At 35.8% G+C, this 99,876-nt stretch carries 85 protein-coding genes and 3 pseudogenes (1 of these 88 only partly in view); 71 read left to right on the top strand and 17 right to left on the bottom strand.

From position 1 onward, the window contains the following. Positions 1-92: 92 nt before the first annotated feature. Positions 93-458 (bottom strand): DUF805 domain-containing protein, encoded by a 366-nt coding sequence (locus tag IV86_RS03390; RefSeq protein ID WP_002833218.1) that lies wholly within the window; start codon positions 456-458, stop codon positions 93-95. Between the two features lie 458 nt (positions 459-916). Between IV86_RS03390 and IV86_RS03385 the strand changes: the two genes are divergently transcribed. From IV86_RS03385 to IV86_RS03305, 17 genes are all read left to right on the top strand, one after another. Next, complete coding sequence (locus tag IV86_RS03385; RefSeq protein ID WP_011673484.1) at positions 917-1,375, top strand: DUF441 domain-containing protein; 459 nt, start codon at positions 917-919, stop codon at positions 1,373-1,375. Positions 1,376-1,392: 17 nt separating this feature from the next. Next, positions 1,393-2,259 carry a CvfB family protein gene (locus tag IV86_RS03380; protein WP_002833216.1) on the top strand — a complete coding sequence of 289 codons (867 nt, stop codon included), beginning with the start codon at positions 1,393-1,395 and terminating at the stop codon, positions 2,257-2,259. A 2-nt stretch (positions 2,260-2,261) separates the two neighbouring features. Continuing rightward, positions 2,262-3,149, top strand: coding sequence for a site-specific tyrosine recombinase XerD (xerD, locus tag IV86_RS03375; protein ID WP_002833215.1), 888 nt, complete (start codon positions 2,262-2,264; stop codon positions 3,147-3,149). Between the two features lie 15 nt (positions 3,150-3,164). After that, positions 3,165-3,524 (top strand): hypothetical protein, encoded by a 360-nt coding sequence (locus IV86_RS03370; RefSeq protein WP_056979359.1) that lies wholly within the window; start codon positions 3,165-3,167, stop codon positions 3,522-3,524. Beyond that, on the top strand, positions 3,514-4,242 hold the full coding sequence (locus IV86_RS03365; RefSeq protein WP_056979358.1) for a segregation and condensation protein A: 729 nt from the start codon (positions 3,514-3,516) through the stop codon (positions 4,240-4,242). The genes IV86_RS03370 and IV86_RS03365 overlap by 11 nt, the downstream gene beginning before the upstream one ends. Next, positions 4,242-4,832 carry an SMC-Scp complex subunit ScpB gene (gene scpB / locus IV86_RS03360; RefSeq protein WP_002833212.1) on the top strand — a complete coding sequence of 197 codons (591 nt, stop codon included), beginning with the start codon at positions 4,242-4,244 and terminating at the stop codon, positions 4,830-4,832. The genes IV86_RS03365 and scpB overlap by 1 nt, the downstream gene beginning before the upstream one ends. Continuing rightward, a complete protein-coding gene (locus IV86_RS03355; protein WP_002833211.1) occupies positions 4,833-5,558 on the top strand; it encodes a pseudouridine synthase in 726 nt (241 codons plus the stop codon). Continuing rightward, positions 5,555-6,583: a helix-turn-helix domain-containing protein gene (locus IV86_RS03350; RefSeq protein ID WP_029258032.1), complete on the top strand. Its 1,029-nt coding sequence runs from the start codon at positions 5,555-5,557 to the stop codon at positions 6,581-6,583. Before IV86_RS03355 ends, IV86_RS03350 begins: the two co-directional genes overlap by 4 nt. Further along, positions 6,570-7,994, top strand: coding sequence for a RecQ family ATP-dependent DNA helicase (locus IV86_RS03345; RefSeq protein WP_002833209.1), 1,425 nt, complete (start codon positions 6,570-6,572; stop codon positions 7,992-7,994). Before IV86_RS03350 ends, IV86_RS03345 begins: the two co-directional genes overlap by 14 nt. Positions 7,995-8,066: 72 nt before the next feature. Then, entirely contained in the window at positions 8,067-8,744 is a 678-nt protein-coding gene (locus IV86_RS03340; RefSeq protein ID WP_002833208.1) for a LysM peptidoglycan-binding domain-containing protein, read from the top strand. A 15-nt stretch (positions 8,745-8,759) separates the two neighbouring features. Then, on the top strand, positions 8,760-9,440 hold the full coding sequence (gene cmk, locus IV86_RS03335; protein ID WP_002833207.1) for a (d)CMP kinase: 681 nt from the start codon (positions 8,760-8,762) through the stop codon (positions 9,438-9,440). A 75-nt stretch (positions 9,441-9,515) separates the two neighbouring features. Further along, the gene (gene rpsA / locus IV86_RS03330) at positions 9,516-10,724 is read left to right on the top strand and encodes a 30S ribosomal protein S1 (protein ID WP_002833206.1); all 1,209 of its coding nucleotides are present in this window, start codon (positions 9,516-9,518) and stop codon (positions 10,722-10,724) included. A 139-nt stretch (positions 10,725-10,863) separates the two neighbouring features. After that, positions 10,864-12,171 carry a ribosome biogenesis GTPase Der gene (gene der, locus IV86_RS03325; RefSeq protein WP_056979357.1) on the top strand — a complete coding sequence of 436 codons (1,308 nt, stop codon included), beginning with the start codon at positions 10,864-10,866 and terminating at the stop codon, positions 12,169-12,171. 171 nt (positions 12,172-12,342) lie between these two features. Next, on the top strand, positions 12,343-12,618 hold the full coding sequence (locus IV86_RS03320; RefSeq protein WP_002833204.1) for an HU family DNA-binding protein: 276 nt from the start codon (positions 12,343-12,345) through the stop codon (positions 12,616-12,618). A 66-nt stretch (positions 12,619-12,684) separates the two neighbouring features. After that, complete coding sequence (locus tag IV86_RS03315; protein ID WP_002833203.1) at positions 12,685-13,953, top strand: tetratricopeptide repeat protein; 1,269 nt, start codon at positions 12,685-12,687, stop codon at positions 13,951-13,953. Between the two features lie 22 nt (positions 13,954-13,975). Continuing rightward, entirely contained in the window at positions 13,976-14,278 is a 303-nt protein-coding gene (locus IV86_RS03310) for a hypothetical protein (RefSeq protein WP_171030542.1), read from the top strand. A gap of 185 nt (positions 14,279-14,463) precedes the next feature. Beyond that, positions 14,464-14,934: a nucleoside 2-deoxyribosyltransferase gene (locus IV86_RS03305; protein WP_002833201.1), complete on the top strand. Its 471-nt coding sequence runs from the start codon at positions 14,464-14,466 to the stop codon at positions 14,932-14,934. A 54-nt stretch (positions 14,935-14,988) separates the two neighbouring features. Here IV86_RS03305 and IV86_RS03300 read toward each other — a convergent pair whose 3' ends face one another. Beyond that, the gene (locus IV86_RS03300; RefSeq protein WP_002833200.1) at positions 14,989-15,873 is read right to left on the bottom strand and encodes a YitT family protein; all 885 of its coding nucleotides are present in this window, start codon (positions 15,871-15,873) and stop codon (positions 14,989-14,991) included. A 253-nt stretch (positions 15,874-16,126) separates the two neighbouring features. Between IV86_RS03300 and IV86_RS03295 the strand changes: the two genes are divergently transcribed. The 13 genes from IV86_RS03295 to IV86_RS03235 all read left to right on the top strand — a co-directional run bounded on the left by IV86_RS03295 (position 16,127) and on the right by IV86_RS03235 (position 29,341). After that, on the top strand, positions 16,127-17,335 hold the full coding sequence (locus IV86_RS03295; RefSeq protein ID WP_036672985.1) for a CCA tRNA nucleotidyltransferase: 1,209 nt from the start codon (positions 16,127-16,129) through the stop codon (positions 17,333-17,335). Positions 17,336-17,337: 2 nt separating this feature from the next. After that, on the top strand, positions 17,338-19,215 hold the full coding sequence (abc-f, locus tag IV86_RS03290) for a ribosomal protection-like ABC-F family protein (RefSeq protein ID WP_002833198.1): 1,878 nt from the start codon (positions 17,338-17,340) through the stop codon (positions 19,213-19,215). Positions 19,216-19,227: 12 nt separating this feature from the next. Next, positions 19,228-20,178 (top strand): thymidylate synthase, encoded by a 951-nt coding sequence (locus IV86_RS03285; RefSeq protein WP_002833197.1) that lies wholly within the window; start codon positions 19,228-19,230, stop codon positions 20,176-20,178. A 37-nt stretch (positions 20,179-20,215) separates the two neighbouring features. Beyond that, complete coding sequence (locus IV86_RS03280) at positions 20,216-20,692, top strand: dihydrofolate reductase (RefSeq protein ID WP_002833196.1); 477 nt, start codon at positions 20,216-20,218, stop codon at positions 20,690-20,692. 121 nt (positions 20,693-20,813) lie between these two features. Next, positions 20,814-22,265, top strand: coding sequence for an amino acid ABC transporter substrate-binding protein/permease (locus IV86_RS03275; protein WP_002833195.1), 1,452 nt, complete (start codon positions 20,814-20,816; stop codon positions 22,263-22,265). Then, positions 22,262-22,999 (top strand): amino acid ABC transporter ATP-binding protein, encoded by a 738-nt coding sequence (locus IV86_RS03270; protein ID WP_002833194.1) that lies wholly within the window; start codon positions 22,262-22,264, stop codon positions 22,997-22,999. The genes IV86_RS03275 and IV86_RS03270 overlap by 4 nt, the downstream gene beginning before the upstream one ends. Positions 23,000-23,235: 236 nt before the next feature. After that, the gene (locus IV86_RS03265) at positions 23,236-24,081 is read left to right on the top strand and encodes a DegV family protein (RefSeq protein WP_029258025.1); all 846 of its coding nucleotides are present in this window, start codon (positions 23,236-23,238) and stop codon (positions 24,079-24,081) included. A 64-nt stretch (positions 24,082-24,145) separates the two neighbouring features. Continuing rightward, a complete protein-coding gene (locus tag IV86_RS03260; RefSeq protein ID WP_023440465.1) occupies positions 24,146-25,063 on the top strand; it encodes an SGNH/GDSL hydrolase family protein in 918 nt (305 codons plus the stop codon). A gap of 8 nt (positions 25,064-25,071) precedes the next feature. Further along, entirely contained in the window at positions 25,072-25,662 is a 591-nt protein-coding gene (locus tag IV86_RS03255; RefSeq protein ID WP_023440464.1) for a YpmS family protein, read from the top strand. 11 nt (positions 25,663-25,673) lie between these two features. Beyond that, positions 25,674-25,898, top strand: coding sequence for a YozE family protein (locus tag IV86_RS03250; protein WP_002833189.1), 225 nt, complete (start codon positions 25,674-25,676; stop codon positions 25,896-25,898). Continuing rightward, positions 25,898-27,316 (top strand): S41 family peptidase, encoded by a 1,419-nt coding sequence (locus tag IV86_RS03245; protein ID WP_029258023.1) that lies wholly within the window; start codon positions 25,898-25,900, stop codon positions 27,314-27,316. The genes IV86_RS03250 and IV86_RS03245 overlap by 1 nt, the downstream gene beginning before the upstream one ends. Before the next feature lie 192 nt (positions 27,317-27,508). Next, complete coding sequence (locus IV86_RS03240; RefSeq protein WP_056979356.1) at positions 27,509-28,846, top strand: Na+/H+ antiporter NhaC family protein; 1,338 nt, start codon at positions 27,509-27,511, stop codon at positions 28,844-28,846. Positions 28,847-28,987: 141 nt separating this feature from the next. Beyond that, complete coding sequence (locus tag IV86_RS03235) at positions 28,988-29,341, top strand: arsenate reductase family protein (protein WP_056979355.1); 354 nt, start codon at positions 28,988-28,990, stop codon at positions 29,339-29,341. Between the two features lie 103 nt (positions 29,342-29,444). Here IV86_RS03235 and IV86_RS03230 read toward each other — a convergent pair. Together IV86_RS03230 and IV86_RS03225 are read right to left on the bottom strand one after the other, a co-directional pair. After that, positions 29,445-30,406: pseudogene (locus tag IV86_RS03230) on the bottom strand (aldose epimerase family protein). 111 nt (positions 30,407-30,517) lie between these two features. Then, positions 30,518-33,820, bottom strand: coding sequence for a tetratricopeptide repeat protein (locus IV86_RS03225; protein WP_056979354.1), 3,303 nt, complete (start codon positions 33,818-33,820; stop codon positions 30,518-30,520). Positions 33,821-33,994: 174 nt separating this feature from the next. Between IV86_RS03225 and IV86_RS03220 the strand changes: the two genes are divergently transcribed. Further along, positions 33,995-34,891: a helix-turn-helix domain-containing protein gene (locus IV86_RS03220; RefSeq protein ID WP_002833182.1), complete on the top strand. Its 897-nt coding sequence runs from the start codon at positions 33,995-33,997 to the stop codon at positions 34,889-34,891. A gap of 868 nt (positions 34,892-35,759) precedes the next feature. On the opposite strand, the gene IV86_RS03215 is transcribed toward IV86_RS03220, so the two are convergent. Together IV86_RS03215 and IV86_RS03210 are read right to left on the bottom strand one after the other, a co-directional pair. After that, positions 35,760-37,313 carry an APC family permease gene (locus IV86_RS03215; RefSeq protein ID WP_002833180.1) on the bottom strand — a complete coding sequence of 518 codons (1,554 nt, stop codon included), beginning with the start codon at positions 37,311-37,313 and terminating at the stop codon, positions 35,760-35,762. Positions 37,314-37,453: 140 nt separating this feature from the next. Next, positions 37,454-37,909 carry a GNAT family N-acetyltransferase gene (locus tag IV86_RS03210; protein ID WP_002833179.1) on the bottom strand — a complete coding sequence of 152 codons (456 nt, stop codon included), beginning with the start codon at positions 37,907-37,909 and terminating at the stop codon, positions 37,454-37,456. 156 nt (positions 37,910-38,065) lie between these two features. Between IV86_RS03210 and IV86_RS03205 the strand changes: the two genes are divergently transcribed. From IV86_RS03205 to IV86_RS03195, 3 genes are all read left to right on the top strand, one after another. Next, positions 38,066-38,491, top strand: coding sequence for a nucleoside-diphosphate kinase (locus tag IV86_RS03205; RefSeq protein ID WP_002833178.1), 426 nt, complete (start codon positions 38,066-38,068; stop codon positions 38,489-38,491). Positions 38,492-38,681: 190 nt separating this feature from the next. Further along, complete coding sequence (locus tag IV86_RS03200; RefSeq protein ID WP_002833176.1) at positions 38,682-39,527, top strand: Rgg/GadR/MutR family transcriptional regulator; 846 nt, start codon at positions 38,682-38,684, stop codon at positions 39,525-39,527. 507 nt (positions 39,528-40,034) lie between these two features. Next, positions 40,035-43,088 carry a mucin-binding protein gene (locus IV86_RS03195; RefSeq protein ID WP_162259781.1) on the top strand — a complete coding sequence of 1,018 codons (3,054 nt, stop codon included), beginning with the start codon at positions 40,035-40,037 and terminating at the stop codon, positions 43,086-43,088. Positions 43,089-43,255: 167 nt separating this feature from the next. Here the strand turns inward: IV86_RS03195 and IV86_RS03190 are convergent, their stop codons facing one another. Further along, on the bottom strand, positions 43,256-43,855 hold the full coding sequence (locus tag IV86_RS03190) for an NAD(P)H-dependent oxidoreductase (RefSeq protein ID WP_056979352.1): 600 nt from the start codon (positions 43,853-43,855) through the stop codon (positions 43,256-43,258). Positions 43,856-43,948: 93 nt separating this feature from the next. Between IV86_RS03190 and IV86_RS03185 the strand changes: the two genes are divergently transcribed. Then, complete coding sequence (locus tag IV86_RS03185; RefSeq protein ID WP_002833172.1) at positions 43,949-44,401, top strand: MarR family winged helix-turn-helix transcriptional regulator; 453 nt, start codon at positions 43,949-43,951, stop codon at positions 44,399-44,401. Positions 44,402-44,836: 435 nt separating this feature from the next. On the opposite strand, the gene IV86_RS03180 is transcribed toward IV86_RS03185, so the two are convergent. Together IV86_RS03180 and IV86_RS03175 are read right to left on the bottom strand one after the other, a co-directional pair. Further along, on the bottom strand, positions 44,837-45,742 hold the full coding sequence (locus IV86_RS03180) for a LysR family transcriptional regulator (protein ID WP_002833171.1): 906 nt from the start codon (positions 45,740-45,742) through the stop codon (positions 44,837-44,839). Between the two features lie 73 nt (positions 45,743-45,815). After that, complete coding sequence (locus tag IV86_RS03175) at positions 45,816-47,576, bottom strand: CocE/NonD family hydrolase (protein WP_002833170.1); 1,761 nt, start codon at positions 47,574-47,576, stop codon at positions 45,816-45,818. A 276-nt stretch (positions 47,577-47,852) separates the two neighbouring features. Between IV86_RS03175 and murQ the strand changes: the two genes are divergently transcribed. From murQ to IV86_RS03160, 3 genes are all read left to right on the top strand, one after another. Further along, a complete protein-coding gene (gene murQ, locus IV86_RS03170; RefSeq protein ID WP_002833169.1) occupies positions 47,853-48,743 on the top strand; it encodes an N-acetylmuramic acid 6-phosphate etherase in 891 nt (296 codons plus the stop codon). A gap of 17 nt (positions 48,744-48,760) precedes the next feature. After that, on the top strand, positions 48,761-50,740 hold the full coding sequence (locus IV86_RS03165) for a glucose PTS transporter subunit IIA (RefSeq protein WP_081035676.1): 1,980 nt from the start codon (positions 48,761-48,763) through the stop codon (positions 50,738-50,740). Positions 50,741-50,864: 124 nt separating this feature from the next. Beyond that, positions 50,865-51,707 carry a MurR/RpiR family transcriptional regulator gene (locus IV86_RS03160; RefSeq protein ID WP_029258014.1) on the top strand — a complete coding sequence of 281 codons (843 nt, stop codon included), beginning with the start codon at positions 50,865-50,867 and terminating at the stop codon, positions 51,705-51,707. A gap of 112 nt (positions 51,708-51,819) precedes the next feature. Here the strand turns inward: IV86_RS03160 and IV86_RS03155 are convergent, their stop codons facing one another. After that, positions 51,820-52,182: a TIGR02328 family protein gene (locus IV86_RS03155; RefSeq protein WP_056979351.1), complete on the bottom strand. Its 363-nt coding sequence runs from the start codon at positions 52,180-52,182 to the stop codon at positions 51,820-51,822. Between the two features lie 241 nt (positions 52,183-52,423). On the opposite strand from IV86_RS03155, the gene IV86_RS03150 reads away from it, so the two are divergent. The 18 genes from IV86_RS03150 to IV86_RS03065 all read left to right on the top strand — a co-directional run bounded on the left by IV86_RS03150 (position 52,424) and on the right by IV86_RS03065 (position 75,114). Continuing rightward, positions 52,424-53,881 (top strand): AcpB/EbpR/MafR family transcriptional regulator, encoded by a 1,458-nt coding sequence (locus IV86_RS03150; protein WP_056979350.1) that lies wholly within the window; start codon positions 52,424-52,426, stop codon positions 53,879-53,881. 156 nt (positions 53,882-54,037) lie between these two features. Continuing rightward, a complete protein-coding gene (locus IV86_RS03145; protein WP_056979349.1) occupies positions 54,038-54,691 on the top strand; it encodes a WxL domain-containing protein in 654 nt (217 codons plus the stop codon). Then, positions 54,678-55,736 carry a WxLIP family cell surface protein gene (locus IV86_RS03140; protein WP_036672953.1) on the top strand — a complete coding sequence of 353 codons (1,059 nt, stop codon included), beginning with the start codon at positions 54,678-54,680 and terminating at the stop codon, positions 55,734-55,736. Before IV86_RS03145 ends, IV86_RS03140 begins: the two co-directional genes overlap by 14 nt. 1 nt (position 55,737) lies before the next feature. Next, complete coding sequence (locus tag IV86_RS03135) at positions 55,738-56,076, top strand: hypothetical protein (protein WP_002833102.1); 339 nt, start codon at positions 55,738-55,740, stop codon at positions 56,074-56,076. Beyond that, positions 56,063-58,108: a hypothetical protein gene (locus tag IV86_RS03130; protein WP_029257960.1), complete on the top strand. Its 2,046-nt coding sequence runs from the start codon at positions 56,063-56,065 to the stop codon at positions 58,106-58,108. Before IV86_RS03135 ends, IV86_RS03130 begins: the two co-directional genes overlap by 14 nt. Before the next feature lie 283 nt (positions 58,109-58,391). Then, on the top strand, positions 58,392-60,506 hold the full coding sequence (locus tag IV86_RS03125) for an ATP-dependent Clp protease ATP-binding subunit (protein ID WP_002833100.1): 2,115 nt from the start codon (positions 58,392-58,394) through the stop codon (positions 60,504-60,506). Positions 60,507-60,856: 350 nt separating this feature from the next. Then, positions 60,857-61,720 (top strand): ribosome biogenesis GTPase YlqF, encoded by an 864-nt coding sequence (gene ylqF, locus IV86_RS03120; RefSeq protein WP_002833099.1) that lies wholly within the window; start codon positions 60,857-60,859, stop codon positions 61,718-61,720. Then, the gene (locus IV86_RS03115) at positions 61,707-62,474 is read left to right on the top strand and encodes a ribonuclease HII (RefSeq protein WP_002833098.1); all 768 of its coding nucleotides are present in this window, start codon (positions 61,707-61,709) and stop codon (positions 62,472-62,474) included. Before ylqF ends, IV86_RS03115 begins: the two co-directional genes overlap by 14 nt. A 40-nt stretch (positions 62,475-62,514) precedes the next feature. Next, positions 62,515-63,375, top strand: coding sequence for a DNA-processing protein DprA (gene dprA / locus IV86_RS03110; protein ID WP_002833097.1), 861 nt, complete (start codon positions 62,515-62,517; stop codon positions 63,373-63,375). Between the two features lie 97 nt (positions 63,376-63,472). Beyond that, positions 63,473-64,426: a LacI family DNA-binding transcriptional regulator gene (locus tag IV86_RS03105; protein ID WP_002833096.1), complete on the top strand. Its 954-nt coding sequence runs from the start codon at positions 63,473-63,475 to the stop codon at positions 64,424-64,426. Between the two features lie 199 nt (positions 64,427-64,625). Continuing rightward, positions 64,626-65,912: an SLC45 family MFS transporter gene (locus tag IV86_RS03100; protein ID WP_002833095.1), complete on the top strand. Its 1,287-nt coding sequence runs from the start codon at positions 64,626-64,628 to the stop codon at positions 65,910-65,912. 25 nt (positions 65,913-65,937) lie between these two features. Then, entirely contained in the window at positions 65,938-68,190 is a 2,253-nt protein-coding gene (locus IV86_RS03095; RefSeq protein ID WP_002833094.1) for a glycoside hydrolase family 65 protein, read from the top strand. A 15-nt stretch (positions 68,191-68,205) separates the two neighbouring features. Further along, the gene (gene pgmB, locus IV86_RS03090; RefSeq protein WP_002833093.1) at positions 68,206-68,865 is read left to right on the top strand and encodes a beta-phosphoglucomutase; all 660 of its coding nucleotides are present in this window, start codon (positions 68,206-68,208) and stop codon (positions 68,863-68,865) included. A 310-nt stretch (positions 68,866-69,175) separates the two neighbouring features. Then, complete coding sequence (gene topA, locus IV86_RS03085) at positions 69,176-71,248, top strand: type I DNA topoisomerase (RefSeq protein WP_002833092.1); 2,073 nt, start codon at positions 69,176-69,178, stop codon at positions 71,246-71,248. Between the two features lie 72 nt (positions 71,249-71,320). After that, positions 71,321-72,226, top strand: a complete 906-nt coding sequence (gene xerC / locus IV86_RS03080) for a tyrosine recombinase XerC (RefSeq protein ID WP_002833090.1) — start codon at positions 71,321-71,323, stop codon at positions 72,224-72,226. Between the two features lie 18 nt (positions 72,227-72,244). Next, positions 72,245-72,799, top strand: coding sequence for an ATP-dependent protease subunit HslV (gene hslV, locus IV86_RS03075; RefSeq protein ID WP_002833088.1), 555 nt, complete (start codon positions 72,245-72,247; stop codon positions 72,797-72,799). A 3-nt stretch (positions 72,800-72,802) separates the two neighbouring features. Beyond that, positions 72,803-74,215, top strand: a complete 1,413-nt coding sequence (hslU, locus tag IV86_RS03070; protein ID WP_186823854.1) for an ATP-dependent protease ATPase subunit HslU — start codon at positions 72,803-72,805, stop codon at positions 74,213-74,215. 17 nt (positions 74,216-74,232) lie between these two features. Next, the gene (locus IV86_RS03065) at positions 74,233-75,114 is read left to right on the top strand and encodes an aldose 1-epimerase family protein (RefSeq protein WP_002833085.1); all 882 of its coding nucleotides are present in this window, start codon (positions 74,233-74,235) and stop codon (positions 75,112-75,114) included. 86 nt (positions 75,115-75,200) lie between these two features. Here the strand turns inward: IV86_RS03065 and plsY are convergent, their stop codons facing one another. Continuing rightward, positions 75,201-75,809: a glycerol-3-phosphate 1-O-acyltransferase PlsY gene (gene plsY, locus IV86_RS03060; protein WP_056979347.1), complete on the bottom strand. Its 609-nt coding sequence runs from the start codon at positions 75,807-75,809 to the stop codon at positions 75,201-75,203. 161 nt (positions 75,810-75,970) lie between these two features. Here plsY and parE point away from each other — a divergent pair, with 161 nt between their 5' ends. The 7 genes from parE to msrA all read left to right on the top strand — a co-directional run bounded on the left by parE (position 75,971) and on the right by msrA (position 84,796). Continuing rightward, a complete protein-coding gene (gene parE / locus IV86_RS03055) occupies positions 75,971-78,010 on the top strand; it encodes a DNA topoisomerase IV subunit B (protein WP_002833083.1) in 2,040 nt (679 codons plus the stop codon). 13 nt (positions 78,011-78,023) lie between these two features. Further along, complete coding sequence (gene parC, locus IV86_RS03050) at positions 78,024-80,477, top strand: DNA topoisomerase IV subunit A (protein ID WP_002833081.1); 2,454 nt, start codon at positions 78,024-78,026, stop codon at positions 80,475-80,477. 98 nt (positions 80,478-80,575) lie between these two features. Next, the gene (locus tag IV86_RS03045; protein ID WP_011673370.1) at positions 80,576-81,547 is read left to right on the top strand and encodes a LysR family transcriptional regulator; all 972 of its coding nucleotides are present in this window, start codon (positions 80,576-80,578) and stop codon (positions 81,545-81,547) included. A gap of 15 nt (positions 81,548-81,562) precedes the next feature. Continuing rightward, on the top strand, positions 81,563-82,495 hold the full coding sequence (locus IV86_RS03040) for a manganese-dependent inorganic pyrophosphatase (protein ID WP_002833077.1): 933 nt from the start codon (positions 81,563-81,565) through the stop codon (positions 82,493-82,495). A gap of 101 nt (positions 82,496-82,596) precedes the next feature. Next, a complete protein-coding gene (locus tag IV86_RS03035) occupies positions 82,597-83,736 on the top strand; it encodes a glycerate kinase family protein (protein WP_002833076.1) in 1,140 nt (379 codons plus the stop codon). Between the two features lie 85 nt (positions 83,737-83,821). Next, positions 83,822-84,265, top strand: a complete 444-nt coding sequence (gene msrB, locus IV86_RS03030; protein WP_002833075.1) for a peptide-methionine (R)-S-oxide reductase MsrB — start codon at positions 83,822-83,824, stop codon at positions 84,263-84,265. A gap of 15 nt (positions 84,266-84,280) precedes the next feature. Beyond that, positions 84,281-84,796, top strand: a complete 516-nt coding sequence (msrA, locus tag IV86_RS03025) for a peptide-methionine (S)-S-oxide reductase MsrA (RefSeq protein WP_002833074.1) — start codon at positions 84,281-84,283, stop codon at positions 84,794-84,796. Between the two features lie 48 nt (positions 84,797-84,844). Here the strand turns inward: msrA and yjeM are convergent, their stop codons facing one another. After that, positions 84,845-86,347, bottom strand: a complete 1,503-nt coding sequence (gene yjeM, locus IV86_RS03020; protein WP_002833073.1) for a glutamate/gamma-aminobutyrate family transporter YjeM — start codon at positions 86,345-86,347, stop codon at positions 84,845-84,847. Between the two features lie 525 nt (positions 86,348-86,872). Then, positions 86,873-88,552 carry an acetolactate synthase AlsS gene (gene alsS, locus IV86_RS03015; protein WP_056979346.1) on the bottom strand — a complete coding sequence of 560 codons (1,680 nt, stop codon included), beginning with the start codon at positions 88,550-88,552 and terminating at the stop codon, positions 86,873-86,875. A 353-nt stretch (positions 88,553-88,905) separates the two neighbouring features. Here alsS and IV86_RS08825 point away from each other — a divergent pair. The 5 genes and pseudogenes from IV86_RS08825 (at position 88,906) to IV86_RS02990 (ending at position 93,211) form a co-directional block, all read left to right on the top strand. Beyond that, a pseudogene (locus tag IV86_RS08825) lies at positions 88,906-89,273 on the top strand (winged helix-turn-helix transcriptional regulator). A gap of 251 nt (positions 89,274-89,524) precedes the next feature. Next, positions 89,525-90,054: pseudogene (locus IV86_RS08895) on the top strand (YbhB/YbcL family Raf kinase inhibitor-like protein). A gap of 31 nt (positions 90,055-90,085) precedes the next feature. Further along, positions 90,086-91,174 carry an L-dopachrome tautomerase-related protein gene (locus tag IV86_RS03000; RefSeq protein ID WP_056979345.1) on the top strand — a complete coding sequence of 363 codons (1,089 nt, stop codon included), beginning with the start codon at positions 90,086-90,088 and terminating at the stop codon, positions 91,172-91,174. A gap of 287 nt (positions 91,175-91,461) precedes the next feature. Next, positions 91,462-92,130 carry an NAD(P)H-dependent oxidoreductase gene (locus IV86_RS02995; RefSeq protein WP_002833068.1) on the top strand — a complete coding sequence of 223 codons (669 nt, stop codon included), beginning with the start codon at positions 91,462-91,464 and terminating at the stop codon, positions 92,128-92,130. Positions 92,131-92,176: 46 nt separating this feature from the next. Beyond that, positions 92,177-93,211 carry a zinc-binding alcohol dehydrogenase family protein gene (locus IV86_RS02990; RefSeq protein WP_002833067.1) on the top strand — a complete coding sequence of 345 codons (1,035 nt, stop codon included), beginning with the start codon at positions 92,177-92,179 and terminating at the stop codon, positions 93,209-93,211. A gap of 402 nt (positions 93,212-93,613) precedes the next feature. On the opposite strand, the gene IV86_RS02985 is transcribed toward IV86_RS02990, so the two are convergent. Beyond that, positions 93,614-93,970: a DUF1516 family protein gene (locus IV86_RS02985; protein WP_011673364.1), complete on the bottom strand. Its 357-nt coding sequence runs from the start codon at positions 93,968-93,970 to the stop codon at positions 93,614-93,616. A gap of 173 nt (positions 93,971-94,143) precedes the next feature. Here IV86_RS02985 and IV86_RS02980 point away from each other — a divergent pair, with 173 nt between their 5' ends. Further along, complete coding sequence (locus IV86_RS02980) at positions 94,144-94,542, top strand: fluoride efflux transporter FluC (RefSeq protein WP_023440359.1); 399 nt, start codon at positions 94,144-94,146, stop codon at positions 94,540-94,542. Positions 94,543-94,548: 6 nt separating this feature from the next. Next, the gene (locus IV86_RS02975) at positions 94,549-94,911 is read left to right on the top strand and encodes a fluoride efflux transporter FluC (protein ID WP_002833064.1); all 363 of its coding nucleotides are present in this window, start codon (positions 94,549-94,551) and stop codon (positions 94,909-94,911) included. Here the strand turns inward: IV86_RS02975 and IV86_RS02970 are convergent. Beyond that, positions 94,896-95,759 carry a DegV family protein gene (locus IV86_RS02970; RefSeq protein ID WP_056979344.1) on the bottom strand — a complete coding sequence of 288 codons (864 nt, stop codon included), beginning with the start codon at positions 95,757-95,759 and terminating at the stop codon, positions 94,896-94,898. The genes IV86_RS02975 and IV86_RS02970 overlap by 16 nt on opposite strands. A gap of 86 nt (positions 95,760-95,845) precedes the next feature. After that, positions 95,846-96,256 (bottom strand): MarR family winged helix-turn-helix transcriptional regulator, encoded by a 411-nt coding sequence (locus IV86_RS02965; protein ID WP_011673362.1) that lies wholly within the window; start codon positions 96,254-96,256, stop codon positions 95,846-95,848. 145 nt (positions 96,257-96,401) lie between these two features. On the opposite strand from IV86_RS02965, the gene IV86_RS02960 reads away from it, so the two are divergent. Further along, on the top strand, positions 96,402-98,108 hold the full coding sequence (locus IV86_RS02960; protein ID WP_002833061.1) for an NFACT RNA binding domain-containing protein: 1,707 nt from the start codon (positions 96,402-96,404) through the stop codon (positions 98,106-98,108). A 57-nt stretch (positions 98,109-98,165) separates the two neighbouring features. On the opposite strand, the gene IV86_RS02955 is transcribed toward IV86_RS02960, so the two are convergent. Beyond that, positions 98,166-99,876, bottom strand: the 3' portion of a protein-coding gene (locus tag IV86_RS02955) for an ATP-binding protein (RefSeq protein WP_002833060.1). 746 nt of this gene lie beyond the right edge of the window; 1,711 of the gene's 2,457 nt are visible here — the last part of the coding sequence; its start codon lies beyond the right edge, outside the window; it ends in the stop codon at positions 98,166-98,168.

The following is a 99,876-nucleotide window of genomic DNA, read 5'->3' as shown; positions in this document are numbered from 1 at the left end:
ATTTTTGGTCTAACTTTTGGGGGTCACTATATTTCATTACTTTAGTAGTATCCCTTTTTAGTTAAAACAAATTATAAATTCAATTATGGATCTTAACTCCAACGATTTTCCTTAGAAGGCAAGATCATTAAAATAAAGAACCAGATTGTACCGATTAGTGGGATGATTTCAATTAAAATCCACCAGCCACTTCGATCGGTGTCATGTAAACGTCTTACTTTAAGCGTCCACATACCCAGCCAAACGATGAATGCAATGATTTTAGAAGCTAGATTAATATTCAAATCACTTAGATTGTAGATGTCTTCAATAGGATGACCAGTAATAGATTGGATAATTGCGATGATGATTACACCTAAAATATAATTGATAATAACTGGCCACCAGTAGTCGGGACGATTGGCAGTACCTGAAAAATTGGTGATATTATGCCAGAATTTTTTATATGATTCAACCATCAATATGTCACCTCCAATGCAATAAACAGCTTTTAAAGACTTCAGTATTTAGTCATAATGTAGTTTTTATTACATTTTAGTATAGCAAAGGTAGTCAAAATGTCTAATAAAGTGAATGTTTAATAATATAATTGGCAAAGATAATGCTGAATTTAGAAATAATCCTACTTGGGATTTATTGTTTGATTAAGAAGGGTATATTAGGTTAATGCTATGGGAATAAGAAATTAGAAGCGAGGAAACCTCTAGAAATATGTTAGAATGTAGAATGAATGAAAATTGAGAAGCATTGTGCTTCTGCGAAGGACTGTCCGTCGTTTTTGACGGTCAGTTTTTTAATTACTAATTGGAAGATAATTAATTGTAGTGTTGGCCCTTACGGAACCCTGATATATTGATGTCGGTTCTATGGACTAATGTACATACATTATGTAAACTAGAAATTGGAGTGGAATTTAATGGAGAGTTGGCTATTTTTGATTGGAATCTTTATTGTGGCGTTATTAGGCAAAAATCAATCATTAATTATTGCTAGTATTGTAGTACTATTTTTAAAATTAATACCGTACTCAGATAAAATTTTTCCTTTATTAAATAAACAAGGAATAAACTGGGGGGTTACGATTATTTCAATTACCATTTTAGTTCCAATAGCAACTGGGAAGATTGGGTTTATGGATTTAGTTAATTCATTTAAATCACCGGTGGGCTGGATAGCAGTAGCTTGTGGTATCTTGGTCTCACTATTGTCGTATCAGGGAGTAGGCTTCTTATCAGCTAGTCCAGAAGTGACAGTTGCTTTAGTAATGGGAACTATCATTGGGGTAGTGTTTATGAATGGCATTGCAGCTGGACCAATCATTGCGTCAGGAATTGCGTATTTGATTATTCAACTTTTACAAATTCAAATTAAATAAAAATGGGTGAAATAAATATGGATACACTATTAGGAAAAGTCGAAAAAGGTAAAGTTATTGATGAAAATGATGATTATTATTTTGTTCAATTGTCAGATGGAAATGCCTATCGACTTGATAAAAAAGAAATTAAAAAACCACTGAAGAAGGGTAGTTTCTTTACTGGATTTACTTATGAAAATGCAGATCATGACCGCCAAATAACACGTGAGACGCCACGAGCAACTGCTGGCAAATATGGTTGGGGAACGGTTGTTAAAACGCGTAAAGATTTAGGAGTCTTCGTTGACATTGGTTTACCTAACAAAGATATTGTTATTTCGTTAGATGAATTACCAACAGAAACAAGTATTTGGCCTCATACTAATGATCGTATTTTAGTTTGTCTGTCTGTAGACAAAAAGGAAAGAATGTGGGCACATCCAGCTGACTATGATGTTTTTAAGGCAATTTCTGCTCGAGCAGATAAAACAATGATTAATAAAAATGTTAATGCAACGGCTTTCCGGTTAAAGATGGCTGGTTCTTTGGTATTGACTGATAACTTTTTGTTAGGATTTATCCATGCTTCCGAACGAGATCGAGAACCACGTTTGGGCGAACAATTAAATGCACGGGTAATCGGGGTTCATCCAGATGGAACGTTAAATTTATCATTAAAACCTAGGAATTATGAGGCTCTAGGTGATGATGCAGCAATGGTTTTAGCCATGCTACAACATACCCAAGACCAAACGCTACCATTTAATGATCATAGCAAACCAGATGCGATTAAAGAACGTTTTGGTATTAGTAAAGGACGTTTCAAAATGGCATTGGGACATTTGCTTAAGGCTGGTGTAATCCAACAAACTGAAGATGGGATTGTTTTAAAGGAGAAATAGTCATGAATGATTTAATCAATGACTATTTACATTCTCTTAAAGTAGAGCGAGGCTTATCTGATAATACAATTATTAGTTACCGCCAAGAATTACGTCACTTGAATGACTATTTGACTAAAGAAAAAATTACAGATATAAAAAAAATTGATCGGTATACAATCTTAGATTATTTAGATGAGCTCAAGAAAACTGGTAGGGCAAGAAGTTCTTCAATTCATACCATTTCAAGTTTAAGAAAGTTTTTTAAGTACTTATTGATTGTGGATAAGATTGATGTTGATCCCATGGTTAATATTGATCCACCTAAAAGAGCTCACCATTTGCCTTCAGTACTAACGACAGCGGAAGTAGAAAAGCTGTTGCAGGTTCCAAATACAAATGAACCACTTGGAATGCGGGATCGAACTATTCTAGAAGTTATGTATGCAACAGGATTACGAGTTAGCGAGTTAATTACATTGAATTTAAACGAACTCCATCTGGAGATGGGACTAATTGAAACGATTGGGAAAGGGAATAAAAAACGAATCATTCCAATCGGTGACGTGGCGATTAAATGGCTTAATCGATATATTAATGGACCGCGTAGAATTTTATTGGGTGATAAAAAGTACAATGAAATCTTCTTAAACCAACATGGACATCCATTAACAAGACAAGGGATTTGGAAGAATCTTAAAGCTCAGGTTAAAAAAGCTGGAATTGAAAAAAATATTACTCCCCATACCCTTCGTCATTCTTTTGCGACCCATTTGTTAGAGAATGGAGCAGATCTCAGGATTGTCCAGGAGCTATTAGGTCATGCTGATATTTCAACGACTCAAATTTACACGCATATTACGCAGCAAAGGTTGGTTGATGTATATGACAAATATCATCCACGAGCCTAAAGATAAAGGAGCAACATGTTAGTAAAATATTCGGATTCAAAAAGACAAATTGCGATGGGATTATTGTCGACTGTTCAAGCATTTAATTCAATTGATGTAGTACAGTTGGTCTTAGAGCGGTTTACTAAAGGAAATCGACAGATTTATTTAGAGCGAAAAGATGGAACTTATATTGGAATCGTAATGATTATCTTAGAAGAAGAGTGTCTTGTAGTTGATCGCATGGCTTTTATTGCAAACGAGGAAACAGTATTCAACGAAAATGAAATTTTAAGATCATTAACTTCTATCTATCCAGGCCGGCGTTTAATGGGGTCGTTAAAAACTAGCGCAATGATTGAAAGATTCGAAATGGGGCAGGTAAATGAAAGCTGAAAATTATACCCTACCAAACGTTAAGCTAGCTGAATTTGAGGGACCGCTAGATTTATTATTACATTTGATACGAAAATCACAGATGAGTATTTATGATATAAAAATATCAGAAATTACTGCCCAATATTTACAATACTTACATTCACAAGAATCATTAGTGTTAAATATTGCTGGAGAGTATCTAGTGATGGCTGCAAAATTAACTGAAATCAAAGGAAAATTACTACTACCACATGATGAAGAAGTGATTGAGGAAGAAGATCCACGTAATGACTTAGTTGATCAACTTTTAGTTTATCAAATGTTTAAGGAAGCTTCGGAAGGCCTAAAATCACTTGAAAAAGAACGACAGACCTCGTTTACACGCCCAGAAATGGAAATTCCTCCTAATGAAGCTAATCGCTTAGCTCCGGACGTTAAAATAAGTGACTTACAATTCGCACTTCAGAAGGTTTTAGCGCGCCAAGCGCTCCTAGAACCCACTTATAGAACCGTTAAAGCAGAAGAAGTCACTCTTGAAGAACGAATGTCAGAAATCAAAAAACGTATTTTTGATTTAAAGCAATGCTGTTTTGAAGATTTATTTATTGGACATTTTAGCCGAGAAACATTAGTAACAACCTTTATGGCAATTTTAGAACTAGCTAAAAATCATCAAATCTTACTTGAACAGCCAGCAAGAAAACAATCAATTTTAATTAAGTTAGGTGAAGTTTAATGAATAATGAGCAGAAAGTAGAAGCCCTACTTTTTGTAGCAGGGGCTGAAGGAATTTCAGTTGAAGAACTATCTAATTTCACGGGTTATGCTAAGCCTGCTATACTAACGATGCTAGATAATCTTGAAAAAAATTACGAAGTTAATTCTAAAACTGCTTTGAAGCTAATCCAAACTGGTGGTACTTACAAACTAGTTACTAAACCTGAGTTAGCATCGATTTTAGAAAGATATTTTGATCGAAATAGTCGCTCGGGACTATCGCCTGCAGCATTAGAAATATTGTCAATTGTGGCTTATCGTCAACCCATAACACGGATTGAAATTGACCAAATTCGCGGTGTTCAAAGTGGCACGACTTTACAGAACTTAGTACTTAGAAACCTAGTGAAAGTGGTTGGTAGACTTGAAGAGCCTGGAAGACCCAAAACGTATGGTACAACAGATGAGTTTTTAGATTATTTTGGTTTAGAGGATATTAAAGATTTACCTAAACTTGAAAAAGTTGGAGAAGATTCAGAATTAGACGATAGCGATTTATTTTTACAAGAGTTTGAATCAAAAATGAATTTAAATAATAAGGAGAAATAAATGGAAGAAGAAAGATTACAAAAAGTAATGGCTGAAGCAGGAGTTGCTTCAAGACGAAAGTCAGAAAAATTAATTACTGAAGGCCATGTACGTGTTAATGGTAAGGTGATTAAACAGCTAGGTACAAAAGTAACTGCCCACGATAAGATTGAAGTTGATGGTGTTCCTCTTCAACGAGAAAAGATGGTTTATTTCCTATTAAATAAACCTCGAGGGGTTATTACATCCGTTAGTGATGATAAAAAGCGTAAAACGGTCATGGACTTTTTTCCTGACGTAGTTGAACGTATTTATCCAGTGGGTCGTCTAGACTATGATACTTCAGGTGCCGTTTTAATGACCAATGATGGAACTTTAGCAAATGGTTTAACTCACCCCAAATTTAAGTTTGAAAAAACATATACCGCAAAAGTTAAAGGAATTGTTAATAGTTTAGATTTAAAGAAGCTAGAAAATGGATTGGTAATTGATCATAAAAAAACAGCTAAAGCTAAAGCACACTTAATTAGCACGGATGATGAAAAGAAAACTTCGATTGTGAGCCTCACTATCCACGAAGGGCGTAATCATCAAGTTAAAAATATGTTTATGGCAGTTGGTCACCCAGTCCAAAAATTACGCCGTGATAGTTACTCATTTTTAAATATTGATGGAGTGCAATCTGGAAAATGGCGTGCTTTGAAGGTTAATGAAATTAGTCGTCTAAAACGTCAAATTGAAAAATGATTCCAGAAGATGTTTTAGCTTTTTTTGATCTTAAGCAGGGGCGCCGTCCGAAGGCAATTTTGAATGTATTGGTTGGTAAAATGACGGTTTCGGCCTTATTTTGGGGCTTAGAATACGATATTTTGGAGTACCTAAATTTCTGGAAAACAATTGATACAACCTCTTTTCTAGAAAATGTTGACCGAGCTGTTGAAGGTGGTTTTTTAGCCAAAAAGGATGAGTTGATTTATTTGACGGAGGCAGGACAACAAAAGCAATTCAGTTGTACGACTCCTACGCCTTTTATTAAAAAAGTTCGGCTCGATGAGGCAATTAATTTGTTGCTATTAGCTAACCAGGTAATTTCCGAATTTAGTTTTAAAAACAATCGTTATATCCCAGTTAGTGATAATCTTCGAATTAATGTGATCTTAAAGAATTGGTTTAAGCGACTTAAGTCAAAAAACCATCATACGACAGACCTTGTTCAAAAATATACGCAGGGTTTAGATGAGCTTTTAAGTCAATTACAACAGCACGATGCAGACATCTTGCTTAGTTATCTTCCCAATCATATTGATCCGGGGTGGACTATTGATCAACTAGCTCAGGCATTTGGAATCAGCAAATTTCAAATGGAACTTAAAGTTAGGTTGATTTTTAGCAAGATTATTAGTGATGCTGTTTTAACAAAAACAGCACCGTTTGTTGATTTATTAAATTCAACCATTAAAGAAAATGTTATGCCAGATAGCACTTATCAAACGTGGCAATTAATTCGACAAGGTAAAACGGTGGACGAAGTTGCACGTTTGAAACATGTTAAAACTAATACCGTGAAGGAACACATCTTGATGGCAGCAATTTTGGATTCTAATTTTCCATTTGATAAGTTTGTTAGATTTAATTTTGAGATTGGGAAGCATCCTACAGAAGTTGACTTTAGAAGTATCCAAAGCCAAATTGCAGATATTACATTTTTTGATTTTAGGCTAATCCAAATCAGAAAAATTAAGGAACAACAGAATAATAATGGTAACAGATAAAAAAATTTATCAAGTCTTACATGAGAAATTTAATTTTACTGAGTTTAAAACGGGTCAGTTAGAAATTTTACATAAACTTTTTGACCATCACCATACATTGGCGATTTTACCAACAGGAGCTGGAAAAACCTTAATTTATCAAATGTATGGTTTTTTAAATGAGGGCTCCGTTATTGTGGTTTCGCCTTTATTATCCTTGATCAAGGACCAAATCAACCGGTTAAGATTAAGTGGGGAACGTCGTATAGCAGAAATAACTTCTCAAATAGATTTTATGGAGCAAAAGCAAATCCTTAACAATTTAGAAAGATATAAATTTATTTTTATATCACCTGAGGGATTGCAGCGACCTGATGTTCAAGCAGCTATGCAACGAATAGAGATCGACTTATTTGTAGTTGATGAAGCTCATTGTATCGTTCAATGGGGGAAGTCGTTTCGTCCAGACTACTTAAAAATTGGTCGGATACGAACGCAATTAAACAACCCCCTAACATTGATGTTAACGGCCACAGCTGGAAAAACAACCCGTGAAGAAATCGTTAGGTATCTTAATTTGAAAAAAGGTGAGGTTGAAGAATATATTAGTTCTGTCGATCGCTCCAATATCTATCTTGATTTTTTAGAAGTCGAAAGTAGAAGTGACAAAGGTGAAAAACTTTTAGATTTACTTGATGAGTTACCAGGGGCAGGAATAATCTACTTTTCAAGTCGCAAAGTTGCTAGCCAAGTTAGCGAAATGATTAATAATAATCTTACTCTTACTTCGGCTCCATATCATGCAGGGATGACAGACTATGACCGTTTTCAAGTTCAAAAACAGTTTCAACAAGATCAAGTCAATGTGATTTGTGCTACCAGTGCGTTTGGAATGGGTATTGATAAAGCTAATATCAGGTATGTAATTCACTATCATTTGCCCGGAGACATTGAAAGTTATGTCCAAGAGATCGGCCGTGCTGGTCGCGATGGACAACAGAGTGTTGCTATTATGTTGTATGCGGCTGGCGACGAGGTAATTCCTTCAATTTTAAATGATATTGAAATTCCTTCTGAAGCAATCCTTACTGAAAATCTTGAACGCAGTGGTATAGATGAAGAGCAGAAAGAATTAATTAAATATTATCAAGAAAATGGGTTAACTCCTCAAGAATTAACAGAGCTATTTAAAAGACAACAATTGCAAAATGAACAGCAAATCTTAAGAATGTTAAAACTCATTCAAACGGAGGATTGTCACCGTCAATATTTGCTACAATATTTTGATGAGGGCTTCAAAAAACACCATGATTTATGTTGTGGTTCAATCAATACTTTCGAAAAATTAAAGTTAGAAGCTAATTTAACAATTAAAAAAATGCAAGTTGAACCTTGGAAATCGAGATTAAATAAAATTTTTGCAGGAATATAGCGTAATTTTCGTGGTCATTCAAATTGAATTATTGTAAAATACAATTTATTGGTATGTAGTAGGAGGATAAACATGAACGAGAAAAATGATGAGAACTTAAAGGATGAGCAAACACCGGAGAATTCAGATCAAAAACCAAGTAGTGAAGAACCAAGCGCTGATCAACAGGCAGGCGCCGAGGAGTCTGCCACTACTGGAGGACGGGGAGAATTCCATAAAAATAAAAAGAAATCTAAGAATTTTGCTGGATCATTAATTTGGGTGATTGTTATTTTAGCTATCGCGTCGCTAGCTTATTACATGACACAAAAACAAGATTTTCAACAGAAGACGGCGAATACAACAACTACACAGGTAGCTAAATCTAGTAGTGATAAAAAGAAATCAAGTAAATCAAAGGCTTCTAAAGAAGAGGATGACAAATCTTCGTCTATCGCTAAAGCTGAATCAGAGTCCAAGGCTAAAGTTAAGTCTGAATCAGAATCTAAAGCTGCAGCAGCTAGTGAAGATGCAAATTCGACTAGTGAAGCCTCTTCTGAGGTAACCAGTGAGAGTTCAAGCGTAGAACAAAGTGATGCCACAAGTAGCTCTAGTACCGATGGCAACGCATCTTATGCAACTGTTCAATCTGGGCAAGGTATGTATCGGGTTGCTGTTAACAATGGTATCTCGGTTCAAAAATTAATGGAATTAAATGGTTTAACAAGTAGTTCAGATATTGAACCAGGACAACAACTTAGAGTAAGGTAGGTTATTAGTGTATTCATGAATAATAAATATCAAATTGCAATTGATGGTCCGGCATCAGCTGGAAAAAGTACAGTTGCAAAAATTGTTGCAAAGGATTTGCAATATGTTTATTGTGATACGGGAGCAATGTATCGAGTGGTAACCCTTAAGGCCATTCAAAATGGTATTGACCTTAACGATGAAACAAAAATTAGTGAAATGCTTAATGATACGGATATTCGCTTCGAACCAGGTGAGCCAGTTCAAAAGGTCTTTCTGGATGGGAATGAAGTTACGGAAGATATTCGCCAAGCCAACGTTACGAACTCTGTGTCAACCATCGCTGCTCAAAAAGCAGTTCGAGAAGTTTTAACTAACTGGCAGCGTGATCTTGCTAAGAATGGTGGCATTGTAATGGATGGGCGCGATATTGGTTCAGCTGTTTTACCAAATGCAGAAGTTAAAATCTTCTTAATTGCCAGTGTCCAAGAACGTGCCGAACGTCGTTATAAAGAAAACATAGCTAAGGGTATGGAAACTGATTTAGAGCAACTTAAAAAAGAAATTGAAATTAGAGACCATAAAGACTCAACTAGAAAGATTTCACCATTGACAAAAGCCAGTGATGCAATCGAGGTTGATACAACTTCAATGTCAATTCAAGACGTTGTAAATGAAATATTACGTATTGTAGAAAATGCATCCAAGAGAAAGTAGCAACAATTACTAGCAATTGGAGCAGTTTTTCGATATTATATATGTATAAGTGCTGTAAAAGGGGGATTTATTCGGATGGCCGAAAATGATGTTAATCAAAACAGTGATTTACTCAACGCAATTAATAGCGTTGAAGAAGTAAAAGTTGGTGATGTAGTTACCGGTGAAGTATTGGATATTGATGACGATCGTCAAGTGATCGTAGGTATTCAAGGTGCTGGTGTAGAGGGTGTTGTTCCTTTACGTGAGCTATCAACTCAACATATCGATAATATTAGTGATGAAGTAAAAATTGGTGATGAACTAGAACTTGTTGTTATCTCAAGGATCGGTGATGACAAGGAAGGTGGAAGTTACCTTCTTTCACGTAAACGTTTGTTAGCTCGTAAAGTATGGAAAGAAATTGAAGAAAAAGCTGCTAATAATGAAGAACTTGATGTCCCTGTAACACAAGTTGTTAAAGGTGGTTTGGTTGTAGATGCTGGTGTACGTGGATTTATTCCAGCTTCAATGATCGAAAATCGTTTTGTTGATGATTTGAATGCTTACAAGGGTCAAACTCTTAAAGTTAAGATTATTGAAGTTAAGCCAGAAGACAACCGTTTAATCCTTTCACACAAAGCTGTATTAAACGCTGAACGTGAAGCTAAACGCGGTGAAGTACTTGCCTCAATTAAAGAAGGCGATGTTGTAACTGGTAAAGTAGCTCGTTTAACAAACTTTGGTGCATTTGTTGACCTTGGTGGAATTGATGGACTTGTTCATATTTCTGAAATTTCATACCAACGTGTTGACAAACCTTCTGACGTGCTTAAAGCCGGTGAAGAAGTGCAAGTTAAAGTTCTTTCTGTTGATGCAGAAAAAGAACGTGTTTCACTTTCAATCAAACAAACACAACCAGGACCTTGGGACAATATCGAAGAAAATGCTCCAGAAGGTGCTGTATTAGACGGTAAAGTAAAACGTCTAACAGATTTCGGAGCATTCGTTGAAGTATTCCCTGGCGTAGAAGGTTTAGTTCATATTTCACAAATCTCTCACAAGCACATTGCAACTCCTGCTGACGTTCTTAAAGAAGGACAAGACATTAAGGTTAAAGTTCTTGAAGTACATCCAGCAGAACACCGTCTTGCTTTGTCAATTAAAGCTTTAGAAGAAGCTCCAAAGAACGAAAAGAAAACGGAAGCTCCTGCAGCAGACTTTAGTAAAGATATGCCTGAAGAAGCAACTGGATTCACTCTTGGAGACATTATTGGTAAGAGCTTAGACGATTCAGAAAAATAAATTATAAGTGTTAGGATTAATAATTTAACATTTTTCCCATGCTAGATTATACCTATCGACTCAGTTAGAGAGGCCTTGGCGGAGAATGATAGTCTGTCCAAGACCTTTTTAATTTGTAAGGAAAGGGGGCTAATTCAATATGAGTAACCCAACCGTAGCAATAGTTGGCCGACCAAATGTCGGTAAATCAACTATTTTTAATAGAATTGCTGGAGAACGTATTTCAATTGTTGAAGATACTCCAGGTGTAACACGAGATCGTATTTATACTCATAGTGAATGGTTAGGACATAAATTTAATTTGATCGATACTGGTGGTATCCAGATTGGTGATGAACCATTCCTAGAAGAAATTAAGGATCAAGCTGAATTAGCTATTGATGAAGCAGATGTTATTGTATTTCTTGTGAGTGTACGTGAGGGAGTTAGTGATGCTGATGAAGCTGTTGCTAAAATTCTCTATAAAGCTGATAAACCCGTCATTTTGGCCGTCAATAAAGTAGATAATCCCGAATTAAGACAAGATATTTATGACTTTTACAGCTTAGGTTTCGGAGAACCGTTTCCACTTTCAGGAAGTCACGGATTAGGGCTTGGAGATTTACTTGATGAAGTAATTTCTAAATTCCCAGAAGATAAAAATGAAGAAGAGGACGACGCCATTCGCTTTAGTTTGATTGGTCGCCCTAATGTTGGTAAATCATCATTAGTTAACGCCATTTTAGGTGAGCAACGGGTGATTGTCTCGGATATTGCTGGGACAACACGTGATGCAATTGATACGCGTTTCACTAATAATGAAGACGAATATGTGATGGTAGATACCGCTGGGATGCGTAAAAAAGGTAAGGTATATGAAAATACCGAACGCTACAGTGTGATGCGTGCTATGAAAGCCATCGACAATAGTAATGTTGTTTTAGTCGTGCTGAACGCTGAAGAAGGCATCAGAGAGCAAGATAAGCGTATTGCTGGATATGCGCATGAAGCTGGCCGCGGTATCATAATCGTGGTTAATAAATGGGATACCCTTAAGAAAGATAACCATAGCTTATCTAACTTTGAACAGGCTATCCGTTCAGAATTTGCTTACTTAAGTTACGCTCCAATCATTTTTGTATCAGCAGTTACTAAACAACGGCTCTCACAGCTTCCAGAATTAATTAAGCGAGTAGATACCAACCATCGTCGTCGTATCCAGTCTTCTTCCTTGAATGACGTGTTAATGGATGCAATTGCCGTTAATCCAACTCCAAGTGATAATGGAAAACGTTTGAGGGTTTATTACGGCACGCAGGTTAGCACTGAACCACCTACCTTTGTTGTTTTTGTAAATGATCCTGATTTGATGCATTTCTCATACGAACGCTTCTTAGAGAATAAAATCCGTGAAGCGTTTGACTTTGAGGGAACACCCGTTTATTTGATAGAACGTAGACGTAAATAGCTAAGATTGTATTATAAGAACGCTCTAAAATATGAAAAAGCTTGTCACGTCGGTGTTTGTATGATATATTTCAAGTTGAAATAATATCAGAGTATTGTTTCAACATTTTTGATCCTTTCAGAAATGACAAAACATTTCGTTTTGATAAATAATTTTCAGGAGGTGAAATACATGGCAAACAAAGCAGAATTAGTTGATAACGTTGCTAAAGTAACAGGTTTAACTAAAAAGGATGCAACCGCAGCAGTAGACGCTGTATTTAGCTCAATTCAAGATGACTTGAAGAAGGGTGAAAAAGTTCAATTAATCGGTTTTGGTACTTTCGAAGTACGTAATCGTGCAGCTCGTAAGGGCCGTAACCCACAAACTGGTAAAGAAATCGAAATCGCAGCAAGTAAAGTTCCTGCATTCAAGCCTGGTAAGGCTTTGAAGGACGCTGTTAAATAAGCGGTTTTCTGAACTTTAGTCAGCATAGCTCTGTTATGCTGGCTTTTTGTTTGCCTGTAAAAATTTATGGATAATAATGAGTCATATTCACAAAAAACATTAGCAGCACTTGAGTCGGGGCAGATTGAAGAATCGAACCGTCTATACAGCTGGGCTCTTCGAAAAGATGACAATGAAACGCTATATAATTTAGCTGGAGAATTATTTGCATTAGGATTTGATGGAAAAGCACTTCGTATATACGAAAAATTGATCGAAGAATATCCTAATGATGATGAACTGTTAGTCTTGGCGGCTGAAATTTTAATTGATCAAGGTAAAAATGATGCAGCTCTAGAAAATTTAGATCAAATTTCGCCTGACTCTGAGTTTTATGTATCATCATTAATGGTTCAAGCAGATTTATATCAAACCGAAGAGCTGTATGAGGTTTCCGAGAGAAAGTTAGTTGAAGCAATTAAACTAGCCCCAGAGGAGCCTGCTATCCAATTAGCCTTAGGTGAGCTGTATTATACAACGCAAGACTACTCAAAGGCTGTAAACTACTATCTGGGGTTAATTAAAAGTGGGATCAGTGAAATGTCCCAAATTAATATTGTTGAACGGTTAGCGGTCTCTTATGCCGCTTATGGAAAGTTTGAAAAAGCGATTGCCTACTTTGAACAAATTCATGAAGAAGATTTGACACCAGATATTTTGATGCAAGAAGGAATTACTTATCTTCAGTTAGATGAAAATGAGAGAGCACAAGCAACTCTTGAAAAAGTAATTGAATTGGATCCTTCTTATAGCAGTGCTTACCCATATTTAATTAATTCTTATCAAAAAGATGAGCAATGGGACAAAGGATTGATTGCTGCCCAAGAGGGCTTGGCGGTCGATCAATACAACCCTGAGTTGTATCTTCAAGCAGCAGAAATGGCTGAGCATGCTTTAGATAATGAATTGGTGGAAAAATACCTGCGGAAGGCAATTGAATTAGCACCTGAAAATACAGAAGGTATGATTCGCATTACCGATTTTTATAATCGAATTGGAAAATATGATGAAACTTTACGTTTCGCTAGTGACGATATAACTGATGCTCAATTAAATTGGAATTTAGCTTTAGCATATTGGAAGACAGATGATTTTAAAAAGGCTGCTAGTCACTTTGATGCAGCATTGAGTGATTTAAAAGATACAACTGCCTTTTTATTGGATCTTTACCATTTTCTTAGGGAGAGTGGACAGTTGGAACACGCTGTCGATATCGCACGTAAATACGTAAAATTAGCACCAACCGATGTCGATATGCAGGATGAATTAGAACAGCTGGAGGAACAAGGTTATTAATAATTTAAATGATAAATTCAAAGTGAAAAGTTGGGCGCCTAAGTTCAATAAAAAAATGGTTGAAGTGATGCGTAAAAATCAATTTAAATCTGATAATTCAGAGGATTTTAATGACTTCAAACAAATTGATTTTAACCAACAACAAGATTTAATGAAGAATGAAATCTCTAAAAAATATGAAATTAAAGTGGTTACTAGTTTTAATGAGCGTACAATTTTTAGCGTAATTGGACGTAACGAACATAATGAATTTTTTTATGCAATTGATAAAAATGTTCAAAATGAAGTTTCCCTTGAAAAGCTAAGAGCATTATTCGATAAATAATAAAAACAGATTCCGTCAAGCGCGGAATCTGTTTTTTAATATAGATTTTTGTTCAAGTAGTTCTTGATTATCTTAATAAACGAACATTAATAATAAATTCAGTTGCTAATTAACCAGTTTTTAACTAAAAAGTGAAAAAATATGGTATAGTTATATACACATAATTGAAGGAGTGAGTAAAAAGCATGGGAAACTCAGTATATTTAGCAGGGCCTTTCTTTAGTGATTTACAAATTGAAAGAGTACGTAAGGTTGAAGAGCTTTTAAAGAAAAATTCTACAATTGATTCAAAAAGAATTTTTGTACCAATGGATAATCAATATGATACTAAGGAATTTGGTTCATTTGAATGGCAAGTGGGAGTCTTTGAAACCGATGTGCGTCAACTTCGCAAAGCCGATATTGTTGTAGCAATCTTGGATTATACTAAAAACGGTGAAGAAATCATTTCAGATCCTGGAACAGTATTTGAGATCGGTACTGCCTTTGAACATGGTAATCCCGTAGCACTTGTTCAATTTGATGATTCTGACAAAATTAATTTGATGCTTGCTAGAAGTCACACTGCTTTCTTTAATGGTGAAAGTATTAAGGACTTGGCAACTTATGATTTTAATTTGTTAAAGCCGGTATATTCTGATTTAACAGTATTCTAAAGCTAATTAAAAAACATCAGTCATGTATTTAAGTTTATACATAACTGATGTTTTTTAATTAGGGATATTTCGATTTTTAGCACTGGGCGAATCGTAGGTAAAACCTTCACCAATGGCTTCATGGACATCAATAATAGAAGTAAACGCCTGAGGATCAATTCGTCCAATGATACGTTTAGCAACGTTTAATTCGTTAGGTCCAATTACGCAATAAACCATTTCACGCTCTGTTTTAGAATAGGCACCAGACATATGAATATAGCTTGCCCCGCGCTCTAACTCGTCCATTAAGGCATCAGCAATCTCTTGGTTTTTGCTACTGACAATTAGTAAACCATGAGCAGCATAGGCTCCCACCTGTGTAAGAGAAACTAGACGAGAAAATACATAAGCTGCTAGTAGAGTATACATCATATGAAGGACATCGATGTAGCAAAGAGAAATGGTTAATACGACGGCATCTAAAGCGAAAAGAGTATGCCCCATGGCAATTCCACGCCGTTTCTCGAGAATGCGAGCTACAACGTCGGTTCCACCGGTTGTACCACCGAAACGGTAAACGATCCCGCTACCAAAACCACCAGCGATTCCGGCCAGGATTCCGGCGATAAACATATCATGATGAATATCGAGACTGATGGGTACTCGTTGCCAAACGTATAACCAAAATGAGAGCGCAAACGTCCCAAAAATTGTGTAAATTAAAGATCTTTTTCCCAGAAAACGGTAACCTATGAAAATTAATGGGATATTAATTAAAATTGTTGAGAGTGCAGGATCAATTCCTAATAAAGCTCGTAAAATTAAGGTGACCCCTGTAATTCCACCTTCAGCTAGATTATTAGGGATATTGACTACAGCCAACCCTAAACCATACAGACAACAACCTAAGGCAATCATCACAAAATCTAAAAATCGGATTGATTCATCTTTTTGCATAATAGACCTCCTACGTAGAAACTGAAGTACTTGCAAATATCATACCATAGAGCGGAGCAGGCTTTTCAAAAAAATCATACGCTGGTAGAATTATTAAGACGATGTTAGAGTGTGTGCAAAATTTTTATACTTAATTCGGTAATTAGTTAAAAGATAGTACCTTTACTTAAATCGGATTGATGCGCATACTAAGTTAAAGAATTTATTATTTAAGGTGTTACGAGAAAGTAATTCCTTTGAAACGGATGTGGAAATGGTGCAGATAGAAAAAATGCCCCAAGAATTTGAGGACGCCCGTGCAGTCCTACAAAAAATCGAAGATGCAGGTTTTGATGCTTTTTTTGTTGGGGGAAGTGTTCGTGATACATTATTAAATAAGCCAATTCATGATGTTGATATTGCATCAAGCGCATACCCCGCCGAAATTAAACATATTTTTAAGAAAACTGTTGATACAGGAATCGAACATGGTACGGTAATGGTGATTCATGATGGCGAAGGTTACGAGGTCACGACTTTTAGAACCGAAAGTGGCTACCAGGATTTTCGCCGTCCAGATCAGGTTACTTTTGTACGCTCTTTAAAAGAAGATTTAATGCGCCGTGATTTTACAATTAACGCATTTGCTTTAAAAGAAGATCGAACGGTAATTGACATTTTTGATGGTTTAAGCGATCTAGAACATAAAATTATTCGTGCGGTAGGAGATCCACACGAACGTTTTCATGAAGATGCCTTAAGAATGATGCGAGCAGTGCGTTTTGCAAGCCAACTAGATTTCAAAATTGAAGCAAAGACGCTGAAGGCAATCGAAGAAAATAATATGCTTTTAGGTAAAATCTCAGTCGAAAGAATCTTAGTTGAGTTTGAAAAAATGATGTTGGGTAGCAAACCCAATCGTGGACTAGAAGACATGCTAACAACTAAATTGAATGAATATTGCCCGGGATTTAAGGACCGTTCTAAAGAACTATACCAGCTTACAAAATATCCCTTGGAACTTCTAGAAAATCCTGAACAAGTTTGGACTATGATTGCTTGGAGTTTAAAATTAACTCCTCAAGAAGTAATGCCTTTCTTGAAACAATGGAAGACATCTAACGATTTGATCAAAAATGTCAGTGCGACTTTACAAGTATTAAGCATGGATAAAAATGATCAAAACGAACGTTTAGCGCTGTTCAACGCAGGTGAAGCTAATGTAGTTAACGCCGTTCGGGTAGCCCAAATTCTAGGGATGAATCGTGAGGCTTGGCTAGATACTTACCAAAACCTTCAAATTAAGGATACACATGAAATGGCAATTACTGGTAAAGAGCTAATTCAAAAAGGAATAATTAAGCCTGGACCTCAGATGGGACAAGTTTTAAACCGGTTAAAATTAATGGTTATTAATGATGAACTGAAAAACGAGTCCTTAGCGCTTTTGAATGCAGTAAATAAGTTACAGAAAGATGATTAAATATGAAAATACTAAAAGGTAAGAATCTAACCAAAACTTACGGTGAAAAGAAGCTGTTTAACTCGATTAATTTTGTAATCAATGAACACGATCGAGTTGGACTAATTGGAACTAATGGATCAGGAAAAACGAATTTACTTAATGCCGTTTCGAATCTTGATCCCGCTGATTCAGGAACAATTGAAACACCAAACGATTACCGTATTGCATATCTTAAACAAAGTGAAGAAATTAGTCAGTTTGAAACGGTACGTGAATTTATTTACAGCGGGGATCAACATGTATTTCAAGTAATTAAACACTACGAAGAAATCTTAGAACAATATACTAATAATCCAACTTCATCAACGCTATTTGAAAAATTTACTAAACTTGAAAATGAAATGAATCAACTGGATGCTTGGAATACGGAAAGTAATATTAAAACCATTTTGACGCAATTACACGTTGATATGCTAGATGAATCTATCCATCATCTTTCGGGTGGACAAGTTAAGCGAATCGCTTTAGCACAGGCATTGTTAGAGCCGGCAGATTTATTGATTTTAGATGAACCTACTAACCATTTAGATTTTGATTCAATTGAGTGGCTGGAAAAATACCTTGCTGATTATAAAGGCGCATTACTATTGGTTACCCATGATCGATATTTCTTAGATCGAGTTACCAATCGAATTTGGGAATTAAGTTACGGAGACCTTTTTGAGTACGTCGGTAACTATGAAAAATATGTTGAACAAAAAGCGGTTCGTGATGAGCAAAACGAAGCTAGTAAACAAAAAGAGTACAAACTATATAAGCAAGAACTTGAATGGATGAAACGCGGACCCAAAGCACGTGGAACTAAACAACAAGCGCGAATTAACCATTTTGAAAAGTTAGACCAAGCTGTACATGCGCCTAAAGAGGTTGATCAAGACCTTGAAATTGGTCTAACACAACAAAGATTAGGTAAAAAAGTAATTGAAATCAATGACTTAGATTTAAAAGTTGGCGACCATCAAATTATGAAGGATTTTTCTAAGTTAGTTCAGGCGGGTGACCGAATCGGAATAACGGGAGCCAACGGTGCAGGTAAATCTTCATTTTTGAATGCGATTGCGGGAGTATTACCTATTCAGGGTGGGAAAATTGAAATTGGCGAAACTGTTAAAATTGGGTATTATACTCAAAAAATTGAACCCATACCAGAAGATAAACGGGTAATTAATTACCTAAAAGAAGTTGGACAAGAAGTAATCAATAAAGATGGTGAAAAAATTAGTGTCACTAGTCTTTTAGAACAATTCTTATTTCCAAGTTTTCTACATGGTAGTTTAATTAAAAAGCTATCTGGTGGTGAAAAACGGCGTCTATTTTTAATTAAGATTTTAATGGAACAACCTAATGTACTATTGTTAGATGAACCCACTAATGACTTGGATATTGCTACTTTAACTGTTTTAGAGAGTTATTTAAAAACCTTCAAAGGTACAGTCCTTACCGTGTCCCATGATCGGTATTTCTTAGATAAAGTTAGTGACCAATTATTAATATTTGATGGAAATGCTAAAGTTGAAAAATATACGGGCTCGATCAGTGACTATTTAAAACAAAACGTAGTACAATCAAGTAAAATTAAAAGTACTCCTAAGTCAGTTGAACAAGTTGAAGCTCCTAAAAAGAAAAAAAGGACGTATTCAGAAGAAAAAGAATGGCAGACAATTGAAACTGAAATCGAAAAGTTAGAACAAAAGTCCACATCTGTGGAGGAACAAATGAGCGAATGTGCTGCTGATTACGGAAAATTAGCAGAATTGCAAAAAGAATTAAATGAAATTTCGGACCAATTAGAAGAAAAAATGGCAAGATGGGAATACTTAGAAAGTTTCGAAGAATAGGGGAAATTTAATATGCTTGAAGAACAATACCTTAATTTGGAAAGATATGTTTTGGAAAATGGGCATCTCAAAGGAGACCGTACCCAAACTGGTACCCTAAGTACTTTTGGATATCAAATGCGTTTTGATTTAAGTGAAGGTTTTCCATTACTAACGACCAAGAGAGTCCCTTTTGGTTTGATTAAGAGTGAGTTACTCTGGTTTTTAAAAGGCGATACCAATATTAGATATTTACTTCAACATAATAATCATATTTGGGATGAATGGGCTTTTAAAAAGTGGGTTGAAAGTGATGAATATCAGGGATCAGACATGACCGATTTTGGTCACCGCTCACTGACTGATCCTGAATTCAATGAACTCTATAAAATTGAAAAACAACGTTTTACAGAACAAATTTTGGAAGATGATACATTTTCTGCTAAATATGGTGATCTTGGAAATGTTTATGGTAGCCAATGGCGAGCATGGAAGACTAGTACTGGTGAGACTATCGATCAAATTTCAAATGTTATTGATATGATTAAGAATAATCCTAACTCAAGAAGAATGATTGTTTCGGCTTGGAATCCTGAAGATGTACCAACCTCAGCATTACCTCCGTGTCATTCACTATTTCAATTTTATGTGGCTGATGGGAAACTTAGCTGTCAACTGTATCAACGCAGTGGCGATATTTTCTTAGGAATTCCTTTCAATATTGCTAGCTATGCCTTGCTTACAGAATTAATTGCGAAAGCGACCGGTTTAGAAGTGGGAGAATTTATCCATACCATCGGTGATGCTCACATTTATTCTAATCATCTAGATCAGGTTAAAGAACAATTGGAACGTACTCCACGTCCGGCTCCTAAATTGAAATTTAAACAAGTGCATGACAGTATCTTTGACTATGAACCAGGAGATATTGTGGTTGAAGGATATGATCCTCATCCAACCATTAAAGCGCCGGTAGCAGTTTAATTTTAAGTCAATTTAGGAGGAATTAAATTTGATTTCAATGATTTGGGCCGAAGATTTGCGTCATGGAATTGGTAAGCAGCAATCTATTCCGTGGCATATTCCAGGTGATATGGCTTTTTTTAAGAAAACCACTAGTGGGAACACCGTAGTTATGGGTCGTAAAACTTTTGATTCAATTGGAAAAGCGTTGCCTAACCGAAAAAATATTGTTTTAAGTCATCATCCAACCTCATTGCCAAATTCTGTAGTTGGCGTGGGTTCATTAAGTGAACTTCAGGTGATTTTTGAAACCCATCCTAATGAAAAATTTTATATTATTGGAGGAAGTCATTTATACAATGCCTTGTTATCACAAGCTGATGAACTTCTGATAACTAGAATCCAAAAAGATTATCAATGTGAGGTTTTCGCACCTGATATTACCCAAAATGAATTTAAATTGGCTAGTTCAGTTGAACATGAATCAACCGAAAGAAATCCTGCATATACTTTTGAAACATGGATTAGAATTTAATAAACGTTAAAACCTCATTTATTGAGGTTTTTTATTTATCCTCCTTTTCAAAATTAAAATTATATGATATATTTAATCTAATTTTTAATGTTAGGTTATCTAACATAAGTAGGAGGGCATCATGGCAAAGATTAAAAAAACTTTATTGAGCATAGTTTTTAGCATTGTAATTTTATTTGGGTGGTCAGTTTTTAATTCGAATAACGTCAATGCGGATGAGAAAGTGTACGAGATTGGAACTGATGTTACATTTCCACCGTTTGAATTTGCTAATGATCAAAATCAGTACGTAGGGATTGATATGGATATCATTAGGACGATTGCTAAAAACGAAGGTTTTAAAGTAAAGATTAAGCCGGTTGGTTTCAATGCAGCGGTTCAAGCGCTTGATGCCGGGCAATTGGATGGAGTTATTGCTGGAACAACGATTACTGATGAACGTAAACAGAAGATGGATTTTTCGGCCCCATACTTTAAAACTGGGGTGGTGATGGCTGTAGGACAAAACTCATCCATCAAAAATTTCCAAGATTTAAAGGGCAAGCGAGTTGCTATCAAAACTGGTACAGCTGCTGGAGACTATGCTAAAAGTATTCAGAAAAAGTATGGATTCAAAACGGTTACTTTTGATGATTCTAATAACGTCTATAACGACGTGACGACTGGAAATTCAGTGGCATGTTTTGAGGATCAGCCGGTTATGCAATACGCTATTAAAACTGGGGCAAAACTTAAGATCGTTACTAAACCAGCCAATGGCGGAGCTTATGGATTTTCTGTTAAAAAAGGACATAACCAAGAACTATTAAAGAAATTTGATGCTGGTTTAAAGAAAATTAAAAGCAATGGACAGTATAAAAAGATTGTAGCTAAATATTTAGGAGCTTCTGCTGTTGCTTCACAAAAAGCTCATAAAACACAAAATACATTTATTAGTTTATGGAAACAAAATCAAGGCGCATTACTTGGTGGATTAGAACAAACGGTTATTTTAACAGTATTATCAATTTTCTTTGCTACCATTTTTGGGATATTCTTCGGAATGTTAGGGGTTGTCCCAAATAAATTTGCTAATGGAGTTTCGACTACTGTAATTTATATTTTCCGTGGACTTCCTTTGTTAGTTTTAGCCTTATTTATCTATACGGGGGTGCCTAATTTGTTAGGTGAAAAAATTCCAGCATTTGTTGCTGGAATTATTACCTTAACCTTAAATGAAGGAGCTTATACTGCCGCTTTTGTAAAAGGCGGTATTGAAGCAGTAGATGGTGGACAAATGGAAGCAGCACGTTCACTGGGATTACCATATGGAAAGGCGATGCGGAGAGTTATTTTACCGCAAGGATTGAAAATTATGGTTCCATCCTTTATTAATCAATTTATTATTACTTTGAAAGATACTTCGATTCTTTCAATTATTGGAATACTTGAATTAACACAGACAGGTAAGATAATTATTGCACGTAATCTAGAAGGATTTAAAATTTGGACCATGGTAGCACTAATTTACTTGGTCATCATCACATTACTAACGTGGCTTTCAAAATGGGTTGAACGGAGGATGAAGGGATGAGTACAAAAATAGAAGTACAGAACTTAAAAAAATCTTACGGTAGTAACGAGGTTCTGAAAGGATTAGATTTGATCGTCAAAGATAATGAGGTGGTTGTTATGATTGGTCCGTCGGGTTCGGGTAAAAGTACTTTTCTACGTACGTTAAATAAGTTAGAAGAACCGACCGCTGGAAAAATCATTATCGATGGGCATGATTTGAACGATCCACGGGTTAATATGAATCAGGTTCGTGAAAAAATTGGAATGGTATTTCAACACTTTAATCTATTTAATAATTTGACCGTAGGCGAAAATGTGATGTTGTCGCCGGTTGAATTAGGGAAGATGAGTAAAGCGGATGCCGAGCTTGAGGCACGTGAATTGCTAAAAGAAGTGGGTTTAGAAGATAAATTTAATGCTAAACCCCAATCTCTTTCGGGGGGTCAAAAACAGCGAGTGGCCATTGCAAGAACTCTAGCGATGAAACCAGATATGATTTTATTTGATGAACCGACTTCGGCCCTAGATCCTGAAATGGTTGGAGATGTGTTAGCAGTAATGAAAAAACTAGCTAAGGCAGGGATGACCATGATTGTTGTAACGCATGAAATGGGCTTTGCTAAAGAAGTTGCTGATCGTGTGATTTTTATGGCGGATGGTCATATCATGGAAGAAGGAAAGCCGGAAGAAATTTTTGGTAACCCTCAAAACGAACGGACACAAGAATTTTTAAACAAAATTTTAAACGTTTAATCAATAAAAGGGCTTGAAGTAAAAATAATATTTAATGAGGTTAAATATTATTTTTATCAAGGCTCTTTTTAAATACAAAAATTTTTTGCGGAAAAGTTTGTTTATAGAACAAAAATTTAGAATAGATTGTTATAATTAAAATTGTAAATATGTACGGGGATTCTATAAATGTATATGAAACACGCTTCATGTGAATAGAACTCGGAATAACTATGTAACAAGGAAAGAGTGAAAATATGAGTCAAATTAAAATTGTCACAGATTCATCATGTGGCGTTACTGATGAAGAAATTAAAAAATATGATATTTCAATTGTCCCATTAAGTGTAATGATTGATGATACAGTTTATGTCGAAGGTGAAACCATTACTAATGAAGAATTTATTCATAAAATGGCATCATCTAAGTCACTACCAAAGACTAGCCAACCACCATTAGGTAAATTTGTTGAAATGTTTGATAAATTAGGTGAAGATGGTAGCCAAATCATCAGCTTTAATATGTTAGAGGCAATCAGTGGAACGGTACATACTGCCGAACAAGCTGCTCAACTTAGTAAAGCAGATGTGACTGTGATTGATAGCCAATTCACGGATCGCGCCTTAGCTTTTCAAGTTTTAGAAGCAGCTAAGATGGCTCAAGAAGGTGCCAGCAAAGACGAAATTATCCAGCGAGCAGAATATATCCGAGATCATACCAAACTTTACTTAAGCGTTGTTAACTTGGAAAATTTAGTTAAAGGCGGTCGTCTAAGTAAGATTGGCGGAATGCTGGGAGGTTTACTAAATATTAAGTTATTACTTGAGGTAAAAAATGGTAAACTTGATGTAGCCGGCAAGGTTCGCGGGATGAAAGCCATGAAGAAACTTTGGTCAGATATTTATACTGAAATGCAAGGTAGTGGCAAAATCAAAGGGGTAGGAATTTCACATGTAGAAGCCTTTGATATGGTAGAAGATATGAAGAAACATGTTGGTGAATTTTTCCCAGTTAATGATATTGTTGTACGAGAGACTGTTCCAATTATTGCAACTCATACAGGTATGGGTGCGTTTTGTATCTTATATTACAGTGAAGATTAAAAAGTAGGGCTTAGATCGGGACTAACCGATTTTGGCCCTAATTTATTTTACAGAGAGAGGCATTATGAAAGTAGTCAGAGAAATTTTATTTAGTATCATTGGTATTTCGGTTATCACGCTTTTAATTTTATGGGGGTTGGGCTTTTTTAAAGGAGCTAAGACACCGTCTCAAGTTGCTAACAAAGTCGTACCGACGACCCAGAAAAAAGTTAAAAATCTTAAGATTTTAGCATTAGGTGACTCTCTCACTCAAGGAGTTGGCGATACAAAGAATCAAAGTGGATATCAGCAACGTTTAGCTAAGAAAATTACTAAAACCAAACAGATAAAAAAGGCTACGATTTACGATGAGGGCGTTAGTGGCGAGCGTAGTGATCAAATCCTTAAACGCTTCAAAACTACTACTAAAATTCAAAAAGAGGCTGCTAAAAGTGATGTACTTATTGTTACGGCCGGGGGAAATGATCTTTTCCAGAATCTCCAGAAAGATGTTACTGAATCACCTAGTCAAGTTGCCGTAAATGTTAATCGTATTAGTCTTACTTATCAAGACAACTTAGAAAATATTTTTAAATATGCAAGAAAGCTGAATCCCAAAATTAAAATTGTTATGGTAGGAATTTATAACCCATTTTACGTATATTTCCCAAATGTAGTGGCTATCACAGATGCGATAAATACATTTAATACCACGGCAAAAGCCACTGGTGATTATTTCAAGCATGCTACTTTTGTTGATATCAATGCATTATCAGTGGGTCAATATAAGACGCTTAGTCAGCAGCAGCGTTTAAAGAAACAAAGTACCGAGGATGATATTGCGGTTGTTGAAAAGAGTCAACTTGAGAAAAGTAAATTTGATACTAAAGAAAAAAATAATTATTTATCGGATGCAGATCATTTTCATCCCAACGACAAGGGATATGATATGATGGCAGATAAGATCTTTAAGGCCATGGATCGGGCAAGAATTTTCAAGTAGGTGAAGAAATGAATAAGTATATGTATCATTTTTGGAAATGGGGATTTTTAGTCCTGCTCTCCATTTTTTTAGCGGGCGGTATTTATGTAACTTTTAAAGCTTCTCGTCCAATTCAGCAAGTTGATGACCAAGTAGTTCGAAGTAGTAACCAATATGATCGAATTCCAATTAAATTAAAGAAAAATCAAATTAATGATTTAAGTGCAGCTTATCTTTCTCAATTTCAAAAAGATGAAGACTTTAATTATGAGTTTAAAATTGGTCAACGCTACGCTATTTTAAGCGGAGAAACTGAAATTTTAGGTAAAAAGATTCAATTTGCGTTAACGATGATTCCAAAGGTGACCAAAAGTGGTAATATCAAACTTAAAGCGCATGGGCTAACGGTGGGAACGTTAAATTTGTCAGCTAAAATTGTTTTGAAATATATTTCACGTAATTATCAACTTCCTAAATGGGTAAGTATTGATGGCGATGAAGCACTTTTACGTTTGAATCAGATCAAAACAACTAATAAAGTCAGCTTCCAAGCTAAAACAATCGATATTGATAAAAACGATTTTCAATTCATAATTAACGTTCCTAAAGCCAATAATTAAGGAGAATGCTAATGAAAAAATCATTTTTTGAATATTTAATGACACAACGCAATCCGCAACCTAATAATGAAGTTGAAGAATTTGCTAACCAAGCTTTTTTTGATCAAGTTTTTCCTAAACAATCACGCGATTTTGATGAGATCAGTAAATATTTAGAGCTCAATGCGGGCTATCTACAAAGTATGTCAATTTTTGATTCAGCGTGGCAAAGATATTTAGAAAGTGAACAGTTTTAATGAAAAAAATAATAGAAAAACATCCGTATTTAACTATCGTATTTTCCATGATTTTAGGAGTTTTAATTACTATTGTCAGTGGTTTAGTATTTTTTGTAGGGATTTTAGGTCATACTGATGGTGAGAAAAATGATTTTAATCGTGTGGCGAGTGTTTATAATCAAATTAATAGTGATTATTATAAAAAAGTCGACACTTCTAAATTAGCTACAGGAGCAATTGATGGAATGTTGAGCACTTTAAACGACCCATTTTCGGACTATTTAACTGATAGTGATGCTACTAGTTTGAATGATAGTGTTTCAGGAGCCTTCGGTGGTGTTGGTATTCAAGTTGTAAAGAAGAATCACCAAATTGAAGTTATGACTACCATTGATGGTACACCGGCCAAAAAAGCGGGTCTGAAAGCCGGAGATGTGATTTTAGAAGTAGATGGTAAGAAATTAACTAATCAATCCCTTTCTAAAGCCACCACCTTAATGCGAGGAAAAGTTGGGACTAAAGTAAAGGTTAAATTGCAGCGAGGAAATGATACCTTTGATAAGGTGCTAACTCGTTCTAAAATTCCAGTTGAGACCGTCACGGCTAAGATGTTGAAGAATAAAGTAGGTTATATAACTATCTCAACAGTGGCTGAAAAAACTTCTAGTGAACTTAAACGGGCACTTAAACGTTTGGATAAACAGGGAGCTAAATCTTATATTATTGATGTCCGAAATAATCCGGGTGGTCTGATGCAGGAAGCTTTAAAGATGTCTTCGATGTTTTTAAAGAATGGCAAAACTATTATGCAAGTTAAAGCTCGGACTGGTAAAGCAGAAGTATACAAGGCGTCTAAAAAGTATGATGGTGGCTATAAAGTTACTAAACCTACTACAGTTGTTATTAATGGCGAAAGCGCTAGTGCGGCTGAAATTTTTGCTGCAGCTTTACACCAATCGGCTAATGTTCCACTTGTAGGTTCCAAAAGTTATGGAAAAGGCACCGTTCAAAATATTACCCAATATACAGATAGTGATGAATTAAAGCTAACGATTGCAAAATGGCTAACGCCAAACGGTACTTGGATTCATGGAAAAGGGTTAAAACCAGACTATCAGGCTGATTATCCTGCCATGGCATACATTACAGAATTTGATCAGAAAAAAACGTACTCCGTGGGAGAGAGCAATTCAGATATTAAAAATATTCAAATTGCCTTAAAGGGATTAGGTTACTATGATGATAAAATTTCTAAAGAGTATACTGAGAAAGTCAAGCAGGCAGTGGAAGCTTATCAAGAAAAGAATCAGCTAGCTGTTACTGGAAAAGTTGATGCGAAGACAATGCGTTCAATCGAACAGAATGTCATTAAAACTTTAGCTAAAAATGATCCTGCTCTAGAAAAAGCGCAAAAAGTTGTGAATGACGAAAAATAAATTGATTTATGGCCCTACAGTTGTAGGGCCTTTTTGATTGGAATTTTTGAACTAATTTAAATATGGTAACGTTTTATTCAAACTTTCTAACAAAAAGTCAGCATTTTTAACAGTTTTTGGTTTTAATTTACGGAAGATAGTAGTAAGTTAAATATATCTGTTTTAATCATAGTATGATAGGAGTTTTGAGTAATGGAAAAAGAAACGCGGAAAAATTACGGGGCAGCAGGGTTGCTTCCGCTACTAATTTTTTTGCTACTATATGTTGGATGTTTAGCCGTTTTTACAATTAAAGGCGCTAAAGATCCTTCTTCATACATGCCACGCCAAGTGGCCATTTTAATTGCATTAGTATTTGCACTAATATTTTTTGAACCTCGCAGTAAATTCAGTAAAAAAATGGACTTATACCTAAATAATGCTGGAAATGCAGGGGTGATGAATTTAGCTTTAATCGTTATGATGGCCGGTGGTTTCTCATCCGCCGTAACCCTTTCAGGGGGACAATCCTCAATTGTTAATTTAGGTGTTTCCTTGATTCCTAGTCAATTCTTAGTTCCAGGTATCTTTTTAATTTCAGCAATTATTTCGCTTTGTATTGGTACCTCAACGGGAACCATCGTTACGATGGCACCCGTTACATTTTCTCTGGTAGCCGCTGCCCATTTGAATGCAGGGATGGCAGGAGCAGCTGTAATTACAGGATCATATTTTGGTGATGGGTTATCTATGATTGGTGGAACTACTATCTCGGCAGCTGCTGGAGTTGGTTCACCTATGAAGGATAAATTCTTGTGGCAAATTAAAATTGCGGCACCAGCTGCAATTTTAACTATTATCGCCTATACTTTGATGAGTTTAAATAATGGTGGTGCCCATCATGTTGCCGCCGGAAGCTATAATATTATTACAATTTTGCCTTACCTAGCTGTTTTAGTGTTAGCTGCCGTCGGGATGGATGTGGTCATTGTACTAGCGTTAGGAACGGTTATGGCAAGCGCAATTGGAATTTTTTTTGGAAAAGCGAATATTTTTGATTGTGCGAAGGCAATTGGAAACGGAATGGAAAGCATGTTCTGGTTAGCTATTTTTGCAATGATGGTCAATGGGATGGTTGCGTTAATGCGTTATTATGGTGGAATTGACTGGTTGGTGCATGTCTTTACTAAACGTATTCATAGTAAAGCTAGTTGTGAAGCTTTAATTGGAATCTTGAGTTTCTGTGTAACCGGAGCAATTGTAAATAATAACATTTCAGTTCTAATTACTTCACCCATTGCTAGAGAACTCGGTGATGAATATAAAGTTGATCGTAAAGTGTTAGCAGGGATTATTTCCATCTTCGCGGTAACTGCCTCAATGGTAATTCCACAAGACTCTGCAATGATGATGACTCTTCAATTAGCCGGTAAGAGTACTAATTATCTGGATTTGATTCGTTATATGTTCTACCCGGTAATCTTGATGGCACTAACATTTGGGATTAATTATTTTTCAGCCAAAAAGAGCACTTTAAGTAAAGCTGAATAGTTAAAAAGACGATTAGTATCGTCTTTTTATTTTTAAATAAAATAAATCCAGAAAGAGTTTTATTTCTCTTACTATTACTATAAAAATTATAGTATTATGAATGCAAATTGAAGTTTCTCAAATTTTATTTTAGGAGGACACATGACAACTTTTTATTGTTATTCTAAGTGTAGTACATGCAAGAAAGCCGAAAAATGGTTACAAGAACATGACGTATCCTATGGAAAAATCGATCTAGTTGAACAACCACCGACTAAAGAACAAATGCTAAATATTTTTTCCAAGAGTAATCAGAAATTACGCTACTTTTTTAATACTAGTGGAATCGATTATCGCAAAATGGGACTTAAAGATAAAGTAGAAATGATGACGAAAGAACAGGCTGCAACATTAATGTCTAAGAACGGTAGGTTAATTAAACGTCCGTTAATGGTCGACGATACTAAAGTCACTTGTGGATTTAATGTAGGAGTGTATGAAGAAAATTGGATTTAATATAATGAAAGACACACGGTTGTACTAAAAATAAGAGTTGGATTTCTGTAGTTTATTCAGAAATTCAACTCTTATTTTATATGGAATACGATTAATTAAGACATCAAAATTCTATACACCAACTAGTTCGACTATAAAATTTTTGATATGGTAGCAACACAATTGAAGACAAAGATTCATCATTACTTGGTGGAAATTGGGTCTCTAAAGCAACTCCACCATATTGGCCAATATTCTGTGCAAATCCACTATTATTAAAATGGTTACCAGTATAAACAACAATTGATGGGGCAGTTGTTTCCACACTCAATCTACGCTGATGATCTAAGCTTTCTAATACTGCTGCAATATTATTATTTCGGTTGAGCAAGAAAGGATGATTAAGTCCTAATTGTTCTCTTATTTGTGAATCTAAAGAAGTAATTGCTTTACCAAGTAATTTGGGTTTTCGAAAATCAAATGGAGTATTAGTGACTGATTTTTGTTCGCCGGTTGGAATACTATTTTTGTCCAGTGGTAAATAATAGTCAGCATCTAAAGTTAGATATTGGTCTAGTATATCTTTACCGCTATTTAGATTAAAATAGCTATGATTTGCTGGATTACATAAAGTTTTTTATCTGAAATAGCTTCTATTTCATAAATTAATGTATTTTCGTTTGTTAACGTGTAAGTTACATAAATGCTTAAATTCCCAGGATAGTTATTATAATTATCCGGATCTAATAGATGTAATTTAAGGATACTACAGTTTTCATTTTCTTTAATAGTAAAGCCGAATACTTGCGTATCGAATCCTTTTGATCCACCATGCGCATGATTAGGGCCATCATTTAGTTCAAATTGTATTGTGTTATCTTCATCTTGCCAGTGACCATGTGCAATTCTGCCAATAACTCTACCAACAGTACCACCGAGATAATTCCGTTCTTTATCATAATATTCTGGGCGTTCTAAACTTAAAATAATGTTGTCCTTTTCAGATGTTCGACCAGGTACAAAAAAATGTTCAAGAGTTGCACCATAATTTAAAATATCAACTTGAACACCATTTTTATTAAACATAGAAATACGATAGTAATTTTTATCATCTAGTGTTTGGTATTTATTAACTAAAGTATGTTTCATTTCGAAATTCCTCCAATTAATAAAAGCACTCACATGAGTGCTTTTATATTATAAACTAAATTTTTTGAACGAATAGTGTCTGAGCATCCCTTGATGATTATTAGTCAATTCAGTTATTTTATCCATCATTGTATGAGCTTTATCCACTTGATTCAATCCGAGGTATCCTAATGCGATTAGATAATAACAGTCGATGACATTAAGTGACTTATGATCATCTTTGAATAGCAAGGCATCAGGTAATGATACAGCGAAGTAATCCATTTCGAAATTGTCGAAAATATGTTTTTCACCATAACTAATTAATGCGTGAAATTTACCATTTGCTTCTTTTGTCTGACCTAATTGTTCAAAGGCTAATCCTTGATAAAAAATCGTATCTGATGGTTGATCGTTGTAATACATAGCACTAGATGGTTTTTCCAATCCTTGAGTAGCTAATCTAAGATGCTCATTAGCTTGTTGAGTATCGTTAATTTGTTTGTAAGCATAACCTAGGTAGAAATCGATAACATTATTGTTTGCCGTAGGAAGTTTTCCTTCACCCAGTGAGCGTGGATAAACTAAAGCACGATTAAGTTTTTCAATTGCAGTCGTATAATTTTCGTTAGCAATATCTTGTTTTGCAAGTTCAACTAATGCATATTCGTATTGTGAGCTGACTTTACCTTCGCCACCTTCCCAAGGGTGGAAGATACGATCCATTAACTTTTGATAAGCTTCTTTGTATCTACCAGTTTCGTTCAATAAAGTAACTAGTTGAATGTAGCTATCGTCGCGTTGCTCGACCAGATCCAAATGTTTTTCAAGAAAGGCTAGGCGATCCGTTAAAGAATGGTTCATTTTTTGATACAAAGAGTCCAGTTCAAAAACAAGCCGTGCATTTTTAGGATCTAATTTAAATGCTTTTTCTAAATATTCTAAGGCTTTCTTAGGTTGGTTAGTCTTGTTGTAGTAGACGATTGAAAGATTCCGGTAAGACATTGCGTAATCAGGATCAAGTTTGACTGATTTTTCCCATAAAGCCTGAGCTTTTTGATATATACGACGATCATAGTATAAATTACCAAGATAGTAGGGTGCTAAGCCATCTTTTGGATTGATATTTTGAATATATTCCAAAATGATAACGTCGAACAGACGATTTGGGAAGATATAGTCAGGAGATAGACTAGCTCCAAGTTTTGCTGAAGTAAGAGCTTGTTCTTGCGAATCCAATTTAGAGTATATATAAGATTCATAATAAGATTTTAATGGATTATCATCTTTGTAAATGTTCAAGGCCGATAATGCATCAGCGTATTGTCCAATTTCAAGGTAAAGTTGAACTAAATCTAAAACATCATTTAAACGAGTATCAATGAAATGTTTTAACGTATCTAAGCAATCTGGATTAATTTTTGAATATTCGAACAATACCGCTGAAGCACTGTTATCAATTTCCAAACTATCTTTTAAAAGTTTTTCAGCTTGATCGGATTTCATCAAAATTAAAATATGAGCCTTGATTGCTCGAGCTGTTAAATCATTATAGTTAAATAATAGTGCTTGATTAATAAATTTAAGAGCATTGTCTAAATCATTTTCGCGAATCTTTATTTTAGCCATTGCCACAAAACTAACTGATCTTGTATCTGCAGACCAAGTTGCTTTGTAAAAAGCATCGTATGCTTCAGCGTATTTTCCTTGTTTTTCAAGACTTAGTCCAAGATGATAACTTGGGAAACCAGATACTGGGTTGGTATTATGATTGTTTTGACGTTCTAAAGCACGTCTAAAGTATTTTTCACTTTCTACAAATAACCCTTGACGGTAGAGTAGGAGACCGTACGCATCATTGATTCGTTTATCAAATTTATCCCGTTTAAGTCCTTCTAGATAGTAGTTTTCAGGTCTGAAACTAGCGTGACGATATTGTTCAAGATGTTGTCCTGCATTGAATAGTTCATCGTTAGTTTTGATATCTTTAGGATTAGGAATTGCTTTGGCAGCATCTGGAATTGCTTCGATTTTTTCAGGTTCAGGTGTATATTGCACCAAAATATTTTCGTCTTGATCAAGTACTTTTAATGTTAATTCATGCAATTCAAACTGATCATTTTGAATGGTTGTTGTAAAAGTTTCTGTGGGGCTTAATGTAGTTTTTTCGTTAAGTAGAACTTCGTCTTCTTTTTCCAAAATAACTTGTGCATTTGAAAATACTGATGTTGCATATGCTGCAATTGAAATTGTATCCCCATCTTTTTCCAAATTAACTGCGGCATTGATCGTAGCATTTTTAACTGCTCCCACAGCTTTATAAGGCATAAAGTATTCAGTACTATGTTTCTCTTCATGAGGATTGAGCCAAGAAAAGTCGGGCTGATTATCTGTGAAAGTACCAACCATCAATTCGATGTATGGTCCATCATTATCGGTTAACTGATGATCCCAAGATTGTCCAAAATCACCATGTCCCCAAGTCCATTGCTTTTTACCAGGTGAAGTATGATGGTCAGCCACATGAAGAAGACCAGCTTCTTTCTGGTGATCGTAATTACCTAAAAAGTCGTATTTTGATTTGGCTGCCATATAAGAAGTAGGTACAGGTACATTTTTGTAACGAGAAATGTCAACGCCTTCTGAGTAATCAACTTTATAATATTCACCAGTTGCGATTGGAAAATCAGATACTGCACGTTTTCCGTGATCAAAAACAGCATTAACATCTGGTGGAAAGATTGATTGAGTGTTTTCGTTTACAGGTACTGCGGGATTAGCCCACCACAAGAAAGTCTGTGGTAAATCAGTTGGATTTGAAAAAGTTTCGTCAACTTTCAAATATGCTTTATCAGGATACATAGTGAAACCAACTAAAATTTTTGTGCCATTCATTTGATCTATATCACTCATCCAGATTGTTTTAGAACCGTCTGAATTAATCTTAGTGTAATAATTCACTGGAGAAAAAGTATCTGGCCGGTGATGTTGTGGCCAATTGAATTCGATTCCTCCAGAAATCCATGGCCCAGCCAGACCAACAAGTGCTGGCTTAATAACGTGATTATAATAGACAAAGTCGTAATTATTAGTTTTATCTAACATTCGATAAATTCGTCCACCTAATTCGGGCAGGAAAGTAATCTGGATATACTTATTTTCTAAGATAACGGCTTTGTATGTCTTGTCATGTTTTTCATCAAAGACACGTTCGGTTACCGGAAATGGATAAGTCTTACCACTACTTCCTTGATATACTCGATCCTCCAAAAACATTGGATTTTTTTCTGGCTTAGCGATTCCATAGGTTGGAATCGTTAAGTCTGTTTTTTTTAAAGTTACTGGTTCATCTGCAGAAATATCAATATTCATAGCAAAGTTCTCCCTTCGATTTTACATCTTAATAATATAGTAGAAAGCGTTTTCTTGAAATGTACGAAATGTGCTAAACGATGGATTTTAGACAACTAACATTTGCTTGGTATTTTGCTATGTGATAATATCGAAACTAGAAAATGAAAACGCTTTTTTAAAAAGGAGCAATTTATGAAAAAATTGCATGGATTTGAAAATGAATATTTATTTGTGTTACCATCAACTATTTTGAATAATTTCAATTTTTCTGAAGTAATAAAACTGCTGTATATAACTGATCTTGGATTTTACCCCAAGGCAAGATATCATTTTGCTCATCGTAATCATGGCGCCAAAGAATGGATACTAATTTTTTGTACCCATGGTAAAGGTACTGTAAAATCTGCAACTGAGGAATGGCAAATTGAGAATGGTTCAATTGTTTTATTACCTCCAAATGAGGAACATACTTATTATGCTAATGATGATGATCCTTGGGATATATTTTGGGTGCATTTTACTGGGAATTCTATAGATGAATATATCCCGCAAGAGGCTTTACAGAAAAATGGTTTTCTAATAATTGATAAAACAAGCACCGAAGATATGCAGATGTTAATGTCGCAATTTTGGCAAATGATCCAAGCTTTATCAGCTGGTTTTTCATATCAATCCGTTTTTTATTCTTCTCAAGTTTTAGGTGCTACTTTGGCATATGTATCTTTGCAATCCTTTCTACCGCATGATGCTTATACAATGGGGAATGAATATATAACTAAAGCAGTTAAATATATATATGACCACTTTGAAGAAAAAGTTAGCTTATCTACGTTAACTGAGGTGTTAGATGTATCGAAAAGTTATCTTAGTCGAATTTTTAGACAAACGGTTGGCACAAGTGTAAATCGTTTTATTCTCGACATTAAAATGAAGCAAGCATGCTACTATTTGAAAGATACTAATTTAGCGGTTCATCAAATTGCAACGCGCCTAGGTTATGATGAACCGTATTATTTTTCAAGAATTTTTAAGAAGGTAATGGGGAGCTCGCCACGTATTTTTCGGAATCAAGAAAAAAATATATTGTAGCCCATTATCCATGTTTATGATTTAGAAAATCCCTTCTTTGAAAATCATAGTGTAATTTCAATTTTAGTTTCAAATGATAACGTTTTGAACTCACATCGGACTTATCTCTACAACTTGGCTAAATTAATGGGTAATTAAAGAGAATTGGCGGTGATACCTGAGTGAAAAGTTATTTGCCGTTGGTGAGGAAAAATATGCGTATTAACCATTTTGAAACATACATCTAATGAAAGCCCAGTAGTAATTAAGAAATGAACTATTACTCCTAGGCATGCAACTTTATGTTTATTATTCATATCAATTCAGTAGAATACTTCTCACCGCTGAAGAAACTAATTTATCAGTGATATTGGAGGTCCAACTAATTTAACTATGAAATGAATGGTTTTATTATACATAAATAAGTATTGATTAGTTGATCGCCGCAATTTCATGTGTACAATTTTATAGTGTATAACGAACGTCATAATACTTGGATTACTTCAGAAATTGAACATCATGAATGGGCGTGAAGAAATATTTAAAATTTCAAAAGAAGCTGAATTATTAGTTAATAGTGAACTATTTGAAAATAAAGCTTCATATTGCAGGGGGAATCATAGGTTACAATTTCATTTTAAATCAGTGGCAGATGATATTCGTTAATAGTTGTAAATGATGAAGAATACAGTTTAATCCATAATGCTTTACATGATGATTCTGGTAATGTGCTTAGCTTTTCCCGGTCCAAACCAAAATCAAAAAGTAACGTTTAAGTTGTTAGATTATATGATAAGTAATACAGATGCTAAATAAATGATTATTCTAAGTACAATAAAAAAGGAGACCAAATTCGTAAGTGAATTGGTTTCCTTTTTTATTTGGAAAATTATTTTTTAACATGCTTATTAACTTCTTGGGCGTTACCAAATGAAACAGTTATGATGCGACTGCGCATTCCCCAAATGTAGAAAATAAATGCCACAATGATGATAACTATAAAGTCAAGAGGATAATGGATTAAATTTCTACCATTAAAATTATCACTACCAATATACGACATAACTGAAAGGAAAATTAAGTATACAATCAACCAAAGGCTACTACGTAGTTGTTTCATAGTTTCTTTCCAATGTAATCGCCATTCGTAATAAATAAAAATTGGTAAACCTAGTAAAATGACTAAGATAACTTCAACTGTTGTTGGCCACATGGCCCAATAAATAGCTAAAGAAGCTAAAACGAAAGCTAATGGTGCCATAAATTTAATTGCTTTTAAACGAACAGGTCGATTGAAACGGGAAGCCATTTTTCTCAATGATACGACCGTGATTGGCCCAGTCAGGTAAGCAATTAACGTCGAAGTCGAAATAACACTGGCTAAAGTTCCCCATGATCTAAAAATCGAAACCATTACCATACTTAGAACAGCGTTGAAAGCCATAGCTACTCGAGGAATCCCATATTTAGCATTAATTCTTCCTAAAATTTTAGGAAAATGATTATTACTTGACATAGCGGCCAAGGCCCGTCCAGTTGAAGCAGCAAATGAAACACCAGTTCCAAAGGGTGAAATGAAAGCATCTAAATAAAGTAAAACTGATAACCAATGAATCCCAAGTAAGATAGCTAAATCCGCAAAGGGTGATTCAAAGTTAATTCCATGCCAACCAGATTGAGTAATTAGTGCAGTTGGTACGGAAGTGATGAAAGTACTTTGTAGAACTAGGTAGAGTACAGCACTGATCGAGAGTGAAAGTCCTACACCTAGCCCAATGTTTTTCTTAGGGTTTTCGACTTCATTTCCCATATTAATTACGGTTTGAAAGGCGTTAAAGGAAAAAATAATCCCAGAAGCAGAAGTAGCAGCGAAAATCGAAGCTGATCCGTAAGGCATAAATTCCGATAGTGATTTTCCGTAATTTTCAGGATGAAAGCCACTTAAAGTTAAAAATATAATAGTAATTAAAGGTACAGCAATTTTGAAAATGGAGATTAAACTCGTAAATCTTGTTAATAGAGTTACTGACCAATAATTTAATAAGGTGAAGATTAAAATGAAACAAAAAACTACTAATAGACCACTAGTAGTGATGTTCCCATTTTTGAAAAAACTATGGGTCCAATTCGCCCATGCCCATGGCCAAGAACTCATGTATTGGACCGCAGCTACAGCTTCGATGGGGATGAGAGTGATTAGAGAAATCCAATTTGCCCAAGAGGCAATAAAACCAACCAATGATCCGTGACTGTATTGAGCAAATTTACTCATTCCGCCAGATTCTGGAAACATTGTCCCTAACTCAATATAGTTATAGGCAATTACACCAATCACAACAAATCCAATTATCCAAGAAAAAATTGCCGCTGGACCAGCTACTGAAGCGGCCTCCATTGATCCAAAAAGCCACCCCGAACCAATTAGAGAACCAAGCCCAAGCATTACCAGTTGAAAAAGATTTAGTTTTTTAATAAAAAATATCCTCCTTAATTTTTGATTAATAATGGTAAATACTAACGTATTTGTGTAAATAAATCAAATTGGTATAGGACGTTCCATATTTTTATTTAAAATTTAATCGCTTATATGGATCTAATTAAATGGGTGATAGGGTAAGGTTTACCAAAACCATCGACTGGATCTTCTGAATCAATTTTAAAGTTATTTTTTAGATAGAAACGTTTTGCTTGCACATTTTGCGAGTTTACATCGATTCTTTTAATATCATATTTGCGTACTAAAGTAGACAATATTTCTCTACCGTAACCTTGGCCAATAAATTGGGGGTCTAAAAATAACATGACAAGCTCGTCTTTATCGATACCACTAAAACCAACCACTTTATGATTTTGATTTTTCCAGACGATTAAATTTACTGAATCCAAAGCCTGTGGAATGATTTCCTTGTAAAAAAGTAAATCTGATTCTTTCAAAAAGTGGTGAGTTTTTCTAACGGATGCTTCCCAAATTTTGAGAATTAAAGGGTAATCGGATTTAGTAGCAGTATTTGCGTTTAAAATAATAACATCTCCTTTCATTGTTAGAGCTCCATTTCTAGTATGTTTAAATGGTATCATACGGATTCATTTAAATTAAATCTAAGTAAAAATGATTTTGGATCATATTACAGTGTTTATCGTATATATATTTAGTACAATAACACTAAGCCTATACATGAAATGGAGGAGTTTTTGATGGAACAAGAACGAATTTTAATTTTAATTAAACCAGATGGTGTTAGTTTAGGGCATATTGGGGAAGTAATTACACGTTTAGAACTGAAAGGATATTCAATTGATGCGCTTAAAGTTACCCAAGCGACGGAAGCACAGTTGCAGCAACATTATGAAAAATTAGTTAATAAACCATTCTTTAAGGAAATCGAAACATATATGTTAGAAGGCAAAATCGTGGCGATGATTGCCAGTGGAACTCATGTTATTGATGTTTTTCATCGGATGGCAGGTGCTACAGATCCGTCGGAAGCTGCTTTCGGAACCATTCGTGGAGACCTGGGACGGGAGTGGCCAGACGGTTTACTACGTAATGTGGTGCACAGTTCTGATAGCATTGAAAATGCTGAAAAAGAAATCAAAATTTGGTTTCCAGAATTAAACTAAGATGTGTTTATAAAAAAGTAAATTACAGAAACTAGTTAATCGATGACTGATTGGCTAGTTTTTTTATATAAGAGCTCATTATTTTTCAGTAGCGAGAGTAATAAATAAAATTAGATAATTAAACTTCCTTTACTAAGTCTGTTCATCAGTTTATATTTATTAGTCATTAGAAAAGGGGGTCTAATTGAACATGGTTTTGAGTAAGACAATTGCAAAAATTAGAAAAGAAAAAAATTTAACAGTCAATGATCTCATCCGGGATAATATGTCTAAATCCAGCTATAATCGTTTTGCTGCTGGAAAAGCCGACATTCACAGCCATTACTTCATCGAGCTACTGAAACGTTTACACGTAACTTTAACTGAGCTTGAATATATTGATAGGGGATACGTACCTAAAGATATAAATATTTATCTATCCAGAATTAAAAAATTTTTTAACAAGCGTGATGCTAATGCTTTAAAAGGAATTATTAAAATTTTGGAAAGTGAATATTCAAAAATTCATAACACTGAATATCAGCATTTAATCGGACTTTGTGAGATTTTGATTGCTCGTTTAAATCACTATAAACTGGATATGAACCAGAATATTTTATATCGATACTTGATTAACACGTCTTCTTGGACTAGATATGAAATCATTTTGTTCAATAATTCTCTATTTTATATTGAACCAGAAACTTTGAGCATCCTATTGAGTAATGCATTAAAGCATGTCCATGAATTGGATGATCTTAACCCACAAGTAGTTGAAGGGTTTAGACTTTTAAGCAACGCCATTATCTCTCTTTTATACCAGCAGGAACCAACTTTGGCGCTATACTATATTTCAAAACTAGAAGAGTTTCAAGTGAAAGAAGAGCACGTGTATGAAAGGATTTTGTTACTTTTTTTTAAGGGTATCAGAAAAAAATTAGAAGGTTATTCTGAAATAGAGTATAACAAAGAATTTAACAAATTATATTTTATTTTAGATGTACTACAAATGGAGGAGCAAAAAAGGATTTTTAAAAATGCCATTGCAAAATTATAATGTTAAAAATCAAAAATAATCATTTAAAACGACCGTGTAGACTAATTTTTAATGCCTGCACGGTCGTTTTTTAGAAAAATAAAAAGAAAAGAACATATTCCATACTAATCCCCCCAGTTAAATTATGCAGATAATCTTTAGATATAAAAAATATGTCCCGTTTAAGGGCCATAATATCCTAAAAAGAAATATAGTTACAATCAGTTAATACCCTAAATTAAAATCAGAAGCACATTATGAAATTTTAAACCTTTAATGAGGGGAGGATAGCCATAGACGCATTTGTTTAGAATAATGCGATTAGTAATGAATAATGTTTTTAAATTTAAAATTAAATTGGAGTGACTTAGATTGACTGCAAAGTTTGGTAAAACGTTCAATAAAAAGAAATATTGTCCACGTCTCGAACCTAAGAGGATCTTAACATTGATCAATTTAGCTATGTTAGGGCTTGGTATGAGTTATCTACAGCATGCAGATGCAGCTCAGGCTTCCGAGATTGGAAAAGTGAATACTTATAAAAATGCTGATTCTTTAAAAACAAATCAGTTATTAGAGCTAACTAAGAATGGTAAAACCACTAAGGAAGTGGGTGTTGATGTAAAAACAGAGACTCATAGTCAAGCATCAAAATCCAATGATACTAATAAAAGAGCAGATAGTAACCAAGCTTCAAGGCTACTTAAAAAAAATCAAAATCGGATTGTCGATCCAAAAACTATTAAGGACGGTTGGTCACTAAAAAATACAAAAGTGAAGAACAGAGCTCTAATAACTCCTAAGAAAAGTCATGAAAATCAAGGTACTATTAAAAATACAAATTTTATAAACAGTGAAATTAAAGTGAAACCAAATGATAAAACAGATTTACAGGATAATGTGTATGTAAACAAAGATAATTTTAAAGATTACTTTAATCAGAATGGGAGTGCCAAAGGTAACTACAATCCAATAACCGGTGAGCAAAAGCTTACTACAGGTTCATGGCAAAGTGGCAATATCACTTTTAAAGGAGGAATAGACCTTAGGCACAATTTTAGAATTGATGGTGCAATTAATTTAGGAAAAGAAACGAAAGTAAGGAATGTTTTTAGAGTTTTAAAGGGAATCGCAGACGGAATTGGGATCGTTTTTTACAAAGGAACCCGTAACCAAATTGGTGGAAGCGGTGGGAATTTGGGTATCTATGGAGTGACTAATGCTTTTGGATGGAAAGCTGACACATGGCATAACGTGGGTAGATCGTTTAAGTTTGGTAACACTACCAGGCGCTTACAGGGTGAAGCTGATGATGCTTTTCCCGATCCATATGGTGCGATGGTAACTACTAATAAAAATGGTCAAGGGACCATTGATAAAGACAGTGTACGGCCTTTACCAAAAATTATCGAAGATAATAAATACCACGCTATAAAAATGATATATACAGCTCGTACGAAAGAATTTAAGGTGATTCTTTCGACCCCAACGGGGGATGTTATTTTTAAGAAAAAATTTGATTATGATGCTAAAGATCCCGTCTATTACTTTACTATCGCTTCATCCACAGGCGTATTACCTACTAAACAATTTTTTAAAATTGACTCCATGGAATATACGTCAATTCAAAAAGCATTTATTAAGTATATTGATGATAATACTGGAACTAACATGAGAGTCCGTGTACTAACTGGCCAGGGTGGTAAAACGATGAAGTACTCTACAAGAGCAGACATCCAAGATTATTTAAAACAAGGTTATCAATTAGTTAGTGATAATTTTGTAACGGGAACTACTTTTGATACTGACGATAGAACCGATCAAATATACGAAGTTCATTTTAAGCATGGAATAGAGTCTGATTTTGAAAAACGGAATGTGAAAGAAACCGTTCATTATCGCTATGATAATGGTCAATTAGCCAGACCGATATACCAAAATGTACTTAATTTTGAACGGAAGGTAGAAACTGATCAAGTTACAAAACAAAGAAATTATAAGAATTGGCAGGCGGTTGATGGAACTAGTTTTAAAAGAGTAGTTTCTCCGTATATAAAAGGCTATACCGCTATACCAAAATTGATCGATGAAATTACTAATATTAACGAAAATCATAAAAATATCGAAAAAATAGTAGTTTACAAAGCTAACGACGAAAAAGCTCAAGTGAAATATTTCGATGATACGACAGGGCGAAAACTAAGTGAGCAATTTCTACATGGTGCTTATGGTAGTCGAGATGTTTATCGAACGGCTAATACAATTCAGCATTATAAACAAATGGGTTATGAGTTGGTGAGTGATGACTACCCTAAGAATGGAGCAAACTATAGTCAAGATAAATTAGTTCGAGTATATGAAATTCATTTAAAACATAAAATCATTAAGCAACTAGAAAAAAGTACTGTAAAGGAAGTGATTCATTATCTATATGATAACGGTCAACCTGCTGGACCAATATATGAAAACGAACTTGATTTCAAACGAATTATCAAGTTTGATCAAGTAACAAAGCAGAAACGCTATGGAAATTGGCAAGCAATTGATGGAACGTACTTTAAAAAAATAGATTCTCCGAAAATTATTGGTTATACGCCAACTCTTGAGGCAATTGAAACTATCAATAACATTGATGGCAGCCATAAAGATATAGAAGAAACGGTAGTATACAAAATTAACGACGAAAAAGCTCAAGTAACATACTATGATGATACAACTCGAAAAAAATTAAGCGAAAAAGAACTAAATGGAGCTTATCGCACTCGAGATAGTTATCGAACAGTCGATGCGATTAATCAATACAAGTGGGCAGGCTACGAGTTGGTTAGTGATGATTATCCCCAAAATGGGGTGTTTTACGACCAAGATAAGCTAATAAAAATGTATGAAGTACATCTAAAACATGGAGAAAAAATGGATTTTGAACAACGTGCGGTAAAAGAAGTAATTTATTATCAATATGATGACGGCCAATTAGCTGAGCCAACATATAAAAATAAACTTAGTTTTAGACGAATTGTAAAAATTGATCAGGTCACGGGTCAAAAATATTATGGAGTATGGCAAGCGGTTGACGGTACTAATTTTAGGAGTGTGGTTTCACCAATCATAGAGGGATATACACCAATCCCTGAGATTGTTAGGGCGATTAATAATATTAATAGTTACCATCAAGACGTTGAAAAAACGGTGGTATATCAAGCCAACAAACAAAATGAGGTGGTTGGTGGCAATTCTCCAAAGAAGTTTAAACAAATTAAAATAATTCTAGTAAGGGTGATTCACCCAAATCGAGGGGTAAGGATTAACACTGAAAAGAGTCACACAAAAAAAATAAGCCTTAAACCTCATCATGACAGGCAGAAAGTTGAGTCTACACATAAAACCAAGTTTAAACTAAATACGCTGATAAAATCAGGTGATGAAATAAAAAAGCAAAACCCAGTCTGTCAAAAGCGTGTAATTAAAAAATATCAAAAACTTCCTCAAACTGGAGAGAAGAAATCAAACAAATTTGTATATTTTTTACTAGTACCGCTGTTAATTCTATCTACGATAATCACGATTTTAAAAAGGAAGTAAACCTAAGAAATAGAAACTTATGGTGTAGTGACTATTGAACATTAAATATAGAAATTTTTAGTGACACATAAAAACTCCTATTTATTAATAAATAGGAGTTTTGTTTTCCAATATCAAAACTTAATATTGATCAAAAATAATTTAGTCTTTAATTGGGAAAAGGTAATTTAAATATATTTAGCTACTGAACTAAGCATTTTAGCACGAGCCTTAGGAGAAACGTCTTCGGCATTAAAATTATGCCATTTAAAATTTTTAACACCAGACTTTCTAAAAACGCCACGTTTTAACATGCGACCAACAGGATTCCCATAGAGAACTTTGTATATCCAGGTTGGAGCACCAGATACCGTAAGAACTCTAACTTTGGTGTTCGATGAAAATAGTCGTCGCGTAATACCACGATGTTCTTGGATTTGTCCTTTGGCAAATACCTTATCAATAAAACCCTTGGTCATTGCAGGCATCATTTCCCACCAAATTGGAAATAACATAATGATTTCATCTGAATTTTGGAGCCTTTCGAAGTAGTTTTGACTTTGAGTATCAACGAAAGGGTGAGTTCGCCAATTAAGTAAATCAGTTTTAGTCATTAAAGGATTAAATTGATCTTGGTGTAGGTCAATTAAATCTACTTGAGCGCTTTGTTTTTCTAACGCCTGTATCACAGCAACTAGTAGAGCAGAAGTAAAGGAACGGTTATGTGGTTCATTGTAACCAGCTTCTTTTCCATATGGGTGATCAAAAACAATTGTTATTTTTTTCATAATATGCTCTTTTCTTGTGTTTTTATATTCTTTGGAATATATTTAATATAGCACCAAAATTTATAAAGTCAATATATATGTCGAGGAATATAAATGAATGAAGAACTAGCTAAGGAACTAAAAAATTACCGCGAACATTCTAATGAAAGGTCCATTAAAGAATTAATTGGTAGCCACAATGATATAGAGAACCTGAATAAACTTTCCATTATAGAACTAGATGTGATTGCATGGATTGCCGATTATAATTTAAAAATTAATGATTTATTGCGGTATATAAATATGACTCAAGGGGCTATATCTAAACTGGTCAATCGACTTGTTGAATATGGATTTGTTGAAAAATATCATATGAAAGGAAATCAAAAGGATACGTATTTGCGACTTACCAATCTAGGTCGGAAAGTAGAGGCTATTCATCACCAATTTCATCAAGAACTAGAACAACGCTTAGAACAAGCACTAGATCAATTCACTGAACAAGATATTAGAATCACCGTTAGTGTATTGAAAAAAATCAACGCAGCCCGAAACCAATTGGATTAAAAAAGCTTATTATGTTGTTTAGTCTCAGTTTTTTTAGAGATAATTAACAAACGTAATAAGTTTTTTTGTAAGTAGCGAAATTCTTAATCTTTAGAAAGATTGCTGATCAAAATACTATTATGCCTGAGAGAAACTAAAACAGCTAGATCAGCAAAATCAGTATCACGGAAAGTTAACATTTAATCTGGTATTAAAAAAGAAGAAAATAATATTTTAGGAAAAAATGAATACTTAGAGGTTTCCAATCGAAGGATGGATCATATTTTAAAAATAAAAGTACGTTATGGGAATGAGAAAATTCAGATGTTAAAGTTTTTGCCAGTCAGAAACGAATGGTTTAGGAAGTAAGAGTTTTCATAAATAACTAAACCTTTTAGAGCTAGAGCATGACTTTTTATTGTGAAAATACAAAAATAGATAAGCTAGTTAACTAGCTTATCTATTTTTTTTAGTATCGATTATTTTTTCGAAAATAGATCCAATCAATGCATTATCTACGGAACGTTTCATTGCGATCACAATATTTTGATTACCAAAATTATCGGTTAAATCTTTAATTTTAATACGGTATTGTTTTTCCAATTGGCCGTCATTCATTGCAGAATATAGGAAGGCTAATCCATTTCCCAATGCTGTCATTGAAAGTCCCTGACTTAAATTTTTAACATAATAATTTGCTTTTAAATTGTAGCCATTTTTGATTCCTTGACTTAACACATTGTCGACAATAATTGGTGATTTATCTCGATCTAATAAAATAAAAGTTTCATTTTTTAAATCGGAAAACGAAAGCTGTGGTTTCGCGGCTAAAGGATGATTAATTGGTAATGCAATCTGAAGATGATTTTCTAAAAAATCCGTGCTTTTAAACAATACGTTGTCAGTGGTATAGGGTCTTAAAGAGTAAATCAAGTCATATTTACCAGAAGATAAACCTTTGGATAAATTAGTTGGGGTGTCTGGAAAGAGCGAGAACTGAATATTATTCTCATGACTAATTCGGTCCAGGACTGCATACATTTTTTCTAAACGAAAATTTTCTAAATAGCCCACATTAAGGTAGTGAGTTGGATTGCTAGCTGTTTGGTGTTGATCAAAGAAATGTTTTAATGCATCTACGTCTTGGATTACTTTTGTCGTAGCTTTTAAAAAAGTAATCCCATTTTCGGTGAGTTTTAGAGAATGACTTTGACGAACAAATAGTTGAGTATTTAATTCAGCTTCCAAATTTTTCATGTGACGGCTTAAAGTAGGTTGAGAAATAAAAAGTTTATCAGCAGCCTTAGTTAGGCTTCCTTCTGTTGCTACTTGAACGAAGTATTCTAATGTTGTTAAATTCATTGTGACTCCAATCAAAAAAGGATTTATAGTCATTAATACTACAAATCCTTTAGTTAAGCAACTAAATTCTTTTCTATTTTTTTAAGATAGGTAATTGTAAATAGGAATCATATTCGCCACCAGTATGAAGGATATGGATACCTTGATTGTCAGGGGTAGCACCAGGAGTCCCTGGCATAACAGAACCTAATTCATTCTTGGAACTGATTACAAAACGTAACGATTCGCCAGGAGCAAAAGTCATCCCCATTGGGCTTAAAACAATATCTAATTGGACAACTTCTTTTGGTGCCAACTTTTCAACGCGATCGAATGAATATGCAGGAATCTCATCCGTGCTCATCTTATCATCTAAATGACGCATCGAAGCTCGTAGACGGCCCCAGACTCCTTTATAGCGGAGGGCTGAGGCACCTTCTTGAGTAAAGTCTTGGAGGGCTGCACCGTGATTAGGTACAACGAACTCACTTAACACATTACTGTATTTGTCTAATTTTTGTACCATGATAAAGATATCCATATCATCGTAACCGTCGACTTCCATGAATAGCTTTGCCTTAGGATAACCGACCATCGTGACCGGCGCATCGAAAGTGGTTAAAAATGAGACACGTCCAGGATTGTCGTTAGCTACATACTGCACTGTGGCAGCCTGTGACAAAGGCTTTTCTTGCAAAGTCCGAGTTAAGGGATTGAGATAAAATGGTTGGTTATTCACACCAGCTGGTGGAAAGCTAGTTGCTGGAATATCTGTCTCATTTTTGCCTTGAAAACCAATGGTAGTGTAGCGAACGGGAGCTGTATTTTCCCATCCATTATCTTTGCCAAGTAAATAGTGGTCAAAGAAACGACGAAGTTCTTCCGTATTATTTTTATCGTAATAATAAGGCCATTCTTGACGATCATGAATTCTGAGCCATTTATCTTTAGATCCTAAGGTGCGCCAAGCTCGGAATGTTCCCATGGTATGCAATGTGTTGGAATAACTGCCAATCACAAAAGCGGGAACTTCAATTTTGCTGGTATCTGCAATTTTGTCTTGCCAAACGGGAGCCGTAACTAACGGATCAGCATCCATTTCTTTAGCTAAATCCTCACGTTTGGCATCATTTGCACTGACATGATTTACGGCTAAGCGTTCAATAAAGTTTTTGTCAGGAATTCCTCCGATAAAGGCCAAGTCACGATATGCATCTGATAAACCTTCGGTAGGATTAATTGCAGTTAAATGTGGTGGTCTTTCAGCAGCAATAAACCATTGTGACCAAGCTAAATAGGAAGTACCAGTTAGGGCCGTCTTACCGTTGGACCAATCTTGTTGGGCAATCCATTCAATTAAATCATAACCATCCTGAGCTTCTTGTGAACCAAGCATCGTTGTATTTCCTTCGCTATGAGCGATTCCACGCATATCTGGGTTAGCCACTGCATATCCATGACGAGTCCAGTAGGCTGGATCAGGTGCCTCAAATTTAGTCAATCCAGAATTCCATTGATTACCCATTCCAAGCATGTTAAAAAGATTTTTATACCTTGGTGCAGTTCCAGCGCTTTTACCGTAAGGGCTCCAAGCAATTAAGGTAGGAACTTTGTCATTTGTAATTGGTAAATAAATATCGGTATAGATGGTTACTCCATCTCGTAATTTAACAGGGATATCTTTTAACATTTTGATATCAGTATCAAGTGGTTTAAATCCTTCGGCGATTTTTTCGCCTTTCTTTAGGATTAATTCTTTGGTTTCAAATGGGCTAAGGACACCATGTTCTACACCATCATCAATATATGCAAAAGCATCACTAAATTGCATTTCTTTTGTAACATCAACAGTCATAACTTTACCTCCAAATATTTTTAGTAAGTTTGATTTAACAAACTAAAGTATATGAGGGGGGAGAACTTCTGTACACTATCATATTTACAAGTTTAGAAGGGACTAGGTTGTGATATTTGAAAAATGAATATCAAGTTTGATTAATATGTTAGTACTTTTAATAGCTTTAAGAAATCAAATTTCTTAAAAATAGAATAATAAAATATTTATTTGAAATATTATTTCTTTTATTATAAAATATAACTGTAAATGAAAGCGCATACAAGGAGGAGCAGCATGATTAATTTAAGTGATTTAACAACGGAAACTCGTAATGAGGAAACCATGAATTTAGACGAGCTATCTACAGCAGAAATATTAAAAATAATGAATTCTGAAGATCAAAAGGTAGCTCAAAGAGTTGGTAAGGTGTTACCAGATATTACACAAGCTGTCGAACAGATTATCCTTAGCTTTAACAAAAAAGGGCGTTTATTCTACATTGGTGCTGGGACAAGTGGTCGACTAGGTGTTCTAGATGCTGCAGAGTGTGTACCAACTTTTGGAATAAATCCTAAGATGGTTCAAGGTTTGATTGCAGGTGGAATGAAAGCTATGACAATTGCTGTAGAAGGAGCTGAAGATTCACTAGAGCTAGGTGCTAGGGATTTGCAATCTCAAAACTTAACTAATAAAGATATTGTCGTTGGAATTGCTGCAAGTGGACGAACACCATATGTCATTGGTGGATTAGATTATGCCAAAAAGGTTGGTGCAGCAACGATTAGTCTAGCTTGTAATGATCACGCTAAAATTAGTAAACATGCTGATATTAACATTGAAATAGCAGTAGGCCCTGAGATTTTAACCGGTTCAACGCGTTTAAAATCAGGGACAGCCCAAAAACTTGTGTTAAACATGCTATCTACAGCCTCAATGGTTGGGATTGGAAAAGTTTATAAGAACTTGATGGTAGATGTGAAACCCACCAATGCTAAATTAGTGGAACGTTCAAAACATATTATTATGGAAGCAACGGATGTCAGTTATACAGTAGCGAATGATATGTTTGAAAAGGCGGGTAAAGATGTGAAGTTGGCTATTGTTATGATCTTAACTAATGTTGACTTAAATGAAGCAAAAAAGAGGCTACAGGTAGCAAAAGGTTTTGTTAGAAAGACAATATAAAGTGGGGGTGAGAACTTATGTCAGAAACATCTGAAGAAAAAATTAAAAGAATTGCACGTGAAATTTACGGCGCAGTTGGTGGTATCGAAAATGTTGAAAAATTAATTCATTGTATGACTCGTGTCCGAATGACCATTAGAAATGATGACAAAGTAGATATCAAAAAACTGAAAAATATTAATGGGGTATTAGGAGTCGTTGAAGAAGACACCCTCCAAGTAATTGTCGGGCCAGGAACTGTAAATAAAGTGGCTGATGAAATGGTGAAAGAAGCTGGAGTTAAATTGGGTGAGTCATTTCCTAATATAGAAATAGATACAACCGGTATGACTGATAAAGAAATCGTTGAGGCTAAGGCTGCTAAAGTAAAGGCTGCACAAAAAGCTAAGCAAAAACAAACTCCCATTAAGCGAATTTTAAAATCCATTTCGAATATTTTCATACCGTTAATTCCAGCGTTTGTCGGAGCTGGATTAATTGGTGGTGTAGCTGCGGTAATGTCTAATTTAATTGTTGCTGGAGATATAAGTAAAAGCTATACTGATTTTGTCGCAATTTTGAAATTCATTCAAAATGGTGTATTTTCATATTTAGCAATTTATGTCGGAATTAACGCGGCAACTGAATTTGGTGCAACAGCTGGATTAGGCGGTGTCATAGGTGCGGTAACGTTATTACCTGGAATGGATATTAATGCACCTTTGCATAATATTTTTAATGGTCAACCAATGAGCGCTGGTCAAGGAGGAATTATCGGTGTAATATTTGCCGTTTGGTTACTTTCTTTAATTGAAAAAAAGTTACATAAATGGGTTCCGGATGCAATTGACATTATAGTAACTCCAGCACTTTCTTTACTTATAATTGGAGTATTTACAATTTTTATTATTATGCCTATAGCTGGTGTTATTTCAAGTTCGTTAGTTGGAGCTATTAATTGGATTCTAAATGTCGGCGGAGCATTTTCTGGATTCATTTTAGGAGCACTATTCTTGCCGATGGTTATGTTTGGGCTTCATCAAATCTTAACGCCGATTCATATTGAAATGATTAATAAAACTGGTTCGACCCCATTATTACCAATTTTAGCTATGGCAGGTGCTGGACAAGTTGGAGCTGCGATTGCACTTTGGCTCAGATGTCGTAAAAATAAACAGCTTACAAATATGATTAAAGGTGCTCTTCCAGTTGGTATTTTAGGTATCGGAGAACCATTAATATATGGTGTTACTTTACCATTAGGTCGTCCGTTTATCACAGCTTGTATTGGTGGCGGAATTGGGGGAGCTGTCGTTGGTGGATTAGGCCATGTTGGTGCCATTGCCATAGGCCCATCAGGATTAGCGTTAGTTCCTTTGATTACGAATGGACATATGATGTCTTATGTGCTGGGGTTATTAGCAGGATACGTTGGTGGATTTGTAGCAACATATTTCTTTGGAATTCCAAAGGATGCAATTCTTGGAGAAGCAACAACTGTTGAGACAGACGCTTTACCCCAAAATGGAAATAAGAAGGTAATTGATCCAAATGTTGCAATGACTACGATAACGGCTCCTGTTATTGGTAAGAAAGTTGCAATCGATACAGTAAGTGATCCAATGATGGCCCAGGAAGTAATGGGAAAAACAGTAGCTATAATACCTGATATTAATTCTAAAATCTATGCCCCGGTAGATGGGAAAGTTACTATGATAGCAGACACAAAACATGCAATCGGTTTTATGGATAAAATTGGTGAAGAAGTCCTAGTTCATATGGGGGTCGATACTGTTAAGTTAAATGGCAAGTATTTTAATTTAAATATTCAAGTGGGCGATACTGTTAAACATGGAGATGTATTGGGTACAGTTGATTGGCAAAAAATTATTGGCGCTGATTTTGATCCAGTTACAATGACGATTGTTACTAACACATCCGATTTTAAGATTGACGAAATTGAATCAAATATACAGACTAAAGATAATACCGTATTAATGGATAGTAGGATAAAATAACTATATTAACTAAGTATTCAAATTTAGAAGATCGGATATTTTCCGGTCTTTTTGGATATATTACTATAATTTATAATTAGGAGCTAATGTTAAAACTGACAAATATGTGGGAGTTCAAAGTTTTATGAAAAATATTTTATTTACATTGAGTAACGATTTTGAAAAATTTTCAAGATCTGAGCAGAAAGTAGCCCGATTTATGATCGATTATCCGCGAGAGGTGATTCAGATGAACGCCGAAGAAATTTCTGATCGAACTCAAGTAAGTCCGGCGACTGTAGTTAGGTTAGCAAAAAAAATTTGTAAGAGTGGTTTACCAGGTTTAAAGATCCAAGTTGCGTCAGAAATAAAAGTAGATGATTCTTTGTATACTGAAGTTAATCCATCGGATGACTTGGATGTTATGAAACATAAGCTGGAGTTTCGAATAAGTCATGCAATCGGACAAACTAACCAAATATTACTTAAAGATGATGTAAAAAAAGCAACCGATGTTGTTGAGCAAGCTGATGATATCTACGTATTTGGGATGGGTGCATCTAATTTAGTGGCAGAGGATTTTCAACAAAAGTTTATTCGAATTGGAAAATCTGTTATCCAAACATTAGATACACATCTAATGGCGGTCGGATTAGCCAGACCTAATTCAGTATTAATTGTTGTTTCAGATTCGGGTGAGACTAAGGAAAGTTGCCACATAACCAGAGTAGCTAGTTCGCTAAATATACCAATAATCGCCATTACGCATGCACGTAACAGTACTATCGCAAAAAATAGTACTGTTACGCTAATTTACGATGACGGTGGTGAAAGTGGAGTGTTACGGACTGCTGCAACCACGTCATTGTTAGCTCAATTGTACGTGGTTGATTTACTCTACTATGCATATTTAACCGAAGATTTTAGTAATAATAAGACTCGTTTAGTTCAGTCAAAGACGATTATTGCTGAAAATTTTGGTAAGTAAGGTTTAGAGAACTAATATGTAGCTGAAAGATACTTCTTAAAAAGGCCAATTCGTGAGAATTGGCCTTTTATTATAGATATATTTATTTATTAGAACCCCCCGGATGTTTGATTTATAACCGAACTCCTTTAGACTCTAAATTTTCCAGACATTCAATTAAATACTGTTGATCATGTTCTGGATAGATTGGGGAAGTTAGTGGGTAAGCACATAATGCTAAATAAGGCGGACAATGGAAACCACGGAAAGTTGGTTCAAACCATTTAGGGTTAGGATGATAACCTCGTGACTGCATCTCAGCTAATACTAATCGATGAAATTGATAAAGTTTGTAAGGAGAATGAGTAAAAACATAATCAACGTTTGCGTGTTTTTTACCCCAACCGTTACCTCGTAAGGCTGCAATTTCTCGATGCTGTCCTAAAAGCTGGGCACGTGGTAGTTTAGAAATTAATTTTTCATGCCATAATCGCATACAGACGACCCCCCATTTTTAATTTAAGCATAGCGTAATTTAAAGATAATTAACACTAACTTGACTGATGAATTCTCACTAGCATACCTCTGAGTTAAATATGTATTTTTTAGAACGGATATGATATAAATAGCTACAAAATAGTTTTTTTGGAAATATTTAAAGAAATCTACTTAAAAACTTTTTAGCTGACAAAGTTTAGCTTATTTGTAGTAAATTTAAATCTTATGTGAGGTATAAAATGAAAACGTTTTTAACAGCCACATCTTTAAAAAAAGTGGTTTTATTAGATTATCTACTAGAAAGCGGGGCATGGTGTTCTACTAAAGAATTAGCAAAAGTAATCGGTGTAACGGATAAATCAATTTTAAATTATTTGGAAGAATTTAAGCAGTTATTCAAGTCGACCGATCAGAAAATCAGATTATTCAACGACCATAATAAAAATTTTCGAATTATAAAAGAAGAAGATTTTCCTATCTATACAATTTATTTGAAATTCTATCACGCCTCTTACAATTACAAATTAATTGATTTTATGTACCATAACCCTCACCAACGATTGGCTGACTATGCAGATAGTCAGTTTACGAGTATATCAACAGTTTTTAGATACGCTAAATTACTAAAATCGTATTTCAAACGTTATAAAATTCAATTTTTACCGTATAAGTTGGAATTAAAAGGAGATGAAATCAATATTCGTAGTTTTTATTATTACTTTTATTGGAACTCCACACGGGAAATGCGGAATAATTGGCCATTTAATACTGAATTAGCAAAACTCGATGAGTATATTGCTAATTTTGAAGAGATATACGGCATTAGTTTAGATCCTATTCAGCGTAAAAAATTTGCTTATTGGCTAGCAATTACCTTAGAACGAAGCCAGATTGCACCACTAAATATGAAGATCGCCAAGAAGCAAATCATTGATAACGATCCTAATTTTGATTTAATGTGGCAATGGAACAAAAAAGGAGAACTCACCTTAAATCAAGATGAGTTATATTTTTTGTATCAAGTTATATATGTATTTGGAATTATCGATGGTAATCCAAATTATGAGAATAGATATGCATTAGCACACCAGAAAAATCAAACGCATGCCTATCAGGCCGTAATGAATTTGGCATTGGTCATTAAAAAAACATTTAACTTCCAGTTAGGAACCACGGATTTAGAACTAATGTTTAATTTTATAGCATTTCATGAACGTAGTACTTTTTTTTATGGAAATTCTGACGTGTTTTTCAACCGTTCTTACATAATGGAGTTGAAAGAAGAACATCCTAGAAAATATCAAATTATGCAAAAATTAAAGGAACAGTTAGTTAAACATTCTAACCAATCAGTTACTAACTTATTAGCTAATTGGGAACAATTATTTTTGAATTATTACTTCATCTTAGATTACTATGATCTGTTCGCAAAAAAAGTTACACCAGTTAAAATTCTAGTACAAGACGACTTACACCATACGCATCGACTATGGTTGATGAACAAAATTCGTGCTTACTTTGGTCATTCTTTTGCTTTTGAATTTTACGACTATAAAACACCAGTTTCAAAAGTAGATTTGGTAATTTCTAATTACTATATTGATACTAAAAATTGTCCACTTATTTTAATGAAAAACTTACCTACAGAACGTAATTGGCGGCAGTTAGGCGCAATGCTTTATCGCTTAACCAAATAAAAGATGTAATTAGGTTAATTGCATCTTTTTTTATTGCCTAAAACACTTTAATTTTTTTCAGAATCAAGAAAAAAATTAGACTAGTAAGTTCCTCAGATGACATGCGAAAATAATTTTAAATCAAATGATTGATTAGATTTGAGGGGGAAGTATGCAATGAATAAAATGATGCTAACGACAATTGCAATCGGTGTGTTTGCGATAAACACCAATACAGCAATGGCTTCACAAATATCAGAAGCAACGAATCACACGGATGTAACTTTAACAGCTGGTTCTGGAAAGGATGTTTATCCTGTTGTGCCCGATGATACCCATGACGATGACTCGGGAACAGGAGACATGGGGTCACTAACAATCCCGTATGCTTCAAACATTACATTCGGAGAACATGAAATTAAGCAAGCAGACGCGGATTACTACGCCTTAAACCAAAAACCACATGTTCAAGTTAATGACACTCGTGGTGGTGCAAAAGGTTGGTCTTTAGGGATTGCAATTACACCTTTTGTAGGTGCTAATGGAAAAGAACTCGTAGGTGCTCAGATGTCCTTATCTAATGGGAAGGTGGTAACTAAGAATAATAAATCGGCCATGCCAAAAATCACTCAAGATAGCTTTAAATTAAATCGAGCATATCAAGTGGTAATGACTGCTAAGGAAGGCGAAGGAGCGGGGGCTTTTGCAGCTGTTTTTGAAGGTAAAAATGGTAATAACGAAAATGTTAAACTCCACGTACCACGTGCAGGAGTTGAAGCGCAAAGTTATTCAGCCGAGTTAACTTGGGTATTGACCGATGCGCCATCTTAGTATAAATAATCAGCACATTAAGAGTAGATTACTTAGTATTATTCTAATTTATATAATGACGTTGCTGCTAACACTTATTTTTCCAAATTCAATTAGTGCAAGCGGAAAAGTAAGTAATCAAGTAACGTTTAATGCTGAAGCAATTTTACCGAAAAATCAGCATTCCGAAGTTAGTTACTACGACTTACGGGTACGTCCAGGAGCTACGCAAAAGTTATTTATTCGACTTCGTAACTTAACCAATGCAGAGCAAACCATTATGGTTAAAACTAATAATGCGATAACTAATCAGAATGGAGCTATTGATTATTCTAAATCAAACGCCCCATTACTAGGCGGCCCTACTTTTAAACAGCTTATTTCAGGACCACAAACGGTCTTACTTAAGCCTAAGGAAGTTCGAAGAGTTAGCTTTCAGTTGAAGATTCCACCAAAAGGTTTTAAAGGAACGGTTTTAGGAGGATTTTATTGTTACACAAAACCAGTTAAGACTGCCACTAGTGCATCAGGTTTAAGTTTGACCAATAATTTTGCTTATACCATTGGCGCAAAGTTAGAGTGTGCAAACTCTAAAATACAACCTAAGTTAAGTTTGATAAAGGCTATACCAGGATTAGATAATGGCTATTTATCAGTTTTTGCTACTTTACAAAATGTAGCTCCTGTATTGTTGAGTAAATTAGACATGCGGGCTACCGTAACCAAAAAAAATCACCATGAAATTTTAAAGAGAACGCATAAGAAGATCTCGATTGCACCGCGAACACGTTTTCGACTACCCATTAGTTGGAATGATGAACCCTTAAAAAGTGGAAGATATGTGTTAACCATTGATTTAAGTAGTTCTACGGGCAAGAAATGGCAACTTATTCAGGAATTTAAAATTACAGGAGACGATGCCAAATTAAATCAAAAGGCTGTTGAACTTAAAAAAACAGATAATAAACTGTTTTATCTAATAATAGGACTTTTGGTTGGAATAATTGTAATTTTGAGCGGTTATATTTATTACGTAAAACAGAAAAATAATAAAACGGAGAAGTAAGATGAAATTTTGGGGAGGAATAATATTATTTACATTAATACTTAACATTAATGGAATTGCGTTAGCTAACGAACCTACTAATAGTAAAATCGGGATTACTTTTTATCAAAATGACGCTGCTAGCCAAGTTGTACCAATGCAAAAAGTCGCTCAACCCACTAAGAAAAGTCCAAAACAAACCGCTACTCCAAGTACCAGACCACAATATTTACCACAAACTAGTGAAGATATTGCGATGGGGATGGTTTGGATTGGGTTAGGTTTGATTTGCTATATACTGATCAAAAATGGAATTAAAAAAATTCTTGTGAGTAAGAGGACGACTAATGAAAAAAGTTAAAGGTTTGTTATTAGTGGCTTTTCTCGTAAGTTTCTGCTGGATAGCTACCGACGTAAAGGCTAGCTTGAAGCCATTATCTAATCTTGAAAATTTTCAGTGGGCCAATCAAGCAGTTACGCCAGCTGAAAATACCTTTATAATGCATAGTGGTGCTCGAACAAAGGTGACTCCTTTAAAGGGCGATGCTACCACGAATCGGCTATCAGTTGATCAGAAAATAAATGTGAGTCAGGCCCTCGTAGAAAATGTTGGGTTTTATCAAGGTAAATCTGTAAATTTGCTGGTAACGTTGAAACGAAATAAAAGTAATTTAAAGGGCGGATCACTAAGCTTTGCTAAGGATTATTTTTTGGGAATTGATATTGCTGGTGAAGTAATGGTTACTTATCAATTTATTGACGCCAATCAAAATCCTCTGACGATTAAAACAGCATTTAATTACTTCGGTCTTAATTCCAATAAGTACATTGGATACCAAGATTACAATTCTGTAATTAGTGCGGTTTACGCAAATAACCCGACTAATATCAGGTATGAATCAGAAAATCAATGGATGTATTTAAAAAATACTACAGTTGGGATTCCGTGGCGAGATCCGCGCCAAAGTTTTGAAGTAGTTACTAAACCCATTTCCCAAGTTACTTTTGCGGTACACAATAATGACAGTACACCTTCATCGTTAGTTTATTTAACTGAATTTTTAGCAAGGCCTGAGTCTGCGCCAGCTTATGCGGAAAGTAGCGATTTTAACCAAGCTAATAATGGCGTCTATTTGGCAGCTCAACAGATGGTACCTAGTACTAATAGTTTCACATCTGAGGTTAGTTTTAATTTGGAACATGTTTATAATAGTGAACAATATATTCCAGAACGGATTAAAGTTACTAATTTTGATGGGAAAGATGTAACGCAATACTTTGATTGGCGAATTGAGAATCAGAAAGTCTACATCAAGACTAGGCCAGCTGCTACTAAAGCAATAACCGATACTACGTTGCATTATAAAGTATATTTAAAGTGGCTTGAAGCTAAAAAAACTGTAGATCCAACTCGGGTTGTTAACGGAAAATTAGATTTACCGTTTGACGTATCAACGAACATCAATGGGCAAGCTGTAGGTAAAAGTAGCGCAGTTTCGACTGTAGACTATGTTGGTAGGGTGAATGTTGTTTTTTTAGCGGACAATGGTTTCGAGGTACTTCGCGCTCGAGAAGTTAAAAGTGGCATTTTAACCACGAAATTTGACGTGACTGATATATATCCTGAAATTGCAGGTTACATTCCCATCAAGAATGATGCAGTTCAAGATACTGGTACATTCTTACCAGGAAATAAAACAATCATTCACCGGTACCGTAAAGGCGAAAAACTTAGTTTTAAACTAAAAAATCTAGGAGATACACTCTATATTTCACGATTTTCTAATCAAAGCAAACTTACATTTTCCTTTACGCACGAAGATGGAGCAAAAGTTAGATTGGTAGGAAACTGCGCGGGAGAAAAGCGAATACTAAAAGAGTATTCCAACGCTGCTCATCAGGTTGATGATGAAATTATATGCCAATTTCCAAAGTCATGGATTAATAAAAAGGTAGATTTTTACCTCGAAGATGACCAACATCAAATGTCGAATAAAGAAACTCGGATAATTAAACAAGAACGCGGACCGGAGCTGTCATTACCTAGTAAAATCGACTTTGGTTCGCACGAAATTCCGCTGGAAATTACGGTCTGTTCACTAACTAGAGCAGAGTGGGTACATGTTAAAGATCGTAGTGAGCTTGACCACTACCCGTGGATTTTAAAGGTTCGAGAAGAACATCCACTAACTAACCAAAACGACCAGAAGCTTATATCAAGGCTTTATTTTAAGGGTAACGTAATCAACGGAGAAAATCAGACGATTGGGCAAGATACTGGGAACTTAAATTTAGATTTAAGCCAGTATCTCCAACTGGTGCTAGAACCTACGGATCAAATTGGTAGTTACCATGGTGAATTAAGATGGACATTGGAAGATGCCCCCAACTGATTAATATTTTTTCAAGCAAGCTGAATCAGAAACTTCATGAGACTAGCTAACCAATCCTTTAGTTTTGGTTAGCTAGTTTTTTAGTACCCAGAGATTATATTGCAACGGTAAACATAAATTTCAGTTATAATCGTCCGAAAATAGTTAACGTTGTGATTCGATTAGCACTTTACTTAACAGAGTGCTAAAAAGGAGTTATAATACAGTTGTAAGTGAAAAAGAGTGTTTTTACTTAGTTTTAAGACACAATTTTACTTGATTTAATTAACGGAGGTGTTGTTATATGGCCAATTTTTACGGAAATGATCCTTTTTTCAACAATGATATGGATGATATTTTTAATCAAGTATTTAAACGTATGGGGAATCCTAACTCAGATTCTGCCCGCTACTTGGTTAATGGTCAATCGTTAACTCCAGATGAGTTTGCTCAATATCGAGCGACTGGTAAATTACCAGAACAAGCAAAAACAATTGAAGTATCTAAAGATGGACAACAAGCCCTTAAAAAGGGTGGTATTTTAGAAAAACTAGGCACCAACTTAACAGAACAAGCACGCGATGGATTACTAGATTCAGTTATTGGACGTGAAAATGAAATTCAAGAAACAGCGGAAATTTTAAGCCGTCGAACCAAAAATAATCCAATTTTAGTTGGGGATGCAGGTGTTGGTAAAACAGCCATCGTTGAAGGACTGGCTCAAGCAATTGTAAATGGTAAAGTTCCAGAAGCAATTCGGGACAAAGAAATTTACTCTATTGACTTGTCCTCCTTAGAAGCTGGAACTCAATATCGCGGTTCTTTTGAAGAGAATATCAAAGACTTAGTCAAGGAAGTTAAGGCTGCTGGCAATATTATTCTATTCTTTGATGAAATCCACCAGATAATTGGTACTGGTTCAACAGGTGGTGAAGACGGTGGTAAAGGCTTAGCTGATATTATCAAGCCAGCATTGTCTCGTGGTGAACTAACCGTTATTGGCGCCACTACCCAAGATGAATATCGAAATACAATTTTGAAAAACGCAGCTTTGGCTCGTCGATTCAATGATGTTGTAGTCAATGAACCTAATGCTGAAGACACGCTTGAAATTCTAAAGGGTATCAAAAACTTGTATGAGGAACATCACCATGTAAAATTGCCAGATGATGTTTTGAAGGCAACGGTAGATTACTCCATCCAATATATTCCACAAAGAACGCTACCAGATAAAGCAATTGATTTGATTGATATGACAGCGGCTCATTTGGCAGCACATCAGCCTGAAAATGATGAAACAGCTTTAAAGGAAAAGCTCAATCAATTGCAAAAAGAAAAAGATCAAGCGGTGGAAAAAGAAGACTTTAAGCGGGCTGCGGATTTGAAGCAACAAATCGAGGCTACTAATAAGCAAATTGATAATGTAGGTAAGAAGGAAGAAGTAGTGGCTACCGTCGATGATGTTGCTCAATCAGTAGAACGATTAACGGGAATTCCAGTCTCAGATATGGGTGCTAATGATATTGAACGGTTAAAAGATTTGGATAGTCGCTTAAAGAGTAAAGTTATCGGTCAAGATGAAGCGGTAGCAATGGTTGCTAGAGCTATTCGTCGGAATCGAGCAGGCTTTTCAGAAGGTGAACAGCCTATTGGTAGTTTCCTATTTGTTGGTCCAACCGGGGTTGGTAAAACTGAATTAGCTAAACAATTAGCATTAGACATGTTTGGTGATAAGGATGCAATCATTCGATTGGATATGAGTGAGTATTCAGATCGGACCGCTGTTTCAAAATTAATTGGTACATCAGCTGGTTATGTAGGCTATGATGATAACTCTAATACCTTAACGGAAAGAGTACGTCGAAATCCTTATTCAATCGTATTACTAGATGAAATTGAAAAAGCCGATCCACAAGTATTGACGCTTTTGCTTCAGGTAATGGATGACGGTCGTTTGACGGATGGTCAAGGTAATGTAATTAACTTCAAGAATACCATTATTATTGCTACATCCAATGCTGGATTTGGTAATGAAAAGTTAACTGGTGATGCAGACAAAGACCAAACTTTAATGGATAAGTTGGCTCCATTCTTCCGTCCAGAATTCCTAAACCGGTTCAATGGAATCGTTGAATTCTCACATCTAACTAAGAAAGATTTAAGTCAGATTGTTGATTTAATGATTTCTGATGTTCAAAAAACACTAGCGAAAAAGGATTTGACTTTGAAAGTAACCGATGCAGCTAAGGATTGGTTGATGGAACAAGGATATGACGAAGCAATGGGAGCTCGTCCATTAAGAAGGGTGATTGAACAACAAATTCGTGATAAGGTAACAGATTTCTATTTAGATCATTTGGATATTAAGCATTTAAAAGCTGATTTGAAGGATGATCAAATCGTGATTGAGCAAGCCTAACTTAGCAGACAGCTTACTTTGGGCTTTGTTTACGAAAAGCGAGGATGACAGATTAATTTCTGTGATCTTCGCTTTTTATTTTGGTTTTGGTTCAGAATGAGGATTATTGGTTTTGTTATTTTAATAACTAAAATTTGTCTCAGTTCAGAAAATATTTTTTCAAAAATAAAGTTATGTCGGTTACCAATTTAGCTAAAGGTAAGAATTAGTAATCTTAAAACTTTATCCATTCAATCCAAAAACCAAAACTGAAAAAACCATGCTAAAATAAAGAGTATTAGATTAACAGTAGCTTAGTTTAAATATAAAAAATGGCATAAAAAGCCCAACGAAATAGGAGTTAAACAAACATGGCAATTATCCAATGGTACCCTGGCCATATGGCGAAGGCAATTCGTCAGGTCGAAGAAAAATTAAAACTAGTTGATATCGTATTTGAACTAGTAGACGCACGGATCCCAGTGTCGTCACGAAATCCAATGATTGAAGATGTTATTAAAAGTAAACCTCATCTTTTAATCTTAACGAAGGCTGATTTAGCAGATCCTAAAGAAACTAAAAAATGGCTAGATTACTATAAATCACGGAACGAATATGCTATCGCATTGAATTCTAAAGAGCCCTCAACTGAAAATATCATTTTGAAGAAAACGCAAGAAATTTTAGCCGACAAGCTAGCTAATAAGGCTGATCGTGGAATTAAGAATGCTGAAATTCGGTCCATGTGTATTGGAATCCCCAACGTTGGTAAATCTACGTTGCTTAACCACTTAGTTAATAAGAAAGTGGCAATTACAGGCGACCGCCCTGGGGTAACGAAAAAACAACAATGGTTGCGTTCACGTCGCGGACTATATCTTTTAGATACTCCCGGAATTTTATGGCCTAAATTTGAAGACCAAAACGTAGGAAATAAATTGGCCTTTACTGGAGCGATTAAAGATAATTTATTCGCTAACGACGATGTTGTAATCTATGGTCTAAATATATTCATCAACCATTATCGTGAAGGATTGATGGAACGTTATCATTTAACAGAAGACGATTTAGAAATGGAATTACCTGAATTGTTACTACTAATTACTCAAAAATTAGGGATGCGTGACGACTACGATCGTGCTAGTCAGCGAATCTTGTTAGACGCACGTAAAGGAAAACTGGGCCGTTTCACTTTAGACTTTGTAGAGGAGTTTAAAGACCTTGGCGACGATTAAGGAAATTAAGACGCAGCTTTTAAGTGTTTATACACTAGATGACCCATTATTAGTTGAACTTTCAGAAGATCCGCGAACTGGTGTTCAACGCTTAATTAAACATAAACAAAAGGAAATTAATCAATTAAGATTAAAAGAAGAAGCATTTCAAGCACGATTTACGTTAGAACGAGAATTATGGTCAAATGGAATTGACTTAGTAGCGGGGATTGATGAAGTGGGTCGGGGATGTTTAGCGGGTCCGGTCGTCACTGCCAGTGTAGTCTTGGATGAAACTTTCGATTTAATCGACGTTAATGACTCTAAGCAGCTCAGTAGTGAATTGCGAGAGGAATTATATGCCAAAATCCTTACAGAGGCTGTGAGCGTCGGTATTGGCGTCTGTTCTAACCAAAAAATTGATGAAGTTAATATTTTAAATGCTACAAAACTTGCGATGCGAGAAGCAGTGGGTAACTTAAATGTTACTCCACAACATTTGTTGATTGATGCAGTCAATGCGCCAATAGAAATCCCAAAAACTGTGATGTTTAAGGGTGATTCTAAAAGTATCAGTATTGCAGCCGCTTCAATTGTTGCCAAGGTATATCGTGACCATCTAATGCGTTCTTATGCTGCAATCTATCCAGGCTACGGATTTGATAAAAACGTGGGTTACGGTACTAAGCAACATATTGAGGGGTTAAAAACTTATGGGGTAACTCCCATCCATCGTCAGACTTTTGAACCGGTACCTGAATTTTTAATAAAATAAATTAACCTAAAAACACGTAAAGTACATTTGAGGTGATCAAATGGAAATACGTGATTTTTTGATTAGAGTAAAAGTGGGTACGAATTTAGGCATTAAAAAGCAGTATCAAATTTACCAAGAAATTCGTAAAAGTCCCAATTTATCCATTGCAGAGTGGATTGAAACAACGAAACTAATTAAGGAAAGTCAAAAAGATGAATTAACTGCCACATTACAAAGTGAACAACTAACCCACGAAATCCAAATTAATGAACAAAGTGGGGGAATTCTAACCATTCTAGATGAAATGTACCCTAAGCTACTACGGGAGATATATTGCCCACCGACAGTTTTGTTTTACAATGGAAATCTATCGCTACTAAGCCATCAACGTGCTATTGCAATTGTAGGCGCCAGGATGATGACGAGTTATGGTGAACAAGCCATTAAATGTTTAATTCCGGGCGTAGTAGCTAATCAATTAACCACCGTTAGTGGTTTAGCTAAAGGAGTTGATGCGTTGGTTCACGAAGCAACTTTAGCAAACGCAGGGTCTACCATTGCCGTAATTGGAAATGGGCTCGATATCACCTACCCTAAGCAAAACGCTCAGCTTCAAAATCAAATTCAAAAAGAAGGTTTAATTCTGAGTGAATATCCTCGGGGAGCTCGACCATTAAGACATCATTTTGTAGAACGTAACCGAATTATTGCCGGATTGACCACCGCAACATGCGTAGTGGAAGCAAGAAAGAATTCTGGGAGCTTAATCACGGCTAGTCTGGCACTCACGGAAAATCGAAATGTTTTAGCAATTCCGGGGAGTATTTTCAGTGGTAATAGTCAAGGGACCAACCAGTTAATTGCAGCTGGTGCTCGGCCATTAATCGAATTGGATGACGTTCTAGAAGAAGTTTTGTAAGGAATATTATATCTAGGCATGAAAGGACGCTATGTAGAATTTCATCGTCTAGGAAGTTATACTTGTATATGTAAATATTAAATTTTGAGGTATATGCATGATTACAATCAAAGATGTGGCTAAAGAAGCTGGAGTATCAGTTTCGACAGCTTCTCGAGCACTAAATAATAATCCTAGAATTAGTGCAACAACCATTGAAAAAGTTAAGAAAATTGCTAAAGAATTAGACTATAAGCCCAATGCCAGCGCCAAAACTTTGTCCCTAGGCAAAGCTAATGAAATTGGGGTGATTTACCCAGTAACCGCTGACGAAGATCCTGCTAATCCGTTTCATATTGACTTAATGCGAGGAATTAACACAGCGTTACAACTCAAAAACTTTGTTTTATCTGTCGCAATTTGTCAAACCGAAGAAGCGTTATTAAACAATGTGAAAAGAATGGTGGAACAAAGCCAAATTCACGATTTCTTGTTACTATATTCCAAAGCAGATGATGTAGTAACCAATTATCTTAGGAAGCAAGAGTTAAACTTTGTTATTATTGGTGAACCGACGAATGAAAATGATCGTTTTATTGATAATGACAATATTTTAGCGGGGCGCAAGGTCACTGAATTTATGCTTAACCAATATAATGCTAAACATCCACTTTTTCTCAGATCTACTTATAATTGGGAATATGAAAAAAAGCGTGAGTTAGGATATCAGCAAGTGATGAGCACTAAAAGTGGTTCAAGCCCCTTAATATATAAACTTGAAAAAAACGATAATAAAGTAGCTATCGATAAATATATGAAACACCATTTTGAAATTGATGCCATTATTGGAGCGGATGATATTGAATTGCTAAGCTTTTATCATCTATTAAAAGAAAATCAGCATATTAAAAACATCCCCGCGATTTGTTTTAATAATAGTAGGTTAATTAGTCTAGCCGGCCCCACCGTTAATAAAGTTGATTTAAGACCACGGGAACTAGGTAAAAAAGCGGTTGAACTACTATTCGATTCCGAATTAAGAAAAGCGACAGTCGGGTTTGATATTATTTAAGAAAAGAGGAATACCTCTTTTTTATTTTGTCAAAAAAGCAAACGCTTGCACAATTTAAGTGCAAACGCTTGCGCAATTTAAATCTCTATGTTAAATTAATAACATGAAAGCGCTTCATAAAAATTAAAAGGGGTTGTTATCATTGGCAGATAAGACAAGTGGGAAGGGTCTTCCGACGCTTCCAAAAAATTTGATTTGGATGATTAATTTTGGTTTTCTTGGTGTTCAAACTGCATTTACATTACAGAGTTCCCAAATGTCGCGTATTTTTCAAACGATTGGAGCGGATCCAAACAACTTAGGGTGGTTTTTCATTCTTCCACCTTTGGCAGGTTTGATTGTACAGCCTATCGTAGGTTACTACTCCGATCGAACGTGGAAACCACGTTTAGGTGGTAGAAGGTTACCTTATCTAATTCTAGGAACCTTAATTGCTGTTATTGTGATGCTACTGCTACCGAATTCAGGTAGTTTTGGATTTGGTTATGGTTCATTAATGGCACTTTGGTTTGGGGCGATTACGGTGGCTTTTCTAGACCTATCTTCCAACGTTGCTATGCAACCATTTAAGATGATGATTGGCGACATGGTAAACGATAAACAAAAAAGTTATGCTTACGGGATTCAAAGTTTCTTATCTAATACTGGTGCAGTTTTAGCAGCTATTTTTCCTTTCCTTTTAACTTGGCTGGGAGTTGCCAACACTGCGAATAAGGGCGTCGTTCCTCAATCAGTTGTTATTTCATTCTATGCAGGTGCAATTTTATTAATTATAACTAGTTTATTTACAGTATTTAGAGTAAAAGAATATGATCCAGCGACTTATGCAATGTATCACGGAATTAGCGAAAAAGAGAATAGTGAAGGTGGCAATTGGATTACGCTTTTAAAGAAAGCTCCTAAAGCATTTTGGACCGTCACGTTAGTACAATTCTTCTGTTGGTTCGCTTTTCAATACCTCTGGACATATTCAGCAGGTGCAATTGCTCAAAACGTTTGGCATACTGCTAATGCATCTTCGGCCGCATATCAAGCAGCTGGTAACTGGTACGGCGTTTTAGCAGCGGTTCAATCGATTGCAGCGGTAGCATGTTCATACATTTTGGCTAAATTACCCAATCGATTCCACAAATCAGGTTACGCAGTTAGTTTAATTCTTGGTGCGCTTGGTTTTGTATCCGTTTTCTTTGTTCATAATCAATACATTTTAATTGTTTCTTATATCCTAGTTGGAATTGCTTGGGCTGGAATGAATACTTACCCATTAACCATCGTAACAAATGCTTTATCTGGAAATCATATGGGAACTTACTTAGGATTATTCAACGGTTCAATTTGTTTACCACAGATTGTGGCATCCTTACTTAGCTTTGGCTTATTCCCACTTCTCGGTAGCTCACAAGCTAATATGTTCCTACTTGCTGGTGCAGTAATGCTTTTAGGAGCCTTTGCCGTAGGAACAATCAAAGAAACTTTTGCTGAATAATTAAACATAGATAAGGAGAACAATCATGATTCGAACATTTAATATAGCACCTTGGCACATTGAAACTAACCAGTGGGATCCCGAAAATAAAAGAATTCAAGAATCAATCACCAGCCTAGGCAATGAAAATCTGGGTATGCGAGGATTTTATGAAGAGGGTTATTCCGGAGACACTTTAGAAGGAATTTATCTCGGAGGAGTTTGGTATCCGGATAAAACTCGCGTTGGTTGGTGGAAAAACGGTTATCCGAAGTATTTTGGTAAGGTAATCAACTCGGTCAATTTTATGAAACTTTTAATCACGGTAAACGGTGAACAATTAGATTTGAACCATCAAGTACCGCAAGACTTTAGCCTAGACTTAGATATGCAAAAAGCTATTTTAACTCGGAGTTTTAGGGTTGAAATTGATGGCGTAAAACTGAAATTTATTTTTGAACGTTTCGTGAGTGCCGCACTTAAAGAATTAGTTGGACAACGTCTGACGATTAAAAATTTATCTGATAGCAATGCTGATATTGAAGTTATTAGTGCTATTGATGCTGATGTTTACAACGAAGATTCAAATTACGGTGAACAATTTTGGGACGTACTTGCTAAAAGTAGTCAGCAAAACGAAGTGAAAATGCTTGCCAAAACCAAGGAAAATGATTTTGGCACGGAACGCTTTACGGTAGGTTTTGATACGACCATCAAGACGGATATGGACTATGTCGGTGATGTAGAAAACGATCAATCGATCGGTCAAAAGTATCACATAGCTTTACAACCTGCTACGACTAGCATAATGGAGAAAAGAACCATTTTTGTCTCATCTAGAGATTTTGGTACAGTCGATGAAATAAACGAACAGATGCAGGAATTAACGCATACGATTAAGACGCAAAGTTTCGAGCAACTGTTAGAACAGCATGTTCAAGAATGGAAACAAAGATGGCAAAAATCAGACATTGAAATCAATGGTGATGCAGAAGCCCAACAGGGAATTCGGTTTAATTTATTCCAGCTCTTTTCTACCTATTATGGTAACGATGCGCGCTTAAATATTGGTCCTAAAGGTTTTACTGGTGAAAAATACGGTGGTGCAACCTACTGGGATACTGAAGCATTTGCCGTACCGGTATACCTAGGTGTATCGGAGTCTAAGGTCGTTCGTAACTTGTTAAAGTACCGTTACAATCAGCTGGATGGCGCCTTTGTAAATGCTAGGGAACAGGGGCTTAAAGGAGCTTTATATCCCATGGTGACTTTTAATGGGATAGAATGCCATAACGAATGGGAAATCACTTTCGAAGAAATTCATCGTAATGGCGATATTGCGTTTGCTATTTACAACTACACCCGTTATACAGGTGATCAGTCCTACGTCCTTAACGAAGGGGCTGAAGTTTTAACCGAAATTGCTCGTTTTTGGGCTGATCGCGTCCATTTTTCAGCAGAAAATGGACAATATATGATTGCTGGAGTAACTGGTCCTGATGAATATCAAAATAACGTTGATAACAATTGGTATACCAATTTATTGGCGCGGTGGACACTCCGTTATACCTTGGAAATTTTGGATCAAATCGAAGAGGACGTTGCCAAAAAAGTTAATGTATCGTCAGTAGAACGGCAACACTGGCAAGAAATTATCGATAATATGTATTTACCAGAAGATTCTAAGCGCGGAATCTTTGTCGAAAATGATGGTTTCTTAAATAAGGATTTGAAGCCAGTTAGTTCATTGCCAAAGGAACAATTGCCGCTAAATCAAAATTGGTCTTGGGACAAAATTTTACGTTCACCATATATTAAACAAGGGGATGTTCTTCAAGGAATTTGGGATTTCATTGACGATTTTTCAATGGAAGAAAAACAGCGGAATTTTGATTTTTATGAACCACTAACTGTGCATGAATCTAGTTTATCGGCTGCTATTCACTCGGTTCTTGCGGCTGACTTACACAAAGAGGCTCAAGCCGTTGAGATGTATGAACGAACCGCCCGCCTAGATTTAGATAATTATAATAATGATACTGCGGATGGTCTGCATATTACGTCCATGACGGGTGGGTGGTTAGCGATTGTTCAAGGTTTTGCAGGAATGCGGGTTCGTAATGATCAGCTACATTATGCCCCATTCTTACCGAAAAATTGGACATCTTACCGATTTAGACAACAATTCCGCGGAAGAGTAATTGAAGTTAGTGTCGATAAAAGTGCAACAAATCTTAAATTGATTAGTGGTAGCCCACTAAGCGTTGATTTAAATGGTAAGAAAGTTGAATTAAGCTGAGTGGAGGAATTAGGAATGAAATTTTCAGATATAAAGGGATTCGCTTTTGACCTTGATGGGGTTATTGCAGATACTGCGAAGTTTCACAGTCAGGCTTGGCATAATATTGCAGATCAAATTAAAGTGCCTTGGACACCAACGTTAGCAGCGAGTCTTAAAGGAGTTAGTCGCATGGATTCATTGGAATTAATCCTCGAGTCTGGCAACCGTCAAGCCGACTTTAGCTTAGCTGAAAAACAAGCCTTAGCTGAACAAAAAAATAACGAGTATCAACTTTTAATAGCTAAACTAACACCTAACGATATTTTACCTGGAATTCAAGCTTTTTTAGACGAATTAAGACAGCATGATTATCGTTTGGTACTAGCATCAGCTTCTAAAAATGCTCCTGGAATTCTTGAAAATCTAAAAGTTACAGAGTATTTTGCAGCAATCGTAGACCCTGGCTTGTTGAAAGCGGGAAAACCTGATCCCGAAATTTTTGAAAAGGCTGCTCAAGCATTACATTTACCTACCAATCATGTAGCGGGGATTGAAGATTCAGCGGCTGGCATTCAATCAATTAATGCTGCTGGTGAACTTTCAATTGGAATTGGTGATTTACCCGAAGCTCAGATCCAGTTTGATACTACAAATGAAGTTAGCTTAGCTGGCATTCGAGCACAATTAGATTAATGGTTTAGAATAAGAGATGGCATTTTTTTAGGTTAACTAAAATGTCATCTCTTATTTTGAGTAAAGCCCTGTAGAAGCTACGAAACGGGTAGTCCATCTTTTTAAATTGGGGTATAATTAGCTGGATTCTGACGGTTATTAGAAATTTTATTAATAATTAAGCGGATTTAGTATCATTATTACCATCATTTAGGGATAAATTCGATTGAAATTATAACTGGATTAATGACTGTTATTTGACAATATCGAATATTATGCAATAACATGGTGTCTATAAAATTTTAAATATAACAAGGCAAAGGAGCAACAAATGCCAGCAGCGAAAAAAAACCTTGTGATTGTGGAATCACCATCCAAGGCTAAAACCATTGAAAAATATTTAGGCCGTACCTATAAAGTAGTTGCGAGTCTTGGACATATTCGTGATTTACCAAAGAGTAAGATGGGCGTGGATCTGGAAAATGATTACGAACCCCATTACATCTCTATTCGTGGTAAGGGCGATACTATTAAAAATTTACGTAAAGAAGCTAAAAAAGCTAAAAAAGTTTATCTGGCATCTGATCCCGATCGGGAAGGAGAAGCCATTGCGTGGCACCTTTCATATCTATTAGGGTTGGATCCCAAAGATCAAAATCGAGTGGTTTTTAATGAAATTACTAAAGATGCCGTTAAAAATGCATTCAAAACCCCGCGTAGCATTGATATGACGCTCGTTGATGCTCAACAAGCTCGTCGGATTTTGGATCGTTTAGTCGGGTATTCGATTTCTCCATTACTATGGCAAAAAGTTAAAAAAGGCCTTAGTGCTGGTCGAGTTCAATCAATTGCCTTAAGTTTAATTATTAAACGTGAACAAGAAATCAAGGCGTTTGAACCTGAAGAATATTGGTCAATTGATTCTGAATTTAAAAAAGGACGCTCTAAATTTAAGGCTGCCTTTTATGGCGTGAATAATAAAAAGATGAAGCTGCCTAATAACGATAAGGTTCAGGAAGTATTAAAGAAAATCGACCCTAAGGCTGATTTTGATATTACGGAAGTTAAACGCCGAGAACGCAAACGTTATCCAGCTCCAGCTTTTACAACTAGTTCTATGCAACAAGAAGCAAATAAGACGTTGAATTTTAGAACTCGTAAAACGATGATGGCTGCCCAACAACTTTATGAGGGAATTAACATTGGTAAAGAAGGCACCGTCGGTTTGATTACCTATATGCGAACCGACTCGACTCGTATTTCTGAGGTTGCTAAGCACGAAACTTCTTTATTTATTCATGATGAGTTTGGCGCAGAATATGCTGCTACTAAGCCTCGGAAGGGTAAAATGCCCGAGGGCGCTCAGGATGCCCATGAAGCAATCCGCCCTTCGTCCGTATTGCGGACTCCTGAAAGTATTAAAGAATACCTTAATAAAGATCAATTTAGACTTTATAATTTAATTTGGTCCCGTTTTGTTGCTAGTCAAATGACACCAGAAGTCTCGGATACCATGACGGTTAAGATTGAACAAAATGGAGTTCAATTCCGAGCTAACGGATCAAAGACTAAATTTGAAGGTTTCACAAAAGTTTATAAGACCAATAAAGACAAAGATAACGTTCTTCCAAATCTAGAAGAGGGCGACCAAGTCCAACTGGTTACCAACAACCCGAACCAACATTTCACTCAGCCACCAGCTCGCTATAGTGAAGCTACTTTAATTAAAGCTTTGGAAGAAAATGGGGTAGGTCGTCCTTCTACGTACGCTCCAACCTTAGACACGATTCAAAGGCGCTACTATGTTAAGTTGGAGTCTAAACATTTTGAACCTACTGAACTGGGTGAAATCGTCAATGAAATTATTTATGACTTCTTCCCAGATATCGTTAATATCGATTTTACGGCTGGCTTGGAAAAAGACTTGGATTCGATTGAAGAAGACAAGGAAGACTGGGTGAAAGTCGTTGACCGTTATTACAAACCTTTTGCTAAGGAACTAGCCAAAGCACAGGAACAAATCGAAAAAGTTCAGATTAAAGACGAACTAGCTGGTTTTAATTGTGAAATCTGCGGTTCACCCATGGTAGTCAAAATGGGACGTTACGGTAAGTTCTTCGCTTGCAGCCGTTTCCCAGACTGTCGTAATACCCAAGCAATTGTTAAAGAAATTGGCGTAACCTGTCCTAAGTGTCATCAGGGACAAATTATTGAACGTAAATCTAAACGCGGTCGATTGTTCTATGGTTGCTCTAGGTATCCGGACTGTGACTTTGTGTCATGGGATAAACCAATTGCTCGTGAATGTCCTGTTTGTCATAGCTACTTGATTGAAAAGAAAATTAAAGGCGGCAAACAAATTGTTTGTCCAAATGGTGACTACGAAGAAACACCTCAAAAATAGTTTAAAAAACAAAATATTAATTGACGTTTACCTCTAACATTTGCTACAGTGACAAGTGTTGGAGGTTTTTTTATGGAATTAATTTCACTGTTCAAACAGTATCTTACGGTTGAGCGTCAATATTCAGAGAAAACGGTTACTGCGTATCTAGAAGATATTGACGCATTCCAAAAATTTTTAACTGACACGGGTGATAAAACGGACCTACTTTTAGTAGATCGTTTCGATGTGAATGTTTATATGAGTTATTTATTCGATCGACATTTAGCTCGAACTTCGATTTCGCGAAAAGTATCTGCTTTGCGCTCTTTTTATCGTTTTTTAGTTAAGAATGATTTAGTGGATAAGAATCCGTTTGAATTAGTCCAACTGAAGAAACAATCTGACAAGCTGCCACATTTCTTTTATGAAAAGGAAATGAACATGCTCTTTGAAGCGGTTTACCAAGCGGAAGGTGCCCAAAAGCTACGTAATATTGCGATTTTAGAAGTGCTTTATGGTACGGGGATGCGAGTAAGTGAATGTGCAGCGTTACAATGGTCAGATATTGACTTTTCAATGCAAACTATCCTAGTTCTAGGGAAGGGAAATAAAGAACGTTATGTTCCCTTCGGGCGGTATGCTAAAGAAGCGCTCCAAAATTACCGAAAAAATGAATGGGAGCCTTTTTTGAGTAAATATAAACAAACCCATAATTTTGTTTTTATTAACCATTATGCTAAGCCAATTACCACAACCGGGATTGAATACATTTTGAACCAAGTCATTACCGCCAGCAGCTTAAATGGGAAAATTCATCCCCATATGCTACGCCACAGCTTTGCAACGGCGTTATTAAACAACGGTGCAGATTTGCGGACTGTTCAAGAACTTCTGGGTCATTCCAGTTTATCGACTACTCAAATCTACACGCATGTTACTAAAGAAAAACTACAAGAGAGCTACCGAAAATATTTTCCACGCTCGACTGATGCTTAATTAAAAAGGAGAATACAAATGCCAGTAAAATTTGATGCGACAACCATTATTGCGATTAGTCATAATGGTGAAAATGCCATGGCCGGAGATGGCCAAGTAACAATGGGTGAAAAATTTATTATGAAAGGGACTGCCCGCAAGGTTCGTCGAATTTATGATGGAAAGGTCATTGTTGGTTTTGCCGGAAGTGTTGCTGACGCTTTTAACCTTGAAGAAAAATTTGAAAAGAAGCTTTCTGAATATAGTGGGAATTTACAAAGAGCTTCTGTTGAACTAGCCAAAATTTGGCGTGGTGATCAACAACTTCAAAAATTAGAAGCTATGTTAATTGTTATGGACGAAAAAGAGATGTATCTTGTTTCTGGAAGTGGAGAAGTTATCGCTCCTGATGACGGAATCTTAGCGATTGGTTCAGGCGGTAACTTTGCGCTGGCCGCAGCTAAAGCCCTCAAGAAGCATGCTACGCAAGTCAGTGCAAAAGAAATGGCTAAAACTGCGATTAACGTTGCGGGTGATATTGATATCTTTACGAACCACAACGTTATTGCATTGGATTTCAAGGAGGAAGACTAAATCATGCAGGATAATTTAACACCACAAGAAATCGTTCAAGAATTAGATCAATTTGTAATTGGTCAAAAAAGTGCTAAACGCGCAGTAGCGGTGGCATTACGGAATCGTTACCGTCGCTTACAACTTTCTGGTGATATGCAAGAAGATATTACACCTAAAAATTTATTAATGATTGGACCTACCGGGGTCGGAAAAACTGAAATTGCACGGCGTTTAGCTAAAATCGTTAATGCTCCTTTTGTAAAAGTAGAAGCCACTAAGTTTACTGAAGTAGGTTACGTGGGCCGAGATGTTGAATCAATGGTACGTGATCTAGTCGAAAATGCGGTGCACATCGAAGAAGAAAACTCTTTTAAAGATGTACGAGCAGAAGCTTCTAAGAATGCGGACCGTCGCATTGTAGAACTCCTCGTTCCTGTTCCAACGGATACTCAAAATAAAAACAATGCTGCTGATATTCAAAACATGATGAACATGCTTAATCAATTACAGCAAGGACGTACACCGGATAACTTAAACCAAAGTTCTCAAAAAGTGCCGGATGATATCAAAGAAAAACGGATGAATGTTGCTAGTAAGTTAGCTAAGGGTCTCCTAGAAAATGATATGGTTACCATTGAAATGGACGATCCTAAGCAAAATAACAGTGGCAATATGATGAACCAAATGGGGATCGACTTAGGTGAATCTTTGAATGGCTTAATGCCTAAGAAAAAGATTACAAGAACGGTAGCTGTTCGAGAAGCTCGTGAAATTTTAATCCGCGAAGAATCTGACAAGTTGGTTAACCATGGAGACTTGTATCACGCTGCTATTCAACGAGCCGAAAATACTGGAATTATCTTTATTGATGAAATTGATAAAATTACCGGCTCTGGTCAAAATTCATCTAGTGATGTTTCTCGTCAAGGAGTTCAACGAGATATTCTACCAATCGTTGAAGGTTCCCAAGTAAGTACGAAGTATGGTTTAGTAGACACCAGTCATATTCTATTCATTGGTTCAGGTGCTTTCCATGAAAGTAAACCTAGTGATTTAATCGCAGAACTACAAGGACGTTTTCCGATCCGCGTTGAACTAAACGACTTAACTAAAGAAGACTTTGTTAAGATTCTCACTGAACCTAAGAATGCACTAGTTAAGCAGTATATTGCATTGATTGGAACTGATAATGTGAAGATTACGTTCATGATCGAAGCCATTGAACGCATTGCAGCTATCGCTGAACAAGTAAACCATGAAACCGAAAATATTGGTGCTCGTCGTTTGCATACCATTTTGGAACATCTTCTAGAAGATATCCTTTTTGAAGGTCCTTCAATGGAAATGGGCGAAGTAACGATTACTGAAAAGTATGTCGATGACAAAATCGGTAGCATTGCTCAAAATAAAGATCTGAGTGAGTTTATCTTATAGTAGGAGGATTTCAACCGATGACGGTTACTTTAAAAAATGACTATTTAACAGTCAAAATTAACGAAAAAGGGGCCGAGTTATCCAGTGTTAAGGCTAATGATGGGATTGAATACATTTGGCAAGCCGCCCCTGCAGTATGGGGCCGACATGCCCCAGTGTTATTTCCCTTTGTTGGACGTCTAAAGGATGACCAATTCCAAGTGGAGGATCAAACTTATCCTATGGGTCAACATGGATTTGCGCGGGATATGGATTTTGAAGCAGTTGAACAAGATGATCAACACGTAATTATGGAATTAAATAGCGATGCAGAAACTCTTCAAAAATTTCCATTTGAGTTTAAACTACGTTTGCACTTCACATTAAAGGATCATGAATTGATTGAGCATTACGAAGTAGTTAATCCTGATTCTAAAAAAGATTTATTATTTTCGATTGGCGGGCACCCTGGATTTAATCTAAATCTTGGAGATACCCAAATTCAGATGGAAGATACTCATATTCGAATCGCGCCTAAACAAGTGTATAATCAAATTCCACTTAAGGCACCTTACACGGATCCTAAAAACCCTATCAAGTTTGATGCTACAACTCCGCTTGATTTAACGCATGCGCTCTTTAAAGATGACGCCATCATCTTGGACCTTAAGGGAGAACAAATCACCTTAATGACCGAAAATGAAGTGAATAATCACGGTATTGCGTTTACGGTTGCTAACGCTCCATACCTTGGTATTTGGTCACCATATCCAGCCACTGCTAATTTTGTTTGTTTAGAACCGTGGTGGGGAATTGCTGATACTGTCGATTTCAATGGTGAATTAAAAGATAAGCTTGGTGTAAATCGTTTAGCTGCACAAGAAACATTTAATCAAGAATTTTCAATGTCATTCTTCTAAAAAGAAAACCCCTAAAGGGTCAGGTTCGCGAGTTAGTAAGGCGAAACCTAATCTTTTAGGGGTTTTGTATGTAATTCAAACCGCAGCTACTTATTTTTCTTTCGATAATAGAGTCCAAATGGAACTAAATTTTCATTTCCAGCCAGAATACGTTGGATATTTGTGCGATGACGATATATGATAAAGGTCGTCAATGCTACCGCTACGATGGTTAAAATCCAATCGTGGTAAAAAAGAGAGATAATAACCAGTAGTGGAGAGGACGCGATGCTCGAAAAACTAACCATGCTGGATACGTAAATGAAGAAAATAAAAAGACAGCAGGCAATTAAAAAATAACTAGGATTATAGGCTAGCAACATTCCAGCACTTGTAGCTACCGCTTTTCCGCCACGAAAATGATCGAAAACGGAAAAAGTATGACCTAAGATAGCTCCTAAACCAATAATTAAAGGATTAATTCCCTGTACGTGGAAGACAATCGGTTGCAGAGTGGCGAGCGTTCCTTTTAAAAGATCCATGCACAACACCAAAACGCCAGCCTTTACGCCTAGAACGCGGAAGGTATTAGTGGTCCCAGTGTTACCACTTCCTTCTTGGTGTAAATCTTTGTTAAAATGTTTGGCAACCAGTACTCCAGAAGGGATGGAGCCTAGGAGATAAGCTACAAGTAGCATGATAATAATTTCTATCATGTTCTTTCCTCTTTTCTATAAAAAATCCTGCATATTTTATACATTTGACTTAATTGTAATAAATTACAGTAACAATGCAGTATTATAACATTTATCGAAATGTTTTCATCAGTTTAAAAATAAGTTATGATAATAGTACTGACCTTAAAGGAGTAACATGAATGGCAAAAACAAGTAAAACATCGTATGATGATTCATCCATCCAGGTCTTAGAAGGACTTGAAGCAGTTCGGAAGCGTCCTGGTATGTATATTGGTTCGACCGATGGCCGTGGACTACATCATTTAGTTTACGAAATCGTCGATAACGCCGTAGATGAAGCTCTCGGTGGATATGGAAAAGAAATTAACGTAACAATCCAAGCAGATAACAGCATTACTGTGGTCGATCACGGGCGCGGAATGCCGGTAGGGATGCATAAATCTGGCAAACCTACACCTGAAGTCATTTTTACCGTTTTACATGCAGGTGGAAAATTTGGACAGGGTGGTTATAAGACATCCGGTGGGCTTCATGGTGTGGGTGCTAGTGTTGTTAATGCTCTATCTGAAAAATTAACCGTTGAGATTGTGCGAGACAAAGTTAAATATGAAGAAACTTTCGTTAACGGGGGGCACCCAGTTGGAACCCTAAAAAAAGTTGGTAAAACAACTAACAAAAACGGTACAACTGTCACATTCAAACCTGACAAAGAAATCTTTACAACAACTGTGTTTAACTTCAATACGTTAGCAGTACGATTACGCGAATCGGCGTTCTTACTCCGTGGGGTTAAAATTACTTTAACGGATCGGCGTGAAGGACACGAACAACACGAAGAATACCTTTACGATGAGGGAATTAAGCAATTCGTTGACTATCTTAATGAAGATAAAGATACCCTTGGTAATATCATGTATTTCGATGGTACAAAAAAGGGAATCGAAGTAGAAGTGGCTGGTCAGTACAATGATGGCTATTCTGAAACGATCCTCTCCTTTGTGAATAATGTACGTACTCGTGATGGCGGGACCCATGAGGTCGGGATGCGTTCCGGTTGGACCAAAGCCTTCAATGAATTTGCCCGTAAAATGGGACTGTTAAAAGAAAAAGATAAAAATTTAGAAGGCTCGGATGTGCGAGAAGGTTTGTCTGCAGTTATTTCAGTTCGCATCCCAGAAGAATTATTGGAATTCGAAGGCCAAACCAAAGAAAAATTAGGTACTCCTGAAGCTCGTCCGATTGTGGATGCCATTGTTAGTGAGCAACTGGGCTTTTTCTTGATGGAAAATGGTGAATTTGCCCAACAGTTAGTTCGTAAAGCGATTAATGCTCGTGAGGCCCGAGTAGCGGCACGAAAAGCTCGTGATGAGTCGCGGACCGGAAAACGGAAAAAGAAACAAGAACGTATTTTATCTGGTAAATTAACTCCAGCACAATCTAAAAACTCTAAGAAAAATGAATTATTCTTAGTCGAAGGTGATTCTGCTGGTGGTAGTGCTAAACAGGGACGAAACCGTAAATTCCAAGCCATCTTGCCATTACGGGGAAAGGTTTTGAATACAGAAAAGGCTAAGCTACAAGATATCGTTAAAAATGAAGAAATTAATACCATCATTTATACTATTGGAGCTGGAGTTGGAACGGAATTCAATGTCCAAGATAGTAACTACGATAAAGTAATCATTATGACCGATGCCGATACTGATGGAGCTCATATTCAAACGTTGCTTTTAACTTTCTTCTATAAATATATGCGGCCAATGATTGATGCCGGAAAAATTTACATCGCCTTGCCACCGCTTTATAAGTTACAAAAAGGACTCAATAAGAAGGTTAAAATTGCATACGCTTGGACAGATGAAGAACTCGAAAGTGTCAGCAAACAGATGGGTCGAGGATTCTCCCTCCAACGTTTTAAGGGACTTGGTGAAATGAATGCAGACCAACTCTGGGAAACTACGATGAATCCCGAAACTAGAACCTTAGTCCGAGTTCGTATTGATGATGACACTTTAGCTGAACGTCGGGTAACCACCCTGATGGGCGATAAAGTTGAACCTCGCCGGAAATGGATTGAAAGCAACGTGGCTTTCACGCTTGAAGAGGATGGTAGTATCCTAGACAACGAAGCTGTGAAACATGAGCATGAAGCTGGAGATCCAACCAATACTTCAAATGAAACTTTTGAAGAAATTAAACTTGATATAGAAAACAATTAGAAGGGGAATATGAATGGCTGATAATCAATCTAAAATTCAAGAACTGGCTCTTGAAGATATTATGGGCGATCGTTTTGGACGATATTCAAAATATATCATTCAAGAACGGGCTCTGCCTGACGTCCGAGATGGGTTAAAACCCGTTCAGCGTCGAATCCTCTTTGCAATGAATAAAGACGGTAACACGCATGATAAAGCTTTTAGAAAATCGGCAAAATCAGTCGGTAATGTAATGGGTAATTTTCACCCCCACGGTGATAGTTCAATTTACGAAGCTTTAGTTCGGATGAGTCAGGACTGGAAACTACGAGTTCCATTAATTGAAATGCATGGGAATAATGGATCAATTGATAATGATCCTCCTGCTGCAATGCGTTATACGGAAGCGCGTTTAAGTGAAGCTGCTGAAGAGATGCTAAATGACATTGATAAAGAGACCGTTGATATGGTTTTAAATTTCGATGATACAGAGTATGAACCAACCGTTTTACCAGCACGTTTTCCTAACCTCCTAGTTAACGGAGCAACCGGAATTTCAGCGGGTTACGCTACTGAAATTCCACCACATAATCTGGGTGAAGTTATTGACGCAGTCCTTTATACAATCAAACACCCTAATCCTTCTTTAGAAAAATTAATGGAATTTGTGAAGGGACCTGATTTTCCAACTGGAGGGATTATCCAAGGAATTAATGGATTGAAGCAAGCTTACCGTACCGGAAAAGGACGAGTAGTAGTGCGGTCTAAGACTTCCGTTGAAGAAATTCGTGGTAATAAAAAACAAATCATTGTTTCTGAAATTCCCTATGAAGTTAACAAAGCTTTGTTAGTTAAAAAAATCGATGAAATCCGCGTTATGAAAAAAGTCGATGGAATTGCTGAAATTCGTGATGAATCTGACCGTGATGGACTCTCAATTGCCATTGAACTAAAGAAAGATGTCGACGCTCGTGGAATTCTAAATTACTTGTTTAAGAATACTGATTTACAGGTTTCTTATAACTTCAACATGGTAGCGATTAATAAACTAAGACCTGAACGCATGGGACTCAAAGAAATTATTCAAGCATATGTTGATTTCCAAAAGGAAGTCATTACCAAACGAACAAAATTCAACTTGAAGAAGGCTGAAGACCGTTTGCACATTGTTGCTGGTTTAATTAAAGCTCTTTCGATTTTGGATCAAGTTATTAAAACTATTCGAGGTAGTAAAGATAAGAAGGATGCTAAGCAAAACTTGATTACTAGTTTTAACTTTTCTGAACGACAGGCAGAAGCCATCGTGTCCTTGCAACTTTACCGCTTAACCAATACCGATGTAACGGAGCTTAAAAGTGAAGCTAAGGCACTTAATGATTCAATCGATGAGTTCAATAACATTCTTAATAACCCTAATGAATTATCAAAAGTCTTGTCGGCAGAATTACGTCAAGTTAAAAAACGATATGCCACGCCACGTTTATCTGAAATTCAGGAACATATTGAAGAGTTAGTGGTTGACCGAACCATTACAGTACCAGAAGAACAAGTTATGGTTTTAGTTAGTCAATCGGGTTATTTGAAACGTAGTAGTTTACGTTCCTACAAGGCTTCCGCCGAAGAGGATGGTCTCAAGGAGGGCGATTTTACCGTCTTCAAAAAGGAACTAAATACTTTGGATCATCTAATCATGTTAACTAATAAAGGAAATCTGATTTATCGTCCGGTACATGAAATCATGGAAACCCGCTGGAAGGATACTGGAGAGCATATTTCTCAAGCAATCGGATTAGCAGATGATGAAATAATTCTAAAGGCCTTTGACGTTAAGAACTTCGATGAACCAGTGTCATTCTTGATCGCCACAAGTGATGGTTACATTAAGCGCACGAGTCTCAAAGATTTCAAACCAGGACGTACGTATCGTAAAAAAGCCGCCGTTTATATTAAATTAAAAGCAGCTGATGCTAAAGTGGTCAATGTGGCTAAGCTAACCAGGCAATCGACTAAAGAAACCATTCTTTTGGCCACTCGTAATGGTTATGGATTACGGTATGATTTAATTGAAGTTCCAGAAGTTGGTCCTCGCGCAGCCGGTGTTAAATCGATGGATCTTCGTGAAGATGAAATCGCTAATTTTGTACTAGTAAACGATCATGATCAGATTGGTTTAATTACTAATCGAGGTTCGTTTAAGAAGATGAAGGTTAGTGAAATTAGTGTGACTAGCCGTGCTCGCCGCGGTGTTCAAATTCTAAGAGAACTTAAAAAAGAACCACATCGAGTTGCAGATATTGAAGTGGTCGAATCAGGTGAAGCTTTTGAAGTCCGAACTTCACGAGGATTAATTCATGATATTATTCCACTAGAGCATCCACTAAATGAACGTTACTCCAATGGAAGCTTTTTGGTCGATGTAGATTCAGAAGGTGTACCAGTATCGATGAATTTAAAGGAATTAGATTCTGAAATTTTAAATAATAAATAAATTAAGCAGATTATTACTTGCCCTTTATGAATACTAATATTAGACTTATTATTGGAGATTGTTAGTTCGTTTAGGCTAACTGAAAGGAGTGCTCTAGTATGCAGACAAAAACAGAAAAGATTTTTTCATCTAAAACTTTGTCATATTTTTTAAGACTCACGGATACGATGAGCTACACACAAAGCGCCCAACTTTTAGGAATTACACAGCCCGCCTTAACACAGCAGATTAAAAAACTTGAACATGCCGTAGGTGCGCCATTATTCTACACCCTCGGCAAAAAACTTCGTTTAACTGACGCTGGATACACAATGTTGAATGCTACGCATGAAATCAATCGTATTTTGAACCATGCGACTGATGAGATTCAACAAGCAACAAGTAGCGGACGTGGTGATATTTCGGTTGGGATTTTAGCTTCGCTTGAAACTCGTATTTTTGAAGATTTTATCGCTAACTATTACAATAATGTCCCTGAAATTAATGTAACTGTTCATATGCTCACGCGTTTTGAAATTTGGGAAGGTTTAGAAAGTAACCGATTAGACTTTGCAATTACATATCTTCCGGATGCTAATATCCGTAGTTGGAAGCCTTACCGAGCACGTAAGATTGGAACAGAACGTTTAGTTTTTGTTCATCATGATGAACGTTTGTCAAAAGCACGGGGCGTAAGTTTAAAACGTGCAGCAGCTTTTGATTGGGTATCTTATCCAGAAGGTTATTATTTGGATGACCTTATTACAGAAGTATTTAAGGATGCGATGGTAACTAAACCTAAGAGTGTTGCTTACTTTACAACCCCCGCTCAAATTTTGAGTTTTTCGAATAGCACGGGGATCGCTACGGCATTACCGGAATCTTTTGTGGTAGCCCATCAAGACGAAGCAACTGATGCTTATATAACTAAGTTTGACCCTAAGATTAGCTATGAAATTGGGTTTGTTTACAGAAAAGACAAAGACAAAATTCCACGGATGAACGCCTTTTTGAGTGCCTTCTTTGAATATATGGACGGCGAGAAGTATATTGATAAGGTACGTAACCTAACTACAAAAAAAGATGATTAAAGGAGACTTTTTATAATGAATAAACAACTTGTTTTCGGACATTCTAATCCAGATACAGACGCAATCGTTGCTGCGAAGGCCTTTGCATATTTACAAAATCAATTGGGAGTAGCAGATGCAGAAGCCGTTGCTTTAGGCAATCCTAACCCTGAAACAGCTTTTGTTTTATCACACTTTGATGAAGCAACTCCACGAGTAATCGAAACAGCTGCCAACGAAGTAGATTCAGTTATGCTTGTTGACCATAATGAAAGCCAACAAAGTGTTTCAGATCTTAATCAAGTAACAGTTACTGCAGTCGTTGATCATCATCGGATTGCTAACTTTGAAACTTCACAACCTTTGTTCTACCGTGCTGAACCAGTAGGTTGTACAAGTACAATTTTAACTAAATTATTCCATGAAAATAATGTTGAAATTCCTGCTAAATTAGCTGGATTGATGCTTTCAGCCATTGTTTCTGATACGCTACTCCTTAAGTCACCAACTACAACTGATGATGACCGTAAAGCCCTTGAAGAACTAGCTAAAATTGCTAATATCGACGTAGAAACTTACGGTTTAGAAATGCTTAAGGCCGGAACGGACCTTTCTAGCAAGTCTGAATTAGAATTGGTTGACGGTGACGCTAAGAGCTTTGATATGGGTGGAAAGACAATCCGTATTGGTCAAGTGAACACAGTTGATCTCGATGACGTATTTAGCCGTGAAACTGCACTAGTTAAGACAATGGAAGAAGAAAACCAAAAGAACGGCTATGACATGTTCTTATTACTTGCAACTAACATTCTTTCAAGTGATTCACGCTTACTAGTAGTTGGTGAACCAAAGGATATCGTTGAAAAAGCATTTAACACTGAATTATCAGATCACAACACAGCAGACCTTCCTGGCGTTGTATCACGTAAAAAACAAGTTGTACCTCCTTTAATGGATGCATTTGCATAAGACGAATACTAAAACAGATGGCTTAAGGTCATCTGTTTTTTGTTTCCACTGAAATAGGATTAGATATACTAAAAGTCATAACCTAGGAGTAAATATATAATATGAAATTTGTTATTGCACCAGATTCATTTAAGGGTGGATTAACTGCCAAACAAGCAGCCATCGCAATCCAAAATGGTATTGCTCGGGTTTATCCGAAGGCTGATTACACGTTAGTCCCTATGGCAGATGGGGGAGAAGGAACCGTGCAAGCACTGGTTGATGCTACTAATGGAAAATTAATTACCGAAAAAGTGACTGGTCCATTAGGAGATCCAGTAGAAGCTACATTTGGTATCTTAGGTGATCATAAAACCGCGGTAATTGAGATGTCCCAATCAAGTGGTATTCAATTTATTAATCAAAATACACAAAATCCTTTAATAACTACAACCTATGGAACCGGAGAATTAATTTTAAAGGCTTTAGATTATCATATTTCAAAGCTGATTATTGGAATCGGAGGAAGTGCCACTAATGATGGAGGGGCTGGAATGGCTCAAGCCATCGGGGTCCATTTATTGGATAATAAGCATCATGAAATTGGTCGTGGAGGTGAAGCACTAAAGCATTTAGCTCAAATTGACATGACTGACATTGATCCGCGTTTAGCTAAAGTCCAATTTTTAATCGCTTCAGACGTGACGAATCCTTTAGTTGGTCCAAAGGGAGCATCCGTAGTTTTTGGACCCCAAAAAGGCGCGACGCCGGCAATGATCCGAATTTTAGATGAAAGTCTCACGCATTATGCTGAAATTATTAAACGCGATTTAAATCAAGACTTAGCTAATTATCCTGGAGCAGGTGCAGCTGGGGGGCTAGGTGCGGGCTTACTAGCTTTTACCAACGCATCTATCAAAAAGGGAATTGATATTGTTACAGAATATAGCGGACTTAAGGAACAAGCTCAAGGAGCTGATTTTGTTTTTACCGGTGAAGGTGGTGTTGATTATCAAACGAAGTTTGGTAAAACGCCTTATGGAGTGGCATTGGCAACTAAATCTGTTGCTGCAAGCGCTCCAGTAATTGTAATCACTGGTAATATTGGTGAAGGTATCGATGAATTGTATTCAGATAAAGCAATCGATGCGGTGTTTTCAAGTGTGTCAGGTGTTAAAACTTTAGAGCAAGCATTGATCGATGCTCCGCATGATATTGCCCAAGTTGCTGAGAATATTGCCCGATTAATTAATAAGTTTTAACTTAAGCTTTTATTTTGTAAGCATCTTAATCCCCTAAAAGACATGAATGTTTTATAATCGATGTTATAGGTAAGGGGGAATTTAAATGAATTCAAATAACTGGTCCAAAGCAGAGCTAAAAAAGAAACTGTCTCCTGAAGAATATGAGGTTACACAAAATGCTGCTACTGAACATCCTTTCGCCGGTAAATACGATAATTTTTACCAAAAGGGGATTTACGTTGATGTCGTCAGTGGTGAGCCACTTTTTAGTTCCACCGATAAATATGACGCTCACTGTGGTTGGCCTTCTTTTACCAAGCCTATTGACCCTAAATTAGTGGTTAATCATCGAGATTCTTCTTATGGCATGGAACGAGTGGAAGTCCGCAGCAAGGATGCTAACTCTCACTTAGGACACGTATTTGATGATGGGCCTCTCGATCAAGGTGGAAATCGTTATTGTATCAATTCGGCTGCCCTGAAATTCATTGCATATGACGATTTAGAAGCGCATAATCTAGGTTATTTAAAGAAACTATTTAATTAGGAGCGTGATTTACTTATGGAAGAAACTGCTATTTTTGCCGGTGGGTGTTTTTGGTGCATGGTAGAACCTTTTGAAACTCAACCTGGTATTATCAACGTTGTTTCAGGTTATACAGGAGGGCATGTCGCCAACCCGACCTATGAACAAGTTACTAGTCATACTACTGGACATACAGAAGCTGTTAAAATCACGTATGATCCGGAAATTATTTCGTATCGCCAATTAGTTCAAATCTACTGGCAACAAACTGATCCAACTGATGCAATGGGGCAGTTCCAGGACCGTGGCGATAATTACCGACCAGTAATTTTTGTGAATAGTGCTGAACAGCGTGAAATTGCTGAAAAATCTAGGGAACAATTAGCCAAATCTGAAATGTTTGATGACCCTATTGTTACTAAAATTGAAGATGCTCAACCATTTTATCCAGCTGAAGAAGAACACCAAGAATTTTATAAGAAAAATCCCCTTCGTTACCAAATTCAAGAAGCGGGTGGACGATCAGAATTTCAGAAAAAATATTGGAAATAAAAAAGATGAGAGTTCATTTTAAATGAACTCTCATCTTTTAGTTTTTAATTAAATATTTTTATTTTTTTCTCTTCTAACCAAGAAGATCCAAGCGATGATAGCAAAGAATACAGGACCAGCAACTGTCCAGAAACCTGTGAACAAATCACCAGAAATGAATGGTGAGATAGCAGTAAATACCACACCAATTCCGACAGTTAGAAGTACAACTGTAACAATCGTTAACATCCAAGGACGACTACGATAAACTTCGAAAGGTCGATCAAGTCCTTCTTTAGCCTTGAAGAATGGAAAGGCACCAACTAAGAATAAGTAAGGTAAAGTTGTAGATACGTTACTCATTGAAGTAAGTACGTTGTAGAAGAAAGTAGCTTCTTTGTGAGTAATTGAAGCTAAAATTGAAATACCTGCGATAAATACAATAACAACGATAGCTTGTAGCCACATTGAATTGGCAGGCATACCATTCTTGTTTAACTCAGTCATCTTCTTTGGCCATAGTTCTTTAGGAGAACCCATGATAAAGGACTTCAATGGTGAGTAACTAAGAACGAAGAATGAACCAACATAAGCAAATAACATCCCAACACCCGCAAATCTTGAGAAGGTAGTTCCCATGATTGCAGCAGCAGCTGGGCTCATACCCATGGCTTTACCTAATTCCAAACCAAGGTTTTGCATCATCACATAAGTAATGTTACCCAGGTTAGCTTTTTGAGCAAGAATAACTGTGTTCCAGTTAGCAGAAACGCCCCAAAGGAAGATTGCTAAAGAATAACCCACGGCGATAACCACACCACCGATCATAATTCCTTTAGGGAAAGTTTTTTCTGGCTTATCCAAACTATCAGTAACACCACCAATGGATTCCAAACCACCATAAGCAAAGATTGCATAGATAACAAATGAAATTAAAGCGATTGGTGATTGGAACTGTGCGCTAGGCGAAGTAGCAAAATCACTCAAATGGTGAATAGGTTGGGCAAGGTGACCATGGTTAGCGATTAAAATGAAGGCACTTGCGAGAAGCAAGATAACATTCATAACCATTACAGCAATACCACCAAGGGAAGACACTTTAGCCAAAGTATTGATTCCACGAGTTGTTGCCCAAGTAACAAACACCATCCATAGAATGGCAAGCAGTCCAACTGTTAAAGTTGAGTTAAGTCCAAGAAATGACCAACTACCAGTTGTGTCATGACCAGAAATGATTGTGGCTAGTGTAATCCAAATCTTTTGAGCAATCATAACCATCCAGATTAGCCATGAAGCTAACCACATGAAGGTTGCGATAAAGGCCCATTTTTCACCAATTGAACCTTCTAACCAAGAATAAATCCCACCTTTTGCTTCCTTGAAAGTGGAACCATATTCAGCAAACATCAAACCTGCTGGAATAAAGAATAAAATAGCACCGACAATGTACCAAAAGATAGCTCCGTAACCCATTTGTTGGAAGGCTGTTGGAGTATTACCAAAACCAAAAATGGTTGTAAAAATCATCAAAACTAAAGCGCCAAGCGATAGTTTTTTCTTTTGTTCACCCATAGTGAATCTACCCCTAACTATATTTATGAATAAAAACAAATTACATATGAATAATATTATAGCAGAAGTATAGGTAAATCATTTACGTATCATTAAAATCTAATTGTACTTAAATCATAATTTAATTATATAGGGTGTTTGCCTTGATAAGTTACTGTTTATTTAATCACAAAGTAGTATTTCCTGGATAAATTTTTAAAATTATATAAGCTAATTTTTAATTAGTTATTTTTTTAATCTAACTCCAAAATGTATTTATTCATTATTTTATGAATATAATAAGGAAAATGAATATTTTAAATGATAAATAATACTTAATTTCTGTAATTAATATAGAATGTTTTTTCAGTGAAAGTATAAGAAAGAATTCAACATTCATCAATACATCTCTTTATAGAAATTTGGTAAATATCTTTGTATGAGTAACAGTCATCAAAGATAAAGGCACTTTTTCAAAAAAAGTCCCTTACAACGTACCAGAATTAACGGGCTTGGTTAGGGACTAAATTACTTCAGTTATAATTATTAATATTTCTTTAGTTCGTCTTTGTCACGCAAGTGAATATTTTGTTTATTGTCTTCTATCACTTCGATAACCATTGGTTCAGTTGTCCTATAAGCCTCAATTAGGGCCGCGTCCAATGCTTCTTTCGAATGAACCCGACTTGCTTTGATACCATAGCTTTCGGCCATTTCTTTGTAACCGATGTAGTCGATATCAACGCCTTCTTCTTGTCCTTGGTAATCTAGTTCTTGTTGGAATTCAACCATATTATATTCCTTATCAACCCATATTACTTGAACAATATTTAATTTATAGTGTGCAACTGTTGCCAATTCTTGTGATGAGAACATAAAGCTCCCATCGCCACCAGAAGACAAAATCTTTTCATTTGGGCGAAGGAATGCAGCAGAAATTGCCCATGGAAGACCTACGCCAAGCGTTTGCTGACCATCAGACATCAAAAAATGTTTCGGCCGATAAACATTTAAGTAAGACCCCATCCAAACTTCGTGGCTACCACCGTCCATCACAACAGTTGTATCTGGATGTTTATCAATAACTTTTTGTAACGAACTAACAATTTCTAATGGGTGCAACGAATCACTAGAAATTGTTTTAGGAACTTGTTTTTTCATCAGTAATTTTTCTTGTAATGTATGAACAGTAGACTTCCATTCATCTGTGATGTTTTGTTCAGAAATTATTTTGGTGATGTTTTTTAAATTTTTAGCAATGTTACCAAGTACTAATGTATCTGGGATAAAAGTTTCATCTAAGTGATCTACCACTGTATCAATGTCAACCACAGTTTTCTTGTCAGAATTCCATACTGAAGCCCAATATTCAACTAAATTTAAACCTAAAGTAATTACTAAGTCACTATTATAGACTAATTCATCACCAGGCAAATTGTTAAACAAACCAACACGGCCGACATAGTTTTCATTAAACTCATGAGTCAATAAACCTGTTGCCTCAAAGGTTTCAACCACTGGAATACCAGTTTTTCTTACGAAAGCTTGGATTGCCTTGGCAGCCGATTCATCCATCGCACGAGCGCCGACAATAATTACAGGGCGTTTTGCTTGTTTGATTTTACCTACTGTATCAGAAATAGTTTTTTCATCACTAATCGTATTAGCTAATTGATCTGCAATAGCCGTAAATTCAAGTCCTTCTTTTTCGGTTTCAGCGAGCAATACATTACCAGGAACATCCATAAATACCGCGCCAGGATTGCCATTGATACTTGTAATATATGCATTCGCTACTTCATCAGCAAGAGCACCTGTATCTTCAATTTCTTTTGCATATTTTGTTACAGTTGAATCATTCATCACGCCTGAAATGTTAGGGTTCTGTGGGTAAGGCGTTAACAATTTGGCTTGCGGTACTTGACCAGAAATCGCTAGAACAGGATCGCCGTCAGAGGTTGCTGTGGCTAATGGAGTCACAAGATTCAAAGCTCCAGGACCAGAGGTTGTCATCACAACGCCAGGTCGACCAGTAATACGACCAATTCCTTGTGCCATAAAACCTGCATTTTGTTCATGTCTTACCGTTACAACTTCAATTTCTTTTTCACGCTTCTTTAAAGCCATTAATAAGGGACCAAGTTTACCACCAGGTAATTGGAAGACATATTTAACACCGTTCTTTATCAACGTGTCTACGATTAAATCTGCACCGTTCATACTCATAATAAATACCTCCTATAAAAAAATAACGTTAAGATTCATCAATGGAAATAGATTACCCCCCCTTGTTAAAGAAGTAAATTAGGGAAATTATTTATACTTCCGGATCTACATCTTCTTTAATTCAGAATCCCACATTTCCTTTAAATTTAATTGTTCATATTTATTAACAAAATTTACCGCTAACTTTTGCAACTTGATGCAAGTGATGACAAAACAAAGGTTGTATTTTATCCAAATCCTAACCTCGAAGTATTAAAAAATTTTACCTCCTTGGTTAGGTTATGAATAAAAAGTTTACTTTTTGTAAGTAAGAGACTAATATAATTCCATATCTATCATGGAGGCGAAATTACTTGATAAGAAAAATATACAACTGTAAAAAAGGTTGTTCGGTGGAATCAACATTGCAAATTATCTCTGGACGCTGGAAAAGTGTTCTATTGTACCATTTAATCTTTGATGGTGAATTACGATATAGTGAGCTTCAAAGGACGATCCCGGGAATTACGCGCCGAATGCTTTCCCTTCAGTTAAAAGACTTAGAAGCAGATAAACTGGTTGAACGAGAGGTTATTCAGGAAAAAAATTAAAGGTGGTTTATCGAGTCACTGACTATGGTTACTCACTAAGACCAGTCATTGAAATGCTGTACAACTGGGGAGAAAACTACAACCAACGCTATGCCGGAAAATTAAAAGAAGAATTTTTAGGAGGATCTTAGTTAAGGACCTTGCAAGTAAGTATTCAATTTCGTCCAATCTTTCTTACTTACCTTTGAGAGACAGAGCTTGATGGCCAGCGACACCAATAAATTGTACGAACAATTGAATTTAAGGGAATCATGGGATTTTGAATTAGAGCGGGTGTAGAATCCGGAAGTATAAATAATTTCCCTAATTTACTTCTTTAACAAGGGGGGTTAATCTATTTCCATTGATGAATCTTAACGTTATTTTTTATAGGAGATGTACAATGAATAATCCATTTTTAGGTTTGCAAAATGTGCCATCCTTTGATGTCACAAGTAAAGACATTGTTAATGGTAGACTTTCAGATATAAAATTTATGTCTGGTGATTTTGGCATCGAAGGTGGACAAGACATTTCACCGGAAGTTAGCTGGACAGGAACACCAAGTGATACAAAAAGTTTTGTTGTCACTTTGTATGATTCAGATGCTCCAACTGGTTCAGGTTTCTGGCATTGGGCTGTTTATAACATTTTAGCTACAGTAAACAAATTACCACAAGATGCTGGCAACAAGGATAATTCAAAATTACCTTCGAAGGCAATTCAATTACCAAATGACGCACGAACAAAAAATATATCGGAGCCGCTCCTCCTAAAGGACATGGGGTGCATCACTATTTCTTAACTGTTTGGGCATTAAATGTAGAAACAGTTGCTATTCCAGAAGATTCTACCCCAGCTTTTTTAGGATTTACTATGTTTGGTCATGTATTGGCCCGCGGAGTATTGAATTTCGAGGTAGAAGTAAAATAATCTTTATCTGAATCAGAAAGGAAGACATATGATGAATTATCCTACAGAAAATTTTTTTGGTGAATTAGAACAAGTGCATGCTTTTTATGATGAAATGCCAACAGGTGTCAGTGTGACAGAAACAGGTCGTATTTTCATTAACTTTCCTGAATGGGGCGATGGTGTAAAAGCAACTGTTACTGAAGTTGTGGATGGTGAACTAGTTGCTTATCCTAGCCAAGAACTTAACACTTTTGACCCTAAAAATCCTGAGAAAAATTTTTTAAGCGTTCAAAGTATCGTTGCTGACGGCGAAGGAACTCTATGGGTATTAGACACTGCTGCGCCGAACTTTGATGTTCCTGTTAAAGGCGGAGCAAAATTAGTTGCGATTGATTTAGAAAGCAATACTATCCGGAAAATCTATACTTTTGCCAATGATGTTGTTCTAAATTCTACTTATTTAAATGATGTACGGATTGACTTGCGTCGAGGATCAGAAGGGGTAGCTTATATCACTGATTCTTCCATTACAGGACCAGGTGCGTTGATCGTCGTTGATCTTGGAACTGGCGATTCCTTCCGAATTTTAGATGGCGCCCGTTCTACAGCCGTTGATTCTGATTTCGTTCCTAAAGTAGAGGGCAAAATCTTGATGAATCGGGAAGCAGATGGTTCAACTTCTCCGTGGCAAGTGGCAGCTGACGGAATTGCAATTTCACCAGATGGTAAAACATTGTACTTCAGTCCATTATCAAGCCGTCACCTTTATTCTATTAATACCGATTTGATTTTCGATAAAGATATTGAAGATGAAAAACTTGAAAAACATGTCAAAGACTGGGGAGAAAAGGGGGCTTCAGATGGTATGATTACTGCAGCAGACGGTACAATTTTCGCTGGTGACTTCGAAAATAATAGTATTCGTATCATTAATACTGATGGTTCATTCGAAACATTGGCTCATGATCCTCGTATTTTATGGCCTGATACTTTGTCAATTGGTCCAGATGAATACTTATACTTTAATACTAACCAATTGCAACGCCAACCAAGTTTCCATAAAGGTAAAGACTTACGTGAAAAACCTTATAGCTTATTTCGTATTTTTATTGGTAAAGGTCCAGCTAAAGTAAAATAATATCATTAAATGTAACAGTTCTCGGATTTCTACGTTATCTTTATTGTCGGTAGTTGCAATTTGTGCAACTCTTAGTCTCAATACCTAAAAGTAAGGTTTCGAAGTCTTTATTTAAATCTTTAACATAAGATAATTAATTAACGAAATACCCGAGCGATAAGATGATTTGATTACGCTTTTGAAAGGTCCTTCTCTAAAAATGCGTTACTTTGAAATTTTCATCAACTATAGTTCAGATATCTTTATATACTTTTTGCAAAATCCAATAGTTTTAAAAGGGAGAAAAAATGACTGATCAAACTGAATTACGTAAAGAAATACTATATGTTCACAAGCACCGCTTTGCGACAAAATCTTTTAATCCGACCAAGAAAATTGCCGAGGAAGATTGGATGACGATTATGGAAGCAGCTCGGTTGTCGCCAAGTTCTTTTGGTTATGAGCCTTGGAAATTTTTATTAGTGAAAAACCAACAAATAAAAGATGATCTACAAGATATTGCTTGGGGAGCACGAAATAGTTTATATGGAGCTAGTCATTTTTTAATTGTGCTAGCACGCAAAAACTTAACCGGTAATAGCCCTCATGTTAAACATATGGTGGAAGATGTATTCGGTGTTCCTTACTCTGAAACATCGCCTCAAACGATATTTTTTAATAACTTTCAAAAAAACGACTTTGGTTTAACTGATGAACGTTCATTGTTCGACTGGGCCTCAAAACAAACCTACATTCCTTTAGCTAACATGCTAACAACTGCGGCCTACTTAGGAATTGACAGTGTGCCAATTGAAGGTTTTAATAAAGAATCGGTTGAAAACTATTTAGAAAAGAAAAAAATCATCAATTTGGATGAGTTTGGCGTTTCTTATATGGCTGGCTTTGGTTATCGGGACCAAGAAATACCTGAAAAGAAGCGTCAAAGCCTATCTGATATTTATGATGTGATTAAATAAAAGATGCAATTCGTAAAAAGATAAATAAAATCAAGGAGGAGTTCACATGTTAGAAAAGGAGTTTATGCATGCAGTTGGATTTTTTGAAGGATTGCCAATTAATGAAGAAAGAAGTTTTATTGACGAAAAAAAGATAGTACCGAATCTTGAATCTAGAGATGTTCTAGTAAAAGTAAAGGCAGTATCTGTGAATCCGATCGATACTAAATTGCGTAAAGATAGTATTAAAAGAAATGCGCTTCGAGTTTTAGGCTTCGATGCAGTTGGTGAGGTAGTCGATACCGGAAAAGAAGTCGAGAAGTTTAAAATTGGCGATCGCGTCTTTTATGCAGGGACAACTACTCGTGCCGGTAGCAACCAAGAATATCAAGCCGTTGATGAACGCATTGTTGCTTTAGCACCCAAAAAACTATCGGATGAAGGAGCTGCAGCTTTGCCACTAACCTCTTTGACAGCATATGAACTGCTTTTTGAAAAATTTGGTTTAATCCCCGAAGAAGGTGCTAACAAAGGCAAAAAAATCTTAGTCATTAACGGAGCAGGTGGCGTTGGCTCAGTTTTGAACCAATTAGCACACTGGGCTGGGTTAGAAATTTATGCAACCGCGAGTCCTGAAAACTTCGAATGGTTAGAAAAATTAGGTGTAGATCACCCTATTGATTATCATGATGATTTAAAGGATGAATTAGGGGTCCAAAAAGTAGACTATATTGCTGTTTTATTCGATATCACTCATTACTTGGGTCAGATTAAACATATGATTAATCCATTTGGTCATGTCGGGACTATCGTAGGAATTCATGACGCGCTTGATATCAGCGATTGGAAAAATTTGTCGGTTAGCTTTGATTGGGAATACATGTTTGCGAAAACCGATTACAATTATCAAATTGAAACTCAAGGACAAGCTTTAAAAGTAATTGCTAGATTGGCGGACGAAGGTCAACTAACGACAACATTAAGTAAAGTTTATTCCGATGGCATCAATGCCGTTAATTTGAAGAAAGCAACAAAAGATGTTGAAACGGGACATATGCTAGGCAAAGTAGTTATTAGCGGCCCATTTAATGCTAGTAAATAAATACATTAAAAATAGCAATTCATTTTAACAGACGTAAAATGAATTGCTATTTTTTGGGAGAAGTATAAGAATGAATAAAAGTGATTTTAATATTTAAAATAAATACTATTTTATATTATTCGATTTATTATAAACTTTGTATAATATATATTATGTAAACTAGAATAAGAAAAATACAAAGTAACCATTCTTATATCTCTCCTCCTCTTATTTTTTAATTATTACCAACATATTTTTATATGCTACCAGTTATAATGTTAGCTAGAATACTAACTATATTTTTATTGCGGCTACAATTTATAAATTTAGTAATTAACATTTAGGTAGCTTTATATCTTATTTATCAAAAAAGCCTTCTTAAACCAGTTTTTAAATCTGGTTTAAGAAGGCTTTTATTTTGGATTAACCAAACAAATATTGAATTACAGTACCTAAAATAGTAGTAACAGCAAAAACTAAAACAAATAGCATTATAGACTTAGGTTTAACATTCTTTTTATTTCTTTTGCTAATAAGTGTAAAATCAAGTAGTCCGATTGTGATAATTTCTAGAATAAATTGAATCCAGACTAGCAATGGTGACATTGCAACTGTATGAACAACATTCACTAATCCCGTTATAATAAGTGCGATATCCAATATTCTTGCACAATACTGTGCAATCAGTGTTTGGTGAAATTGATCAATTGTAATTCCATATGTACAAATTAATCCAATTAAAATCCATAATATAACATGTACAAACATTAATGTTGACATTAAAGTAGCTCCTTTTAATTTAAACTGCTAAAAACAGTTTAGCATAACTGCAAACACTATATTAACGTCACTTCCTAAATGTAATAATACTGAAATCTTAAACAAGATAATTATGGATAACTTATTAAATTTAGATGGAAAATCAAAAATTAAATTAGAAAGGCTGATAACCATTGTTAAATAGATCATTAAGCGTTGCAATTTTTGGCGCGATTGGAGGAATCTTACGGTATCTACTCCAGTTATATTTTGATGCTCGATTCCCCTCTTTTCCATTATCACTAATTCTTATTAATGTTCTTGGAGCCTTGCTCCTAGGAATACTAACAGGCGGGCTATTAACCTTGTTAGATACCTCAGATACTATTAACGTAGGATTAACTACGGGATTGATGGGTGGCTTCACGACCTTCTCCACTTTTGAATTAGCACTATTAAATCAACTTACTGTAGCACATTTTAGGACGATGATTATTTTTTTGCTTACATCCGTTATTCTATCCTTAATTTTAGCCAATTTCGGACAATTTCTGGGTGGTAAACTACTCAAACATTATCGAAAGGATTGGTGATATTTCATGATTCTAGTTTATGTTGGTATGGGTACGGCCCTTGGTGCTGTTGCTCGTCTTTTTATAACTACGCACTTAAACCAAACATTTAAAAAACACGCCTTTCCTTGGTCAACTTTTATTGTAAATATGATTGCTTGTTTTTTGATTGGCTTCTTAACCGTTACTATTCACGATTCTAAGCTTAAATTGTTATTAATAAGTGGTTTTCTCGGAGGGCTTTCGACGTTCTCTACCTTTGCTAACGAAATAGTCACTCTAGGACAAGATAAGACAACAAAAAAACTTGCACTACTTTACAGTTGTGCAAGTTTAGGATTTGGAATCATACTTGTTTATCTAGGAATGCAGATTTATGCCTTTGTATAATCAATTACCCAAATTAGAGCGATCGCTTTTTCACCCAAATGGGTTCCAATCACAGGACCAAAATAAGAAATATCAATTGGCAATTGAGGATATTTTTCCTCTAAGCTAGCCTTCCATTTCAAGGCTGATTTTTCATCATTACCATGAATAACAAATGCCCGTAGAGGATACTCAGCCGAGCGGTAAGCTTCATCAAAAAGTTTTTCAACGCGGGCAATCGCTTTTTTACGAGAACGTACTTTTTCAAAGGCCACAATTTCATGCGCATCATTAAAAGTTAGAATTGGTTTGATTTTCAATAAACTTCCAACAAAAGCAGAAGCATTAGAAAGTCGACCACCACGAACGAGATTTTGTAAATCATCAACAACAAAATATTCTCCGAAGGTCGAACGGACATAGTCCAAACGTTCTAAAATGGTATCAACATCTTTTCCTTCACGAGCTAATCTAGCAGCCTCTAAGGCTAGAATTCCCATTAAGCGAATAGTGATTTGTGAATCATAAACAACCAGATTAACGCCTTCGATGGTACCCTCAAGACTCTTTAGACTTGAAACGAAGCCTGAAATCGCGCTGGCCAGATGAATACTGATAATCGTATCGTATCCAGCCTTAGCTAAATTTTCATATAATTCAATCATTTCACCCAATGGTGGTTGAGAAGTACTTGGAAAGGATTGAGAAGTCCGTAAACGTTCATAAAACTCCTCTGTAGTAATATCAACGCCTTCTTTATAGATTTTGCCGTCGATAATTACTGGTATTGGTACAACGGTTATATTGTTGTCTGCAATTTCTTGATCAGTTAAATAACAAGTACTATCAGTAACAATAGCTGTTTTCATTAGTACACCCACTTCATTTTAAATCAATAACAAATACTATAACATAAATCAGTCTCAATTTCTCGTCTATAACGGACTAATTACTACTATTTTAAGGCATTTTTCAAAACTCGATTAATCAAAATATTGAACATCGACAACTCTTCTTTTGACCAATTTTCAAATAGTTTTTGATCATAAATATCTAATTGGCGATTAACCTCATCTTTTAAAAGACGACCTTTTTCGGTAATTTTAAACAGCGTTCGACGATGATCCGCTTCAATTTTATTTCGAGATATTAATTTTTTCTCTACGGCACGCTTTACTTGGCGACTGAGTGTCGAGATATCTAAACCACTTTTATCAACAAAATCTTGAACCGACAATAGATCATCTTTTAAAAAATTGGTAATTTTCCAGTCTGCAATCGTCCCACCATTTTCCATACAAGTGCTCTTCAAAAAGTTATATCTTTGTCGATTGATGACCTCTAAAGCCTCTAAATTACCAATCATTTTAATAACACTCCTTTAATCAAACCTATATTTGTATTATACAACAAAAATACTTGTATGGTACAAATATAAGTATTTTTGCAACAAATATTTTTTAACGTTATACTTAGGTATCTCACTTTAATATAGAATGGACTGATAAAATATGGCTTTTGATGGATTATTTACCCATGCCATGGTAAAAGAATTAGTGAATACACTAAAAACTGGTCGGGTAGCTAAAATCTACCAACCTTATCAAGGCGAACTTGTTCTTACGATTCGAGTAAATCGTAAGAACAAAGCATTATTATTATCTTCTCACCCTAATTACGCCAGAGCGCAAATTACGGAACAAACCTTAACCAACCCTTCTACGCCTAGTAACTTTGTTATGAGTCTTAGAAAACATCTTGATGGCGCTATTCTAAAGGACATCACACAAGTTGAAAATGATCGAATCATTAATCTTCATTTTGCTCACCGTAACGATATTGGTGATGAAGAAGATTTGATTTTATCCGTTGAAATTATGGGACGACGAAGCAATATTGTTCTCCACTCGTCAACAACTGGCAAGATTATTGACACGATTAAACATATTTCTTCTGATCAAAATCGTTATCGAATGTTGGTACCAGGAGCCCATTATCTGACTCCACCAGCCCAAGATTTACTCAACCCTTTTGTAGCTGACGCTGAAAAGATGATGGAATTACAAAATAAATACCCTAATTATGAGGTACTTGCACAAGCTATTCGAACAACCTTCCAGGGCTTTGGTAAGGAAACAGCCTTAGAACTCGCCTATGAGATGGTTAACGCTAAAGATTCCTTAAAAACCATTCAGGATTACTTAGCCAAGTTTGACCAACCTACTGGTTTTATTTATGATAACAAAGCCGGAAAGCTTACTTTTGCAGCCGTTAAACCTCAATTAGATGTTAACGAAAATGACGTTCACCAATATGCTAGTCTTTCAGAAACATTAGATCATTATTATTATGAAAAGGTTCAACGCGATCGTGTTCAACAACGTGGGCACGTTTTAATTCGAGTAGTTCGTAATGAGCTGAAAAAGAATCGGAAAAAGCTAAAAAAATTACAACAAACTATGAATCAAACCAAGCTTGCAGATACTTATCGTGTTAAAGGTGAAATTCTAACAACCTATTTACACCAGATTGAACGAGGTATGACTGAGATTGAGTTACCTAACTTCTATGATGAAAATAAGTTAATTAAAATCGGTTTATCAAATCAATTGTCCCCTTCCAAAAACGCTCAAAAATACTTTACGAAGTATCAAAAAGAGAAGAATGCAGTGAAGTACGTTTCTGAGCAAATTGCTAAAACTGAAAGTGAAATTAATTTCTTAGATAACATTGAAACTCAAATTGACTTAGCCAAGCCGGAAGACTTAGATGATATTAAATTAGAATTGGAAAATGAAGGTTACCTTAAAAAGCAAGTTAACCCTAAAAAACGGATTAAACCAACTAAGAGTAAGCCGGAACGATTTGAAGCTAGTGACCATACAACCATTCTAGTCGGTAAAAATGATACTCAAAATGATCGGTTAACCATGAAGACGGCTAAAAAAGATTTCTACTGGTTACATGCAAAAGATATTCCAGGTTCTCACGTAATCATTGAAAGTAATCAACCTTCAGAAAAAACCATCGAGGAAGCTGCCACAATCGCAGCCTACTATTCTAAGGCTCGTAATTCTGCTAATGTAGCTGTTGACTACGTTCAAGTCCGTAATATTCGTAAACCTAATGGTTCTAAACCTGGTTTTGTAATTTATGAAGGACAAAAAACTATCAAAGTTACACCTAGTTTAGAGGCGATTCGTCCATTTATGATTTAGGTACTTTTAAAACGCGAAAACCACTTTATGAAATAAAATTTTCATAAAGTGGTTTTTTTATTTTATAGACTGAAATTCAGCACCAATTGCTAAGGAGAATGGTGGATTTTGCGGTTTCTTAAGACCAAATTGAGTGTAAGGATAAACATGTGAATAGCGATAATCACCTTGTATTATCGGATGATTTTCGATTTTACTTGATCCATTCAAGGTAATCTCCGTGATTATACCAGCAAAATCTTGATCAAAAGCAAATGATAAAAATGGTAAATCTTGCACCGCTAAAGGCACAACACTTACAATTTGAAGCTGATGCATATTTTCCTTAATAATAACTGAATAAATACCATTATTAGTAATATGCTGGTTTGCATTTTTAATTAACGGATCTACTTTAACTTTTAATGCTTCCGAAACTTCAATTGGAATAAACATATTATCTTCATCAATACCAACAACGCCAAATAAGTTGATAGAACCATTGATGGAACTGATAACACCCATGTAATCGGCCTCGATATTTTCTGATCGAGTAGTTCGACTAACAGGAAGCTGTTCCACCTGAACATTCCGCAAGACTAATTGGGTAACAATTTCCCATTTTCCTTGGGCTATGATTTTATCAGGTTTTTCTTGATGAATAATATTCAAGCAATTCTCAACGGTTAGTGGTTCTAAGTAGATTTTATCCGCTAAATCAGGAATTAAAGTTAACGCATTCGGATTATTGTTAATTAAGATAACCTTATACCCTAATTTCTGACAACGTTGAATTGTCTGAAAGGTTGTATATTCAGCTGCGCTATTAGTACCAACTTGGCTGTTAGCTGTTCCGAGAACAAGAATCTTTTTACCAGTTGTTCGAACAGCTTCATCCTCATCCTCAAAAGTAGAATAGTAAGTATTAGTTAGGTAAGGAAATTCTCCAGCAGTTGGTTCCACACCCTTATAGGTCGCAAATACATGAGCCTTTTTAATACGAAAATCGCGGACTTCATCAGATCTTACTTGCCAAAGATGGGCAATTTGCGTATCACCAAAGCCAAAATACTTAGCTTCTTGTAAGGCTGCCATGTCAAAACGATTATCTCTAAGTCGTTGCTCTAGTTTAACTAAATGGCGTAACTTATAGAAATAGAATGCGTCAATATGCGTCATCTTAGCCAGCTCATCAACAGTGTATCCACGACGGATTGCTTCCAACAAGTAATAAACTTCTCCAGCACGAGGATGTATTAAAACGTTAATTAATTGCGCTTCACTTAGTTGGGATTCATCTAAGGCTGCTTGTTCGGCTGCCGTAGTTGAATCAACTGAACGAATCGCCTTTTGTAAAGCTTCTTCTGCACTACGTCCAAAGGCCATTACCGAACCCGTCGATTTCATTCGGGTATTAAGTTGTTGGTTAGCATTTTTAAAGCTGGCAAAAGACCAAGTTGGAAAGCGGACTGCAATGTGATCCATCACGGGTTCAATCAATGCTAATGAATCATGGCGTTGAACTCCCGAAAGTTTAATTTCACGTAAGTTTTGTCCCATTAAGATCTTGGCAACTACATTGGCAATGGGATAACCAGTTGCCCTAGCAGCAAATGCCGATGATCGATCGAAAAAGGGATTGATCCGGGTAATAAAATGCTTGCCATCCGTTGGATCCAAGGCAAATTGAACGTGGCAAACTCCCTTTATTTTCAAGATTTCAGCTATCTTTAGAGCAGCCGTCCGTAGCGATTGAAATTCGACGTCGGTTAGTGTTTGGGTGGGACTA

Source organism: Pediococcus pentosaceus, assembly GCF_001437285.1.
In the GTDB taxonomy this organism is placed as follows: domain Bacteria; phylum Bacillota; class Bacilli; order Lactobacillales; family Lactobacillaceae; genus Pediococcus; species Pediococcus pentosaceus.
This window is presented reverse-complemented; position numbering and strand designations above follow the sequence as displayed.

Bases quoted from the DNA above. Each gene is read 5' to 3' on its own strand.
- IV86_RS03390 (WP_002833218.1), bottom strand. From the start codon at position 458: ATGGTTGAATCATATAAAAAATTCTGGCATAATATCACCAATTTTTCA.
- IV86_RS03385 (WP_011673484.1), top strand. From the start codon at position 917: ATGGAGAGTTGGCTATTTTTGATTGGAATCTTTATTGTGGCGTTATTA.
- IV86_RS03380 (WP_002833216.1), top strand. From the start codon at position 1,393: ATGGATACACTATTAGGAAAAGTCGAAAAAGGTAAAGTTATTGATGAA.
- xerD (WP_002833215.1), top strand. From the start codon at position 2,262: ATGAATGATTTAATCAATGACTATTTACATTCTCTTAAAGTAGAGCGA.
- IV86_RS03370 (WP_056979359.1), top strand. From the start codon at position 3,165: ATGTTAGTAAAATATTCGGATTCAAAAAGACAAATTGCGATGGGATTA.
- IV86_RS03365 (WP_056979358.1), top strand. From the start codon at position 3,514: ATGAAAGCTGAAAATTATACCCTACCAAACGTTAAGCTAGCTGAATTT.
- scpB (WP_002833212.1), top strand. From the start codon at position 4,242: ATGAATAATGAGCAGAAAGTAGAAGCCCTACTTTTTGTAGCAGGGGCT.
- IV86_RS03355 (WP_002833211.1), top strand. From the start codon at position 4,833: ATGGAAGAAGAAAGATTACAAAAAGTAATGGCTGAAGCAGGAGTTGCT.
- IV86_RS03350 (WP_029258032.1), top strand. From the start codon at position 5,555: ATGATTCCAGAAGATGTTTTAGCTTTTTTTGATCTTAAGCAGGGGCGC.
- IV86_RS03345 (WP_002833209.1), top strand. From the start codon at position 6,570: ATGGTAACAGATAAAAAAATTTATCAAGTCTTACATGAGAAATTTAAT.
- IV86_RS03340 (WP_002833208.1), top strand. From the start codon at position 8,067: ATGAACGAGAAAAATGATGAGAACTTAAAGGATGAGCAAACACCGGAG.
- cmk (WP_002833207.1), top strand. From the start codon at position 8,760: ATGAATAATAAATATCAAATTGCAATTGATGGTCCGGCATCAGCTGGA.
- rpsA (WP_002833206.1), top strand. From the start codon at position 9,516: ATGGCCGAAAATGATGTTAATCAAAACAGTGATTTACTCAACGCAATT.
- der (WP_056979357.1), top strand. From the start codon at position 10,864: ATGAGTAACCCAACCGTAGCAATAGTTGGCCGACCAAATGTCGGTAAA.
- IV86_RS03320 (WP_002833204.1), top strand. From the start codon at position 12,343: ATGGCAAACAAAGCAGAATTAGTTGATAACGTTGCTAAAGTAACAGGT.
- IV86_RS03315 (WP_002833203.1), top strand. From the start codon at position 12,685: ATGGATAATAATGAGTCATATTCACAAAAAACATTAGCAGCACTTGAG.
- IV86_RS03305 (WP_002833201.1), top strand. From the start codon at position 14,464: ATGGGAAACTCAGTATATTTAGCAGGGCCTTTCTTTAGTGATTTACAA.
- IV86_RS03300 (WP_002833200.1), bottom strand. From the start codon at position 15,873: ATGCAAAAAGATGAATCAATCCGATTTTTAGATTTTGTGATGATTGCC.
- IV86_RS03295 (WP_036672985.1), top strand. From the start codon at position 16,127: ATGGTGCAGATAGAAAAAATGCCCCAAGAATTTGAGGACGCCCGTGCA.
- abc-f (WP_002833198.1), top strand. From the start codon at position 17,338: ATGAAAATACTAAAAGGTAAGAATCTAACCAAAACTTACGGTGAAAAG.
- IV86_RS03285 (WP_002833197.1), top strand. From the start codon at position 19,228: ATGCTTGAAGAACAATACCTTAATTTGGAAAGATATGTTTTGGAAAAT.
- IV86_RS03280 (WP_002833196.1), top strand. From the start codon at position 20,216: ATGATTTGGGCCGAAGATTTGCGTCATGGAATTGGTAAGCAGCAATCT.
- IV86_RS03275 (WP_002833195.1), top strand. From the start codon at position 20,814: ATGGCAAAGATTAAAAAAACTTTATTGAGCATAGTTTTTAGCATTGTA.
- IV86_RS03270 (WP_002833194.1), top strand. From the start codon at position 22,262: ATGAGTACAAAAATAGAAGTACAGAACTTAAAAAAATCTTACGGTAGT.
- IV86_RS03265 (WP_029258025.1), top strand. From the start codon at position 23,236: ATGAGTCAAATTAAAATTGTCACAGATTCATCATGTGGCGTTACTGAT.
- IV86_RS03260 (WP_023440465.1), top strand. From the start codon at position 24,146: ATGAAAGTAGTCAGAGAAATTTTATTTAGTATCATTGGTATTTCGGTT.
- IV86_RS03255 (WP_023440464.1), top strand. From the start codon at position 25,072: ATGAATAAGTATATGTATCATTTTTGGAAATGGGGATTTTTAGTCCTG.
- IV86_RS03250 (WP_002833189.1), top strand. From the start codon at position 25,674: ATGAAAAAATCATTTTTTGAATATTTAATGACACAACGCAATCCGCAA.
- IV86_RS03245 (WP_029258023.1), top strand. From the start codon at position 25,898: ATGAAAAAAATAATAGAAAAACATCCGTATTTAACTATCGTATTTTCC.
- IV86_RS03240 (WP_056979356.1), top strand. From the start codon at position 27,509: ATGGAAAAAGAAACGCGGAAAAATTACGGGGCAGCAGGGTTGCTTCCG.
- IV86_RS03235 (WP_056979355.1), top strand. From the start codon at position 28,988: ATGACAACTTTTTATTGTTATTCTAAGTGTAGTACATGCAAGAAAGCC.
- IV86_RS03225 (WP_056979354.1), bottom strand. From the start codon at position 33,820: ATGAATATTGATATTTCTGCAGATGAACCAGTAACTTTAAAAAAAACA.
- IV86_RS03220 (WP_002833182.1), top strand. From the start codon at position 33,995: ATGAAAAAATTGCATGGATTTGAAAATGAATATTTATTTGTGTTACCA.
- IV86_RS03215 (WP_002833180.1), bottom strand. From the start codon at position 37,313: ATGCTTGGGCTTGGTTCTCTAATTGGTTCGGGGTGGCTTTTTGGATCA.
- IV86_RS03210 (WP_002833179.1), bottom strand. From the start codon at position 37,909: ATGAAAGGAGATGTTATTATTTTAAACGCAAATACTGCTACTAAATCC.
- IV86_RS03205 (WP_002833178.1), top strand. From the start codon at position 38,066: ATGGAACAAGAACGAATTTTAATTTTAATTAAACCAGATGGTGTTAGT.
- IV86_RS03200 (WP_002833176.1), top strand. From the start codon at position 38,682: ATGGTTTTGAGTAAGACAATTGCAAAAATTAGAAAAGAAAAAAATTTA.
- IV86_RS03190 (WP_056979352.1), bottom strand. From the start codon at position 43,855: ATGAAAAAAATAACAATTGTTTTTGATCACCCATATGGAAAAGAAGCT.
- IV86_RS03185 (WP_002833172.1), top strand. From the start codon at position 43,949: ATGAATGAAGAACTAGCTAAGGAACTAAAAAATTACCGCGAACATTCT.
- IV86_RS03180 (WP_002833171.1), bottom strand. From the start codon at position 45,742: ATGAATTTAACAACATTAGAATACTTCGTTCAAGTAGCAACAGAAGGA.
- IV86_RS03175 (WP_002833170.1), bottom strand. From the start codon at position 47,576: ATGACTGTTGATGTTACAAAAGAAATGCAATTTAGTGATGCTTTTGCA.
- murQ (WP_002833169.1), top strand. From the start codon at position 47,853: ATGATTAATTTAAGTGATTTAACAACGGAAACTCGTAATGAGGAAACC.
- IV86_RS03165 (WP_081035676.1), top strand. From the start codon at position 48,761: ATGTCAGAAACATCTGAAGAAAAAATTAAAAGAATTGCACGTGAAATT.
- IV86_RS03160 (WP_029258014.1), top strand. From the start codon at position 50,865: ATGAAAAATATTTTATTTACATTGAGTAACGATTTTGAAAAATTTTCA.
- IV86_RS03155 (WP_056979351.1), bottom strand. From the start codon at position 52,182: ATGCGATTATGGCATGAAAAATTAATTTCTAAACTACCACGTGCCCAG.
- IV86_RS03150 (WP_056979350.1), top strand. From the start codon at position 52,424: ATGAAAACGTTTTTAACAGCCACATCTTTAAAAAAAGTGGTTTTATTA.
- IV86_RS03145 (WP_056979349.1), top strand. From the start codon at position 54,038: ATGAATAAAATGATGCTAACGACAATTGCAATCGGTGTGTTTGCGATA.
- IV86_RS03140 (WP_036672953.1), top strand. From the start codon at position 54,678: ATGCGCCATCTTAGTATAAATAATCAGCACATTAAGAGTAGATTACTT.
- IV86_RS03135 (WP_002833102.1), top strand. From the start codon at position 55,738: ATGAAATTTTGGGGAGGAATAATATTATTTACATTAATACTTAACATT.
- IV86_RS03130 (WP_029257960.1), top strand. From the start codon at position 56,063: ATGAAAAAAGTTAAAGGTTTGTTATTAGTGGCTTTTCTCGTAAGTTTC.
- IV86_RS03125 (WP_002833100.1), top strand. From the start codon at position 58,392: ATGGCCAATTTTTACGGAAATGATCCTTTTTTCAACAATGATATGGAT.
- ylqF (WP_002833099.1), top strand. From the start codon at position 60,857: ATGGCAATTATCCAATGGTACCCTGGCCATATGGCGAAGGCAATTCGT.
- dprA (WP_002833097.1), top strand. From the start codon at position 62,515: ATGGAAATACGTGATTTTTTGATTAGAGTAAAAGTGGGTACGAATTTA.
- IV86_RS03105 (WP_002833096.1), top strand. From the start codon at position 63,473: ATGATTACAATCAAAGATGTGGCTAAAGAAGCTGGAGTATCAGTTTCG.
- IV86_RS03100 (WP_002833095.1), top strand. From the start codon at position 64,626: ATGATTAATTTTGGTTTTCTTGGTGTTCAAACTGCATTTACATTACAG.
- IV86_RS03095 (WP_002833094.1), top strand. From the start codon at position 65,938: ATGATTCGAACATTTAATATAGCACCTTGGCACATTGAAACTAACCAG.
- pgmB (WP_002833093.1), top strand. From the start codon at position 68,206: ATGAAATTTTCAGATATAAAGGGATTCGCTTTTGACCTTGATGGGGTT.
- topA (WP_002833092.1), top strand. From the start codon at position 69,176: ATGCCAGCAGCGAAAAAAAACCTTGTGATTGTGGAATCACCATCCAAG.
- xerC (WP_002833090.1), top strand. From the start codon at position 71,321: ATGGAATTAATTTCACTGTTCAAACAGTATCTTACGGTTGAGCGTCAA.
- hslV (WP_002833088.1), top strand. From the start codon at position 72,245: ATGCCAGTAAAATTTGATGCGACAACCATTATTGCGATTAGTCATAAT.
- hslU (WP_186823854.1), top strand. From the start codon at position 72,803: ATGCAGGATAATTTAACACCACAAGAAATCGTTCAAGAATTAGATCAA.
- IV86_RS03065 (WP_002833085.1), top strand. From the start codon at position 74,233: ATGACGGTTACTTTAAAAAATGACTATTTAACAGTCAAAATTAACGAA.
- plsY (WP_056979347.1), bottom strand. From the start codon at position 75,809: ATGATAGAAATTATTATCATGCTACTTGTAGCTTATCTCCTAGGCTCC.
- parE (WP_002833083.1), top strand. From the start codon at position 75,971: ATGGCAAAAACAAGTAAAACATCGTATGATGATTCATCCATCCAGGTC.
- parC (WP_002833081.1), top strand. From the start codon at position 78,024: ATGGCTGATAATCAATCTAAAATTCAAGAACTGGCTCTTGAAGATATT.
- IV86_RS03045 (WP_011673370.1), top strand. From the start codon at position 80,576: ATGCAGACAAAAACAGAAAAGATTTTTTCATCTAAAACTTTGTCATAT.
- IV86_RS03040 (WP_002833077.1), top strand. From the start codon at position 81,563: ATGAATAAACAACTTGTTTTCGGACATTCTAATCCAGATACAGACGCA.
- IV86_RS03035 (WP_002833076.1), top strand. From the start codon at position 82,597: ATGAAATTTGTTATTGCACCAGATTCATTTAAGGGTGGATTAACTGCC.
- msrB (WP_002833075.1), top strand. From the start codon at position 83,822: ATGAATTCAAATAACTGGTCCAAAGCAGAGCTAAAAAAGAAACTGTCT.
- msrA (WP_002833074.1), top strand. From the start codon at position 84,281: ATGGAAGAAACTGCTATTTTTGCCGGTGGGTGTTTTTGGTGCATGGTA.
- yjeM (WP_002833073.1), bottom strand. From the start codon at position 86,347: ATGGGTGAACAAAAGAAAAAACTATCGCTTGGCGCTTTAGTTTTGATG.
- alsS (WP_056979346.1), bottom strand. From the start codon at position 88,552: ATGAGTATGAACGGTGCAGATTTAATCGTAGACACGTTGATAAAGAAC.
- IV86_RS03000 (WP_056979345.1), top strand. From the start codon at position 90,086: ATGAATTATCCTACAGAAAATTTTTTTGGTGAATTAGAACAAGTGCAT.
- IV86_RS02995 (WP_002833068.1), top strand. From the start codon at position 91,462: ATGACTGATCAAACTGAATTACGTAAAGAAATACTATATGTTCACAAG.
- IV86_RS02990 (WP_002833067.1), top strand. From the start codon at position 92,177: ATGTTAGAAAAGGAGTTTATGCATGCAGTTGGATTTTTTGAAGGATTG.
- IV86_RS02985 (WP_011673364.1), bottom strand. From the start codon at position 93,970: ATGTCAACATTAATGTTTGTACATGTTATATTATGGATTTTAATTGGA.
- IV86_RS02975 (WP_002833064.1), top strand. From the start codon at position 94,549: ATGATTCTAGTTTATGTTGGTATGGGTACGGCCCTTGGTGCTGTTGCT.
- IV86_RS02970 (WP_056979344.1), bottom strand. From the start codon at position 95,759: ATGAAAACAGCTATTGTTACTGATAGTACTTGTTATTTAACTGATCAA.
- IV86_RS02965 (WP_011673362.1), bottom strand. From the start codon at position 96,256: ATGATTGGTAATTTAGAGGCTTTAGAGGTCATCAATCGACAAAGATAT.
- IV86_RS02960 (WP_002833061.1), top strand. From the start codon at position 96,402: ATGGCTTTTGATGGATTATTTACCCATGCCATGGTAAAAGAATTAGTG.